This is a genomic window from Candidatus Diapherotrites archaeon (genome assembly GCA_040755695.1).
In the GTDB taxonomy this organism is placed as follows: Archaea; Iainarchaeota; Iainarchaeia; order Iainarchaeales; family 1-14-0-10-31-34; genus JBFMAK01.
Map to the genome: position 1 here is coordinate 391,125 of JBFMAK010000001.1, position 111,668 is coordinate 502,792.

127 protein-coding genes, 7 tRNA genes and 1 pseudogene (2 of these 135 cut by a window edge) are annotated in these 111,668 nt (G+C 38.5%); 74 read left to right on the forward strand and 61 right to left on the reverse strand.

The window, feature by feature from the left end:
- Positions 1-406: the beginning of an ATP-dependent DNA ligase gene (locus tag AB1467_02270; protein MEW6295103.1), read on the reverse strand. It extends 1,457 nt beyond the left edge of the window; only the first 406 of its 1,863 coding nucleotides appear in the window; its start codon is at positions 404-406; the stop codon falls past the left edge of the window.
- A gap of 67 nt (positions 407-473) precedes the next feature.
- Between AB1467_02270 and AB1467_02275 the strand changes: the two genes are divergently transcribed.
- Positions 474-1,196 carry a hypothetical protein gene (locus AB1467_02275; protein MEW6295104.1) on the forward strand — a complete coding sequence of 241 codons (723 nt, stop codon included), beginning with the start codon at positions 474-476 and terminating at the stop codon, positions 1,194-1,196.
- Here AB1467_02275 and AB1467_02280 read toward each other — a convergent pair.
- The gene (locus AB1467_02280) at positions 1,193-1,930 is read right to left on the reverse strand and encodes an ATP-binding protein (GenBank protein ID MEW6295105.1); all 738 of its coding nucleotides are present in this window, start codon (positions 1,928-1,930) and stop codon (positions 1,193-1,195) included. The two genes, AB1467_02275 and AB1467_02280, sit on opposite strands and share 4 nt — an antisense overlap.
- A gap of 88 nt (positions 1,931-2,018) precedes the next feature.
- A complete protein-coding gene (locus tag AB1467_02285) occupies positions 2,019-2,411 on the reverse strand; it encodes an AAA family ATPase (protein MEW6295106.1) in 393 nt (130 codons plus the stop codon).
- A 421-nt stretch (positions 2,412-2,832) separates the two neighbouring features.
- Here AB1467_02285 and AB1467_02290 point away from each other — a divergent pair.
- The 5 genes from AB1467_02290 to AB1467_02310 all read left to right on the forward strand — a co-directional run bounded on the left by AB1467_02290 (position 2,833) and on the right by AB1467_02310 (position 6,663).
- Positions 2,833-3,014: transfer RNA gene (locus AB1467_02290), tRNA-Pro, on the forward strand.
- A 104-nt stretch (positions 3,015-3,118) separates the two neighbouring features.
- Positions 3,119-3,278 (forward strand) — tRNA-Ser (locus AB1467_02295).
- Between the two features lie 103 nt (positions 3,279-3,381).
- A tRNA-Pro gene (locus AB1467_02300) sits at positions 3,382-3,534 on the forward strand.
- A 244-nt stretch (positions 3,535-3,778) separates the two neighbouring features.
- On the forward strand, positions 3,779-5,260 hold the full coding sequence (gene proS / locus AB1467_02305) for a proline--tRNA ligase (GenBank protein MEW6295107.1): 1,482 nt from the start codon (positions 3,779-3,781) through the stop codon (positions 5,258-5,260).
- 89 nt (positions 5,261-5,349) lie between these two features.
- On the forward strand, positions 5,350-6,663 hold the full coding sequence (locus AB1467_02310; protein ID MEW6295108.1) for a hypothetical protein: 1,314 nt from the start codon (positions 5,350-5,352) through the stop codon (positions 6,661-6,663).
- A gap of 10 nt (positions 6,664-6,673) precedes the next feature.
- Here the strand turns inward: AB1467_02310 and AB1467_02315 are convergent, their stop codons facing one another.
- Genes AB1467_02315 through AB1467_02325 form a run of 3 tightly spaced genes read right to left on the reverse strand, consistent with a single transcriptional unit; the run spans position 6,674 to position 8,374 of the window.
- Entirely contained in the window at positions 6,674-7,147 is a 474-nt protein-coding gene (locus tag AB1467_02315) for a GNAT family N-acetyltransferase (GenBank protein MEW6295109.1), read from the reverse strand.
- Positions 7,147-7,824 (reverse strand): hypothetical protein, encoded by a 678-nt coding sequence (locus AB1467_02320; GenBank protein ID MEW6295110.1) that lies wholly within the window; start codon positions 7,822-7,824, stop codon positions 7,147-7,149. The genes AB1467_02315 and AB1467_02320 overlap by 1 nt, the downstream gene beginning before the upstream one ends.
- Entirely contained in the window at positions 7,817-8,374 is a 558-nt protein-coding gene (locus AB1467_02325; protein MEW6295111.1) for a hypothetical protein, read from the reverse strand. The genes AB1467_02320 and AB1467_02325 overlap by 8 nt, the downstream gene beginning before the upstream one ends.
- An 86-nt stretch (positions 8,375-8,460) precedes the next feature.
- On the opposite strand from AB1467_02325, the gene AB1467_02330 reads away from it, so the two are divergent.
- On the forward strand, positions 8,461-9,093 hold the full coding sequence (locus AB1467_02330) for a hypothetical protein (protein ID MEW6295112.1): 633 nt from the start codon (positions 8,461-8,463) through the stop codon (positions 9,091-9,093).
- Between the two features lie 8 nt (positions 9,094-9,101).
- Here AB1467_02330 and cyaB read toward each other — a convergent pair whose 3' ends face one another.
- From cyaB to AB1467_02350, 4 genes are all read right to left on the reverse strand, one after another.
- Positions 9,102-9,680 carry a class IV adenylate cyclase gene (cyaB, locus tag AB1467_02335; protein MEW6295113.1) on the reverse strand — a complete coding sequence of 193 codons (579 nt, stop codon included), beginning with the start codon at positions 9,678-9,680 and terminating at the stop codon, positions 9,102-9,104.
- Positions 9,681-9,683: 3 nt separating this feature from the next.
- A tRNA-Trp gene (locus AB1467_02340) sits at positions 9,684-9,757 on the reverse strand.
- 28 nt (positions 9,758-9,785) lie between these two features.
- Entirely contained in the window at positions 9,786-10,850 is a 1,065-nt protein-coding gene (locus AB1467_02345) for a DUF3326 domain-containing protein (protein ID MEW6295114.1), read from the reverse strand.
- Positions 10,851-10,855: 5 nt separating this feature from the next.
- Positions 10,856-11,023 (reverse strand): hypothetical protein, encoded by a 168-nt coding sequence (locus AB1467_02350; protein ID MEW6295115.1) that lies wholly within the window; start codon positions 11,021-11,023, stop codon positions 10,856-10,858.
- 116 nt (positions 11,024-11,139) lie between these two features.
- Here AB1467_02350 and AB1467_02355 point away from each other — a divergent pair, with 116 nt between their 5' ends.
- Positions 11,140-12,453 (forward strand): hypothetical protein, encoded by a 1,314-nt coding sequence (locus AB1467_02355; GenBank protein MEW6295116.1) that lies wholly within the window; start codon positions 11,140-11,142, stop codon positions 12,451-12,453.
- A gap of 17 nt (positions 12,454-12,470) precedes the next feature.
- Here the strand turns inward: AB1467_02355 and AB1467_02360 are convergent, their stop codons facing one another.
- The 3 genes from AB1467_02360 to AB1467_02370 are packed head-to-tail and all read right to left on the reverse strand — an operon-like array spanning position 12,471 to position 15,696.
- Positions 12,471-13,613 (reverse strand): GTPase, encoded by a 1,143-nt coding sequence (locus AB1467_02360; protein MEW6295117.1) that lies wholly within the window; start codon positions 13,611-13,613, stop codon positions 12,471-12,473.
- Between the two features lie 7 nt (positions 13,614-13,620).
- Positions 13,621-14,673 carry a hypothetical protein gene (locus AB1467_02365; protein MEW6295118.1) on the reverse strand — a complete coding sequence of 351 codons (1,053 nt, stop codon included), beginning with the start codon at positions 14,671-14,673 and terminating at the stop codon, positions 13,621-13,623.
- Positions 14,674-14,679: 6 nt separating this feature from the next.
- On the reverse strand, positions 14,680-15,696 hold the full coding sequence (locus AB1467_02370) for a thioredoxin domain-containing protein (GenBank protein ID MEW6295119.1): 1,017 nt from the start codon (positions 15,694-15,696) through the stop codon (positions 14,680-14,682).
- Between the two features lie 103 nt (positions 15,697-15,799).
- Here AB1467_02370 and AB1467_02375 point away from each other — a divergent pair, with 103 nt between their 5' ends.
- The 5 genes from AB1467_02375 to AB1467_02395 all read left to right on the forward strand — a co-directional run bounded on the left by AB1467_02375 (position 15,800) and on the right by AB1467_02395 (position 19,161).
- Positions 15,800-16,543 (forward strand): TatD family hydrolase, encoded by a 744-nt coding sequence (locus AB1467_02375; GenBank protein ID MEW6295120.1) that lies wholly within the window; start codon positions 15,800-15,802, stop codon positions 16,541-16,543.
- 36 nt (positions 16,544-16,579) lie between these two features.
- Entirely contained in the window at positions 16,580-17,113 is a 534-nt protein-coding gene (locus tag AB1467_02380) for a hypothetical protein (protein ID MEW6295121.1), read from the forward strand.
- Positions 17,114-17,144: 31 nt separating this feature from the next.
- On the forward strand, positions 17,145-17,606 hold the full coding sequence (locus AB1467_02385) for a dockerin type I repeat-containing protein (GenBank protein ID MEW6295122.1): 462 nt from the start codon (positions 17,145-17,147) through the stop codon (positions 17,604-17,606).
- Positions 17,607-17,738: 132 nt separating this feature from the next.
- Positions 17,739-18,599 (forward strand): PKD domain-containing protein, encoded by an 861-nt coding sequence (locus AB1467_02390; GenBank protein MEW6295123.1) that lies wholly within the window; start codon positions 17,739-17,741, stop codon positions 18,597-18,599.
- Positions 18,600-18,639: 40 nt separating this feature from the next.
- Positions 18,640-19,161, forward strand: coding sequence for a ZPR1 zinc finger domain-containing protein (locus AB1467_02395; protein MEW6295124.1), 522 nt, complete (start codon positions 18,640-18,642; stop codon positions 19,159-19,161).
- Between the two features lies 1 nt (position 19,162).
- Here the strand turns inward: AB1467_02395 and AB1467_02400 are convergent, their stop codons facing one another.
- On the reverse strand, positions 19,163-19,849 hold the full coding sequence (locus AB1467_02400) for a DUF3378 domain-containing protein (GenBank protein MEW6295125.1): 687 nt from the start codon (positions 19,847-19,849) through the stop codon (positions 19,163-19,165).
- Positions 19,850-20,010: 161 nt separating this feature from the next.
- On the opposite strand from AB1467_02400, the gene AB1467_02405 reads away from it, so the two are divergent.
- Together AB1467_02405 and AB1467_02410 are read left to right on the forward strand one after the other, a co-directional pair.
- On the forward strand, positions 20,011-20,175 hold the full coding sequence (locus AB1467_02405; GenBank protein ID MEW6295126.1) for a hypothetical protein: 165 nt from the start codon (positions 20,011-20,013) through the stop codon (positions 20,173-20,175).
- Positions 20,176-20,202: 27 nt separating this feature from the next.
- Positions 20,203-20,346 (forward strand): class III signal peptide-containing protein, encoded by a 144-nt coding sequence (locus tag AB1467_02410; GenBank protein MEW6295127.1) that lies wholly within the window; start codon positions 20,203-20,205, stop codon positions 20,344-20,346.
- Between the two features lie 21 nt (positions 20,347-20,367).
- Here AB1467_02410 and AB1467_02415 read toward each other — a convergent pair whose 3' ends face one another.
- Both AB1467_02415 and AB1467_02420 read right to left on the reverse strand, forming a co-directional pair.
- Positions 20,368-21,786 carry a M50 family metallopeptidase gene (locus AB1467_02415; GenBank protein ID MEW6295128.1) on the reverse strand — a complete coding sequence of 473 codons (1,419 nt, stop codon included), beginning with the start codon at positions 21,784-21,786 and terminating at the stop codon, positions 20,368-20,370.
- A 2-nt stretch (positions 21,787-21,788) separates the two neighbouring features.
- Positions 21,789-22,196, reverse strand: coding sequence for a multiprotein bridging factor aMBF1 (locus AB1467_02420; protein ID MEW6295129.1), 408 nt, complete (start codon positions 22,194-22,196; stop codon positions 21,789-21,791).
- 67 nt (positions 22,197-22,263) lie between these two features.
- Here AB1467_02420 and AB1467_02425 point away from each other — a divergent pair, with 67 nt between their 5' ends.
- Positions 22,264-22,629, forward strand: a complete 366-nt coding sequence (locus tag AB1467_02425) for a PIN domain-containing protein (protein MEW6295130.1) — start codon at positions 22,264-22,266, stop codon at positions 22,627-22,629.
- Positions 22,630-22,692: 63 nt separating this feature from the next.
- On the opposite strand, the gene AB1467_02430 is transcribed toward AB1467_02425, so the two are convergent.
- Positions 22,693-22,989, reverse strand: coding sequence for an AbrB/MazE/SpoVT family DNA-binding domain-containing protein (locus AB1467_02430; GenBank protein ID MEW6295131.1), 297 nt, complete (start codon positions 22,987-22,989; stop codon positions 22,693-22,695).
- 320 nt (positions 22,990-23,309) lie between these two features.
- On the opposite strand from AB1467_02430, the gene fen reads away from it, so the two are divergent.
- From fen to AB1467_02460, 6 genes are all read left to right on the forward strand, one after another.
- Positions 23,310-24,335 carry a flap endonuclease-1 gene (gene fen, locus AB1467_02435; protein MEW6295132.1) on the forward strand — a complete coding sequence of 342 codons (1,026 nt, stop codon included), beginning with the start codon at positions 23,310-23,312 and terminating at the stop codon, positions 24,333-24,335.
- Positions 24,336-24,350: 15 nt separating this feature from the next.
- A complete protein-coding gene (locus AB1467_02440) occupies positions 24,351-25,700 on the forward strand; it encodes a GTPase (GenBank protein ID MEW6295133.1) in 1,350 nt (449 codons plus the stop codon).
- Between the two features lie 131 nt (positions 25,701-25,831).
- The gene (locus AB1467_02445) at positions 25,832-26,683 is read left to right on the forward strand and encodes a hypothetical protein (protein ID MEW6295134.1); all 852 of its coding nucleotides are present in this window, start codon (positions 25,832-25,834) and stop codon (positions 26,681-26,683) included.
- 67 nt (positions 26,684-26,750) lie between these two features.
- Entirely contained in the window at positions 26,751-27,032 is a 282-nt protein-coding gene (albA, locus tag AB1467_02450) for a DNA-binding protein Alba (protein MEW6295135.1), read from the forward strand.
- Between the two features lie 122 nt (positions 27,033-27,154).
- Positions 27,155-27,658 carry a hypothetical protein gene (locus tag AB1467_02455; protein ID MEW6295136.1) on the forward strand — a complete coding sequence of 168 codons (504 nt, stop codon included), beginning with the start codon at positions 27,155-27,157 and terminating at the stop codon, positions 27,656-27,658.
- 291 nt (positions 27,659-27,949) lie between these two features.
- On the forward strand, positions 27,950-29,332 hold the full coding sequence (locus AB1467_02460) for an ATP-binding protein (protein MEW6295137.1): 1,383 nt from the start codon (positions 27,950-27,952) through the stop codon (positions 29,330-29,332).
- Between the two features lie 22 nt (positions 29,333-29,354).
- On the opposite strand, the gene AB1467_02465 is transcribed toward AB1467_02460, so the two are convergent.
- Together AB1467_02465 and AB1467_02470 are read right to left on the reverse strand one after the other, a co-directional pair.
- The gene (locus AB1467_02465; GenBank protein MEW6295138.1) at positions 29,355-29,780 is read right to left on the reverse strand and encodes a cysteine peptidase family C39 domain-containing protein; all 426 of its coding nucleotides are present in this window, start codon (positions 29,778-29,780) and stop codon (positions 29,355-29,357) included.
- A 20-nt stretch (positions 29,781-29,800) separates the two neighbouring features.
- On the reverse strand, positions 29,801-30,496 hold the full coding sequence (locus AB1467_02470; GenBank protein MEW6295139.1) for an NAD(P)-dependent oxidoreductase: 696 nt from the start codon (positions 30,494-30,496) through the stop codon (positions 29,801-29,803).
- Positions 30,497-30,564: 68 nt separating this feature from the next.
- Here AB1467_02470 and AB1467_02475 point away from each other — a divergent pair, with 68 nt between their 5' ends.
- Complete coding sequence (locus tag AB1467_02475) at positions 30,565-31,860, forward strand: ATP-binding protein (GenBank protein MEW6295140.1); 1,296 nt, start codon at positions 30,565-30,567, stop codon at positions 31,858-31,860.
- Positions 31,861-31,865: 5 nt separating this feature from the next.
- Here the strand turns inward: AB1467_02475 and AB1467_02480 are convergent, their stop codons facing one another.
- The gene (locus AB1467_02480) at positions 31,866-32,150 is read right to left on the reverse strand and encodes a hypothetical protein (protein ID MEW6295141.1); all 285 of its coding nucleotides are present in this window, start codon (positions 32,148-32,150) and stop codon (positions 31,866-31,868) included.
- Between the two features lie 149 nt (positions 32,151-32,299).
- On the opposite strand from AB1467_02480, the gene AB1467_02485 reads away from it, so the two are divergent.
- Positions 32,300-32,776 carry a hypothetical protein gene (locus AB1467_02485; protein ID MEW6295142.1) on the forward strand — a complete coding sequence of 159 codons (477 nt, stop codon included), beginning with the start codon at positions 32,300-32,302 and terminating at the stop codon, positions 32,774-32,776.
- Between the two features lie 23 nt (positions 32,777-32,799).
- Here the strand turns inward: AB1467_02485 and AB1467_02490 are convergent, their stop codons facing one another.
- Positions 32,800-33,489 (reverse strand): hypothetical protein, encoded by a 690-nt coding sequence (locus tag AB1467_02490; protein MEW6295143.1) that lies wholly within the window; start codon positions 33,487-33,489, stop codon positions 32,800-32,802.
- A 55-nt stretch (positions 33,490-33,544) separates the two neighbouring features.
- Entirely contained in the window at positions 33,545-35,836 is a 2,292-nt protein-coding gene (locus AB1467_02495; GenBank protein ID MEW6295144.1) for a hypothetical protein, read from the reverse strand.
- 53 nt (positions 35,837-35,889) lie between these two features.
- On the opposite strand from AB1467_02495, the gene AB1467_02500 reads away from it, so the two are divergent.
- Positions 35,890-37,386, forward strand: a complete 1,497-nt coding sequence (locus tag AB1467_02500) for a hypothetical protein (protein MEW6295145.1) — start codon at positions 35,890-35,892, stop codon at positions 37,384-37,386.
- Positions 37,387-37,397: 11 nt separating this feature from the next.
- On the opposite strand, the gene AB1467_02505 is transcribed toward AB1467_02500, so the two are convergent.
- A tRNA-Val gene (locus tag AB1467_02505) sits at positions 37,398-37,469 on the reverse strand.
- A gap of 48 nt (positions 37,470-37,517) precedes the next feature.
- Between AB1467_02505 and AB1467_02510 the strand changes: the two genes are divergently transcribed.
- Positions 37,518-38,096 (forward strand): hypothetical protein, encoded by a 579-nt coding sequence (locus tag AB1467_02510; protein ID MEW6295146.1) that lies wholly within the window; start codon positions 37,518-37,520, stop codon positions 38,094-38,096.
- On the opposite strand, the gene AB1467_02515 is transcribed toward AB1467_02510, so the two are convergent.
- The 3 genes from AB1467_02515 to AB1467_02525 form a co-directional block, all read right to left on the reverse strand.
- On the reverse strand, positions 38,071-38,361 hold the full coding sequence (locus AB1467_02515; protein MEW6295147.1) for a hypothetical protein: 291 nt from the start codon (positions 38,359-38,361) through the stop codon (positions 38,071-38,073). The genes AB1467_02510 and AB1467_02515 overlap by 26 nt on opposite strands.
- 158 nt (positions 38,362-38,519) lie before the next feature.
- The gene (locus AB1467_02520) at positions 38,520-39,755 is read right to left on the reverse strand and encodes an Nramp family divalent metal transporter (protein MEW6295148.1); all 1,236 of its coding nucleotides are present in this window, start codon (positions 39,753-39,755) and stop codon (positions 38,520-38,522) included.
- Positions 39,748-41,031 (reverse strand): CBS domain-containing protein, encoded by a 1,284-nt coding sequence (locus tag AB1467_02525; GenBank protein MEW6295149.1) that lies wholly within the window; start codon positions 41,029-41,031, stop codon positions 39,748-39,750. Before AB1467_02525 ends, AB1467_02520 begins: the two co-directional genes overlap by 8 nt.
- 171 nt (positions 41,032-41,202) lie before the next feature.
- Between AB1467_02525 and AB1467_02530 the strand changes: the two genes are divergently transcribed.
- Both AB1467_02530 and thsB read left to right on the forward strand, forming a co-directional pair.
- Positions 41,203-41,769 carry a hypothetical protein gene (locus AB1467_02530; GenBank protein ID MEW6295150.1) on the forward strand — a complete coding sequence of 189 codons (567 nt, stop codon included), beginning with the start codon at positions 41,203-41,205 and terminating at the stop codon, positions 41,767-41,769.
- 119 nt (positions 41,770-41,888) lie between these two features.
- Complete coding sequence (gene thsB / locus AB1467_02535; GenBank protein ID MEW6295151.1) at positions 41,889-43,547, forward strand: thermosome subunit beta; 1,659 nt, start codon at positions 41,889-41,891, stop codon at positions 43,545-43,547.
- Positions 43,548-43,577: 30 nt separating this feature from the next.
- Here thsB and AB1467_02540 read toward each other — a convergent pair whose 3' ends face one another.
- Both AB1467_02540 and AB1467_02545 read right to left on the reverse strand, forming a co-directional pair.
- The gene (locus AB1467_02540; protein ID MEW6295152.1) at positions 43,578-44,690 is read right to left on the reverse strand and encodes a Glu/Leu/Phe/Val dehydrogenase; all 1,113 of its coding nucleotides are present in this window, start codon (positions 44,688-44,690) and stop codon (positions 43,578-43,580) included.
- 6 nt (positions 44,691-44,696) lie between these two features.
- The gene (locus AB1467_02545; protein ID MEW6295153.1) at positions 44,697-45,608 is read right to left on the reverse strand and encodes an FAD-dependent oxidoreductase; all 912 of its coding nucleotides are present in this window, start codon (positions 45,606-45,608) and stop codon (positions 44,697-44,699) included.
- 160 nt (positions 45,609-45,768) lie between these two features.
- On the opposite strand from AB1467_02545, the gene AB1467_02550 reads away from it, so the two are divergent.
- On the forward strand, positions 45,769-46,503 hold the full coding sequence (locus tag AB1467_02550; GenBank protein MEW6295154.1) for a DsbA family protein: 735 nt from the start codon (positions 45,769-45,771) through the stop codon (positions 46,501-46,503).
- A gap of 115 nt (positions 46,504-46,618) precedes the next feature.
- Positions 46,619-47,125 carry a hypothetical protein gene (locus tag AB1467_02555; GenBank protein ID MEW6295155.1) on the forward strand — a complete coding sequence of 169 codons (507 nt, stop codon included), beginning with the start codon at positions 46,619-46,621 and terminating at the stop codon, positions 47,123-47,125.
- A 110-nt stretch (positions 47,126-47,235) separates the two neighbouring features.
- Here AB1467_02555 and AB1467_02560 read toward each other — a convergent pair whose 3' ends face one another.
- Complete coding sequence (locus tag AB1467_02560) at positions 47,236-47,973, reverse strand: DUF4143 domain-containing protein (GenBank protein MEW6295156.1); 738 nt, start codon at positions 47,971-47,973, stop codon at positions 47,236-47,238.
- A gap of 87 nt (positions 47,974-48,060) precedes the next feature.
- Positions 48,061-48,537, reverse strand: a pseudogene (locus AB1467_02565) (AAA family ATPase).
- Between the two features lie 184 nt (positions 48,538-48,721).
- Here AB1467_02565 and AB1467_02570 point away from each other — a divergent pair.
- A complete protein-coding gene (locus AB1467_02570; protein ID MEW6295157.1) occupies positions 48,722-49,015 on the forward strand; it encodes a hypothetical protein in 294 nt (97 codons plus the stop codon).
- Positions 49,016-49,092: 77 nt separating this feature from the next.
- On the opposite strand, the gene AB1467_02575 is transcribed toward AB1467_02570, so the two are convergent.
- Positions 49,093-51,489, reverse strand: a complete 2,397-nt coding sequence (locus AB1467_02575; protein MEW6295158.1) for a valine--tRNA ligase — start codon at positions 51,487-51,489, stop codon at positions 49,093-49,095.
- 130 nt (positions 51,490-51,619) lie between these two features.
- Between AB1467_02575 and AB1467_02580 the strand changes: the two genes are divergently transcribed.
- Genes AB1467_02580 through AB1467_02600 form a run of 5 tightly spaced genes read left to right on the forward strand, consistent with a single transcriptional unit; the run spans position 51,620 to position 54,223 of the window.
- The gene (locus AB1467_02580; protein ID MEW6295159.1) at positions 51,620-51,832 is read left to right on the forward strand and encodes a hypothetical protein; all 213 of its coding nucleotides are present in this window, start codon (positions 51,620-51,622) and stop codon (positions 51,830-51,832) included.
- A complete protein-coding gene (locus AB1467_02585) occupies positions 51,829-53,385 on the forward strand; it encodes a DUF2207 domain-containing protein (GenBank protein MEW6295160.1) in 1,557 nt (518 codons plus the stop codon). Before AB1467_02580 ends, AB1467_02585 begins: the two co-directional genes overlap by 4 nt.
- A 50-nt stretch (positions 53,386-53,435) precedes the next feature.
- Positions 53,436-53,705, forward strand: coding sequence for a hypothetical protein (locus tag AB1467_02590; protein ID MEW6295161.1), 270 nt, complete (start codon positions 53,436-53,438; stop codon positions 53,703-53,705).
- 12 nt (positions 53,706-53,717) lie between these two features.
- Positions 53,718-54,020, forward strand: a complete 303-nt coding sequence (locus AB1467_02595; GenBank protein ID MEW6295162.1) for a hypothetical protein — start codon at positions 53,718-53,720, stop codon at positions 54,018-54,020.
- A gap of 5 nt (positions 54,021-54,025) precedes the next feature.
- Positions 54,026-54,223: a hypothetical protein gene (locus AB1467_02600; protein MEW6295163.1), complete on the forward strand. Its 198-nt coding sequence runs from the start codon at positions 54,026-54,028 to the stop codon at positions 54,221-54,223.
- 108 nt (positions 54,224-54,331) lie between these two features.
- Here AB1467_02600 and ileS read toward each other — a convergent pair whose 3' ends face one another.
- The 7 genes from ileS to AB1467_02635 form a co-directional block, all read right to left on the reverse strand.
- Positions 54,332-57,193, reverse strand: coding sequence for an isoleucine--tRNA ligase (gene ileS, locus AB1467_02605; GenBank protein ID MEW6295164.1), 2,862 nt, complete (start codon positions 57,191-57,193; stop codon positions 54,332-54,334).
- Between the two features lie 12 nt (positions 57,194-57,205).
- A complete protein-coding gene (locus tag AB1467_02610) occupies positions 57,206-57,499 on the reverse strand; it encodes a hypothetical protein (GenBank protein MEW6295165.1) in 294 nt (97 codons plus the stop codon).
- Between the two features lie 26 nt (positions 57,500-57,525).
- Positions 57,526-57,600: transfer RNA gene (locus AB1467_02615), tRNA-Ile, on the reverse strand.
- Positions 57,601-57,795: 195 nt separating this feature from the next.
- Complete coding sequence (locus tag AB1467_02620) at positions 57,796-57,969, reverse strand: hypothetical protein (protein MEW6295166.1); 174 nt, start codon at positions 57,967-57,969, stop codon at positions 57,796-57,798.
- 105 nt (positions 57,970-58,074) lie between these two features.
- Positions 58,075-58,620: a hypothetical protein gene (locus AB1467_02625; protein ID MEW6295167.1), complete on the reverse strand. Its 546-nt coding sequence runs from the start codon at positions 58,618-58,620 to the stop codon at positions 58,075-58,077.
- Positions 58,621-58,833: 213 nt separating this feature from the next.
- Positions 58,834-59,526: a hypothetical protein gene (locus tag AB1467_02630; protein ID MEW6295168.1), complete on the reverse strand. Its 693-nt coding sequence runs from the start codon at positions 59,524-59,526 to the stop codon at positions 58,834-58,836.
- Positions 59,527-59,553: 27 nt separating this feature from the next.
- Positions 59,554-60,093, reverse strand: coding sequence for an AAA family ATPase (locus AB1467_02635; protein MEW6295169.1), 540 nt, complete (start codon positions 60,091-60,093; stop codon positions 59,554-59,556).
- Positions 60,094-60,198: 105 nt separating this feature from the next.
- Between AB1467_02635 and AB1467_02640 the strand changes: the two genes are divergently transcribed.
- The 5 genes from AB1467_02640 (at position 60,199) to AB1467_02660 (ending at position 63,265) form a co-directional block, all read left to right on the forward strand.
- Positions 60,199-60,492 (forward strand): helix-turn-helix domain-containing protein, encoded by a 294-nt coding sequence (locus tag AB1467_02640; GenBank protein ID MEW6295170.1) that lies wholly within the window; start codon positions 60,199-60,201, stop codon positions 60,490-60,492.
- Positions 60,493-60,506: 14 nt separating this feature from the next.
- Positions 60,507-61,493, forward strand: a complete 987-nt coding sequence (locus AB1467_02645) for a DUF438 domain-containing protein (GenBank protein MEW6295171.1) — start codon at positions 60,507-60,509, stop codon at positions 61,491-61,493.
- A gap of 11 nt (positions 61,494-61,504) precedes the next feature.
- Positions 61,505-61,966 (forward strand): hemerythrin domain-containing protein, encoded by a 462-nt coding sequence (locus AB1467_02650; protein MEW6295172.1) that lies wholly within the window; start codon positions 61,505-61,507, stop codon positions 61,964-61,966.
- Positions 61,947-62,243, forward strand: coding sequence for a hypothetical protein (locus AB1467_02655; GenBank protein ID MEW6295173.1), 297 nt, complete (start codon positions 61,947-61,949; stop codon positions 62,241-62,243). Before AB1467_02650 ends, AB1467_02655 begins: the two co-directional genes overlap by 20 nt.
- Positions 62,244-62,323: 80 nt before the next feature.
- Complete coding sequence (locus AB1467_02660) at positions 62,324-63,265, forward strand: deoxyhypusine synthase family protein (protein ID MEW6295174.1); 942 nt, start codon at positions 62,324-62,326, stop codon at positions 63,263-63,265.
- Positions 63,266-63,274: 9 nt separating this feature from the next.
- Here the strand turns inward: AB1467_02660 and AB1467_02665 are convergent, their stop codons facing one another.
- On the reverse strand, positions 63,275-63,442 hold the full coding sequence (locus tag AB1467_02665) for a preprotein translocase subunit Sec61beta (protein ID MEW6295175.1): 168 nt from the start codon (positions 63,440-63,442) through the stop codon (positions 63,275-63,277).
- Positions 63,443-63,543: 101 nt separating this feature from the next.
- On the opposite strand from AB1467_02665, the gene AB1467_02670 reads away from it, so the two are divergent.
- Entirely contained in the window at positions 63,544-64,455 is a 912-nt protein-coding gene (locus AB1467_02670) for a hypothetical protein (GenBank protein MEW6295176.1), read from the forward strand.
- A gap of 2 nt (positions 64,456-64,457) precedes the next feature.
- Here AB1467_02670 and AB1467_02675 read toward each other — a convergent pair whose 3' ends face one another.
- The 6 genes from AB1467_02675 to AB1467_02700 form a co-directional block, all read right to left on the reverse strand.
- Positions 64,458-64,811 (reverse strand): hypothetical protein, encoded by a 354-nt coding sequence (locus AB1467_02675; GenBank protein MEW6295177.1) that lies wholly within the window; start codon positions 64,809-64,811, stop codon positions 64,458-64,460.
- A 312-nt stretch (positions 64,812-65,123) separates the two neighbouring features.
- Entirely contained in the window at positions 65,124-66,047 is a 924-nt protein-coding gene (locus tag AB1467_02680; protein MEW6295178.1) for a 2-hydroxyacid dehydrogenase, read from the reverse strand.
- A 10-nt stretch (positions 66,048-66,057) separates the two neighbouring features.
- Positions 66,058-66,411 carry a hypothetical protein gene (locus tag AB1467_02685; GenBank protein MEW6295179.1) on the reverse strand — a complete coding sequence of 118 codons (354 nt, stop codon included), beginning with the start codon at positions 66,409-66,411 and terminating at the stop codon, positions 66,058-66,060.
- On the reverse strand, positions 66,408-66,692 hold the full coding sequence (locus AB1467_02690; protein ID MEW6295180.1) for a hypothetical protein: 285 nt from the start codon (positions 66,690-66,692) through the stop codon (positions 66,408-66,410). The genes AB1467_02685 and AB1467_02690 overlap by 4 nt, the downstream gene beginning before the upstream one ends.
- A gap of 255 nt (positions 66,693-66,947) precedes the next feature.
- Positions 66,948-68,084, reverse strand: coding sequence for a cytochrome c biogenesis protein CcdA (locus tag AB1467_02695; protein ID MEW6295181.1), 1,137 nt, complete (start codon positions 68,082-68,084; stop codon positions 66,948-66,950).
- On the reverse strand, positions 68,081-68,860 hold the full coding sequence (locus AB1467_02700) for an ATP-binding protein (GenBank protein MEW6295182.1): 780 nt from the start codon (positions 68,858-68,860) through the stop codon (positions 68,081-68,083). The genes AB1467_02695 and AB1467_02700 overlap by 4 nt, the downstream gene beginning before the upstream one ends.
- Between AB1467_02700 and AB1467_02705 the strand changes: the two genes are divergently transcribed.
- Together AB1467_02705 and mgtA are read left to right on the forward strand one after the other, a co-directional pair.
- A complete protein-coding gene (locus AB1467_02705; protein ID MEW6295183.1) occupies positions 68,828-69,214 on the forward strand; it encodes a hypothetical protein in 387 nt (128 codons plus the stop codon). The genes AB1467_02700 and AB1467_02705 overlap by 33 nt on opposite strands.
- A 53-nt stretch (positions 69,215-69,267) precedes the next feature.
- Positions 69,268-71,805, forward strand: coding sequence for a magnesium-translocating P-type ATPase (mgtA, locus tag AB1467_02710; GenBank protein MEW6295184.1), 2,538 nt, complete (start codon positions 69,268-69,270; stop codon positions 71,803-71,805).
- Between the two features lie 156 nt (positions 71,806-71,961).
- Here the strand turns inward: mgtA and AB1467_02715 are convergent, their stop codons facing one another.
- Entirely contained in the window at positions 71,962-72,294 is a 333-nt protein-coding gene (locus AB1467_02715; protein ID MEW6295185.1) for an MscL family protein, read from the reverse strand.
- A gap of 66 nt (positions 72,295-72,360) precedes the next feature.
- On the opposite strand from AB1467_02715, the gene AB1467_02720 reads away from it, so the two are divergent.
- Positions 72,361-72,867, forward strand: coding sequence for a hypothetical protein (locus AB1467_02720; protein MEW6295186.1), 507 nt, complete (start codon positions 72,361-72,363; stop codon positions 72,865-72,867).
- A gap of 4 nt (positions 72,868-72,871) precedes the next feature.
- Here AB1467_02720 and ppdK read toward each other — a convergent pair whose 3' ends face one another.
- Complete coding sequence (gene ppdK, locus AB1467_02725; protein ID MEW6295187.1) at positions 72,872-75,520, reverse strand: pyruvate, phosphate dikinase; 2,649 nt, start codon at positions 75,518-75,520, stop codon at positions 72,872-72,874.
- A gap of 212 nt (positions 75,521-75,732) precedes the next feature.
- On the opposite strand from ppdK, the gene AB1467_02730 reads away from it, so the two are divergent.
- The 13 genes from AB1467_02730 to AB1467_02790 all read left to right on the forward strand — a co-directional run bounded on the left by AB1467_02730 (position 75,733) and on the right by AB1467_02790 (position 85,669).
- Positions 75,733-76,182: a hypothetical protein gene (locus tag AB1467_02730; GenBank protein MEW6295188.1), complete on the forward strand. Its 450-nt coding sequence runs from the start codon at positions 75,733-75,735 to the stop codon at positions 76,180-76,182.
- A gap of 115 nt (positions 76,183-76,297) precedes the next feature.
- Positions 76,298-76,792, forward strand: a complete 495-nt coding sequence (locus AB1467_02735; GenBank protein MEW6295189.1) for a hypothetical protein — start codon at positions 76,298-76,300, stop codon at positions 76,790-76,792.
- Positions 76,793-76,812: 20 nt separating this feature from the next.
- Positions 76,813-77,385 (forward strand): hypothetical protein, encoded by a 573-nt coding sequence (locus AB1467_02740; GenBank protein ID MEW6295190.1) that lies wholly within the window; start codon positions 76,813-76,815, stop codon positions 77,383-77,385.
- Between the two features lie 189 nt (positions 77,386-77,574).
- Entirely contained in the window at positions 77,575-78,063 is a 489-nt protein-coding gene (locus AB1467_02745; protein MEW6295191.1) for a hypothetical protein, read from the forward strand.
- A gap of 102 nt (positions 78,064-78,165) precedes the next feature.
- Positions 78,166-80,178 (forward strand): S8 family serine peptidase, encoded by a 2,013-nt coding sequence (locus tag AB1467_02750; GenBank protein ID MEW6295192.1) that lies wholly within the window; start codon positions 78,166-78,168, stop codon positions 80,176-80,178.
- 201 nt (positions 80,179-80,379) lie between these two features.
- Positions 80,380-80,498, forward strand: a tRNA-Leu gene (locus tag AB1467_02755).
- Between the two features lie 15 nt (positions 80,499-80,513).
- Positions 80,514-80,708 carry a hypothetical protein gene (locus AB1467_02760; GenBank protein MEW6295193.1) on the forward strand — a complete coding sequence of 65 codons (195 nt, stop codon included), beginning with the start codon at positions 80,514-80,516 and terminating at the stop codon, positions 80,706-80,708.
- A 37-nt stretch (positions 80,709-80,745) separates the two neighbouring features.
- Positions 80,746-81,255: a DJ-1/PfpI family protein gene (locus AB1467_02765; GenBank protein ID MEW6295194.1), complete on the forward strand. Its 510-nt coding sequence runs from the start codon at positions 80,746-80,748 to the stop codon at positions 81,253-81,255.
- A 13-nt stretch (positions 81,256-81,268) separates the two neighbouring features.
- A complete protein-coding gene (locus tag AB1467_02770) occupies positions 81,269-81,460 on the forward strand; it encodes a DUF6485 family protein (GenBank protein MEW6295195.1) in 192 nt (63 codons plus the stop codon).
- Between the two features lie 11 nt (positions 81,461-81,471).
- Positions 81,472-82,035 (forward strand): RIO1 family regulatory kinase/ATPase, encoded by a 564-nt coding sequence (locus AB1467_02775; protein ID MEW6295196.1) that lies wholly within the window; start codon positions 81,472-81,474, stop codon positions 82,033-82,035.
- Positions 82,036-82,078: 43 nt separating this feature from the next.
- Positions 82,079-84,838, forward strand: coding sequence for a DUF362 domain-containing protein (locus AB1467_02780; GenBank protein MEW6295197.1), 2,760 nt, complete (start codon positions 82,079-82,081; stop codon positions 84,836-84,838).
- Positions 84,835-85,401, forward strand: coding sequence for a hypothetical protein (locus AB1467_02785; protein MEW6295198.1), 567 nt, complete (start codon positions 84,835-84,837; stop codon positions 85,399-85,401). The genes AB1467_02780 and AB1467_02785 overlap by 4 nt, the downstream gene beginning before the upstream one ends.
- A 64-nt stretch (positions 85,402-85,465) precedes the next feature.
- Positions 85,466-85,669: a histone gene (locus tag AB1467_02790; protein ID MEW6295199.1), complete on the forward strand. Its 204-nt coding sequence runs from the start codon at positions 85,466-85,468 to the stop codon at positions 85,667-85,669.
- Positions 85,670-85,693: 24 nt separating this feature from the next.
- Here the strand turns inward: AB1467_02790 and AB1467_02795 are convergent, their stop codons facing one another.
- Positions 85,694-86,278, reverse strand: a complete 585-nt coding sequence (locus AB1467_02795; GenBank protein MEW6295200.1) for a cytidylate kinase family protein — start codon at positions 86,276-86,278, stop codon at positions 85,694-85,696.
- A gap of 46 nt (positions 86,279-86,324) precedes the next feature.
- Positions 86,325-86,975, reverse strand: coding sequence for an MFS transporter (locus tag AB1467_02800; GenBank protein MEW6295201.1), 651 nt, complete (start codon positions 86,973-86,975; stop codon positions 86,325-86,327).
- Positions 86,976-87,066: 91 nt separating this feature from the next.
- Here AB1467_02800 and rbcL point away from each other — a divergent pair, with 91 nt between their 5' ends.
- The gene (gene rbcL, locus AB1467_02805) at positions 87,067-88,344 is read left to right on the forward strand and encodes a type III ribulose-bisphosphate carboxylase (protein ID MEW6295202.1); all 1,278 of its coding nucleotides are present in this window, start codon (positions 87,067-87,069) and stop codon (positions 88,342-88,344) included.
- Between the two features lie 2 nt (positions 88,345-88,346).
- Here the strand turns inward: rbcL and purE are convergent, their stop codons facing one another.
- From purE to purB, 3 genes are read right to left on the reverse strand one after another with little or no spacing between them, the layout of a single operon-like run.
- On the reverse strand, positions 88,347-88,826 hold the full coding sequence (gene purE, locus AB1467_02810; GenBank protein ID MEW6295203.1) for a 5-(carboxyamino)imidazole ribonucleotide mutase: 480 nt from the start codon (positions 88,824-88,826) through the stop codon (positions 88,347-88,349).
- Between the two features lie 5 nt (positions 88,827-88,831).
- The gene (locus AB1467_02815) at positions 88,832-89,794 is read right to left on the reverse strand and encodes a phosphoribosylaminoimidazolesuccinocarboxamide synthase (GenBank protein MEW6295204.1); all 963 of its coding nucleotides are present in this window, start codon (positions 89,792-89,794) and stop codon (positions 88,832-88,834) included.
- Positions 89,795-89,813: 19 nt separating this feature from the next.
- Positions 89,814-91,265 carry an adenylosuccinate lyase gene (gene purB, locus AB1467_02820; GenBank protein ID MEW6295205.1) on the reverse strand — a complete coding sequence of 484 codons (1,452 nt, stop codon included), beginning with the start codon at positions 91,263-91,265 and terminating at the stop codon, positions 89,814-89,816.
- A gap of 65 nt (positions 91,266-91,330) precedes the next feature.
- Here purB and AB1467_02825 point away from each other — a divergent pair, with 65 nt between their 5' ends.
- Positions 91,331-91,639, forward strand: a complete 309-nt coding sequence (locus tag AB1467_02825; protein ID MEW6295206.1) for an MGMT family protein — start codon at positions 91,331-91,333, stop codon at positions 91,637-91,639.
- On the opposite strand, the gene AB1467_02830 is transcribed toward AB1467_02825, so the two are convergent.
- The 4 genes from AB1467_02830 to cysS all read right to left on the reverse strand — a co-directional run bounded on the left by AB1467_02830 (position 91,640) and on the right by cysS (position 95,687).
- A complete protein-coding gene (locus AB1467_02830) occupies positions 91,640-93,418 on the reverse strand; it encodes a cation:proton antiporter (protein MEW6295207.1) in 1,779 nt (592 codons plus the stop codon).
- A gap of 141 nt (positions 93,419-93,559) precedes the next feature.
- Entirely contained in the window at positions 93,560-93,787 is a 228-nt protein-coding gene (locus tag AB1467_02835) for a hypothetical protein (protein ID MEW6295208.1), read from the reverse strand.
- Between the two features lie 197 nt (positions 93,788-93,984).
- On the reverse strand, positions 93,985-94,227 hold the full coding sequence (locus tag AB1467_02840) for a hypothetical protein (protein ID MEW6295209.1): 243 nt from the start codon (positions 94,225-94,227) through the stop codon (positions 93,985-93,987).
- A gap of 62 nt (positions 94,228-94,289) precedes the next feature.
- Positions 94,290-95,687 carry a cysteine--tRNA ligase gene (gene cysS, locus AB1467_02845; protein ID MEW6295210.1) on the reverse strand — a complete coding sequence of 466 codons (1,398 nt, stop codon included), beginning with the start codon at positions 95,685-95,687 and terminating at the stop codon, positions 94,290-94,292.
- A gap of 44 nt (positions 95,688-95,731) precedes the next feature.
- On the opposite strand from cysS, the gene AB1467_02850 reads away from it, so the two are divergent.
- The 3 genes from AB1467_02850 to AB1467_02860 are packed head-to-tail and all read left to right on the forward strand — an operon-like array spanning position 95,732 to position 96,981.
- Positions 95,732-96,001 (forward strand): hypothetical protein, encoded by a 270-nt coding sequence (locus tag AB1467_02850; protein MEW6295211.1) that lies wholly within the window; start codon positions 95,732-95,734, stop codon positions 95,999-96,001.
- Between the two features lie 16 nt (positions 96,002-96,017).
- Complete coding sequence (locus AB1467_02855; protein ID MEW6295212.1) at positions 96,018-96,281, forward strand: hypothetical protein; 264 nt, start codon at positions 96,018-96,020, stop codon at positions 96,279-96,281.
- Between the two features lie 31 nt (positions 96,282-96,312).
- Positions 96,313-96,981 (forward strand): hypothetical protein, encoded by a 669-nt coding sequence (locus AB1467_02860; protein MEW6295213.1) that lies wholly within the window; start codon positions 96,313-96,315, stop codon positions 96,979-96,981.
- Between the two features lie 9 nt (positions 96,982-96,990).
- Here the strand turns inward: AB1467_02860 and AB1467_02865 are convergent, their stop codons facing one another.
- Genes AB1467_02865 through AB1467_02875 form a run of 3 tightly spaced genes read right to left on the reverse strand, consistent with a single transcriptional unit; the run spans position 96,991 to position 99,125 of the window.
- On the reverse strand, positions 96,991-97,443 hold the full coding sequence (locus AB1467_02865) for an Hsp20/alpha crystallin family protein (GenBank protein ID MEW6295214.1): 453 nt from the start codon (positions 97,441-97,443) through the stop codon (positions 96,991-96,993).
- Between the two features lie 19 nt (positions 97,444-97,462).
- Positions 97,463-98,092, reverse strand: a complete 630-nt coding sequence (locus tag AB1467_02870) for a hypothetical protein (protein ID MEW6295215.1) — start codon at positions 98,090-98,092, stop codon at positions 97,463-97,465.
- Positions 98,093-98,147: 55 nt separating this feature from the next.
- On the reverse strand, positions 98,148-99,125 hold the full coding sequence (locus AB1467_02875) for a tyrosine--tRNA ligase (GenBank protein MEW6295216.1): 978 nt from the start codon (positions 99,123-99,125) through the stop codon (positions 98,148-98,150).
- A gap of 47 nt (positions 99,126-99,172) precedes the next feature.
- Here AB1467_02875 and AB1467_02880 point away from each other — a divergent pair, with 47 nt between their 5' ends.
- Both AB1467_02880 and AB1467_02885 read left to right on the forward strand, forming a co-directional pair.
- On the forward strand, positions 99,173-99,655 hold the full coding sequence (locus tag AB1467_02880; protein MEW6295217.1) for an adenylyltransferase/cytidyltransferase family protein: 483 nt from the start codon (positions 99,173-99,175) through the stop codon (positions 99,653-99,655).
- Positions 99,656-99,688: 33 nt separating this feature from the next.
- Positions 99,689-100,528: a hypothetical protein gene (locus tag AB1467_02885; protein MEW6295218.1), complete on the forward strand. Its 840-nt coding sequence runs from the start codon at positions 99,689-99,691 to the stop codon at positions 100,526-100,528.
- Positions 100,529-100,535: 7 nt separating this feature from the next.
- On the opposite strand, the gene AB1467_02890 is transcribed toward AB1467_02885, so the two are convergent.
- Positions 100,536-100,691, reverse strand: coding sequence for a type II toxin-antitoxin system HicB family antitoxin (locus AB1467_02890; protein MEW6295219.1), 156 nt, complete (start codon positions 100,689-100,691; stop codon positions 100,536-100,538).
- A gap of 70 nt (positions 100,692-100,761) precedes the next feature.
- A complete protein-coding gene (leuS, locus tag AB1467_02895; GenBank protein ID MEW6295220.1) occupies positions 100,762-103,452 on the reverse strand; it encodes a leucine--tRNA ligase in 2,691 nt (896 codons plus the stop codon).
- 99 nt (positions 103,453-103,551) lie between these two features.
- On the opposite strand from leuS, the gene AB1467_02900 reads away from it, so the two are divergent.
- The 9 genes from AB1467_02900 to AB1467_02940 all read left to right on the forward strand — a co-directional run.
- Positions 103,552-104,151, forward strand: coding sequence for a hypothetical protein (locus AB1467_02900; GenBank protein MEW6295221.1), 600 nt, complete (start codon positions 103,552-103,554; stop codon positions 104,149-104,151).
- 34 nt (positions 104,152-104,185) lie between these two features.
- Complete coding sequence (gene guaB, locus AB1467_02905; protein MEW6295222.1) at positions 104,186-105,643, forward strand: IMP dehydrogenase; 1,458 nt, start codon at positions 104,186-104,188, stop codon at positions 105,641-105,643.
- A gap of 4 nt (positions 105,644-105,647) precedes the next feature.
- Positions 105,648-106,136: a GNAT family N-acetyltransferase gene (locus AB1467_02910; protein ID MEW6295223.1), complete on the forward strand. Its 489-nt coding sequence runs from the start codon at positions 105,648-105,650 to the stop codon at positions 106,134-106,136.
- A 95-nt stretch (positions 106,137-106,231) separates the two neighbouring features.
- Positions 106,232-106,747 carry a MarR family transcriptional regulator gene (locus AB1467_02915; GenBank protein MEW6295224.1) on the forward strand — a complete coding sequence of 172 codons (516 nt, stop codon included), beginning with the start codon at positions 106,232-106,234 and terminating at the stop codon, positions 106,745-106,747.
- Positions 106,744-107,724 (forward strand): ATP-binding cassette domain-containing protein, encoded by a 981-nt coding sequence (locus AB1467_02920; GenBank protein MEW6295225.1) that lies wholly within the window; start codon positions 106,744-106,746, stop codon positions 107,722-107,724. Before AB1467_02915 ends, AB1467_02920 begins: the two co-directional genes overlap by 4 nt.
- Positions 107,714-108,463 (forward strand): ABC transporter permease, encoded by a 750-nt coding sequence (locus AB1467_02925; GenBank protein ID MEW6295226.1) that lies wholly within the window; start codon positions 107,714-107,716, stop codon positions 108,461-108,463. Before AB1467_02920 ends, AB1467_02925 begins: the two co-directional genes overlap by 11 nt.
- 85 nt (positions 108,464-108,548) lie before the next feature.
- The gene (locus AB1467_02930; GenBank protein MEW6295227.1) at positions 108,549-109,277 is read left to right on the forward strand and encodes an ABC transporter ATP-binding protein; all 729 of its coding nucleotides are present in this window, start codon (positions 108,549-108,551) and stop codon (positions 109,275-109,277) included.
- Positions 109,278-109,290: 13 nt separating this feature from the next.
- A complete protein-coding gene (locus tag AB1467_02935; GenBank protein MEW6295228.1) occupies positions 109,291-110,538 on the forward strand; it encodes a hypothetical protein in 1,248 nt (415 codons plus the stop codon).
- A 17-nt stretch (positions 110,539-110,555) separates the two neighbouring features.
- Positions 110,556-111,668, forward strand: partial view of an ABC transporter permease gene (locus AB1467_02940; GenBank protein MEW6295229.1) — the 5' portion only. Its footprint extends 114 nt past the window's final position; 1,113 of the gene's 1,227 nt are visible here — the first part of the coding sequence; it begins with the start codon at positions 110,556-110,558; its stop codon lies beyond the right edge, outside the window.

Here is a 111,668-nt window from a genome sequence, read left to right on the forward strand (position 1 = left end):
ATTTGAGTTCCTGACTTCCTGGGCCTTCTGCTTTAGCAATTTTCAATAAATTATCAAAAACTTTTTTCACGCTCAATTTCTCTTGAAATAAAGAAGACTGCTTTTTCTTTGCAACAAGGGCTTCTGCCACAAGGCCCAGATCGCCTTTCTCTTTGAACTGCTTTTCTATTTCATGCCTTGTGTAGCCTGAAGCCTTTGCAAGGGCATCCATCAACAGTTTTTCTCCTAAACCTGCCTCAACCTTTGCATAATTAGGCCCAAGCTGGCCTTGAGAAAGATAGACAACATTCTTTATGTTCTCCGAGTCAGTTTTACTGAATAATTCTGCAAGCAGGTCAGTCATCTTCAAGCGCTCTGAAGCCCTTTCAATCTTGTCAAAGTATTCAGCCAGCAATTCAAAATGCATAATAAAATTACGCTTCTCTGATTTAAAACAGTTAGCTTTAAATTAAAGAAAAACCCTATTCTAATTTATGGCGAAAATAATTCTGGTCGTGAATGTTCATCCATCCGAAACAGCATTCACAGTGCCTTTGGCTACTTACTTAAAATCAAATCTAAAAAGAAGAGGGCACGAAGTAGAAATTATTGGGGTGCCGCCAAAAAAGACTATTTTGTATCAAGTGCAGGAAGCCGCAAAAGCAGGAACTAAAATTCCTTATCATTCCATGTTTGAACCTTCAGATGAATTTATTGTGAAGTTAGCGTCACAAAATCCTAAGTCATATATTTTTGACATTCATTGTGGCCCTCATTATTATTTAAACAGAAATAACAAAAAAATCAAAAGAGTATCAGCTGGCCTTTTAGATCCTAATAGTCCTGGTTATCCTCCTTTAAATAGGGACAAAAAAAATATTGAAATAACCCCTTACAGCTTTTATCCTCCAAATTATTTTTGTGTTGAGGCTATCGCCGTATTTAAAGAAGCTCCAGAAAAACTAAAAGCATTATTAAAAAGCATTAAGTGTCAGGGTTTGATATTTAAAGACCCCGAACTTTGGTTTGGAAAAATTGTAGACTTGAAAACTACCAGAAAAGCAGGCTATTTGTCTGACACAATTGTCAGAAAAGTTGCACACCAAATAGACAGTTTAGTTCAGACAAGAGAAGGAAGATACAGGAAAATTAATCTGAGATTAAGAAGACTGCGCGATAAAAGAAAAATTAAGCGCCAGAAAAAATTCAGAATTTAATTGTCTTTAAGAAGCCATTTCCACGCAGGCTTTACTGTTATTTTTTTGTTTTCTATTCTTAATTCATCTTCTTGGTCGTATGCCAGTATTAAGCCCTCCTTTAACTTGAATTTTTCCATTGCTTCCATTATTCCATTAATCTCTCTTTCTTTGTTGTCTTCATCAACTTTAAAGCACACCTGAATTGCCTTTGTAATTTTTTCTTTTTCTTTTACAAGGAAATTGCATTCGTTTTTTTCCTTAAAATAAAAAATATCATTATATTTTTTTCTTAATTGAATAAAAACCAAATTTTCAAGCATTCTTCCATTGTCTGCCGAGAAAGAAGCTGAATTAACAGTGGATAATCCATTGTCTATGGAGTAAACTTTTTTTGCACTGACTAATTGTTTTTTAAGTGAGTAATCAAATCTTGGAACTGTAAATAAAAGATAGCTGTCTTCAAAATAGGAAATAAATGAGATGGCAGTGTTTACTGAACCTAAGTTAAAGGTCTTTTTTAGGCTGTTGTAAGAAAATTCTTTGCCGACATTTGTAAGCAGGTATATAGCCATTTCCTTTACTGTTTTTAGGTTCTTTAATTTATATCTTACCATAATGTCTCTTGCAATTATATCATTCAATAATTCTTGCAATATTTCAGATTTGTCGTATTTGAGATATTCAGGAAAGCCTCCTTTAATGAGATAACCTTCAAAAGAACTTAAATCAGCTTTTTTGCCAGTAAACGTCAAGAATTCCTTAAAAGAAAATGGAAAAAGTTCACAACGCAAATGTCTCCCGGTAAGTCTTGTTCCCAATTCTTTGCTAAGAAGAGATGCATTAGAACCAGTAATGACAACATATTTTTTTTTTATCTAGAATTGCCCTTACAAAAAGCTCCCATTTACCAACATTTTGAATCTCATCAAAAAAATAATAATTACTTTTGCCGAATTCTTCCACAAAAACTTCATTAAGTTTTTGAAAATCTCTTACATCAAAATCAACAGTTCTAGGATCCTCAAAATTAAAATAATATGACTTCTTTATTTTTTTCATTAACTGCCTTAATAAAGTGCTTTTCCCGCATCTTCTGGCCCCAGACATGACTAACGCAAAGGAGGCCCTTAAATCTATTTGTTTGAGTTTTTCTCGTTCTATTCCATAATCACTTTTCAAAATCTCGGTATTCTGTGTTTTAACTATGCTTCTTAAGGTTTCTTTCAACATCATAATAATATATGTTCAATATCAGTATATAAATCTTTTCATTACTAATGAAAACTTATGTTCATTTTAAATGAACAACTTTGCCGCACGTAAAAAATTAGCTTTTTTGCCTTTTACAAACAGTTATGTTATTCCCAACAATTACTTTAAAATGGGTTCGCATTAAATAATTCTATTGATTTAAAATGCAAAGTGAGCTACTTCCACTGCCAAAAACATGCTAATTCTCTTAATCCAAGCCTTTTCTCTTTTAAAAAAAGAGAAAAGTCTACGGTCTATCCAAAAGAGAAAAATAAATTTGTAATTAATAATTCAATTATCAATAAAAACAATTGCAACGAATTAATTCTTACTTCAAAAGCGAAGCAAGTACTACCAAGCAAAGCGCAGGTAGTACACCGGCGTCAACTGACTGAACGGTTGAGGGGTTGTAGTCTAGCCTGGTCAGGACTCTGGCTTTGGGACGGACCCTTTTCTTTTTTAGAAAAAAAGAAAAGTGTTACGTTATCCCAAAAGAAAAAAGGGGTTAGTTACCCCAAAAAAGAAAGGGATTGTTTTTTGTCCGCAAGAAAGCCAGTAACGGGGGTTCAAATCCTCCCAACCCCACTCGAACCATTAAATGGTTCAATATTACAGCAATTCAATAATGCACGTAGTGCCAGCTGCCAATAGCAGCTGTAGGAGGTATCGGAACCGCAAGGTTCTGATTTGCGGAGGTGGCGGAGTGGTCCAACGCACCAGCTTGGAGCCTGCCCCTTTTTCTTTTTAAAAAAAAGAAAAAGCGGCAAGTTGCCGGAAAAAGAAAAAGGTTTTGGTGGCCGGATAGCTGGCGAGCGCAAGCTCACGCGAGTTCGAATCTCGTCCTCCGCGTCCGCCCTTTTTCTTTCTTTCCAAAAGAAAGAAAAAGTGCAGGTTGCCCAAAAAGAAAGAAAGCGGCAAGTTGCCCAAAAGAAAAAAAATAAAGTTGCAGTTGGGGGGGGTAGTCTAGCTTGGTTAGGATTTCAGCTTGGGGTAAGCCCCTTTTCTTTTTTCCAAAAAGAAAAGGCCTTTGGGTTCAAAAGAAAAAACCTAAAAAAGGAAGGCTTCCAATATGCTGACGACCCGAGTTCGAATCTCGGCCCTCCCACTCTGCCCCTTTCTTTCTTTTAAAAAAAGAAAGAAAGTGGTAAGTTGCCCCAAAGAAAGAAAAGAAAAGTGCAGGTTGCCCAAAAGAAAAATGGTGAAAGTTTACAGTCCATCCAAAAGAGAAAAAGCATAGGTTGCAATTTAATTCCAAAAGGAATTAAATGCACATTAAAACCGAAAGGTTTTAATCGTACCCCAAAGAAAGAAAATACAATTAAATATAAGTTTCAATTAAGGTTTTAATCATGAAAGAAAAAGGCAGTGAAAAGGAAGAGAAGGTTACTTTCAATATTGACAAGGAAAAGAATTTCTCTGAGTGGTTCACTGAAATAATAAAGAGGGCTGAACTGGCTGACTTAAGGTATAACGTGAAAGGCTTTATTGTATTCCAGCCTTGGAGTGTTATTTCAATGGAATTAATGTATGCTGAATTGGAAAGGATTCTGAGAATGAAAGGCCATAAGCCTTACTGGTATCCTGCAGTAATACCTGAAAGCAATTTCAAATTAGAGAAAGAGCACGTTGAAGGATTTGCCCCTCAAGTTTTCTGGGTTACAGAGACAGGCGCAGGAGAAAAATTGGAGGAAAGGCTTGCTTTAAGGCCTACTTCAGAAACTGCATTCTACCAAATGTTTGCTTTATGGATTAGGAGTTACAAAGACCTGCCTTTCAAGTCATACCAGAGAGCCCAGGTCTTCAGGTACGAGACAAAAGCCACAAGGCCTTTCCTTAGGAGCAGGGAAATTTATTGGATTGAAAGCCATAATGCTTTTGCCTCAAGAGAGGATTCAATTAAACAAGTGAAAGAAGACATGCAGTCAACAAAGGAATTATTGTATGATTTCCTCTGTGTGCCATTCATTTTCTTTGAGAGGCCTCAGTGGGACAAGTTTGCAGGGGCAGAATCAACTTATGCTGCTGATTCCTTAATGCCTGACGGAAGGGTAGTGCAATTGCCTTCAACCCATTTGTTGGGGCAGAACTTCTCCAAGCCATTCAATATTACTTTCAAGGACGAGAAAGGTTCTGATCAGTACGTGTGGAATACGTGCTATGGGCCTGCTGTGAGCAGGATTTTTGCTGTAATGATGGCAATACACGGAGACAATAACGGCTTGGTTTTTCCTTTTACTGTTTCTCCAGTGCAGGTAATAATAATTCCAATTTTTGATGAAAAGAATAAAGAAAAAGTTTTGGCTGAAGCAGAAAAGGGCAGGAAGGAATTGAGTGAATTGGATTTGAGGGCTGAAATAGATGCAGGAGAAGAAAGGCTGGGGGACAAGCTTTACTTCTGGGAGATGAAAGGCATTCCCCTGAGAATTGAATTAGGGGAAAAGGAATTAAAGGGGAAGAAGGCCCTCTTGTTCAGGAGAGATACAAAAAAGAAGGAATTGGTTGCATTGAATGAATTGAAGAAAAAGATTCTGGCTGAAGGAAGGAATTTGAATGAAAGCCTTAGAAAGAAAGCAGAGAAATTCTTACAGGAATCAATTGTTGAAGCAAAAAGTATTGAAGAAGCAAAGAAACTTGTGCAGAAAGGAAAGATTGCAAGAGTGGAATTCTGCTCTATTGGGTTGGATGCAGTTAAATGTGCTGAAGCAATAGAAAAGGAAGCGCAGGCCTCAGTTAGAGGGAAAAGAATTGACTTGGAAGAGAAAACCAAAGGCAATTGCATTGTGTGCGGCAAAAAGGCTTCTGTTATAGTGTACATTGCAAGGTCTTATTAAGCCAAAAAAGCTTTTTTTGGGATAAAATTAAATAAATCTTTCTCTAATTATGTTAGGAACCAAATTAATTTATTGTACGGTGCATTTTAATGCCTGAAAAAGACGGCTTGGACCCATTGGTTAGAATGAAGAAGATGAACGCAATGTTCGGAGGCAAGGCAAAGCTTGCCGAGGTAAGAAAAAAATTAGGCCAGGACTATGAATTGATTGGCCCGAAAAAAACAATCAGGGAGCCAATTTCAGATGAAGAAGCAAAAAAGAAAATGGAGGAAGAATTAGGCGTAATAAAAGAAGAGGAAAAGAAAGAGCCATGGCAGGAGATAAATGAAATAAAAAAAGAATTAAAAAAACAGTTAACAGAAAAAGAAGAAAAGAAAGAAGAATTAGAAGAAGAAGTAAAACCAGAGGAATTGGAAGACAAAGGAATTGAATTTGATTTAAGGAAAGAATTAGAAAGCAAAAAAGCCCCTGCAGAAGAAGAAAAAGAATTAAGAGGCAAATTTGCATTCAAAAAGGAGTTCGCTCCAAAAGAAAAAGAGAAGCCTTTAACCTCCCAACAGCAGATGATTAAACCTTTTGAAATGGAGGCAAAGCAGAAAAAACCTGAGCCCTGGATTGAACTGGAAAAAGAAAAAAAGCCATTAATTGAAGAGAAACCGAAAAAGGCGTTCGCACTAGAAAAATTTGAAGTCAGAGAAGAACCAAAAAAAGAAGAGCAAAAAAGGCCTTTTGCAAAGCCCTCGCCTGACTGGCTGAAAGAGATAGACAAAAAGTTCTCTGAAACAGAAGAGCCAAAAGAATTAGTGTTCAACAGCATAATAACAGAGAAAGCTGAAAGCACGGGCCCCCCAAAAAAAGAGAAAATAGAAACAGAGGGAATAAGAATTGAGCCAATAAAAACAAAAAAACAGACAGAAGAAGAAAACATGCTCAAAGGATTTGTTTTTGGGGAAGAAGGGCAAATTCAGCCTGGCGCTGAATCAAGCAAAGAAGAATTGCTTGAAAAGCTTAAGGAAGGCATTGAAACAAAGAAACCTGAAGAAAAAATGCCTGTGGACAACATAATAAAATTGACAAAAATAATACCGAAAAATGTAGAAGAGGAATTCAGGGAGAAAGAGCCCGAAGAAAAAGAGGGTTCTGACTCATTAGGAAAACAGCTCGGGAGCATCACCAGCTTCTTTTCCTCAAACATAACCAAATCAATGGGAGGCAAGCCTATCAGCGGAGAAGAACTTGAAGGCCTCACAAACGAAGAAAAAAAAGAGATAAAAAAGCTTGTTTCTACTTTGGGCCCTGCAACAAAAAAATACACTAAAGAAGAAATCTACGAATCAATGATCCTTGAAAACAAATCAAAAAAGGTTGCAGAAAAAGTTATTTCAATATTATACCAGGAATGATTTCAGGCTTTCAGCTCACGCTTTGCGTTGTCCTGCCTTTTCTTGGAAGAAGCAATTCAAACAATGCTATCTTCCTTCCTTTTATTTTTTTTGTTTTTCCCCTGTTCTCAATGAATCCGTGCTTCCTGTAAAGTTTTATTGCATTCCTATTAGAGCAGTAAACCGAAAGAAGCGCAATAGAAAAATTTTTTTTCTTAAGAAAATTTATTGAATGCCTCAAGAGTTTTGAGCCTATGCCTTTTCCCCTGAATTTTTCTTTTACTGCAAAGCCGTCAATCCCTGCAGTTTCACCCCTTAATTTCAGGAAAATAAATCCTGCCAGAGCCCTGCCCTGCTTTGCAGCAAAAACAATTGAATTCCCTTCCTTGAGTTTTTGCGTTATTTTCTCTTTTGGCTCTTTAATGTAATCAAATTCCTTTTTTATCATTGAAGAAATTTCGTTTAAGTACTTTTCATTAGGCTTTAAGGTGATTGTAATCCTCATTAAATCTCAGTCTCTTTGATGTAGGATTCAATTTCATTTAATGATACAGCGCAGCCCTTGTACTTCAAAGCGTAGAGTGATGCCTTAAGGGATTCAATTGAATTGCCTAATTCTTTCTCAAGAAGCCCTAAATCAAAGGCTTCAGCCATCAATTCAACGCTCCTCACAATCCTCACTTGACCGCAGAATTCCTTTAATTCCTTGAGCTTTCCCTTATTCATTTTAATTGAAGCATTAAAATTGAGTGAAATGCTTTTCTTCAAAGAAAGAGGGTATTCAAGCATGGACCTTGCAGTCCTCTCATCTATGACCACAACAGAGGCATTGATTATTTTGTTTAATGCAAGGGCTTCTGCTTCACCGTAATGAATGAGCTCAAGAGGCCTTCCGTCATGAAAGAAGCAGTTGTTTGCAATGCCTTCAATCCTTTGAGCGAATTCTCCGATTTTTTCATGCCTGAATACTTTAATCCAGCCATTCTCTAAGGCCTGCTTTATCCTTATTGCATTCAATTCAAATTTGTCAATCGAGAGAGGAACATTAACTGTCTCTCGTGCTATTGCCTCGCTGATGTAAAAATTCCCTATTGCTTTTTGTGATAATTCGCCTAACACCTTCATTAAGCAGTTCTCTGAAATTGAAATCAAGGCGCTTGAATCAAAAACAAGGTCATTCATCCCTGAACAATCCCCCCAGTAATTCTTTTCTTTCTTTTATGCCCAGCTGCTTTTCTTCTGCGTCATGAATTTTTGTTGCGCCGATATATGAAAGGAGCTCCTTCTTGCTTGCGCCTGTCAAGTCAGCTGACTGGCTCAAGCTCAAGCCTAAAGCATAAGCCCTTGAAGCCTGCTTCACCTTTGCTTTCTCGAACACGTTCTGGATGAAGTTGCCGTACTCTTTGTCGACAGCAGAAACCTTTCTTGACAATTCATTCAATTCTTTTTTGAATGAATCAAAATCCTTTCTCTTCAGGCGCTCTATTGACTCATCCAATGAACCAATTATTTTTGATTTCACGTTCTCCCATTTAACTGAATCAATTATGTGCGGCTTTGAAAGAATTTTCTGCAGTGAATAAGCAATCAAGGACATTTCAGCCAGAACCTTGTCTGAGTGCAGTGCAGCCAATTCAATCAATTCATTGCTCTCATTCCTTAATCTAACCAATTCTTTTTTGCAGAAGCTGTCTTTTATTGACTTCATCCTGGAAATAAGGTCTTTAAGCATTTTCATAAATTAAAAGCGCGAAAAGATTAAATAATTGTTATGGCCTAATAGTTTAAGCAAGCCAAATAAGGACTGGGTTGAATTAAATGCCGGCAAAAACAAACTATCCGTTAACCATAATAATAATACTTGTATTTGCCGTAATTGTATTAGGGGCATTGTATATATTCCTCCCAAAAGAAACTCCAGTAAATAAAGAAAACGAATTCATTCACTCTGATTTAAATGAAGAGCCAGCACTTGATATTAGTGACCCGAGAAATTATGACATCAACTACACTCCAGGCCTTCCAAGGATGTCCAAGCCATTGAACTTGATGTACACTGTCAGCAATTGCCGGGGGGAAATAAAAGACAATACTTTTGTCCAGACAGCTGAAACGCCTCCGCAAGAAGACTGGAATGCCCCAGCAAAAGTTGTAATTAAAGGGACAACAATTGACATAAGCCATTACTGGTTTACACTCTGCAGGAATGAAAAGCCCATGGAAGGAAAAGACTTCAATGTCATTGCAGTATTTGAAGACGAAAGATTCTTTGTGGAAGAAAAAGAGGACTTGGATGTGGTAACACCCCTGTACAATTCAAATGGAGACCCCTGCTTCTGCCCGATAAAAATCCACGTAATCCTGAACGATGTAATAAAAGGCACAAGGCTTCTTGATGTAAGGAACCCAGACATGTGGGCAGCCTTCTCCCAGGTAATAGAAGTGAAGTAGAAATCAAATTAAAATTTTAAAAAACCTTTCCTTTTCATTAACAGGTAAGGGAAGCCTTTTTTGTCAATTTTTGAAATATCAATTTCAAGATTTCCAGCAAATTCAAAAAGTTTTTCTCTTGCTTTTTTCACATTTCCAAAATCTTTTATTGTTTCAATTTCTATAAAATTACCCAATTCCCTGACCTTGTCTAAAGCAATTTCAAATTCATTTTTGTAGAGGTAAACTTCTCTTTGTTTTTCGACTTTAACCAGTTTTTTTAAATCAAGGGCAGAAAAAATTTTTTTCAATTGATTCGGGTTACTGATTTCGGTTTCAAATTCATCACAGTGAGTGCCAGAATCAGAATTTTTAGGGTAATACCAGTGTTTGTAATTTAGAATGGCCTTATTGCCTCTTTTTCTGATGCTCAGCCATTCAAAAGGATTTTTTGGTTTCACAAAATTTCTGTGGGAAGGAGTGAAATATTCATCTATTTGATGAGACTTTTTCACAAACTTTGCGGTTTTCTTCAATTTATTTTTTATTTTAAAGAAAGTGTTTTTATTAATAGGAAATCTAATTTCAATTTCCACATTTTTTGCCATGAATGGGGTTGCAGGGATTTGAACCCTGACATCTTGGTCTGGAGCCAAGCGCGCTACCAGGTTAACGCCACAACCCCTTAAAATAAATCTTAAAAGAAATAGATTTTAAACCGATTTGAATTTTTTTAGTTTCTTCACTGGCCTTCTGAGCTCGCAGCAGTCAATGCCTTCCTTCATGGAGGCAAGAACGCCTACAGCCTCCCAGTAATTGTTTACAGGAATGACATTCCTGAATCCCATTTTCTCTGGCGTTGCCTTCATTACAGTCCTGTTCTCTTTCACTGCAATTAATGGAATCCCAAACTTCTGTGCTGCAAGGGCAGGAACGCCTCCCATGCAGGAATAAGGCAGCACAATAGCATTCAATTCATCTATTGTAATGTCTTCCTTAATGCATTCATGGCTTTTAATTAAATGAGGGGCATTGCTTAATCCTTGAAGCACGCACCCAAGATATGCTGGGCCAATTGCTTCTGCTGCAGCCCTCGGGTCAACTACACCTGAATTCATTTCCTTCTTTATTTCTTTATGAGAAAGAAGGGGCGCATGAGCGCAGGGAATGCCAAACTCCTTTGAAATTAAATGAGATATAATTGCCTCTGTGCCACCGTAAGGGTTTGCTGACTTGCCTTTAAAGTAGGCGTTCAAGTCCTTGAAATCTATTTTTATTGCAAGGGAAATTGCAATTGCCTCTGCGCCTTTTTCAATCAAAGACCTGCAGGAATCAATCAATGCCTCCTCATTATGGATTTCCCCCAAGAAAGCGCCTTCCCTTGTCTTGACTGCGCGCGCATCAACAACTTCATTTGTTATTTCATAGCCTATTACATTCACTCCCTTTACAGTCCTTATTGCATCAATTGAATTCAATGCAAGGTCATAGCTTTCCTTTTCCATTCCTTTATCTAATACTACCCCCACCTTGTTTGAATGCACTTTCCTTAATCCTATTTCTCCCCTGAAAAACTTGTCCAGAGAAAATCCTTCAACGTACAATACATTGCCTCGCGCTAAATCCATTGAGACAGCATTAACCACATTAGGATGGGCAATCAAGTAATCGCACACTGAAGCCATTGCATTTGTTGCAGGGGTTGCGTCACCCACATAGCCTCCAATGCTTGCCTTCACTCCTGTGGGCACAATGTGCGCTGCAATAAACTTCTCCATTCAATTCACTTCCTTATGCTCGCATTAATTATTAGCTTCCTGCCTTTCTTTTCCTCTACAGCAAACCTTAATGTATCAATTCCTTTGGTCTCAAAATAAGAGTCAAGGAAATCCAGCAGCTCTTGAGGCTTTCCAGAATAATTCAATTGAATCCTCGCATTCTTTACTGTCATGCCAATAACATACAACAAAAAATTATTTAAAAGGAGGTATCGGAACCACAGGTTCTGATTTTTAGGATAGAAAAACAGAAAATATTAAATTGAGTAATGGCGTTATTTAATGCAATATGAAGGTTCTTTCAATAATTTTGTTTCTGTGTTTCATGCTGGGCCTTGCGGGAGCCATCTCCTCCCAGGAGGCAAAGGATTTCCTTACAAGCGAAAGCCATTTCCTGGAGGAAGGGCAGAGCATTGAAATCCTGCCCAATTTTCCAGTGCAATACAATAAAGAGAAGTTCTGGGTTGCAGTCATAATTACAGAAGAGAGCCCTAGCGGCTTCCTTGCAGTGAAATACTCTGCAAAAGAGATTTCGCTTAATAAGACAGCAAACACAGAATTATTCAAGACAGTCTATGTTTTAAGGTCACTGAAAGACTACAAGGAAAAAAATTCTGCTGTCTGGGTTTTTGCGAGCTCAAACAAGACCTTCTTCCAGACCCTCAATTCTGTCACCTCAGGCTCAGGTTCAGTTTATTATACTCTGGGAAACATTTCAGACGAATTAAATACTTCTGATGCCAGAACCCTCACAAACGAAATGAGTGCAATCCTCTCCGAGATGAGCTCAAGGGCTTTCACCTTAGAAGAAAAAACAGACGAAATAATCAAGGTAGAAAACGATTTTGTTAATTCAACCAATACAAGCCAAACAAATGCATTGAAAGAAAAATATGATGAATTCTTTCCCTTGCTTGAAGAAATAAACAGCTTAAGGCAGGACTACGAAAACAAGACTGTTGAGTTAAAGACCTTAATCTCCAAATCAGACAAGACGGCAGGAGAAAAACAGCAGTTGATTGCGCTGGCGAGTTCTCCTCAGGAATTCCAGAAACTTGACTCAATAGCAAAAAATTCTTCTGACTTGTATCAAGGCATCCAGTCCATTTACGCTAAAGCCATTTCAAATGTCTCGACATGGGTTGACAACGTTGACTCAATGAAGAAAAGGAATGATGCCTACAACCTGCTTTACTCTGATGACCCTGATTTGTACAAGAAAACAAAAAACTATTTCTCCAAGCTTAACGATTTAGTGAAGTTTATTCTGGATGAAAACAACAAGCCTTACTGGAAAGAATATGAAAAAATTGACTCAATGCAGTCCAACTGGAATAAGGCAGAATTGAACTTCAAGCAGAAAAAATACGAGAACGTGCAAACTTATGCCTTGAAGGCAAAGAATGACGCAGTAACCATATTCCAGGGAGGCTTTGTGCAGCAGGGAAGCGACATGCAAAATCTGATTATTTACATTGCGGTAGGATTAATTGTACTGCTTGTTGCGCTCATGCTCTTCAAGAACAGGAACAAGCTCTTCCCGTCTCCAACGCAAGCGCAAAAAGAACAGGAAATAATCCCTTACGGCTGGCAGAAAAGCTGAGAATTAGAATCTTTAATTCACGAGTAGATTTCTATTATGTCCCTGTCTTTAAGAACATAGTCTTTGCTGACCCTCTGGCCTGAGAATTTGCTTGAGCCCCATAATTTCACATACCTTAAATTCTGGGCGAGCTCTTTGTGCAACCTTTTCGCGACAACTTCAACAGTAGAATTTTTTTCCAGTACCAAAGGGTCCTTGAAGTCTGCTGGCTGCCCAGGCTTTTTTGTGAAAACAATTATTTTGTCTAAAAGCAGGAAAATCTTTTCTTTTAATTTGCCTAATTCTTTTTCGTTGAAGAAAAGGAAATCAATTTTTTTTCCCTCCAGGTCAAGCAATTGCAATGGCTTTTCTTTTTCTGCTTTAGAGATTACTGCAAGAAGCTTCTTGTACACGTTCCTTGAATCCAGAACCTCAGCAACTTTCTTTAAATCAGCCCCTTCCCCTAAGGAAATGCTTGCATTGGCATAGCCTGCATCTCTGAGAAATAACTTTAATTGCTCTTTAGGAACTCTAAGGAAGTTTTCTCCTGAAATGCTCAAGCCAAAGAATTCCGAGTGCTTCACCTCAATCAATGGTCTTTCCCTGTTCACTTTAATGAAGGCTTTGTCCAATTCACTGAGAAGCAAATTCAATTGCTCTAATGCATTCCTTTCTTCTAAAACAAAGACAATTGCGTCAGCATTCCTTACAGCAGAAAGGATAAGGTTTCCATTGGCTTTTCCTTCAGAAGAGCCTTCAACCAATGCAGGCATTTCAACTAATTGAACTCTTGCGCCAGAGAAATCCATTACCCCAACCTGAGGCTCTTTTGTGGTGAAAGCATAAGGTGCAATTTCAACCTGAACATTAGTGAGCTTGTTCAAAAGAAAGCTTTTACCTGAATTCGGGACTCCAAGCAGTGCAACCTGGCCTGCACCCTCTTTTTTTACGTTGAAAGAAATTCCCGATCCTTTCTTTGCTTTTACGCGCTGCTGCTTTTCAATGTCCTTTTTTGTGAGGGCAATCTTCTTGCTTATTTCAGCCCTTAATTTTTCTCCGCCTTTATGGGAGGGAGCAAAAGAACGCATCTCCTGTAGTGCAGCTAACTTCTCTAATGGGCTTCTTGCCTCCTCGAATTTCCTTTTGGCTCTCTCGAATTCAACTGAAACATTTGCAGGCATAAGAAAACTAATTAAAGGAAGGAGTTAAAATTTTTCCCTTGCAGTAACGCATTCTGCTACTACAGGAATCAGGCAGGCCTGCATAATAAAACATTGAAGGCATCAGGTCAAAGGTGTTTGCACTTGTTTCAATTGCCCCAAAATCTTTTCCGTCGTAAATAATTAAGGGGATATCCATTACTTCAGGACTCAAAGAATAAGGGGGCTCTGCATGATGACCTTTGCATTCAGGGCACTCAAAAGCCATTCCGTGGTCTGCAGTAAAAGCAGCAACCAATCCATTTGAATCAAGGACTGTTTGGATTAACTGGCCTGAATCCTTGTCCAAAATGGAAATGCATTGAGTGAAGGCAGTTTCATTGAAGTCATGGCCACAGAAATCGTTTCCCTTAATATTGCTGAACAAAAGAAACTTTCTTCCATTTAATTCTTCCTCAAAAAATTTTATCAGGGCATTATCAACATCAATAATATATTTAGAGTAAAAAGCATATTTTTGAATTCCGCTTTCGCTCCTGTATTCTCCTGTTTTATTCTCCCATCCCTCAAAGAAATCCTTCAACAGGCTTGTGTCTTCATTGAATGAATTTACTTCAATTCGGAAATCAAAAAAGCCTGAATCATAGAAAGCAATGTCGAATTCGCTTCTTGCCTGCTTGAAGTCTCCTGCCTCTGAAGCCATGACGCACAGCATTCCGTGCAGTCTGGCGTAATCGCACAAGCTTGTCATCCCTGCATTGTCAACGCAGTTTTGGGCTTTCCCTGCATTCCCGCAGTCGCCTGCAATGTACATGATAGAATGGCTTTCTGTGGTTGAAGGGATTACTGGATGAAAGGATTCTGCAGTCAAAGATTTTTCTGATAATTTTTCCAAGTTTGGTGTAATAGATTTTGTGATTTTGGATGCTGGGGTTCCGTCCAAGACAAAGACTGCAATGCTTTTCTGCGCTGGAATTCCATTGTAAGAGTTCTGTGAAACTGATGGAATCAAAATCCAGAGAACAAAAAAAATTAGAACAAAAAAAATCAGTACTGAAACAAAAATTCTGCTTAATTTCATTCAAAATCATTCTTGCTTGCAGGCGTCAAGGCCTGGGTGCAACATGCATATTGCAGTTTTAAGGTTTTCATATCCAACCAACACATACTTGCAGTCAATTACAAAGGCTGGAGCATACTCCAGCCAGTAAGATTCTGCTACCTTGTTGTCTTCTTCTATAATGCTTAAAGTATTGGCATCATCCAGGCATTGCTCGAAAGCTGCCTGCTGGTCAAAAGTAAGCTGGAGGCCTAAGCCTCCTTGCACGAAAGTCCACCTGTCATCAAACAAATTCATCTTGTTTGCATCAATATTGCCATTGGCGTCAGAGAAAATTTGCTTGTACAAGTATTGCTGGTAATCATTGAATTCTAATTGGCCTTGAAGCCTAACGCACTCTGCTGCAATTTGTGCATACAGGGAGTACTGCCCCATTAAACTGAAGTTCTTGAATTTGTACTGCAATTGTGGAGTGAATTTTCTTTTTAATTGGTCTACTGCGTCCAATGACTTCCAGCAGGGATAACAGTAATAGTCTGCGAACTCTTCCACTTTCACTTTATTTTGGTCTGCACTGCATTTTGCTTCAAAGAACATCAAGTTTTTTGGCTTGCTGTCCAAGTAGCTTTCAGGCACAACGTAAAAACCATTCACTAAAGCATAGTTCTGCCTCATTAAAGGGCTTATTGCCGCATAGCTCCTTATTGTTTTTTCTTCTACTAATGCAGAAGGAACCATGAATAAATTGAAGTCTGAAATATAATGCTTGTTCTCCTCTTTTGAGAGGTCAATCAATTCTTCTTCAAAGTCAACCTTTTTTACAGTGAAGGACCTTTTAATTGAATTCTCTGTGTCGCAGAAAGGGCATTCAGAAGCATAAAAGAGAATCAATTTCACTTTAGGCAAAGGCTCAATTACTGGCCCTGTTTGAGAGTTCTCATTCATAAGTGAAATAAGCTTGAATCCTGCAAAACCTAAAGCAATGCCTAATATGACAATCAGCGCAATTACATATGGAGGGAAACCAAGCTTTTTTTTTGCCATTCATGCCACCGTTCATTAATTAAGATTTTTGCCTCAAAATGGTTTAAAAACCTTTTCGGTTTTTAAATTTTTAAAAAATAAAATATTTTTTAAATTGATTTAAATGCTTATTGACGCTCACTGCCATTTATACGAATTTTCTGATGCAGAAAAAATAATAAAGGAAGCTGAATTGAAAGGCGTCAAACTAATTATATCTAATTCAGTTGACTTGAATTCAATGAAAAAGAATCTGGAACTCCAGAAAAGCTTTCCTTCAGTGAAAGCATGCCTTGGCCTGCATCCCTCAAACATTCTGGGAATGAAAGAAAAAGAAATAGAGGAATCAGTCCAATTCATTGAAGGCCATGCAAGAGAATGCATTGGAATAGGAGAAACAGGCCTTGACTTCAAGCACGCAACAACAAGAGAACAGAAAGAATTCCAGAAAAAAGTTTTTGGTGAAATGCTTTCAATTGCACAGAAAGAGGGGAAGGCAGTTGAAGTGCATTCAAGGGAAGCACAAAATGAAGCAATTGAAATGCTGAAGGAAAGAAAACAGGAGAAAGTCTTGTTGCACTGGCTTTCAGGCGGAAAAGAAGTATTCGAAAAGGCAATTGAATGCAATTACTTCATTTCTTTTGGCCCCAGCGTGCTCTACTATTCTTCAACCCAAAAGATGGCAGGGCTTACGCCATTAGAATTAATATTGCTTGAAACAGATGCACCAGTAGAATTCAATGGAATTAAAGCAGAGCCTTCAGTGGTGAAAAAAGTTGCAGTAAAGATTGCAGAAATAAAAGGGCTTTCCTTTGAAGAGGTTGAAAGGGCAACATATTTAAATGCAAGGAAGCTTTTCAATTTATAAATTTTTTTAAACATAATTTAGTGTGGTGGAAGGAAAATGGTTGCAGTTGAATTAATTGTATTGGTAGTAGGCCTTGCAGTAGGCAACGGCCTTCTTTTCTTTACTCAGCCAAAAGGCTACAGCTTCAAGGAACTAGAAAAGATAAGAGCTCAAATAAACGAGGACTCAATGATGAGAAATGGAATCCAGAAAAGCAGTTTATACTACGATGATGTTTATGCCCTTCAATCCAGCGTCAGGGCAGCAGGCCATAAAATTGAAATGGCGCACAGCAGGCTTGGGGAAGTAGAGAAAGCATTAAAGAACTTGAATTACGGAATGATGGAATTAAGCAAGAAAATTGAAGCAAAAGAAAAAGAGCTGAAGATCCCTTACGAAATAGAAGAGAAAATAAAGAGATTAGACGAATTCAGGAGAGATACAAGAATTGAGATACAGGCATTAAAAGATGCATTGGAAGAAATAAAGCCTAAAAGCAAAGGACAGCAGGAAAAAAAGAAGAAAGAAAAAAAAGAATTAAGGAAGTTAAACAAAAGAATCCACGAGATAGTCTTCCACAAGGGAAGCTGAAGTTTTTATTTTTAGGGAAAAAGATAAAAAAATGAAAAAGAAATTATTAGGTTTGGTTACTGTTGCAATTATTTTGTTGTTCTTTTCCTCTAAGTTTTATGCACTTCTTGATTCAACTGAATCAGAGTTTATAGAATCATTCAAATGTGGCGATGCAAATGGCGATGGCGTGGTGTCAGTAACAGATATTGTTTGGCTGGTAAATTTTTTGTTTAAGGGCGGCACTGCCCCAGTGGATATGGATGGAGCAGATGCAAATAATGATGGAAAGGTGTCAGTAACAGATATTGTTTGGCTGGTAAATTTTTTGTTTAAGGGAGGTCCAACCCCAAACTGTGGTCCTGAGCCCCAGCCTAAAATAATTAGTCCTTCAAATTATGAAATAATTGGTGGTCCTGCTCTGGTTTCTGTGATAGATGACTCAAATCTTTCTCCTTCAAAAATAAAAAAAATGAAGTTAGAATATTCTTATGATAATGTTAATTGGACTTAAATAGCAGAGTATGGTGCCGCAGGAAGCAGTGCCTGGGATACAATATTTGATACTTCAATTATATCTTCTGGTCCTCTTTATGTTAAGACAACAGAATACTCTTATTCTGGAACAGTGTCCAATACCGTTCAAGTGACAGTAAACAAACTGCCAGTAGCTCACGCTACAACAATGTACAACCCTTATAATAATGAATGGTTTTTTGACGCAGGCACTTCATATGATTCTGACGGCTCAATTACAGGCTATGAATGGGATTTTGGCGACGGCAATACAGGCACTGGGTCAATAGCATCACACAAGTATTCTCCGCCCGGATTTTATAATGCGAGTTTGACTGTTACTGATGATTTGGGTTTTAATGGAACTTATTTTTTTGTTCCGGGCTACGATGCTAACTGCGGCTGCAAGAAAATGACAATAAGAAGCACAGGAGAATTTGACAGAAATGATTACAAGTTAGAAAAAACACTTATAAAGAATAATATTTCGTCAGACTATAATAAGCTTGGTGGCTTTGATGACATTAATTGGCTTGATTCAAAAAAAATATTTTTTATTGGAACCTTTTTTGAGGTTCAAGCAGAACTAACTGATAATACAACTGACCCAAAGCTCTGCGATGAACGGCAGAAAACAAAAGCTACACGTCATTACAAAAACAAAGACTTTAACTACGAGTTTTTGGGCGTAAAGTGTGGTTTCCTTTCACCTAATTGGTGTAATGACGATTACATGGAAAAAAATGACACTTACAAGAAAAAGCATTATCCAAAATTAATTAAATGGATTGACGCCCCAGGCACTAGATTAAGGAAGGGCGACATGAATGTTGATGGATATACCCACAAATCAAAATTCTGGGCTGTAGTAGAAGGGTCAGCAGGAAAATGCGAGTGCTTTTTTGAACAAGAAGCAATTTATAATGTAAACGGAATCAAAATCTCAAATACAATAAAAAATTTCAATGGAACAAATTGTTTTGCAGGCTAAAAAAATAATTTATTAATTTGATCGAATCACTTTTTTTCTTATGAAGACTTATTCAATGAAAGTGCCGTGCCCTGTCTGTTCTGGAAATGCCTTGATGACTTATTCTTTTCATTCAGTCCCCCATTACGGTAAAACCCTGTTCTCTAATCTGCACTGCAGGAAATGCAACTTCAATTTGAATGACGTGCAAAGCGCTCAAGCAAGAAAGCCTGCGAAATATGAAATAAAGATTGATTCAAAAAAAGATTTAAGGACAAAAATTGTGAGGTCAAGCTCTTCCCTTCTTAAAATAAAAGAATTGGGCATTGAAGTAAAGCCAGGGCCTTACAGCGAAGGCTATATCACCAACATTGAAGGCGTCCTTGAAAGAGTGCAGGAAGCCTTATCCTCCCTTGCAGGCCTTGAAGGCCAGAAAACCCAGAAACAAAAAGTAAACAAAATGCTCGAAAAAATAAGCAAAGCCAAAAACGCAGAAATAAAATTCACAGTAGAATTAATTGACCTTCAGGGCAACGGAGCCATACCCGGAAAAAAAGCAGTAAAAAAAGAATTAAAGAAATAATTTATTTCTCTTTCACGTTCCAGCTCTTCCTGTGCTCTCTGTCTTTGGATTCTTCTCGGGCCAGCTTTGCAATAACGCTTGCAGCGCCTATTACTGGCTCTAAGTCGTCGCCTTTCACTATGAATTCAACGTGCTTTAATGTCCCATTCAGTCTGCTGCCGTCAGCCTTAACCTTTGCCTTTACCCCTAATTCATCAAAGAGCAGTACAAGATTGTTTATTATTCTGACTTCAATTTCATTCAAGTTCAGTCCATTATTCCTTAACTGGTCTATGAGCCGGGAATTCAAAGAAACAGTTGCTACTGCAAGGGCGTTCCCTGAAACAATTTCAGCTTTCTCTTTTAGGTTGCCTGTCTTCTTGCTGTCCCTCAACTCTCTTAACTTATTGCTGTCGCCCAAAACAAAGCTTACAACAAAAGAGCCAAAGCTTTCCCCTCTTCCAGCCTCATCAATGCCTAAAACCAGTTCTTCTTCCAAACCCATCCTCTGCAAGATTTCCTCAGTGACCTTCTTGCAGTCATTGCCCTGTACTACAAGCTTTCCTGAAGAGTACAAGGTTACAGTGCAATTGCCTGCCTTGCACCTCAATTCCTCGAAGGCATTCTTTGTCTCCACCTGAGGGAATTCCCTGAGGATTTCAATCAATTGCCTTTTCTGCTTTGAACCAAAGTTAAGAACCTTCTCCATATCAGAACCTGCGGTTCCGATACCTCCCTTAATTTTATTTTATGGGAAGTATGGTTCCGAGCCTCCTTTTTCCATTTTAATAGCATATTTATTATTAAAGAAAATGGTTATATATTGTACTGAAAAAAAAATTAATTCTTTAGGTGGAGGAAAAAATTTTTATGACGAACTGCAAGATATGCTCTGTAACCTTTAAAGACAATCCTGACAAGATAGTGCTCTGCGAAAACTACAAGGGGGCAGTCCATTTAGGCTGCTGCTGCGACAGGTGCAGCTGGGACCGCAAGCCCTGCTACCATGCATTAGGGGTCTACAAGAAAGAATAAAAGCAATCAAAGGGAAACCAGGAAACTATGGAGCAAAAAGCGCAAGGCGCATTAGAATACCTGCTTTTATTAGGCTCTGCAGTGCTCATAGCAGCAGTTGTTGTAGTAGTATTAACGCAATTGACTGACTTAACAAAAGGCAAGGCACAAAACCCCTCCCAAACGCACTAAACCCTTAATTTAATTCTTGATTCACATGAACAGAGGAATTGCATTCAGTATAATTAAAATTAATACTATGAATATAAAGAATTTTTCAATGATTTTCTCCCTCTCGGCTTCTTTAATTGAGGCAGGCATATAAGAAGAATAAATGATTTTTGCAATCTTTCCTCCATCAAAGGGCTCAACAGGCAGGAAATTAACTATTGCAACCAGAAGGCTTACAATGACAAGCCAGTAAAAGAATTCAGAGAAGAACTGCAATAAAGTAGAATAAACAGTAAAACTTAATGGTTCAGTGAAAGCAGGATTGGGAATTTCCTCTGAAGTAAAGCCGAACTTCCCCATCTTGTTTTTAGTCAAGGTTTTCTCTATTGTTTCTCCCTTTTCTGTTTCAAGCACAAAAGTGTAAGACTTGTTATTGTCAAGCAATGCCTTAGTCAGATCATTCATGGCGAGAATTTTTTTTCCGTTAACTTCTTTAATTGTCATTTCCTTTTCTAATACTCCATAGGCAGGCGAAGGATAAAGATCACCACAAAAGCCTGTGTTCTTGTCAACGCCTGAAATTTTCACTCCAAGAACAGCCTGGTCGTGAATGCCTTCAGCCCAGCCTGAAAAAGGGGCAAAGAAAACAAGAGCAATAATTGAACCTATCAACAGGAAAACAGGGATTGAAGCAAGGTTTGCAAGAGGCCCTGCAGCAAAGATTTTGAGGGCGCTCTTCTTGTATGCTTTTTTTAATTGAATTTCATCAGGCTCAACAAAAGCGCCTATTGGAAGGAAGCCCAAAAGCAAGAGCCCGGAAGAATTAATTTTAATCTTCTCTTTTCTTGCAGTGATTCCGTGAAAGCCTTCATGCACTACAAGAATAATGAACAGTACAAGCCAGACATGAATTGGAACTTTAATTGGGACATTAGGAATGTCCACGCCAGGAATGAGAGGGGCAACACCAGGGCAGGCCTGCACCTTCCAGAAAAAGGTTTTAACAATAATTTCTGCTGAACTGAAAATCAAGGTGATTAAAACAAATCCTGCAAATCCTGCAAGGCCGAAAACAAGGCTGAACAAGTTAAGGAAACCAAAGATCTGGGAGAAAGGCTTCATGAAAGGGCTTGAAGTGAAAGCCCAGCCCAAGAGCAACTCAAAGAAAACGTAAAGGGCAAGAGTAGAAAAAAGGAATAAGAGAAGCCTTCTTGCAGTGCTCTCGCCTTTGCCGTGAAGGTAATCAACTGCAATTGCCCCAAAGCCTAACACAAGCCCTAATTCTGACAGGAAATTGATTGTCCTTTCATGCCTTGAGAATTTGTCAAAGTACTTGTTTGCCTTTTTTGTTTTTATGAGAGAGGCAAAGTAATAGGTTTGAGCGCCCAGGAACCTCTTGAAAAGATAGGTTACAATAACTGAAACCAGAATAAAAATTATGAGAACATAAAACCAGTCCATTTTTATTCCTCTTTCAATTTCTCCTTTAATTTTATGCCAAAAAAGCTTTCAATTTTTCTTGTTAATTTGTCTCCGGGCTTGAATTCATTCCTTTCAACCCTGTGGATTACAGACTCCTTCTCGAAGAGCTTCTGCGCGAACTCCTTTACTGTAAGGCCTTTCTTTTCTCTGGCCTTCCTGACTGCAGAGCCGTAATTGTCAATTAAAAATTCATCTGTTTTGAATAAGTCCCTTTCGCTCCTTTCATTAAATTGCCTCAAAGAAGGCTTTTCAATCTTTGCTTTTGGCAAGGAGGGAACCTCAATTTTTGTTCCGTATTTAGAGCAGGCCTCACATACATCAAAAATTGTTCCGTCAATATTTACCGAAACCCTTTTTCCCGCCTCTTTCCCGCAGATCTCGCAATTCATATAACCGCCCTAATTACTAAATTGAAAAAAGAAAAGTAATTTATAGTTAATGCAAAGAACAGTTTTTATGAGATTATACCTTGACTCTAATGTGCTGATTTCTTATCTGCGAAGCGAAATAGACAAAGCATTTAATGTGAGGTTTCAGTCAAGTGAAAAATTTTTTGCTGCATGCGGCCTGCTTAAAACTGAGTTAGTTATTTCACAACTTTTTCTGGTTGAAATAAAGAAAAAAGTGTTTTCAGAGGAAAAAGGTATTAAACAATTATTTGAAGATTTTGGAATAAAAACAACTATAATAAATAATGTTGAAAAAGATAAAGTTCTAAAAATAATGAAAGAAACCGAAATACATTTTGCGGATGCAACACATATCGCAAATGCGGTAGAGTACAACTGTGAGTATATTAGTACAACTGTGAGTATATTATAACATGGAACAAGAAAGACTTTGAAAAAGCAGGAAAAATAATTCCTTGCAAAAACCCGGAAGAGTTTATACAAGGCTTCTAGCTAATTCATCCTTTTCTTTTGCAGTAAGTTCTTTGATTTTCAAACCTTTGAGATTATGCTTTTCTACAAATTTTCTGAGTATTGCTCTATTCTTTTTTATTTCTTCTTCAAAATCGAGTTTGCTTAAGACACCCTTTAAAGGCCTGACTTCCAAATGGTCCTTAAATGCAAGCAAAGCAACTTTTTGGCCGCTGTGAAAGCCTTCACTAGCCCTTAATTCGCTTGGGATTACTATTTGCCCTTTCAAAGTAATTGTTGATGTTCTAATTCCATTCAACATAACAAAACCTTAGTATTACAAGTAATACAAGTAAGAAAACATATTTAAATATAATTATGCTGAAAGCAATAGAAATTATAGGGAATTAGGAGGAAAGAATGTTGGACATTCTTTCCCCAATTCTAAGAGAGTTGGTTGAACTTAGAATAGAATCGGGATAGGCTCACCTTAAACTAAGTTCAATGCTTATATAATTGTTGCTTAAGAAATATATAAATATATCGCGATTTTTAAGGCTTCTGACGATTTTCTTCGCTGTTGGTTCTACATAATTAGGTTTTGTTTTTATTGTTTTTCAAAGTAATTTTTTATTGATTTGGATGGGCACTGCAATAGGCGACCTCTTGGAGAAAAAGGAAATCGAATTAGAAGAGCTTTCAGGCAAGAAATTGGGCATAGACTCATTCAATATTATTTACCAGTTTCTTTCCACTATACGCTCGCAGGAAGGCGAACCATTAATGGACTCGCAGGGCAGGATTACCTCGCACCTCACAGGCTTATTCTACAGGACAGCCAATTTGCTGCAGAAGGAAATAAAGCCTGTCTTTGTATTTGATGGAGAGCCCCACGAGCTCAAGGCAAGCACAAGAGAGGAAAGAAAGAAAGTGAAAGATGAAGCCAAAAAAAAATTAGAGCAAGCAAAAAAGGAAGGCAGAAAAGAAGACATAAAGAAGTACGCACAGCAGACCTCAGTCCTCTCAGAGGAAATGATTGGAGAAGCAAAAAAGCTGATAAAAGCATTAGGCCTTCCAACCATTGACGCTCCAATGGACGGAGAAGCACAGGTTGCAGTAATGGTGGAGAAAGGAGAATGCTTTGGCTGTGTCTCCCAGGATTATGACGCCCTGCTTTATGGGGCTCCATTGCTCTTGCGCAATATTACAGTAACAGGGAGAAGAAAGCTTCCAGGAAAAAACATTTACATTGATGTACTCCCAGAAAAAATTTATTTGAAAGAAACACTGGAGAAGCTGGGCATTGACAGAAGGAAATTAATATGGATTGGAATCCTTGTTGGAACAGACTTCAACGAAAAGTTCCCTAAGATTGGACCGAAAACTGCCTTGGGGTTAGTGAAGAAGTTTGATTCATTTGAAGAAATAATAAAAGAATCAAAGCACGAGCCGGAATTCGATTACAGGGAGATGGAAGAAATTTTCCTGAAGCCTGCTTATTCCCCTGATTTCAGGATTGAATTCAGGCAGCCTGACAGGCAGAAGATAATTGAACTCCTTGTAGAAGAACACAACTTCAGCAGGGAGAGAGTGGAAAACACAATAAACAAGATTTCAGAAAAAATAGAACAGGAAGGAGAACAGTCTTCGCTCAAGAAATGGTTTTAATAAGGGGGGAATTAAATGGCAGAAAATAAAAGAAAAAAAGTAATAATAATGGGCGCAGCAGGAAGGGACTTCCATGACTTCAACATGCACTTCAAGGACAACAAAGAATTTGAAGTAAAAGCATTCACCCAGAACGCAAAGCAGAACTTAGGCGTCCTCTCAAAAAAACCTCACAGGTATTACCCGAAAGAACTTGCCGGAAAGCTCTACAAGAAAGGCATTCCAATTTATTCAGAGAAAATACTGCCAGAACTAATAAAAAAATTTGATATAGAAGAAGTTGTATTCTCTTATTCCGACAACAGCCACGAGCATGTAATGCATAAAGCCTCCCAGGCTCTTGCAGCAGGAGCAAATTTTGTCTTATTAGGAGCAAAAGCAATAATGATTAAATCAAAGAAACCAGTAATTGCAGTGTGCGCTGTAAGGACAGGCTGCGGTAAAAGCCAGACCTCAAGAAGGATTTGCGAGATACTCAAAAAATTGGGGAAGAAGACAGTTGCAATAAGAGAGCCAATGCCTTATGGAGACCTGAGAAAGCAGGTGAGCATCCGCTTTGCGTCCTATAAAGACTTGGAGGAGAATAATTGTACTATAGAGGAAAGAGAGGAATACGAGCCTTACATTGAAGAAGGATTTGTGATTTATGCTGGAGTGGATTACAAAAAAATTTTGCGTTCAGCAGAAAAAGAGGCTCAGGTAATAGTGTGGGACGGAGGCAATAACGAGCTTTCATTCTATAAACCGGATTTGCTGGTTGTAGTAACAGACCCTTTTCGTTTAGGCCATGAAACATTATATCACCCAGGAGAAACAAACCTGTTAATGGCAGATGTTGTTTTAATAAACAAGGTTAATTCTGCCCCGGCAAATTCAGTGAAAAAGCTTGAAGAGAATATTTCCAGGGCAAACCCTAAAGCAAAAATTTTAAAGGCAAGCTCAGTAATTTCCTTGAACCAAAAAATTGAATTGAAGGGAAAAAAGGTTTTATGCGTTGAGGATGGCCCTACTGTCACGCACGGGGGCATGGGCTTTGGGGCAGCATTCACTTTTGCTGAAAACCATAAAGCCAAAATAGTTGACCCAAAGCCTTATGCTGTGGGCAGCATTAAAAATGTTTTTTCTGAGTTCGCTCAATTGGAGAAAGTTCTCCCTGCAATGGGCTACAGCAAAGGGCAATTAAAAGAATTAGAAAAAACAATTAATGCAGTGCCCTGCGATTTAGTGCTTGCAGGCACCCCAATAGACCTGGCGAAAATTGTAAAGACAAACAAGAGGGTCATCCGAGTGAAATACGCCCTAGGAAAAGAGGTTGACTTAGAATTAAAAAAATTAATCCAGGAAACATTAAAGAAGAAAAAATAAAATTAAAAGAAAACCTTTATAAAGAGGAAAGGCGTTAATTATAATTGGTTTTTGGGATAAAAAAACCAAAACATATTTAAACAATTAATTATACATTAATAGGTAAGGGAGAAAAAAAGGAGCAAGATACAATGGCTTACGCAGAAGAAGCAGGAGCAGAAGCAATGCCTCCTGAATACTACAGCGGGGGAGGCGGAGTCACCTCAAAAATAAAAAATAACCTTGAAGGCATTGTGCCGCTAATTCTGATAATAATAATTGTTGCATTTATAGGAGACGCTTTAGGCTTCTGGGAGATCCCATTCATAAGCTCGCAGAAGCCAGTAAGCATGCTGATTATAGGAGCGCCATCTTACGATACTCAAGTTACATTAAACAACATCAAAAACATTGTAAGATACCAGCAGAGAGACCCAGCGCAATTCACAGTAAACCCTGAAGAGGTATTAGCCCAATACGATATAGTAATGCTAGACCAGCACACCCAGGCAAACAAAGAAATATCAATACAATTAGGGGACGCAATAAAAAAGTATGTCAACAAGGGCGGAAAATTCATTCTAGTAATGGACTCAGGCATAAGAGAGAAAGGAGCATACGAGGTAATAGGCTGGGGGGCCACAATAGGAGACATAGTGCCAGTGGCATGCACTCCCACAGGAGAAACAAATGAACCATCATGCACCCAGCTCATAAGAGTATTAGGCGTCCTTAAAAGAGACAAGTTCGACCACCCTATAATGAAATACATAGAGCAAGCTCCACCTCAAGGAGAAGGCCAGGTATTGTTTGAGACATTCCCAGTGGAAATAACAGGAGACCAACTGGCTTACATTGAAAGAACAGGGGTCAGCGGAGACTGGTATCCGGGAATAGTGGAAAAAAAGTTATACATAGGGAAAAGCATTTACTTTAATTACGATCCAGGAAAGACTCCAGGAATATTCGAGAGGACAATAAAATACCTTGTAGGCAAAAGCTAAAGCAAAAAGAACAGAAATGCTCAACAATTAAAATCAAAATTACAATCAATTGGAGGTGTAATTTAAGATGGCAACAAACGCAGACGAAAACACAATCTTCATAGGAAAAAAAGGAACAATGGCATATGTTCTTGCAGTGGTAACACAAATAAACAACGGAGCAAAAGAAATTCTCATAAAAGCAAGGGGAAAAGCAATAAGCAGGGCAGTGGACGTAGCAGAAATAGTCAAAAACAAGTTTGTGACAGACCTCAAGATTGCAAGAATAGGCATTTCCACAGAAGAGATACACTCAGAGGAAGGCAACCCACTCAAGGTGTCAGCCATAGAAATATCCATGAAAAAATGAGTTATATAGAAGAGAACCCTTTCGGGTTCTTGCCTTTAATTTTTTAAACTAATTCTGGCTTTGGGCCTTCATAGCCCGAAAACGATAGGTTTTTAAATATCATGATACTATCATGATACAGCATGAATGCTCATGATGAATTCATTGAGTTATTAAAAAGCAAGGAGCTTATTGAGAAGGTAAGCCCTAAATTCAATGAACTCACCCTTGACATTCAGCAAGTGTTTGAGCACAGCAAAAACCCTTTGCTTTTTGGGGCACTGCTCTTCAAGTTGGCTGAAGAGAGAGACAAGACAAACAAGCTCTTAGAGCAACTGAACGACAAGTACGACAAAATAATGTTTGAATTAAAAACCAAGACTTTGGGTGAATCTGTTGATCAAACTCCTCGAATAGAGCAAAAATTAGCAGTAGGGGCAAATAAAATTGTTTTACTGCCTGAACAGGACCAGAAAATTTTAAGGTTGATAGAAGAAAAAGGGCCTTCAAGCGCTGAAGCAGTCCAGTCAATGCTTTCCTATAAAGGAAAGAATGCTGCGTGCCAGCGCCTAAATAAATTGTCCAGAGAAGGATTGCTCAGGAAAATACAGTCAGGAAAAAAAGTCCTGTTTTTCGTGCAGAAGTAATGCTTTCAAAATTACAGCCTTGCAGGAAATAAAGCCTCCTTACACAACGGGCCGCCATTAAGCTTGCTTTTTTTTTCCCCCACCAAATCCAATGCTTGGTGGCCGGCCTATAATTTTTATTGACGGCAAAAAATTGCCTCCTTTGCCTCAATACCCAAAACGCAGAATTCGTTCAAGAGCGCTTTGGTTTGCAAAAACCAAGGCCTGCTCTTCTAATTTTTTGTTTTTTGTCTTTTACCCATTGTCTGAAAAGCAAAATATTTAAAAAGTGGTATGTAAATTATAATAATTATGCTACCACAATTTGTAAATAGAGAAGAAGAATTAAAATTTCTAGAAAGGCTTCATAAGAAAAGAGGCTTCAAACTATTTGTCCTTTATGGGAGAAGAAGAATTGGAAAAACGGACTTATTAAAACATTTTTTGGAGAACAAAAAAGGGGTTTATATTCTTGCCACAGAAGAAAATTTGACGGAGAATATAAAAGAATTCAAAAACAAATTTTACGAGTTGACAGGCAAGGATTATTTTCTGAAAATTGAAGAAAAAAGCTTCTATGATTTGTTCAAGTATTTAGCAGAGGAAATTAAAAACAAGAAGGCTGTTATAGTTATAGACGAATTCCCTTATATGCTAAATTTAAATAAAGGCTTGCTTTCGACATTTCAGAAAATCACAGATGAATTATTCAGAAACAGCGAGATAATGTTAGTCTTGTGCGGTTCTTCTTTATCGATAATGGAAAATGATGTTTTGGGTTACAGGAGCCCTCTTTATGGGAGGGATATTAATTACTGGAAGCTTCTGCCTTTTGATTTCAGGGTAGTTTATGATTTAGTTGGCAGAATAGAAAAGGCCATGAAGGTTTATTTCGTTTTTGGAAATGTTCCATATTACCTTAAGTTCTACAACAAAAAAGAAGATTTGTTTGGGAACATAAAAAATAATTTTTTGGTAAAGGGATTAAATTTGTATGATGAGCCTTTAGTCCTGCTAAGACAAGAGTTTAAGGAGTCTAGGACATACAGGCTGATTTTGAAATACATCTCTTTAGGATATAAGACTATAGGCAAGTTATGTTCTGTTACAGGAATGGATAAAAGCAATATTATGAAATATCTTTCGACCCTTGAAGAAACAAATATTATAAAGCACATTCTACCTTTCGGCATGAAGAGAAAAGGCTATTATGAGATTATTGATCCTTTCTTTAGGTTTTGGTTTAAGTTTGTTTATCCAAATAAAGACAAGCTTGAAATAGGGAATATTAAAGACGTTGAAGAACCCATAAAGAAAGAGATAAATTCTATTTTTGGGATATCTTTTGAATACTTAATTGAAGATTTAATCAATCATAAATTTTTTGTAGAGTTTTCTGTGTTTTCAAAGGTTTATAAATGGTGGCATAAAGACATAGAAATTGACATTATTGCTCTAAATGAGCAAAGCAAAGAAATAATTTTTGTGGAATGCAAATGGCAGGAAAAAGTTAATGCGGAAAAGATTGTAAAAGAATTGGCTGAAAAGTCAATGCATGTTAACTGGCATAACAATGAAAGAAAGGAATGCTATGCAGTATTTGCAAAAAGCTTCAGTAAAAAAATCAGAAATCATGAAAACAAAAAAGTTTATTGCTTTGGCTTAAAGGACATTGAAAGGATTCTCAAGAGATAGGAAAGCCGCCTTTCTAATTCTTTTAATTTTTCGGGTATAAAACTAATAGATATGCGCTTGAACCCAGAACATTGTTGAACCAAGCAAACATTAAATCGTCTTCTTTAATTTTATGATGCTTTCCGTCTTTCGGGTCATTATACCAGAACCTTCCTTTCTCGTGTTTTTTCAGGAATTTTATTATGTCAAACTTTGCAGGCTTCCTGATTTCTGCTTTTCCTTTTGCTAGTTTTTTATTGTAAGAATAACATTCTACTCTGAATCCTAAACTTCGAGCAAAATCAGCCAGCTTTATTGTTCTAATGCCATAACTCTTGATGCCCCCAATTTTTCTAATGATTTCACTTGAAGAAACATCCTTGCCAAAATACTGGAGAACCATCCTTAAAGCAGTAACCCCACAAGTCAATTTATCCTGTTTTAATAAAGGAACAGAAAGCTTTCTCATAAAATTTCTCATCTTACAATTTAAACTGGTTTATAACCCAAAATCTTTTTTGCTTTGGAGAGGTCTGCATCTTTTGATGCATCTAAAATTGTGAATGATTCGTACCATAATTTTTTGTTTGTTGTTATTGATGCTTCAATGGCTTGCAGTACATTTTCTATTTTTACTTGAATTCCCAGAAATGGCTTGTATTCTCCCCTCTTCCTTGTAGGGCCAATCCTTAGAATTATTACCTCAAATTTTTTCATCATACCGTAATTTGCAAGAATCTGTTCCGCAATAACCTTGCTCGTTGAATAAGCAATATCACAGTCCCTGCAATTCAAGTCTTCGGCTTTAACGTGCTGGGTTACAATTGGGTTTGATTCCTTTATTGGCTTCACGAAAGGGATTCCTTTTTCTATGCCATAATAAGTCGTTGAACTCGTAAAAATTAAGCGTTTTATTTTATTTTCCAATGCAGCTTGGGCAACATTAAATGTTCCTTGGCAGTTCACCTGAAAATAATCAGAAAAGGTTTTATCTTCAAATGGACCCCTTATTGCCGCAAGATGTACAACAATATCACAGCCTTTCATTACCTCATTTAATTCATTATGATTTAAAATGTCTTTTCCTTCAGCCAAATCATATTTTACGATTTCATGCTTTCCAGACAAATGATTGACTAATTCGCTTCCAATGAAGCCAGAACTTCCAGTTATAAGGATTTTCATAGCATCATTTTAATTTTTTAACAAAACCATTTTTAATTTCTTTCTCGCATTTTGTGTGTGGATTTAAAATGGCTATTGAGATAAGCGAGAGAAGCGCAGTAATCGGAAGGAATTTAGGAGACATAGAGAAGTACGGAGAGAAAGGAACAGCATACATTGGAAAGGTTGTAATGAGTTCAGGCGAAAGGCCTGTTTTAGGAAGAAAAGTTTTGATGGATCTTGCAAGGCCTCATGTGATTTTGATTTGCGGAAAACGCGGTTCGGGAAAATCGTTCAGCATGGCTGTAGTGGTAGAAGAGTTCGCCCGCCAGCCAGAACACATAAAAAAGAGAATTTCATGCATTGTGATTGATACTGTGGGAATATTCTGGACTTTAAAGATTGCTAACAGGGAGGACAAAGGCGAATTGTTCAATTGGAATTTGGAGCCGCAAGGAACTGAATGCAGGGTTTTAGTTCCTGAGGGAAGGATTTCTTTCTATAAAGAGAAAGGCATTCCTGTTGACGGAAGCTTCAAGTTAAAGGCCTCAGAATTAGAGGAAGAGGAATGGCTTGCATTATTCAATTTGACGTGGAAGGAAGAGGAAGGAATTCTGCTTTCCCGCGCAGTGAATTTAATGAAGGAAAAGAAAGGTTCAATGTACGACCTCAAGGATTTAATTGAATTGATTGAAAAGGACACTGAGGCAGAAAAGAAGACAAGGCAGGCAGTAATTGGAAGAATCAAAGTAGCAAAATCCTGGGGCCTCTTTGATAAGGAAGGCTCAAAAATAAAGGAATTGGCTGAACCCGGAAAAGTAACAGTAATTGATGTGAGCTCTTACAGGCAGGCTATTGGCTCAGAGGGGGTGAAAGACATTATTGTTGCATTGCTTGCAAAAAAATTGTTTGAGGAGAGAATGCTTTACAGGAAAGAAGAGGAAGTGAAACTCATAAAAGGAATGAAGAGGGAGTCAGCAATGCCTATTGTGTGGCTCATGATAGATGAAGCCCACATGTTCATGCCCAAAGACGAGGGCAGCATTGCATTGAAGGCACTGCTTGAATGGGTGAGGGTTGGAAGGCAGCCAGGCCTTTCTCTTTTGCTTGCAACACAAAGGCCTAACAAACTTCACCCTGACTGCATAAGCCAGTGCGATTTGTTTTTAAGCCATAGATTGACTTCTCAGCCTGACATTGAGGCTGTAAGCCAGCTCAGGCCTTCCTACATGCATCAGGCCTTCGATAGGTACTTTGAGGAAATGCCGAGGAGCACAGGCTTTGCGTTAATTTTGGATGACAATACAGAGAACCTGTGGATGATTAAAATGAGGCCAAGGATGTCTTGGGACGGGGGAGTGACAGCAACTGCCTTCACTGAATAAAAAAATTATTTTTTTACAGAATATTTTCCCATTATATATTTTGCTCCAAATTCACTTACAGAAGCTACTTTTAATGATTTTCCATGGTCTTCAATAAAACCTTTATTTTTTAAGTATTTTAAAATTTTTTTGAATTCAATCTTTTTGTTGTATTGTTTCTGCAGCTCTTCAAACCTTATCTTATTTTTAATCAAGTAAATGTTTTTGTAAGAATTCTTTATTATTGATTTGCTGTACATTTCAACTAGAACTCTGTCTTCAATAGGAATTATCTTATCTTTATTCAACATTAGAAACCAACTCTCTTCAAAAAGAACAAGATTAACAAAAATTAATTAAATCTTTTTAACAGGCAATAAACGAATAAAAAATTAAATAATATTTAATTATACAGCAATTAATATATGTTTATATATCTTTTGCTGTATATTTTCTTTTTATGCGGAGAAGACCTATTACAATTGTCTCTTCAATCACTAAATGCCTGGAGGATAATACAGGAGTTGCTTTGCCTCCAACCAAGATTGCACAGCTTAGCGGATTGAATTATCAGGCATGCAATGCCTATCTGGGCTTAATTAAAAAGATTCAGGAAATGCCAAGAATGGAATCAATAAAAACACACAAAGGGGAAATGTTCAAAATAGAAATGACTGCCCTCCCTCTAAAAGAGCAGAAAGCAATATTGAAAGAAGAATTCAATATGAACTATTCAAAAACAGACGAAATATACATTGCATTGCTGGAAGAAAATGCGTTTAGCCCCAAAACAGCTGTTAAAGCAAAAATGAACCCAATAATAAAGAAGGGATTAAAATTCAAGCACTTGAAGCAAACAAAAGACAAAAAAGTTTACTTGACTAAAACAGGAAGGATAATTGCAAAGGGAGCAAAGGAATTGTTTTCTGAAAATTAATTTTCTGGAATCTTTTTTGAAGCTTATTCTTCGCTGTAGTTGCCGTCCATTTGTTTTGCCAGCCTGTCTAGGCGCCTGATGACTGCATTGTCTGCTTCAATCTGCAGTTCCTTCTCCGAGCGCATTGTGATTTTCAGGACCTCACTTTCAAGCCTGAAATTCCTCTGGTTTGTCTTTGAATCCAGGTAATTAAAAAGCTGCCTGACCTTTGCCTGGGGAACCAAAATGCTTTGAGCGCTCTTGTCCAAGCCAACCTCTCTTGCAATGTCCTCCAATTTTATTACTCCAACGAATTCAGGCTTAAATGAAATGGAATTAATTGAAAATAAAGGTAGGGCAGCTTCAATGAAGTCAATTGAATGGTCTAAATTCTTGAATAAATAATTCCTTGAGTTCCTGAAGTTCTCAATGAAGAGGTTTGCCCTCAAGGCTTTCTCGTCATTAGCCTTCATTGAATCCATTATCTTTGAATAACTGGATTCAAGCTTCTTGTAGAGAGAAAGAATTTTCCTTTCATTTATTTCTTTTATTAGAACCTTGCTTAAGGCAGGATTGTCTTCTGCTGATTTCTCCAGTGAAAGCATTTTCTCGTACAAGGAAGAAAGATTCCTGTTCAATTCCTCTGCTGCCCCAAAAGCATTCAAAACCCTGTGCAGTTCGAGCTCTAACTGCTTTACCTCATTAATTGCCTTTGTTTTATTCTCTTCAGCCATTATGCCCCACCAATAAAAAGAGGAGAGCAAAAAAATTTAATCCTTCGCTTTTTTTTCAGTTTTGGGCCCAGTGAATGTAAATCTTGTTGTCAGCAGAGTAAACCTTATCCAGCCCATAGAATTCTATTGCCTTCTCTGAAGGCTTGTTGTCCAGAATCTTCTCGTAAATTATGTCAGAATAATTTATCACAAAATCAATCTTGTATTTCTTCAGCACATTGTAATCAGAATTCTTGAGGAAATAATAGGCGTCAGCGAGCTTTCCTTCATCTGCGTACTCCACCCATAAATCAGCTAAAACCTTTCTCTGCGAAAAGAATGTAACAGAATGCCCAAGCCAGGGGTCTGAAAGAATCCGTGCGTCAGTGGAAGAATTCTCTTTCAAGTAATTGAATGCGCCCAATTCCCTTGAAGATAAAACAAAATTTGGAATTAAAAGCAGAGAAAGGAATGCGCCGATCAGCATTACTGTAAGGAAAATTCTCCGGTCGAAAATTTTATCTTTTTCTATTACTGCAATTAAAAAGAAGGCAATTACCACGGCAACAGGCACATCAAATCGCGAGGTAAGAAGGGCCTGCAGAATGAAGCCAACAATAATTCCCAAAAACAATTTGCTCTTATAAGAAAAAATGAATTCAGGCTTCCTGTAAAAGGCTATTGCCCCAGAAATAAAAAACACTGCAAAGAAAAAGAGAAGTATTCCGTGAGAGGACAAAACAACATTGATTGGATAATTAATCATATAACCCCAGTCCGAAGGCCTTATCTCCACAGGCAGGCCGAAGGCCAGAAGATTCTCAAAGAAGAGCAGGAACACAATAATAAAGCCAATAACAAAGGCTTGAATGAGGGGCTTCCACTCGATTTTCCTTGCAAGGAAAACGTAAAGGAAGAAGAAAATTAAAAGCAGAGGGAACTGAATGAAAGAGGCAAAGCCCAGGAAGAATCCTGAAAGAAGGAAACTGCGCTTTTTGACCAAACAGGCGAGAGCCACGAAAAGCATTGCCAATGCAATCATGTGCCTTGGGGTTATGACAGCAAAAGAAAAAATAATTGAACTAGACCAAATCAAAAAGAGTGCAATTGACGCAAGCTTTCTATCAAATTTCAGTGCACTGCACAGATAGAAAACAGAAAAAACAAAGAAAATGTTCGAGAGGGCAATAATCAAGGCAAACAAGGGCTGCCCCTGCAGTCCAGTGAGCCAGGACATTCCAGCGTTTGCCAGGAAATAGCCTGGAATAAAAGCAAAGCCCCTTCCAAGATAACTCAATTCATCAATCTTTGGGATTGAAAAATTTTCTGCTATTGCAGCTGACTCTCTTTCATAGTAATTGTTATAAAAAGTGAAATGGCTTGGAGTGAAGAAATGGAACATCAAAGAGAAAAAAACCAGGAAGAGGATTGCAAAAACCTCAACCAGGTTTAATGAGAAGAATCTCATTTTCCTGCCAAAAGAAAAATTCTTCCTGAAAAAGAATGCAATCAATAAAAGTTCAATTAAAAACAAGACAACAAAAGAGGTCAGGTTCAGGAAGCCTATTGCATTCAGCGCAAAACCATTGAAGATGAGCAAGATGAGAAAAAAAGCAATTGAAAGAGAAATTTTTTCTGCAAAATGAGTCTTGGAGAAAACAAAAAAAGAGAAGACAAACAAAGCAAGCACAATTATAAGCACGCCTGCAACCAAATTCATTGAGGGCTTTGGCTGGAATTCAATAGATTTTTCTGCTGTAATGCCATCATAAGAAATTTTAACTGAATTGAGGCCTTCGAAGAGAGCAATTTTCTCCTTAAACTCATTTTTTCCTTCAGGAGGAATGAACTGGTGGTCTAAAATCCCATTAACAAAAATCTTTACAGGCATTGCCTGCGTTGAATACTGAGTTAAAGAGAATTCAATTGAATCCTCATTCAAGGAAATGATTTTTATTTCAGGCGCAAGGCTTCCTGGCAATTCCTTCTTTTCAAGGTGGAAAAAGAGTTTTTCCTGGCCTGCATTGATTTCAATTAGGTTCATCCCCTCGTTCAATTCGCCTGAACTGAAGCAGTACTGCATTGATTCTTTTTCCTTGTACAATTCTATTTTGTCTTTTACCATTGTTTTGCTGCCATTAAAGGCATTCACTTCGATTGTTTTCTTGTTCGGGAAAAACAATGGGTTGAATTCCAAGGCAAAGCAGGCCTGTGAATCTGGAGAGACAATTTTGGTGTAAGAATCCAGTGAAACTGACAGCGAAGCTTCCTGGACTGCAAGGGTGTGCCAGTGCTGGGAGGCAATTACTGCCATGAGAAAAAACAGGAAAAGCAGCACAAAGAATTTCAGCTCACTGGGCATTCTCATAATAGAAATTGCATTCGAGCAGTTTAAAAGCAATACTGGCAGGAAATTATTTAATGGAAACCAAAATAAAAAATTTGCTGCTGTTAAGCCCGGCTTTCATTGCCCTTCTCCTTATTTCTTTTTCTTTCAGTCCAATCCTTAATCTCGTGTACGGCATTATAAGGGACTTGTACGGGGGCATTTCCTTGGGCAAAACAATTTTAATATTCCTCTTTTTTATGGTAAACCCAATTATTAGCATTGCATTCATAAAGTCAGGATTGAGCAGGAAAATTCAAAGAAAAGACAAGATTTTCTTGTGCGTTTTCATCTTGATTGCAGTCATAGGCTTCTGGGCAGGCCTCCAAATGTTCAATGACTTCTCAGTCCAATTCAAGTCAAAAGGCCCTTTCGCCACAATACTGCCTAATCCAGTTGTAAACTGGGAGGCCTCAAGGCTTACCCACAACCATTTCCCTAAAATTTCAATTTACTACCTTGAAAATATTACAGGAATAAATTTAGGCAATAAATTTGATGACGGAAAACCATGGTATGAGCTCTTCCCGAACGCAGATGCCTGGGCAGCATTTTTTTCTGCAGTGCTTGCACTGCTCTTAATTTTTGGAACCCTGCACTTGAATTCCAGGGCGCATAAAATCAAGGCCTTTGATTACCTTTTGTTTCTGGCTGCAGAAATAGGATTCATAATTCACATAATAGACGGGGGCATTGCCTCAGGGCTTGATACAATTACAGCCTTCTTTTTCCTGCTCTACATTTCAAGGACTGCAATCAAATTCAAGGACAAGAGAATTGAATTCATTTTCCCCCTTCTTTCACTCTCCTTCCTTATTTACCCCGCAATTCTTTTCGGTTTTGAGCTGGAGGCTAACGTAATTGCAACCCCAGTAATTTTAAGCCTGGGCCTCCTTTACTATTTCTTTAAGTCCATCAAGGCAGGCATACTGGAATTCAAGTGGTTTAATGCACTGCTTTTCCTGCTTTTACTGCTGTCCTTGTATTTAACCCAAATAAATGTAATAAACTTCGGTTACGGCAGGAGCGTATCAGACCTTTCCAAGGAACAGCTGCCTTCAAGCGCTGCAGAAGGAGGAGGCCTTTATGTTTACGGCCTTCCAAGGGAAATGACATTGCAGGAATTTAATTCAGCAATAAAAAATTACGGTGAAATAATTGAATCAGACAAGGTTGGCTGGGTTGCTTATGCAAGAATAAAGCCTTTCAGGCCTTTCAGGACAGGAGAACTGCAAGATTACTTCAACAAAAAATTCCCTTCGGAAACCTACCTGTACGTTGAAGAAAACATTCCCTTAAACCAGGTTAATTCTTTTACGATTTACTGGTTTGAAGACGTTAATTCACAAAAATTTTTAGGCAACCAGTTCCTGGGCATAAGCGTTGAAAGCATTAAAGACAACCTTAAAGACAAGACAACAGACATAATAATAAAAGCAAAAACAGACCAGACATGGCAGATGCTCTCCATCCTCACAGAAATAAGAGAGAAAGGCTTTAACGGCAAAATCCTCCTAGCAAAAAAATCTTAGAAAAAAATAGTTGGGCCCGGCGAGAATCGAACTCGCTGCCTACACCGTGTGAAGGTGTCGTCATACCAATAGACCACGGGCCCCTTCAAGGTAAAATAATTTAAATAAGAAAAATTATTATTATGTTAAGATTGAATCAAAGGATTGAAATGCACAAAACAAAATATTACACAATAAAACCCAAAAATTTTTTCAGAGAAGCAGAAAAAAGAATCTTGAGATTAGAAAAAAGGTATACCTCAAGATCAAGACCGCTTGACATTGAAAAAGCTTGGATGAACCCAAAGATTGGGCAAAGAATTTACGCACATTTTGAGAGAAGATTTTTTGCTGGAGTGCCAGAAAGGAAACTTTTGATTGGATTGCTGGGCAATTATGCTTCAGCACGAATAGAAAACAAGAGAAAAATAATAAAAAACTGCATAATAAAACTGTCCGAAACAAAAAGAATTCCTTTAGGAAAGGCAGCAGGGGAATTAATAAGATTATTTAACTTAATTGAAAAAAAACGCCACGAATATGATTCCTTTCACAAAAACTTAGAGGTAAAAGGAACAAAACCATTAATTGAACCTTCGCTTGGAGATTCTTACGCTCACTGGTCTTTCGGGTTATTTGCAAGAAACGGATTAATTTTAATAGAACTTAAAAAAGAATTGGCTAGAATAAAATTCAACGAAGAATTCAGTCGTCGCCGATCATCTTCTTGAAGTCAGGCAGCCTTGCTGTTATTACAACTTCCCCTGAGGCTATGCCTGAAAGCAGGGTGCCATTGATTGTCTCATTGCCTCCGCCGAAGAGGAGCACGTGAAAGTCGCCAGTGAATTCCTCTTCTTTTCTCACAAACTTTCCTGAAGCGCCATTCAATGAATACTCTCTCTCAATGTGCTTGCCCCTGTACTCTGAGCCAAGAAAATAGTTTATCTCAAAGTCTTTTATTTTCCCCTGAGCTCCAATTAATAGGGCGTAATTCACCTTGTTCTCCCCCAAGGCCTTTCCTGAGGCCTGAGACTATTTCCTCTCCGTCCTCGAAAATTAATTTCAGTTGATTGATTTTCTCCCTCATCGTTTATTGCCCCCCTTAAATTAATAATAAAAGCAAAACAAAAATAAATATTGCGAAAAAAGCTCTATCAAAGCATGGACAAGATTAGTGAAACAGAGGCAATTATCAGGCCGCCTGAAATGATCCAACACATTATATTCATTTTTGTTCCGTTAACATAAGGTCCCATCAATTTCTTGTTGTTGATGAGATAGAGCATTAAAATCAATACAATTGGAAGCAGGATTCCGTTCAATACCTGAGACCAGTACATTATTGAAATCAAGGGAATGTTTGGAATTAATATCAACCCAGCTCCAACCAAAATCATTGCAGTGAACAAGGAATAGAATTGTGGGGCCTCCCTGATTTTCTTGTTCACCCCTGACTCAAAGCCGAAGCCCTCGCAAACATAATAAGCTGTGGCCAAAGGAAGGATTGCAGCAGCAAAAACTGAGGCAGCAAGAAGGCCTAAAGCAAACAGGGAAGAAGCATAATTGCCTGCAAGAGGCCCTAAAGCCTTTGCTGCATTCTCTGCTGAATCAATCCTTATTCCATGAGGATGCAGTACAGTTGCAGTCGTCACAATAATGAAAAGCATTATAATGACAGTAACAATTGAACCCAAAATTACGTCCATTCTAGAGAAATGCAATTCCTCTGGCTTAATGCCTTTCTCTGCGATTGAGGCCTGAAGATAGAACTGCATCCAAGGCGCAATAGTTGCCCCAATCAATCCTACAATAATCATCAAATAAGAGGAATCAATTTGAATTGATGGGTTTACTACAGCCTTTCCAACTTCAAGCCAGTCAGGCTGAATCATCAGCCCTGCAATAATATAAGCAAAATAGAATAATACAGCAAAAAGAAATGCCTTCTCAACATTCTTGTATGTTCCCCTTACAATCAAAAGCCAGACAAATAATGCCCCCAAAGGAACCGCAATAAATTTTGTTATTCCAAACAATTCCGAGGCAGCAGCAATCCCAGCGAATTCAGCTACAGTATTAGTAAGATTAGTGAAAAACAATGCTGCCATAACAAAAAAAGTTATTCTTAAGCCGAAGTTCTCCCTTATCAAATCAGCAAGGCCTTTCCCTGTGACAATGCCCATCCTTGCATTCATTTCCTGGACCACAACAAGAATTACCGCAATAGGAATCATTGTCCACAACAAGGAGTAACCGAAATGCGCTCCGGCAATGCTGTAAGTCGCAATGCCCCCAGCATCATTGTCCACAGCGCTTGTAATAATTCCAGGGCCCAAAACACCAAAAAAAATCAGCAATTGAATTTTAAACTTCCTAATTTTTTCAAGCAATCTGCTCTCCCCCTCTCTTTGCCTGCTTAATCCTTCTCCTAATCTTTTGCTTCCTAAACTTGTGCGGAATCATTTTATTGAATACGTCATCTATTGTAATTACCCCGGCAAGTTTTCCTTCAGCATCAGTTACAGGCAGGGAAAGCAGCCTGTACTTGCTGAAAATCTTTGCAACTTCTTCAAATTTTGAATTAGTGTGAACGCTGATAATTTTGTCGTTCATCAATTCAAATGCCTTCCTTGAAGGCTTTGCAATGACAAGATTCCTTAAAGGCAGAACGCCAAGCAATTTCTCCCTTTCATCCACAACATAAATATGGGAGAACTCCTGGGGCTCACGGACAGTCCTCCTGACGTGGTCTAACACCTCTTTTACACTAAAATTCTTGGGCACAACAACAAAATTGAAGGTCATAATTTTTCCTGCAGACTTTCTGGGCATTTCAAGCATTTTCCTTATTTCCCTTTGTGAGCCCTCATCAAGCATGCCGAGAATTTCATTCCCTTTCTCCCTTGAAACAAAGCCGAAGAACTGGACTATTTCATCAGCCTCCATTTCCTGCACAATCTTTGCAATATTATGAGGCTTCATTTCATGGACAACAGATTTCAACACCTCAGGCTTTGACTCTGCAAGAGTGTCTGCTGCAATGCTTTCATCCAGAGAATTAAAAACCAAAGCCCTTTCCCTGTGGGACAGTTCAGTAAGAAAATCAGCGATGTCTGCAGGATGGCTCTTTGAAATCTTCGCCCTAGAAATATTCAATTGAAGGTTCTGTGAAGGAGTAACATTCAAAGGCTGGACATTGCCCCAAGGCAGAATTTTTTCACTCATCCTGTAAGTTAAAGGCAAAAACAGTTTCTCCAAACCAAGGCGCCTCAAGATCGCCCTGTTGCCTATGTCAACGCTTGAAACGCAAAGCTTCCCCCCGACCTTGGAAAGGATTACATCATTCACCCTCACAACCTTTAAGCCGTCAACATCAATTAATTGCTTGTCCAAAAGAATCTCAGAAACCAGAAGGTCTGAGTCATTCAGAGCCTCAAAGTCTATTTCATTCAATGGCTTGTTCAAATAAATGCAGTACTCTATTGATTCAATGAATCTCCAGTTAACCTTCATTTTTTTGCCGTTTGTCTTTACAGCAAGCGCAATCACCTCAGCCAATTCCTGCCCGTCAGCAATAACCAGGTCATTTAATACTCCAAGCTTTTTTTCATTGCAGTCAAAAACAGTCTTTCCCTGCAGGTGACTGAAATAAATCGCTTTAGGCATTCCCATCACAAAAAACAAAAAACTTGAACCAAAAAAATAAGGTGGAAGAATTATTTAATGCTTTCCCTCTGCCCCTTTCTCTTTTTAAAAAAAAGAGAAAGTGGTAAGTTGCCCCAAAGAGAAAAAGAAAGGTTTAAATTTAAAGCAAAACACATATATCATAAATTAAAAATGGATAAAAGGTTTTCTTATAAACATAGAAAAAAAGGAAATGTTGTAAGGCCCATAATCCCGATTAAAGTTGCCGGAAAGGGATTTAGGCCGGAATGGCTTATAGGGCAAGGGAGAATTGATTTAGGGAGGAGAAAATGGAAAAACCAAAGAATTAGGCTTGGACTTAAGAGAAGGAGCTTCGACCCCAAAGAAAGAATTATTATAAGTAGGGGTAGAAGAATAACCACGACAAGAAGGCTCCTCGGGCACATGGAAAGAATCGAAAGAATTCAGGCTGAAATAGCAGAAGCAAACAGAAAACATTTTTTTGAAAAGTTTGACCTCACAGTGGATGACTTGAAAACGAGAAAAAATAAAATTCCTAATTTTTCATTAAATGATGCAATTGAGGAATCAAAAAAATGCATAGGGCTTTCAGAGAAAGCCTTAATAGTTGCAAAAGCAAAAAACGACAAAATATTAAAGAGGGACGCCAAAATCAGGTTAAGGCAAGCAAAGAAAGCCCTCAAGCATGCCATGAAAATATTAAATCAGAGAAAAGGGCAGGCAAAGAAAGCGGGCTGATTTTCGTATACATTCATGCCCATCAAAAAGGTTTATAAACATTTATATCCATCAATAAATATACTGTTTTTATTTTAAACAAAAAAATTAATTGAGATAAAATTAAGGAGGTATAAATTATGGCTCAGGCAGACCAGATGGCGCAACAGCCGGTAATCTTCTTAACAGAAGGAACAAAGAGGACAAGAGGCAGGGACGCGCAAAGAATAAACATTCTAATTGCAAAGGCAGTAGCCAATGCAGTTAAATCCACTTTAGGCCCAAAAGGAATGGACAAAATGATTGTGGACGAATTAGGTGATGTCACAATCTCCAATGACGGGGCAACTATATTGGATGAAATGAGCATCGACCATCCAGTAGGAAAAATGCTTGTTGAGGTAGCAAAAACACAAGACAACGAAGTAGGAGACGGAACAACTACTGTGGTGGTAATAGCAGGAGGCTTACTGCAGAAGGCAGAAAGAATGCTTGATGATGACATCCACCCAAGCATTATAATTAATGGATACAGGATGGCAGCAAAGAAAGCAAAAGAATTATTCGAACAAGTTGCTGACCCTGTAACGTTCAAAGACTTTAAGACTTTGAAGGATATTGCAATGACTTCAATGACAGGCAAGGCAGCAGAAGCCTGCGCTGAATTGGCTGATTTAGTCATAGATGCAATAAAGACTGTTGCAACAGAAGAGAACGGCAAGACAGTTATAGACAGGGACTCAATAAAACTAGAGAAAAAAGAAGGCGGAAGCTTGGCTGAATCACAATTAATTAAAGGACTAGTAATAGATAAGGAGGTTGTCTCTGAATCAATGCCACAAAAAACAGAGAACGCAAAAATTGCATTAATTGACGCAGCATTAGAAATAAAAGAAACAGAGACAGAGGCAAAAATTCAGATTACCTCCCCAGACCAATTGCAGGCATTCCTAGACCAAGAGGAAGGAATGCTGAAAGGAATGGTAGAAAAAATAAAGAAGTCAGGCGCAAATGTTGTGTTATGCCAGAAAGGAATAGATGACTTGGCACAGCATTTCCTTGCAAAAGAAGGCATTCTTGCAGCAAGAAGAGTGAAGAAATCTGACATGGACTTATTGGCTAAAGCAACAGGCGGAAAGGTTATCTCAAGAATTGACGACATAAGCAAAGCAGACCTAGGCTTTGCTGAAAGGGTTGTAAGCAAAAAGATTGCAACAGAAGACATGCTCTTCATTGAAGGATGCAAGAACCCCAAAGCAGTCACAATATTCATCAGGGGAGGCTCAGAGCATGTAATAGACGAAGCAGAAAGGGCAGTAAATGACGCATTAGGATCAGTAATTGCCTCAATAAAGAACGGAAAAGTTGTTTCAGGAGGAGGCTCTTCAGACATTGACGTTGCAATAAAGCTCAGAGAATACAGCAAGACAATTGGAGGCAGAGAGCAGTTGGCAATAGAAGCATTCGCTGACACTTTAGAGATAATCCCAAGAACTTTAGCTGAAACAGCAGGAATGGACCCAATTGATACATTAGTGAGTTTGAGGGCAGCCCACGCAAAAAAGGACGGCAAATACATTGGAGTTAACGTCTACAAGGCGCAGTTGACCAACATGAAGGAAGGCAAAGTAATAGAGCCTTTGAGCGTGAAAACACAGGCAATAACCTCAGCCTCAGAGGTAACAGAAATGATCCTGAGAATAGACGACATAATTGCAGGCCAAAGCAAAGGCCCTTCAATGCCACCAGGCGGAGGAATGCCGCCAGGCATGGGCGGAATGGGCGGAGAAGAATACTAAAATTCTTCTCTTCTTTTTTTATTTTTTTTATTAGACCCTGCACGTCTTGCATTTCTTTCTTACTCTTTTTCTGGCGATTTGCATTGCAATGTCTCTGGGTTTCTTTCCCTCTTTCTTTGAGTGCTTTAGGATGATGGAGACATTCTTTTTTATCTTTTTTTCAACCATTCTGAACATTTTATGTTCATTTCCGTCAACGAATTCAGCGTAAGAGCTTATTACGCCCCCGGCATTAGCAATAATGTCAGGCACTACAAGCACATTCCTTTCATGCAATACCTGTTCTGTTTCAGGTGCAATAGGAATGTTTGAGCCTTCAACAATCAGTTTGACTTTTACAGCATCCACATTATTGAAGTTTATTACATTAGGCACTGCAGCAGTAATTATGACGTCAACAGGCAGCTCAAATAATTCGTAATTGTACAGTTTTTTTGTTGTTGGGCCGGAATAATGCACTACAGAGCATTTCTCTTTTACTGCATTCATTAATCCTTCAAATGAAAGCCCTTGAGGGTTATAAACGCAACCTTCAATGTCTGACACTGCAACAATTCTTGCCCCATGCTCTGAAAGAAATTTTGCAGTAAAAGAGCCTACATTACCGAATCCTTCGACTGCAATCCTTGCATTCCTTAAATTCAATCCAATGGATTTTGCTGCAACTACTGTTGCATGAAAGACTCCAAATCCTGTACTTCCCAATTCGTGCGGCAGCCCTCCAAGCTTTCTTGATTTTCCTGTTGCTGCCTTCATTGAACCAATTGTTTTTGCAATTAAGTCCATTTCTTTTTCGCCAGTATTCATGTCAGGTGCAGGAACATATTTTTGGGGAACAAATTCCCTTATTGCTTGGGCAAAAGCCTTGGTGAATTCGCTTTTTTTTTCGCAGGACATTTTCCTCGGGTCTGCCTTTATCCCGGCTTTTGCTCCGCCAAAAGGAAGGTCTGCCAAAGCGCACTTCCAGGTCATTGTCCTTGCGAGCTTAAATACTTCCTCCAAGGAAACATCTGGCGTCATCCTTATCCCGCCTTTTCCTGGCCCCAAGGCAGTATTGTCTATTACAATGAAGCCGTGCATTCCGAGTTTTGGGTGGTATACTTCAATGACCTTTTCAGGGCCGAATTCATCAAACTCAATCATTTTTTTTTACCTCTTTGAGAGAAAATCAAAAGCGCTTAAGGCTGCCTTGCAGCCTTCTGCTGCAGCAATAATTATTTGTTTTCTTCTGACACTGGTTACATCGCCTGCAGCGAAGATTCCTTCAATATTAGTCCTTCCCTCTGAGTCCACAATTATTTCCTTGAATTCGTTCTTCTTCAATTCAGTTCCTTGAACTTCAATGTCAGAATTTGGCTCTGATCCTATTTCAATGAATGCCCCTTGAACTGCAATCCTTTTCTCTGAGTTTTTTATTTTGACCTTTATTCCTTCAAGGAAATCTTTGCCTAAAAATTCTGTTGTCTTGGCTTCATACAGTATTTCAACATTTTTTTCTTTCCTTAATTTTTCAATTAATACCTGTTCTCCCTGCAATTCCTTGTTTATTGTTATAATAAAGATTTTTTTTGCAATGTTAAGCAATTGCATTGTTGCATGCAAGGCTCCATTGCCGCCCCCAATTACTGCAACAGCCTTGCCTGAAAACAAGGGGGCATCACAGGTAGCACAATAAGTGACACCTTTGTGAATGAATTTTTCTTCTCCAGGAACATTCAATTTTCTCGGAGTCCTACCTGAAGCAATTATTATAATCTTTCCTTCATGGGAGCCTGAATTGGTTGAAATTACAAAGTTTTTTTGCTTTCTTTCAATTTTGCTTGCTGTTTCGCCCAGCTTTATTTCCACTCCCCTGTTATGTACTTGGTCGAAGAATTTCTGCAGTAACTCAATTCCAAATACTGCCTCATAGCCCAAATAGTTTTCAATCATGTAGCTTTTGCCCATCTGTCCTCCCATCTCTGAAGCCAGAATCAATGTCTTCAAGTTCTGCCTTGAAGAATAAAGGCCTGCGTTAAGGCCTGCAGGCCCAGAACCAATAATTATAATGTCATAAATCATAAAATTCACTTTAATTAAGCCAAAAAATGCTTTTCCTAAAGGCAAATACCTATTAATTTACGTAATGTTTTTAAACACTTTTAAAGCCAATTAATATAACAAAAATGATTAATTATACATAATTTCGTTTTATTTTTGTCAATTGAAGAGGAGGAATAAAATGGACAACATCAAACTTCTTTCAATAACATTGATAGTAGCAAGCCTAATTCTAGCAGGAACAATGCTTTACGTTGGAAACAACCTGAACACAAAGCTCACAGGACTTGCAGCACTTTCAGCCCAGCCTCAAAACACAGACCAAACACAGCCACAACAGCAACAGCCTACACAAGTGCAGCCAACCCAGCCAACGCAAAACAATAACGGGAAAATCACATTAAAGAACTCCAACCCGCCAACAACAGGCCAGGCAAACGCTAAAGTCACAATAATTGAGTTCTCTGATTTTCAGTGCCCTTACTGCGCAAGATTCGTGACAGACACTTATCCTCAAATCAAACAGCAGTACATTGACACAGGGAAGGCGAAGTTAATATTCATGCAGTTTCCTTTGAGCTTCCACCAGTATGCCCAAAAGGCAGCAGAGGCAGCATACTGCGCTTTCGAGCAAGGAAAATTCTGGGAATACCATGACAAATTGTTTGCAAACCAGTCAAATCTTGATGTTACCTCGCTGAAGAAATATGCTACAGACCTAAAGCTTGACACAGCAAAATTCAATTCATGCCTTGACACCTCAAAGTATGCCAGCCAAGTGCAGTCAGACCTAACAGAAGGAACTTCTTTAGGGGTGAATGGAACGCCCGCCTTCTTCGTGAACGGCAAGCTCATAAGCGGGGCACAGCCTTTCTCAGTCTTCCAGCAGGCAATAGACGCAGCACTAGCAAGCTGAATTTTTCCTTCTAATTCTTTTTTTTCTTTTATTTTTTGATTTTTCCTCTATTTTTCCAACCAAAAAATTAATAATACAATGCACTGCATTAAATTTGTTTTGAAGGTGCAATCAAATGAAAGAAGAATTGAATGAATTCAAGTACAAGCTGAATAAAGCCAAAGGCCTGCCTGAAGTGTTTGATTTAGTGAAGGAAAGCGTTGAAAAATTCCTTGGAAAAAGCAGGACAGGCTTAATGTTAGGATTGAGTGAAATGCCTGCAGACAGATTCCAGCTTCTAGGGGGCTTTTTTGTTTCAGGCACAAACCTTATTGTATTAAACAAGGCTCCATTGAATAAAATAAAGGAATCAAAGCCTGAATTATTCAACCCTTACTGCTATCACCTTTTGCTTCACGAGTACTTGCATTCATTAGGCTTTGAGGGCGAGGAAATAGTTAGAAGGCTGTGCTATGAGATTTCAAGCAAAAGCTTTGGCGAAGGCCATTTAGCAACCCAGCTCTCAAAAGACTGGAGCAAATTCTTCCCCAACCTAATTTACACTCACAACATCAGAGCAAACGCAGGCGAAATCGAATTAGTGGAAGGATTCGACGCAAACAGCATAAATTATGTCACTTGAATTTTCTCGATTTATGTTCTCTTTTGAATTCCTTGGCTTTAACTGAACAGAACATTTTGTCAATAAGCTCTTTACTGTTTTTGTTTTTAATTGAATCCATAAAATTGCCCTTACAATAAAAGCCATTTCCACAAAGGCGTAAATTTAATTTTTTTTCCTTTTATTTTTTCTTCTGCTTCATAGTCTTTGGTTATGCACAGAAGATTATTGCATTTCAATTCTTTACTTGCTTTAATTAAAGTTCTAATTTCTCTTTTTTTAACGTCGGTATCTCCAAGATCGTAACAAACCTGAATTAACTGTTTAATTTTTATATTTTCTTTAACCACAAAATCTATTTCTTCATGCAGGTCGTTTTTCCAATAATAAATTTCCAACAACGGGTTTTTGGCTTTCTTTCTCATAAGTTCAATTGCAACCTGATTTTCATAAAGCCTCCCGTAATCTTTTGAAAACCTTAAAGAAATATTTGTTATGAAAGAATTATCTGCAAAATAAACTTTTTTGGGATACCTCATTTGTTCTTTAATTTTATAAGAAAATATGGGAAGAAAAAAACAGAAATAGCTTTCTTCAGCATATTTTGTATAATTAATTATTGTTCCCTTCCCTGCTTTTCTTCCTTGTGAACGCAGTACGTTTACTGTTTTGTTTATTGAAAACTCTTTCGTGTTAAGCAAAAACCTCAAAAAATCGTGAAGGAGGTAAGGTTTCTTAATCCCGTGCCTTTCTGCTATGTCCCTACTTATAATGGTTTTAAAATATTCTTGAACTAATTTTTTCTTATTCAAAGTTGATTCTTCTAAAATAACTTCGGGAAATCCACCGCCTTCTAGGTATTCTGCCAATAAATTTTTTAAGATGCTTAATTTTCTTTCATTGTACTCAAAATTTTTCTCAAATTCTGTTCCTTTGAATCTAATGAATTCTTGAAAGCTGGCGGGGTGTATTTCATAGGTAAGCGCCCTTCCCCTCAGTTCTGTCGGAATTTCCCAGCTTGATAATTTTGAGCTTGAACCAGAAACAAAAAAAGCAATATTCCTGTAAGTGTCATATACTCTTCTCAGCCACCTGCCCCACTCAGGCATTATTTGTATTTCATCTAAAAAAAGAAAATATTTTTTGTTGCCATTGCCATAAAGCTTAATTAAAGTTGGAATCAAATCTGTGAGATTTTCTTTTATTTTCTCTATTCTTTCATCTTCAAAATTAATATAGAATATTCTTTCTTTCGAAATTTCTTTTGAAAGCTGCTTTATTAACTGGAACATTATGTAAGTTTTGCCTGCCCGCCTAATTCCCGTAAAGGTTATTATTTTCCTTATTTTCTTTGGCAGTATTTTTAGGTCTATGTTCCTTTCTTTTAATTTGGGTACCCAAATATCTTGCCACTCTTTAAATAAAAACTCCATATAATACTATTAACTGACCGTATTTATATGCTTTTCGGTCAGTTTATGGTTAAAGTCATCAAACAAAGTATTATGAAAATTGTTCTATTTTAATAGAACATTTTACACCAAAATGTTTCGTTTAAGTAGAACATTTTTTTTACCCAAGCAAAGTTTTTTATATTAGAAAACACTATACTTAGACATGGGAATAAAATTAATAATATTTGTGTTGGTAGTGCTTGTGGTAATAACATTAGGTATATTCATCTATTATAATGATATAACTGCTGGTTTGTTTATAACAAAATTATGTGGTGAGAAAGGCTATTCAACAGTTGACAAATGTACTGATAAAGATGGCAAAGTTTATTATGAATTTTGGAATACTTATAACCAAACTGCAAAACATCAATATTATGGCCCACAAGGAAATCTTGTTTTAGATTGCAGCAAAGATGTTAGTATGTATAAAAAAACTGATCCTGAAGTTGTATAATAAATGCAACAAGTTTAGATTAGATGCAGAATTAAATTGTGACATTAATCCATTATGTGTAAATTTTAACAAGTAATTTAAGAAAATTCCACTCTGAATTCTTTTCCTTTCCTTATTTCTTTGGCGTTGCAGACTGCTTTGATGTCTTCCAGCGCAGGCTTTAATTCTTCAAGGAGTTTTTCCTCCACTGAAAGGATTACTTCTGCCTTCATTGACTTCTGGTTTCTGGCTTTCTCCTGCCTTACCTTTCCTATGAGTTCAACTGCTTTCTCTCCTAAAGAAAAATTTTTTTCATCCAAAAATTCTTTTCTGAATTCAGGGAAAGAAGATAAGTGAATGCTTTTTTTGCCCTCTTTTTTCGCGTAATACATTTGGTAGATTTCCTCTGAAATGAAAGGCATGAAAGGCGCAAAGCATTTCAGGACTGAAAGAAGGGCTTCATTCAAGGCATACTGCGCTGAAATCTTTCCTTCCTTCCCTTTTTTCCCTGAATTGTAAAGCCTGTCCTTTATTATTTCAAGGTAATAGTCGCAAAAGGAATGCCAGAAGAAGTTCTCAAGGATTGCCTTTGCTTTGCCGTATTCATAGGCATCAAAGTGTTCTGTGATTTCTTTCACAACCAAATTGAGGTTATGTATAAGCCATGCATCTATTGCCTCAAGCTTTTTTGGCTTTTCTCCCTTGTAATCTGAAAGATTCTGCAAGGAGAATTTTGAGGCATTCCATAGTTTTGTCACAAACTTTTGGCCTGTTGCAACATCCTTTTCCATGAATGGAGCGTCCTGGCCTAAATTGATGGATGAAGCCCAGAACCTTAATGCGTCAGCAGAATATTTTTCAATTATCTCTGTTGGTGTAATGGCATTGCCTTTGCTTTTGCTCATCTTTTTTCCTTTTGGGTCTAGGCACCAGCCCGAAATCATTATGTCTTTCCAAGGCACTTTTCCTGTGTGCAATAAGCTTTTCACTATTGTATTGAACGCCCAGAAGGTAATGATGTCGTGTGCCTGAGGCCTTAAGGTATTAGGAAACAGTTTCTTGAACTTCTTCTCGTCTCTCTGCCATTCCGAAATAATTAATGGAGTAAGGGAGGATGTAGCCCATGTGTCCAGGACATCTTTTTCTGGTTCGAATTTTGTGCCATTGCATTTAGGGCAGGGCTTTTTAGGCTTATCAATAAGAGGGTCTACTGGAAGGCTTTTTTTGTCTGCCAGAATTATTTCATTGCATTTCTTGCAGTACCATACTGGGAAGGGCACTCCATAGTATCTCTGCCTTGAAATGCACCAGTCCCACTGCAGGCCTTTAATCCAGTTGTCATACCTGTGCTTCATGTGCTCTGGAAACCATCTTATTTTCTTTCCTGCTTCAAGGAATTCCTGCTTCAAATCCAAGTATTTTATGAACCACTGCTTTGACACAAGGAATTCTATTTCTGTTCCGCACCTGTCGTGGACATTAACTGTGTGGCTTATGCTTTTCTGTTCTTTTAGCAGGCCTTCTTTTTTTAATTCCTGGAGTATTGCTTCTCTTGCTTCGTTTAATTTCTTTCCTGCAAATCTTCCTGCTTTTTCGTTCAGTTTTCCGTCAGGGTTAATTACAATTTTTAATGGGAGGCCGTACGCCTTCCACCATTCAATGTCCACTGTGTCCCCGAAAGTGCAGCACATAACAATCCCTGAGCCTTTCTTCGGGTCTACCCTTTGGTCTGCAATAATTGGAACTAAGTAATTGAATAATGGCACCAAAGCTTTTTTTCCAATAAGTTTCTTTGTTTTCGGCTCATCAGGGTGCACTAATACTGCAACGCATGCTGAAAGAAGTTCAGGCCTTGTGGTTGAAATAATTATTTTTTCTTTTGTTCCTTCAATTCCAAACAAAACATCATTGAATTTAGAGCTTAATTCCTTGTCCTCCAATTCCACTTGGGATATTGCTGTCCTGCACTCAGGGCACCATAAGGTTACTGCCTCCTTCCTGTATTCTCTTCCTTTCTCGTACAATTCAATGAATGAATGCTGGCTCAGCCTCTGCACTTCAGGGCTTATTGTGGAATAGAACTGGCTCCAGTCGCATGAAATCCCAATTGAATTCCACGTCTTCCTGAATTCTTTTTCTGCTTTTGCTGTTTCCTCCAAGCATAATTTCACGAAATCTTTTCTGGGCATTTCTGTTGCCTTTATCTTCCTTTCCCTTTCAACGAATTTTTCTGTTGGAAGGCCGTTATCATCAAATCCGAACGGATAGAATACATTGAAGCCTTTCATTCTCTTGTATCTTGCAATGAATTCGGCTTGCGCGTAAGAGAAGGCATGGCCTACATGAATCAATCCTGATACAGTAGGAGGGGGGGTGTCAATTACATATAATGGCTTTTCTGAATTCAAGTCAAACTTGAAGATTTGCTCTTTCTCCCAGTATTGAGCCCACTTCTTTTCTGATTCCTTGGGATTATAATTCGCTTGCATGCCCATAAGCATTTTTTTCCTTTAATTAATTAACTGATTAATTAATCTTCCTTGAGAAGCTTTTTTTTATTATGCTTTTTTCCTGCCTTTTTACAGCAGGTATTAAAATAAATTTGAGTTAATTTCTTTTATAGTTATGAAAAAGAAATTTTTTATTGCATTGATTTTATTGTGCTTTCTCTTCTCTTCTGCCCTTGTTTCAGCCAAATCCTATTACCTTCCCAAGACTGAAGTGTACATGAAGATTAATCCTGATGCATTGATTAACGTTGAAGAAAAGATTAGCTTTAATTTTTTGGGTGACTTCTCTTTCGCTTACAGGGACATACCAAAAGGGCAGGGCAGTTGAGCAATATCCAGGTGCTTGAAGGCTCTCAGCCACTAAAATTTGAGTTAATTGACTTTGGCAGCAACACAAGAATTAAATGGTATTACACTGCTTCAGACGAGCAAAAGATTTTCACTTTAAAATACAATTTAAGCAAGGCTGTTACAGCTTACTCTGATGTAGCTGAATTGAACTGGAAGGTGTGGGGCGATAACTGGGCTGTCCCATTGAATGAATTGTACGGCTGGATTGAGCTTCCTTCCGATGTAAATAATCCAAAGGATGTTTACACCTGGGGGCATCCTGCAGTGAACGGGAGGATTGGCTTGATTGAAGGAAACAAGATCCTGTTCCAGACATTCAATGTTCCTGCAAACCAGTGGGTTGAAATCAGGGTTGCATTTCCCGTTTCCCTGCTTTCCTCCACAGAGAACGCAATTGCCCGCAATAGAGCCGGACTGCAGGGGATAATTGAAGAGGAGAAGAATTATCAGGCTGCTTCAAAATTAAATTTGATTCCTAAAGACTTTGAATTGCTTTTAGTGCTTTTCTTGTCGATTCAAATGGCCTTTTTCGGTTTTGTCTGGCATTACTTCGGCAGGGAACCAAAAATTGAATATGAAGCATATTATGAAAGGGAAGTGCCTTACGATTACAGCCCTGCAGTAGTAAGCGTTTTAATGCACCCATTAACAAAGACGCCTCAATTGAACCAGATAGTTGGGGAGATATTAAATTTATGCTTGAAAGGGAAATTAAGGCTTGAACAAATAAAAAAGTCAGGTTTCCTTGATAAGGGAGAATACAAAATTCATATAATTAATTCTTCAGCAGAAAACCTGCCTGAAAGCGAAAGGCTTCTCCTCAATTTGATTTTAGATGCAGCAAAAGGAAGATTTGAAGGATTAATCCTAAAAAAATTCAAGGAAGACAAAACGCCAAAGGAATTGCTTTTATCAGAGCTTGAAAGCTATTTAAGGAACAAGCCTTCCAGAGCCCAATCTTTTGCAGAAGACTGGAAGAAAAGCGTAAAAGAAGAAGCTGAAAAACTTGGTTTCTTTTCAAAAAAGAACGGAATAATTCATTACATTGCTGGCTCAATAATTATATTAATAATTTCCTTTATTGTTTCTCCTGTAATAACAATTGCAGTATTAATTGGTGCAGTGCTTCTCCAGTTAATTTTTCCTGAATCTCTCCCCAACAGGACAAAAGAAGGTGCATTGCATTACGCTAAATGGATGAACTTGAAGAAGTTCTTGGAGGACTTCAGCAAACTCAAAGAAATGCCTCCGACTGCGCTGCCTTTATGGGAGAAGTATTTGGTTTACTCAATTCCTTTAGGGGTGGCAAAAAAGGTGCAGGACGCAATGGATTACGTGTTCAAGGATTACAGAGGCGCATATAATTCCTCAATCTTTGTTGGTTCATATACGGCCTTCTCTGTCTCAGGCTTTGGCTCTGCTGTTTCAGGCTTCTCTTCTGCTTTTGCTTCTGCTGCAACCGCTGGGAGCGGAGGCTTTGGCGGCGGAGGCGGCGGAGGAGGGGGAGGCGGCGGAGGCGGAGCAGGCTGAAGCTTAAAATACTTTACTGCACTTTAAAATTATTGTCAAGGTGAAAGATTGTGAGAAAACTTGCTTTTGGTGGAGGGCACAGAGAAGGGAAAAGAGGCGGAGTGAAAAGAAGAAGGCCAAGGCGTTCAAGCAATGGTTTTTATATTCCTGAATTGCCACACCAATCAGTCCAAATTGGAAAATATAAATATGGAATTACTCATATCGGAAGACGACTTACAGTAATGCGCTATTATAAAGGCGGAAAAGAAACAGTTCATGATAAAGAGCTTATCAAAAAAGTGTTAATTGCTCTAAAAATATTAAAGAAAAGAAAATGAATTAATTTTTAGGTGAAAAAAATGCATAGGGGTATTTCGTTTGGAGGAACCCGTCACACAATAACAAGAAGAGGCAAGCGAACAGTAGCATTTAAGAGAGGGGAATTTTCTATTTCGCCTTCAAAGTCTATATCAAATACTATTACATTAGCCGATAAAAAATATTATGTTTTAGATTTTAAGGGACGGCCGCCAATAGTAATGTGCCGTAATGGAGTAAAAAAAGAAAAGGTAAATGACCCTAAACTCAAAAAGAAAATAATTCATTTATTAAAAGAAAAAAGACTAAAGAGAAGACTAAGCAAAAATAGGTGAAAAAAATGTGTGCCACTCATAAAGGAAAGACGGTGTCCTTAAGAGGAAAGCACGGGATAAAAGGAAGAAATAATAAAATTGCAAGGCTTCCCTTAGGTTTAAGAGGAAAAGGTACGCTCCCAAAAAATGTTTTTGCTATATGCGAACTAAAATGCTGGAGGAGCGGCTTGGGCAAGGGGCAGCACAGAAACATAATGTACTGAAACAAAGAAAAAAAGAGGGCGGAAACCTTAAGAAGCCCAATCCTGATTAAAATGTTCAAAGAAGCAGAACAAAAAAGAAAAGAAGAAAAGAAAGAGAGGAGAAAATAATTATTTCTTTAACTCAAAAAAGAATTCTTTTTCCAGTATTTTGTTCATTGCGCCTTTTCCTTGGGTGATTTTTGTGTTGGTTTCTGCTTCGATTTCTTTCTTGTGCTTTTTAATGAATTTCTTGTCATTGCAGTTAAACTTCATTTCAATTAATTCGTTTGGATTGAATTTCAGCTCTTTTCTCTTGTCTTGGATTCTTCTAACAAGTTCAGCTAGCTCCCATTCTTCTTTGAGCTCTTTATCTGCTTCAAGGTTTAAATGCAATGAAATTTTTTCGTTGAATTCCTTGCTCGCATAATTTCCTTTTGGTTTCTGTTTTGAAATAACTGCTTTCTTTACATTCACTGAGCTTGCAAGAATGCCTAATGTTTCTTTTAATGCTTCTTCCTTTGATTCTATAATCAATTCCTTTAAAGGCCACCTAAGCCTTAGCTTCTGCTCTTCCCTCATTGCAAGAACGCTTTGGGCCAATTCTTTTGTTAATTCAAATTCTTTTTCTAATTCTTTGTTGATTAATTCTTCTTTTACTTCAGGGAATTCAAATAAATGAATGGATTCAGGCAATCCCTTTTCTTTCAGGTTCTGGTACAAGTATTCTGTAATGTGGGGGGTAATTGGCGCCAAGACTTTAAGGAAGTTCACCATGACATAATTCATTGTGTTGCTGACTGCCTTCTCTTTTGCTCTGTCCCTTATCAGTTTGATGTAAGTCCTGCTGAAGTCTTCAACCAAAAACTCGTTAATTAATGCTGCTGCCTTGGTGTAATAATACTTGTTGAATGCTTCTATTGCTTCTCTTGCAGTTGAATTGAATTTTGATACAATCCATTTGTCTTCTGTCCTCAATTCCTTTAATTCAATTTTATTTGAATTCAGGGCATCAGTTTTCAAGTAAAGTTTAATGAAATTAAAGGAATTCCATAATGTGTTGAAGAACCTGTTGATGTCGTTGAATGAATTCCAGTCAAAGGCAATGTCTTCGCCTTTTGAAACAGAACAAAAGTAGAACCTCATGTAGTCCCTGTTATACTTTTCAATTACTTCTTTTGGCTGGATGGTATTGCCTGTGCTCTTGCTCATCTTCTTTTTCTCTAATCCTAAAACCATTCCGTGAACCGCAATTGCCTTGAATGGAACTTTATCAAAGCATATTGTGGAGGTAATTATCTGTGAATTCCACCATCCCCTCACCTGCTCTGTTGCCTCAATGTTCAAGTCAGCAGGCCAAAATCTTTCAAACAAGTCTTTTCTTTTAGGGTAATTTAATGCGCCCCAGCTTGAGACGCCTGCATCAAACCAGACATCCATTACTTCAGGCACCCTCTTCATTTTGCCTTTCCTGCACTTAGGGCAATCAAACACAATTTCATCTATTTCAGGCTTATGCAAATCCAAGCCCTTCTTTAATTTTGCATATCTTCCAAGCTCTTCCACTGAACCAAAAACAATTCTTTCACTGCATTTATCGCAGACCCAGATAGGCAATGGAGTGCCCCAATATCTTGCCCTGCTTATAGGCCAGTCCCCTATTCCTTCAAGCCAGTTCTTCATCCTGTCCTTCATCCAGAAAGGAACCCAATTCACTTTCTCGTTCAATTCAATAAGCCTTGCCTGAATTCCTGAAATCCTGAAAAACCATTGAGGCACAGAAATCATAAGCAATGGGGTCTTGCATCTCCAGCACAAAGGATAATCGTGGGTGAAAGGATGCCTGAAAACAAGGGCATTCATTTTCTCTAAGTCCTCAATTATCTCTTTGTCTACAATCCTTGCCTTCTTTCCTGCATACTTTCCTGTTTCCTCTGTAAGCTCTCCATTCAATCTCACTGGCGATATTGCAGGAAGCCCTTTTTCTTTTCCCACTTCAAAGTCTTCCCTTCCATGGCCTGGAGCGCAGTGCACTAAGCCAGTGCCTGACTCTAAGTCAACATATCTCTCTGAAAGCACAATCCTGTAAGCATTCTTTAATTTCCCTAACTTCAAATTCTTTTCCAATGGATTGAAATACTCCATTCCCTCAAGCTCTTTTCCTTTGAATTCTTTTATCACCCTGTAACCGTAGCCTATTGTTTCCATTATTTTGGGCATTAATTCTTTTGCTAGAACCCATTTCTCTCCATTGCTTAATTCAACCTCACTGTACTCGAATTCAGGGTGAACCATTATTCCTGTATTCCCTGGGAGCGTCCAAGGAGTAGTAGTCCAAATAATGAAAAACAAATTCTTTTCTTTTCTTGCAGGAAACTTCACGTAAATGCTTTCATCTGAAAGTTTGGTGTACTCAATTTCATTATAGCTTACTGCTGTCTCGCAGCGAGGGCATACATGAACAGAATACTTATCCAAGTAAAGAAGACCTTTCTCTTCTGCTTTCTTGAAAGTCCACCATATTGCCTCAATGTAATCATTTGAAAGCGTAATGTAAGGCTGCTTCCAGTCCATCCATACCCCCAAGTCTTCAAACTCCCTGTTCTGCGCGTCAATAAACCTTGTGGCGTAATCCCTGCATTTTTCAATGAACTTCTTTATTCCATAAACTTCAATGTCTTTCTTGTTTTTTACTCCAATCTCTTTTTCCACCTGGAATTCAATTGGAGTTCCGTGCGTGTCATAGCCTGGCCTGTCAAAGACATTAAAGCCCTGCATCCTCTTTACCCTGATTGAAACATCCTTTAAAATTTTGTTCAATGCAGTTCCCATGTGGATGTGTCCAGTAGCATAAGGGGGCCCGTCCATGAAATAATAATTCTTGGAGGAAGAAGCATTCTTCGCCCTAACCTTTTCAGGCACTCTCTGCTTCTTCCAGAGCTCTTTTACTTCCTCTTCTTTCTTCAAAGAATAAGGCTCAATCATTCCGCTCATTTTGCCCGCACTTCACTTAATGTATTTTTTTGAGTAATTTTCAGTGAAAATCTTTGCTGTATTGTCATCGAACACTTTTATTACCTCATAGCTTCCTTTTGTTTCACTTGAATTTGTAACGAAATCCTTTACTTTTATTACGCCTGCAATATTCCAGTCCCTGTCAGCCAAAAGCATTGGAACGTCTATTGGGTAAATTCTGCTCCCGCTCTTCTGAAACCTTAATGTCTTTCCTGCAACAAAATCCTTCCTGTCCAATTCATCCTTTAACTTCAACACGAAATTGAATTCAACCATTGCACCCATTCAAATTACCTCCTTTTTTTTAATAATGGGCCCAGGGAGATTCGAACTCCCGACACTTGGTGTATAAGACCAATGCTCTGACCAGGCTGAGCTATGAGCCCACAACAACCGCCACTGCCGTTGACGTCAGTATACTACCTTCGCATTCGCTCGGTAGTATTTGCTTCGCATTAAAATTATAATTTGAAGTATTAATGAATTCGCGGAAAACCTTTTTATTATTATTCAATTTGCCAGAATCAGATGCATTTTCATTGCTGCAGTATTTGTAAATCCCTTCTCATTGTCTCACCTGTTCAGTGATGAAGTCTCCTCAGCATGTTTAATCTTCTTCTTTCTCCAAGGCTGATTTTATTTTGCCTTTCAAGTTCTTCCAGCCTTTTAATTTCGTTCAGATTGACTTTTTTTGAGCCCCATTCTCTTGTTCTTCTTTTGGTTACTGTTGCTATAAACCGTCTCATATCATTCAATAATTTTTTGCTGCAGTGATTTTTTAATTATTGCGGCCTTACAGCTAACTAAAAGAAAAATAAAAAAAGAATCAGTTCAAAAAAAAATTTTTATGTTTTTTTTATTTATTCTTCGTCTTCGCTGTAAGATTCGTCTTCGCCGCTTGACTCTTCGTCTGAGTATTCCTCTGATTCCTCTCTTGGTTCGTATCTCTTTCTTTCGAATCCGCCTCTGTTACCCCTATTGTATGAGCCTCTGCCCCCGCCATAGCCTCCTCTGCCGTAACCGCCTCTGCCTCTATTTTCAAATCTTCTGGGCCTTGACTGGAATTCCTTTTCTGAGAGATTGTTTTCTGTGTTCACTTCGCTTAATGCTGTCTCTGATTCCTTTATTTCGCCGTATCTGCCTATGTTCATTCTCAGGGAATTCTTGAATAGGGAAGTATAGCCGTTTGCTATAGTGTAGGTTTTGTCTATTTCAATTTTGTCTATGAGGTCGTCCCATAAAGTCAGCAGTATTGCCCCTGAGTCGTCTGCTACCAGAGCCTCTGTGACCTTATGGCTTGTGTTGTCAAGCTTTGAGGTAACCTCTCTTACCTCGTTCTTTGAGATAACCTTTGCGGTTAACTCCACCCTTTTCTGGAAGGGTCTCAGTTCAGAAATTTTGTTCATGTGAAAAATCCTCCGTGAATCATTTCATTTTTTTTAGTGGAAGTGAAATAAAGTTAATTCTTCTTTCAAGAGAAAAGAATCAGTGCTAATTTCACTCCATTTTATAGAAATAATTGGATGAAAAAGAGTTTAAAAAACCATATGAAGGCAATGCATGAAATGCATATAATAGAATAAAAGAAAAAGAAGAAAAAAAGGTTTTTTTCAACCTTTTTAACTGAAGTCTTTCTTCATGTCATTGGCAAAGGACTTGATGTCTTTCTTGAAAGCCAAGGCAAACGTTATTCCAAAGATTACTGCTAATACTACTGCAAAGACCGTGAAAGCAATCTTGAATGCTTCAATCAATATCTGGACATTCTCTACCCCTATTACAAGGCTTAATGCAAGAACAACTGAAACGTACATTATGATTATTTCTATTGCCAGGCCAAGATAGTTCTTGTAGGTGTAAGATGTCTTGTCAACCTGGTTCCTGCAGTATCTTGCCACAATGAAACCCAATGCCATGAAAAGCCCTGCTGCCAGAATACTTGGAATATAGTACACCAAGTACGAGAAGAATGTGCTGAGCACTTGCACGTTAACTGCAATCACCGAAAGACCTCCTGCAAGGAACAATGCTATAGTGTACCATTTCACTATTGTTCCAACTATCGCAGAGAAAGGCACGCCGCCTAGCACTGGCATTAGATTGTGTTCGTGGAACCAGTCGTCAACCTTGAGAGCCACCAGAACCCTTACAACTATCTCTTTCAGTATTCTTCCAATAATCCATCCTATTATTAAGAGAATGATTATTGCAAGAATTCCTAGAACATAGAAGAAGAATGAATTTACTAATTCTGTTGCTGCCTGTATTATTGAATTCCCTAGTCCGTTTAAGGTCCCGTCCACCAAAACCATTTTGAGATCACCAATAATAAGTCTGCTTTACTCTTTATAAATCTTTTCCATTAACTTGAGAATTTTTCTATGTAAAGCTTTTTTTGTGGAATTATTCTGCAAAACAAAACCAGCTTTATTGATTGCCTTATGGAGGCCTTTCCTCTTTTTGTCTCTTTCATCTCTTTCCCTGAACTTTCTCAAATTAATTTTTTTTATTGCCTGCTGCCTCTTGAACCTTTTCTGCAGTGGAGCAGTAACAGCAACCACAAAAACATTCCTTAATTTCCTCTTGAAGAATTCTATTTCCTCTAGGGACCTTGCCCCAGTGATAACGCAGTTCCTTCTCTTATCAATCTTCCCGTAAACCATTTTTGCAATTGCATCCATTCCCTTCTTCTCCCTTAACTCATCTCCGTAAGAGCTCAGCATCTCCTTTGTCTGCGGCAGGCCTTTTTTCTTTAATTCCTCTTTGATGAAGTCACTCATGACATATTTCTTAAAATTAAATTCCTTCACCAGAAAGTCTGCGGTAGTGTCTTTTCCGCTCCTTGCAAACCCGGCCAAAATAATCGCAATATTTTTCATACCAAAATAATTTAGTTTAACAATTTATTAAATGATGCCGTTTCCTGCTAAAGGCAAGAGAAGAAAGCGGAAGGTTTAAAATAATATGTGAATTATAATTCACATATGAGGAATGCCTGTTATTTGTTTTTTGAGACTTTGGCTACAAAACTGAAAGCCGACATAATAACCGCATTAAAAGGGAATCCATTAACTGTCAATGAATTATCAAGACAGCTTAAACAGGAGAGGAGCAAGGTTTCTCATGCTCTGATTTCGTTACGCGAATGCGGTTTCGTTGAATTCAAAAAAGAAGGCAGGAATAGAATATATTCTCTAAACAAAAAAACCATCTTGCCTCTCTTGAATTTGGTTGAAAAGCATGTTAAAAGATACTGTAAGATTTGCAGGAAAAGTTAGGGGGGCAACAAAAAATGAATAATACAATTAATTTGGATTTAAGGAAAATGATGCCTTTTAAAAGGCATACAAAAATTCTTGAAACATGGAATAATTTAAAGGAAGGACAAACACTAAGAATAATTAACGATCACGAGCCAAAACCCCTGCATTACCTGTTCCAAGCAGAATTCAAAGGTCAATTTGAATGGAATTATGAGCAGAAAGGCCCCAAAGACTGGGTTTTTAAAATCAAGAAAATACCAAAACAAAAAGACAAAAAAAAAGAAATCAAAGAATTGCTGAAAAAATTTCATTCAAAAAAAGCAGGGGTCAAAGAATTAAAAAAGAAAGGAAGAAGAATCCTCAAAGAGATTTCTCCAACAGACCTAGCCTTGCTGGAACAGGAAATGATTCAAGAAGGCACTACAAGAGAAGAGATGAGAAGGTTGTGCGATGTTCATTTAGAGCTAATGAAGGACAGCATTAAAAAACCTAAAGTAAAATTAAAGGCAGGCCATCCAGTTCATACCCTAACTGAAGAGCATAAAATAATACTAAAATTCATTCAAAAACTAAAGCGTGTAACTAATTTACTTAAATCTGTAAAAGACTTCAGCAAGGCAAAAAAAGAAATTGAATTATTGAAGCACATTGCAGTTCATTTGATTGAATCCGAAAGGCATCATCAAAGAGAAGAAGAAGCCTTGTTTCCTGAATTAGAAAGATATGGGGTTACAGAGCCCCCTGAAATAATGCGGGAAGAGCACCTTAACCTTAAGGCAAAAAAGAAATTATTAGAGAAAATTGCAAAACAAAACACAAAAATGCCTTACCCAGATTTCTTAAATAAATTAATTGAAACTTCAGGGTATTTAGTGCAAGAACTGCCCAACCACATTTACAAGGAAGACAACATTCTCTATCCAATGGCACTCCAGGTAATCCCTGAAAAGGAATGGAGTAAAATCAAAAAGAAATGCGATACAATAGGCTACTGCTGTTTTACCCCTAAATCTTGAAGTGGAAGAAAATGAGGGACAGAAATCCAACACAAGTTTTAAGGAAAGAGCACGAAAAAGTACTTAAGATACTTGACGAATTAGAGGAAAGCACAGAGAAGAGAGACCTTAATAATTCAAGCAAAAACATTGCTGTGCTAGAAAAGGAATTTGAAAAGCATTCATTGAACAAAGAAGAAAAAGCATTGTTTCCGGAATTTGAGAAATTTGTTCCAAGGGAAGGCGGCCCAACAGGCGTAATGATTTTAGAGCACCAAGAACTGGTTGAATCAATTAAAAATTTTAAAGATGCAATTAAATTGAATGACCCCAAAAAATTGAATGAAATAGGAAGCCATATAATCTCTCTTCTTAGACAGCACATAGACAAAGAAAACGCCATGCTATTCACGATGGCTGAAATGCACCTTAACAGCAAACAAAAAGAATTCATATTAAAGAAGTTTAAAAAAATTGATTCGGGAAAAAGATGATGCAATGCCTTCACTTGAAAAACACATTGAATTAAGCTTTAAGAGAACAGGAAGAGAGCACAGAGAAGTCCACGAATGGCTTGACGGAAGAAAATTGAGCGCAAAAGAAAGGATTGAAAGGCATGACATCGCCAATATTCCAAAGTTTTTGCCAGCAGTTGAAAAGCAATTCGGAAGAGAAGGAGTAAAAGAATACTTGCAGCACATAAAAGACGACTACGATAAATCTATTCTTTTGTTATTTCTCGGAAAAATCAGAAAGCTCAAGTTGTGGTAAAACTCCATGTCAACTCCATAACTCATAAAATACAGTAATTTAATTAAATTAATCAATTAAAAAATGATAAGTGAACTGGAATGAAGCAAGTGCATCAAATCAATTGCTGGAAAGGAATGACTGCAAACGAATTAACAAAAGAGATGAGCGCTTCAGGAGTCTTCGGCGCAGGAGCCTTAGGCAGGGCAATTGACATTTACGAGAAAATGATTCTGGACCAAAACTGCAGGAAATTTTTAGGCTTTGCCGGGGCATTGGTGCCTGGAGGCATGAAGAACCTGATAGTTGAATTAATTGAAGAGCGCTGGGCTGATGTTGCAGTAACAACCGGCGCCAATTTGACGCATGACTTGATTGAAGCATTAGGCCACAAGCACTTGCGAGGGGAAAGCAGTGCAAGCGACGCAGAACTGAACAGGAAGGGCCTGAACAGAATATATAATTCATTAATGCCAAAAAAGGTTTACGTTGACTTGGAGAAGTTCTGCTTCAAGGTATTTGACGGGCTGCCCTCAAAAAAATTGAGTATAAGGGAATTGCTGCAAAGAATAGGAGAAGAAATTCCAGAAAACAAAAAAAACAAGTCAATTTTGAGCTCTTGTTACAAAAAAAAGACCCCGTTATTTTGCCCTGCCCTCGCAGACTCAGGCATTGGGCTGATGATATGGTCTTATTCCCTCAAGCACGAATTGAACGTTGACGCATTCCTGGACTTAAAGGAAATGCTTGAATTATGCTGGCCCCAGAAAAAAGACCTTGCATTAGGCGCAGTAATCCTTGGAGGAGGCGTCCCAAAGAACTTTATTGCGCAAAGCTTCCAGTTCTCTCCGCGCAAGGCAATGTACGCAGTCCAAATCACAATGGACAGACCAGAACATGGAGGCAGCAGCGGAGCAGAATTAAGGGAAGCCATCTCCTGGGGGAAGCTGGACAAGAAAGCAGAATTCCAGGACGTAATCTGCGACGCAACAATCGCTTTGCCTTTAATGCTTGCAGCGCTGAAAGAGAGAATCAGGAAATAAAATAATTGTTCAGCTCATCAGCTTTATTGCTATTACTACAATTATTAGTACAATGCTTACTCCAACCACAAATTCTGGGGTTAACTTTGGGCCCCCGGTGTCCACGTCAAAGAATCGCATTATTCCGACTGCAGAACTCGGCCCAGAAACTCCAGGGCCTCGCTGAAATTTAACCATAAAAAAACACTCTTTTTTGCTTAATTAATTGTTTTAATAATAAACTATTTAAATACATAAAATTAAATTACTTACTATCACAATTGGAAAAGGAATTGAAAATGAAAGAGGAAGCTGTAAGAAGATACACTAAGGATGCAATCCATATTGTGATATTGCTCGCCCTGCTTTTCCTGTTGCTTGGAATCCTCACCTGGACTGGAGTAATGAGATGCAATCAAGTGCCTGCATGGTGTGGCATTTATTACGCAATAATGGGAGAGCCTAAAGTTCTCATAGTGTACAGCGGTTCAGGTTTGGGAGACGCATTCAAACTGCAGAAGGCAATGGCTGACCCTCAAAGATTAGGCGTTCACCCTTATGTAGTGAATGCAGACAACATAGGCTTAGGCAACCTGAAGGAATACCAGTTAGTTATTGTTACCAACGCAAAAAAATTGAGTACTGAACAAATTAAGACTTTCATTAATTATTACCTGCAGGGAGGCAGGATTGTCTGGACTGGAGACGCAGGAACAGAATTAACTGAAGGAGACTCTTATGCCTACAAGGACGAACTGCAAGTAGGAGACAAGCACGAAATAATCGGCCCTTGGGCTAGAATGGACGGCAATAATGCAATAAGGCTGGATTACATGCTTTCAGCTGAATTCCTTTCAACTTACTGCGAGGCAAAAGACTGTAAGGGGAAAGTTCCATGGATTGGAAGGCTGGAGAAGACCCCAGGAAAAGAGCACAGGTTAGTTGAAGGATTAAGTCCAGACTTCCCCTTGTACGGAGACATTGCTTTAGTAAGGCAGGTTCAAGGCGACAACACAAAAACAGTCCTCACAGTGAACGCTTTAAGCGTAATAATCTCCAAGGACGGAGAAGACTTAGGGAAAGAGTTCCCTGTGATAATCACAAGCGGTTTAGGGGAGAGAGTGGCATACTATGCAATTCCACTGGAAACCCTTGCAGACAGAAACCAATTCCACTTGCTCGGAAAAATGTATTATGGCATGATACAGTAAAACTAATTCTTTCGTTCGTATTTTTTTAATAATTGATTAATTTTTTTAATAAGGCTTTTTCTCCAGTCACGCTCTAATTGTGTTTTAATAAATTTGATTAACGATCTGTCCTCTTTTGATAACTTTATTTTCTCTAATTTTTTGCACTTGCCTAAAATTTCAAAATCCTTATCTAGCGATAAAACATATTTTCTTTTTTCAATTGGGCTTACCTTAAAATTTTTGGTTAATTTTTGTTTTCTTTCTTTGAGCAGTTTCTGGTATGTTTTATCCTTTTCTAGAATTTTTATGAGGCTTTCTCCTTTATACCCTAAACTAAAATAGCGATCTTCAATTTGTTGCAAAGACTTCTTCATTTAAGGCGCTTCCAATAAAAAGGCTCAGGGTTGAGTTAAGTCTTCACAGGCTTGCGCCTCAGAAGGTGTTAACCTCATCATCGCCGTAAAATTGGTAGGTGTTAGCACCTTTAAAGAATATTGTTGCGGTTAGCTGAAATCCTCGTTGAAATCTTGAAATCTGTCTACATTTTATACGAACTATTGCAAATTAAAGAGCAAACTTTGTATGCGGAAAAATGCAAAAATTTGGTTTTGTCCAAAAAAGTAAATTTTGTCCAAAAGTTTGGACAAACAACAGTTAGACTGATGATTTACAGATATCTTATCAGCCTAATCGCTATTTTCTAGGTATGATTTTACATTGCCCAAAGTGATTTCTCTGACTCTTTCCTGCGCTTCTTTTGTCATCCAACCGTAATCTGGTGTCAAATAAACATTGTTTAACTTTCTGAATTTGTTCCGCCAATTTTTGTCTTGGAGTTCATCAAACCAAACAAAAATCTTTTTTTGTCGGCAGAGTTTATATAATTCCTTTAAATCAACGAGTTCCATTCTTGCAGAATTCAATAACACCGCATTTTTCTTCAAGAACTTCAAATTATTTTTGTTCAAAATGTTTTTGGTTTCGTCAGTAAGTGGGCAATGTAAGCTTACTACATCACTTTGTTTTAGCAAATCATTCAAACCCAAAAATTTGTAAGGACCCTCTTTTTGGCTTTTTGAATTGTAAATAACATTCATTCCAAAACTTTTGGCGATTTCAGCGACTCTGGTTCCAATTCTGCCCAAGCCAATTACCCCAATTGTTTTGCCTTTCAACTCCCAACTTAAAAATTTCTCAAAGCCCCACTTGCCTTGTTTGACAAAATTCATCGCATCGTGGGATTGTCTGGAAATGTTAAGCAAAGCAGAGATTGTCAACTCTGCAACTGCTTCAGTCGCATAATCGGGAACATTAGTCAAAGTTATGCCTTTTTTGTTCAGGAAATCCTTGTCGAAATGTGAAATGTCTGTGTGCATTGCTCCAATGTACCTTATTTTTGTGTTTTCAAACAGCGAGATGTCATAATAATCAAATATTCTTGTAACCAAAGCATCAGCGCCAATAAGGTCTGTTGGTTTTAGCGTTCTTGCATATTCGGCATCAGCAAAAACCACTTTCATGGAATTAGTAAATTCTTTAAGCCTTTTTATGAATTCCTTTTCAAGCGGCTTTTGTTTCAAGTCATACAAAACAATCTTTCTAAATTTCATAAAAACCAGTTCAGCTTCTTTTGTATCCAAATTTTCTTTTGTAGTCTTTGTGTGAGACCCATTCAATCAGGATGGAAATTATTTCGATTTCATTTCCCCTTATTGTGTATAGCAGCCTCCAGCCGTTTGGCAAATTGTACTTCCGAAGGTTGGTTATGTGGTATTTTTGGATGTATTGTTTTGGCCATTGTTTGGATGGCACCCTGATTCCGCATAATGGATTTTGCTTCAGGTCTTCCATGGCCCTGTTCAAAAACTCGGCAAGCTGTTGCTCTTCGTATTTACCTGTTTTGAGTTCTTCAAAGGCGTTTTTCAAGGAAGGCTCAATAAAGGCAATGCCTTTGATTCGCTCTTTTTGGTTCATCTGACCACAAGCCCTTTCTTTTTAAGCTTTTCAATTTCTTTCGGTGCCCAAATCCAAATAGGGTGCTTTTCTTGGTCAATAAGAATCTTGCCACTATATTCCAAGTAATCCAGCGTAGCCATATATGTTTGCCACATTACCTGTTTCGGAAGCTTTTTCCAAAGCTCTCTGACAGAATAATCTCCGCCAGCATTCATTAGTGCCTTTTCAATCATCAGCACAGTATCAAGCCTTGGAAAACGGAGCACTTCATTTTTGAAAATTTGCATTTCTTTTTGCATTTAAACCACTATATATCAAATGATATATAAATGTATTTAAGCTTATCTTTTGGCTTTTGCTCAATGGTTCTTTATAAAGAGAAAAACTTCTTTATAAATAATTCAATTCACGCCCAAACCCGCCCGAGAGAATGCAACTTTTAAAAGCTCGTCTATATACCGCTCCCACCTATAGGGGGTGGCTTTAGAATTGGTGTTATTGCCTACGCTTTTTCGGACAACGACCTCATCATTGCCGACAGAAATGTATAGGGATTATTCCTTAAAACCTGTTGTTAAACCAAACCCAACACTACTGCCAGCCCTAATGCAAGCATTATTACTCCTGCCACTAAATGCAGTATTCTGATGTTTTTTTTCTTTCCATTCGCTTGCTTTTTCTACGCTGTAAAAGCCAAAGTAGAGCAAAAGCGTTATTGCTATTAATGGTAGCACAAAGAACAGGTTGTAGAGCAAGAGTATTGGAATTGCTGCTGCCATTGTTGCCCTTTCTGCGAGAAGGCCAAGGATGAAAATGTACGGCCCGCCAGTGCAAGGCAATTCAAACAAGCATACTGCGAATCCTGCCAAGAAAGCCCCAATTGGAGAGGTAACGGCACCCAAGATTTTTTTGATGCTTGGCCGCCAGCTTCTCGGGATTTCCATTACAAATCCGCCTGCCCCATACCAAAAATAGTCTTTGATGTTTGCCAAGCCAATTATTATTGCAAGCAAACCAATTATTTTGTAGAACCAGTATGACAAGCCGGAAATCTGCAATGCTGAGAATAAACTCAGCCCAAACAAGAAATATGCTATGTAAATTGATAGTGTGAATGCGATGCCAGCTTTCAATGCCTTCTTTTTGTCGCCTGCTGCAAGCAAAGCGCCAAGCAGAATAAGCAGCACTGCTATTGCGCAGGGATTAATCGAATCAACCAATGCAGCGCCGATTACTGTTAGCAGTGAAAGTGCTCCAATGCCTTCCAGCGGCGATTTTTCTCCAGACGTGCCGGTGGCAGTGCCATTTTCAAGGCTTGGGCATTCTGAAGACGAAACTGTCGATATTTCTCCTTCAAGGTTCTCAATTATTGGCTTGTCTCCAATCAAGTATTTTTTTGAAACGAATGCAGCTGGTATCCCTCTTTCGATTTCAGGAACTCCAAATGCCTCAAAGTATTTGTTCAGCAGTAAAGCATTTTGCCTGTCGTTGTAAATCTCGAACTTTTCAATCTTTAGTTCGGGATATTTTTGTCCAAGTTGTTCCAGAAAAGGCTCTACTCTTGCACAGTGCGGGCAGCCGTTGCCGTAAAAGAAGTAAACGCAAGCTGCTTGTTCGCTTTCAATTGCATGCACTGTGCTAAAAAAGAACAAAAACATCGCAAGCAAAATGAAAAAGTGCTTCGTTTTCATATGGTGCTTGACTCCCTTTTTATTTTGTTTATTATTTCTTTGAATAGCTTGCAGTATGCGGGATTGATTTTTGTTACAGATTTCATTTTTATTGTTGAATTCACAAAATCCTTTTTGTAAGGGATTTTGCCTACTATTGGAATGTTTTTTTCTTTTGCAAATTTTTCAATTTCCAAGCAAAATTTTCTATTAAGGTCAGACTTGTTGATGACAATGCCGTGCCTTATGCTGAAATGCTCTGCAAGGTACAGGACTCTTTTCAAATCGTGAAGTGCTGAAGGCGTTGGCTCTGTCACTGCTACAATGTAGTCTGTGCCTGTTAATGAGGCAATTACTGGGCAGCCAATTCCTGCCGCCGAATCTATTAAAACAATTTTTTCTTTTGTTTTTTCTTTTATTTTTTGTGAAACTTTCCTGACTTCTGCCACTACCTCGCCTGAAGCAAGTTCTCCGAGTTTGAGTTCTGATGAAACAAGGTGCACGCCATATTTTTTTCCGGTGTAGATTGTTCCGATTTCTTTTTTTGTTTCGCTTATTGCGTTTTGCGGGCAGGATACTATGCAGGCTCTGCAGCCAATGCAGACATCTTTCACGAAAGCAGGATATTTTTCTTTTACGAATACTATGGCGTTTTGCTTGCACACTGTTGCGCATTTTCCGCATTTAGTGCATTTTTCAAAATTCCATTTCGGGATGGGTTGCAGTACGCTTGAGTGCTTTTTTCTTTTAATTGAAAGCAGCAGGTGGTCGTTTGGGCATTCGAGAAAATAAAAAATTCAAATTTGTTTGGTTATACACCTGAGACAGTAATAAAGCAAATTGATGAAACTGCAACACCAGAATATTTTAATGAGAACAATGTTTATGGCTGTAGGTCATCAATAAAGGATGGAAGGATAATGGTATTGAAATTTGCTGACAGCGCTGAAGCAGGAAAGTACCTGATTGCCTTACAATCCCAGTTAATGGATAACGGCTATGAATTCACTGAAAGGTTGGATTATGAAGAAATAAGCACTTCATTCAAGGCATCCCTTCATGACAGCGGGGGCTATTACACTGAACATTCTTACCTGCTCAAGAAAGGCTCTTACTTAATAATATTTATTGGCGATTTGTCTACCGCCTAATTTTTGTTATAAACCAAAAACAATTAAATTCCCTTAAGCTGTAATTTAATTGAATGAATGAAAACTATTATTCTTTGGGCAAAGAGGAATTATTAAGGAAGCTGAGCTGTTCCGAGTACGGCTTAAGCTCGCAGGAAGCAAATAAAAGGCTTGAAGAGTATGGCCTTAATGACATTTCATTGAAAGACAAGAGGAGCACAATTGAAATTTTCCTTTCCCAGTTCAAAAGTCCACTAATTTTAATCCTGCTTGGGGCAACAGTGATTGCAGGCATTTTGGGCGACCCACAGGACGCACTAATAATTTTAGGGATTGTTGTAATTAACGCCTGCCTGAGCTTCTACCAGGAATTCAAGAGCGAGAAAGCACTGGCAGAATTAAGGAAATACATTTCTTTCAAGGCAAAAGTATTGCGCGACGGCCAAGAAATTGAATTGGATGTAAGGGAGCTTGTGCCAGGAGACATTGTCTTCCTTGAAATAGGCGACATTGTGCCTGCAGACCTAAGGCTAATTAAAGCTGAAGATTTAACCTTGAACGAATCAGTTGTCACGGGAGAATCATTTCCAGTGCACAAAATAATTGAAATAATTAATATTCCCAATACTCAGCTTTCACAGCAGAAAAACATTGCCTTCATGGGCACAAGTGTTGCAGGCGGAGAAGGAAAAGGCATTGTAATTGCAACAGGCGAAAGAACAGAGTTTGGCAGGACAGCAAACATCTTGAGCGCAAAAGAGCCTCCCACAGACTTCCAGAAAAGCATCAAGAAGTTCGGGAACTTCCTCATAAAAATAATTTTACTTCTTACAATATTTGTTTTTGCTTCAAATTACCTGCTCGGAAAAAATTTACTGGAATCTTTCCTTTTTGCTCTTGCACTGGCAGTGGGAATTGCCCCAGAACTCCTACCAATAATAATTACAATATCCTTGTCTGCAGGGGCAGTTCATTTAGCCAAAAAAAAGGTGATAGTGAAAAGGCTTGTGTCCATAGAAGACTTGGGGAACATTGATGTATTATGCATGGACAAGACAGGCACTCTCACAGAAAACCAGATTACCCTGGAGAATTACTTTGATTTTAAAGGAATAAAGTCAAGGGAATTAATTGAATTAGGCCTAATATGCAATTCAGCAATAATTGAGAAAAGTAAAGCAAGGGGAAATGTCATTGATGTTGCAATATGGGATTATGCAAAAAAAGAAGGCATTACACCTGAAAAATTCACTAAAATAAAGGCAATTGAGTTTGACTATGAAAGAAGGAGGATGAGCTTTGTAATAGAGAAAAGCGGCAAAAGGTTTCTGGTTTGCAAGGGAGGCCCCGAATCAATTGTAAGCGTTTGCATTTCAGTGCAGAATGGAAGCCAGTTAATTCCAGTAAAAGAATATGAAAAAGAATTAATTCAAAAATTCCGTGAATTAAGCAATGAAGGATTCAGGGTAATTGCAATAGCAACAAAAGAAATCGAAAAGAAAAAAAGTTATGGAATAGAAGACGAAAAAGAATTGACCTTTAAGGGATTTATTGCCTTCTTGGATCCGCCCAAAAAGACCGCAATCCAGTCCCTAAAAGAATTCCAGAATTTAAATGTTGAATTAAAGGTTCTCACAGGAGACAACGAATTAGTCACAGAGGAAATAGGCAGGGAAATCGGGCTGAAAATAAAAGGAAAAATTATTCTAGGATCAGAAATAGAGAAAATGAATGAAATCGAATTCCTGAAGGCAATAGAAGAAAACAATATCTTTGCAAGGATAACCCCAGAACAGAAATACAGGATTGTTGAAGGCCTTGGAAAGAGAGGCCACATAGTAGGCTTTTTGGGAGACGGAGTGAATGATGCTCCAGCGCTTAAAGCTGCTGATGTAGGCATTACGGTTGACTCTGCAGTAGACGTAGCAAAAGACAGCGCAGACATAATCCTCCTCAAGAAAAGCCTTATGGTGATAGCTGACGGCATAAAACAGGGAAGAAAGACCTTCGGGAACATAATAAAATACATATTTAATACAATAAGCGCAAACTTCGGCAACATGTTCACTTTGGCTTTCTCTTCTTTATTCCTTAAGTTTATTCCGTTGCTTCCAAGCCAAATCCTTCTTGCAAACCTTGTTTCTGATATACCATTAATTACTGTCTCAACAGATAATGTGGACGAAGATTACCTGCACAATCCCAAGAGATGGAACATAAAAACAATAAGCAATTTCATGGTTTACTTTGGAATAATAAGTTCTGTCTTTGATTTTATTACAATCGGCTTTCTTATGTTCATTGTAGGGGCGGACGCAGCAATATTCAGGACTGCATGGTTCCTTGAGTCAGTGCTCTCAGAAATAATTGTTACCTTCGCCATAAGGACTAAAAGGAGCTTCTGGCAGTCGCATCCAAGCAAGGTGCTAATCTACTCCTCAATAGCAGCAATGATTCTTACAATTGCATTAGTTTATTCTCCCCTCGCTTTCCTGTTCAGGTTCGAGAGCCTTGCAGTGCCAGTGCTTGTATCCATAGGCGTAATTCTTTTAGCTTACTTCCTTTTGGTTGAAGGAGCAAAAAAGAAATTCTTCCAAAAGCACGAAATATGATTTAAATTATTGTTTATACCATTTTTCGTATTCTTTGTGGTTTCCAATAGAAAATATTTTTTTTGTTTTTTCTTTTTCACTTACTTCAAAGCATATCCTGTATTGGCCTACTCCTTCCACAAAAAAAACAAAACAGAAGAGAGTTTTGACTATCTTTTACTTTGCCTCTCTTATTGCGTACTTTATTACAATGAATATTACCAGTGCTACAACAAGGAAGTCGATTAATGCTGTAATCAATGCGCCAACCAGAAAGTTTGCCCCTAAAACTGTCACCTTGAACTGCTCGAAGTTTGCTTTTCCCAGGAATATCGCAAGCAGCGGGCTAATAATATCTGTTACAAATGCTGTAATGAGCTTCTGTGCTGCTCCGCCCATAATGAAAGCAATTGCAAGGCCTATGATTTGGTACTTCTTAATGAATTCCATGAACTCCTGAATGAAAGACTTCTTTTTTTCCTCTGGCTTTTTTTGCTGCCATTGCTTCACCCCCCCTAAACCAAATGATAACAATTAATATTTAAAACATGATGCATTTTTATTGATAGGAACACAATGAATTACTCCATTAATTACAGTAAATTGTTCGGCTTTAACGTGAAATGGAACGCAAAAACCATTTCACTAATTCTATTTTTGGCATTAATCCCAAATCTGCTTGGACTGCTGAATTACAGGACGCCTTATGGTTTTACCTTCCATTTCTTTCAGGTAGCAGTATTCTTGGCTGCGGCACTTTACGGGCCAAAGGGGGGAGCAATTTCTGGCGCAATAGGCTCAATGTATTCTGCTGCAATAATGGCGAACCCTTACATTGTACTGGGGAATTTGTTGTTAGGATTATTTGCAGGAATCTTTTTCAGGCTCTTTAATTCTTTGTTGCTCGCAGGAATAACTGCATTCATTCTTCAGGCGCCATACATTTACTTCTCTGACACAGTCCTTGCAGGAATGCCTCATTCTATTGTAATTGCAATCCTCTGGGGCTTGCTTGCAAGTGACATAATATGGGCCTTCACAGCAGGAAGAATCTACTTGAAGGCAAAGAATTTAGTGCACTGAATTTTTAATAATTCTTCAATGCGGCCTGTGCTGCTGCAAGCCTTGCTATTGGCACCCTGAAAGGAGAGCAGCTTACATAGTCCAGTCCTATGCTATGGCAGAATTCAATTGAGTTAGGGTCGCCCCCGTGCTCTCCGCAGATGCCTATCTTCAGTTTCGGATTCTTCTTCCTGCCTAATTCTACTCCCATCCTCATTAGCTTGCCTACTCCCTCGCGGTCAATGGAAACAAAAGGCGACAAAGGCAGAATTTTCTTGTCAATGTAATAAAATAGGAATTTCCCTTCAGCGTCGTCCCTTGAGAGACCGTAAGTTGTCTGCGTTAAATCATTTGTTCCAAATGAAAAGAATTCAGCGTGCTCTGCGATCTCGTCTGCTGTGAGTGCTGCCCTAGGCAATTCAATCATTGTGCCAATAGGAATCTCCATTCCAGTCTTATTCCTTTCCAATACTTCATTGATTTTCTTTTCTGTTATCTCCCTGCACAGCTTTAATTCGTTTGCATGCCCTACAAGAGGAATCATTATTTCAGGCTTTACTATAAGGCCTTCTTTTTTTAGTTGGACTGCTGCTTCGGTTATTGCCTGCACTTGCATTTCAATTATTTCAGGGTAAAGGATTCCAAGCCTGCATCCTCTCAGACCAAGCATTGGGTTGGCTTCATGCAATTCATTCACTTTTTTTAACAACAGCTCTTTTTCGTGCAATTCTAATTCCTTTTCTTTGTTTTTGTTTTGTTCATTTTTGATTGCATTAATTTCTTCGATTAATTGCTCTCTTTGAGGAAGGAATTCGTGCAATGGAGGGTCAATAAGCCTTATTGTCACAGGGAAGCCTTTCATTGCCTTGAATATTTCAATGAAATCCTGCTTCTGCATTTTCTCGAGTTCAGCCAAAAACTTTTTTCTCTCTTCTGTTGAATTGCTCATAATCATTTCCTGCACTAAAGGCAGCCTTTCAGGAGCAAAAAACATGTGTTCAGTCCTGCACAATCCTATTCCTTGGGCTCCCAATTCAAATGCCTTCAATGCATCCTTTGGAGTGTCAGCATTCGCCCTCAGCCCAAGCCTCCTGTACTTGTCAGCCCAGGAGAGGATTGACTGAAAGAATTCTGAAGGCTTTGGCTCAATCAAATTGGCTTGGCCTAAAAAGACATTCCCTGTTGTTCCATCAATTGAAATTAGGTCTCCATCTTTTACAGTATAATTCTTTGCAGAAAAACTTTTTTCCTTTAAATTTATTTTTATTTCCTCGCAGCCAACAATGCAGGGCTTGCCCATTCCCCTTGCCACGATTGCCGCGTGAGCCGTATTTCCTCCCCTTGTGGTAAGTATTCCCTGCGCTGCAATCATTCCGTGAATGTCTTCAGGCGTTGTCTCATTCCTGACTAAAATTACTTTTTCTTTTTTTGATTTTTCTTCTGCTTCCCCTGCAGTAAAAACAACTTTTCCTGAGGCCGCGCCAGGAGAAGCAGGAATGCCTTGAGCTATTGCATCTCCACCCTGTTTAGAGTCAATGGTTTTGTGCATTAACTGGTTCAAAGAAGAGGGTTCAATTCTCAGCAATGCCTCTTTTTCTGTTATGAGCCCTTCCTTCACCATTTCTACAGCAATTCTTACAGCAGCATTTGCTGTCCTTTTCCCCTTTCTTGTCTGCAACATAAATAATTTGCCTTTCTCTATTGTGAACTCCAAGTCCTGCATTTCCCTGAAGTGCTTTTCCAGTAGCCCGCAGTAATTCTTGAGCTGCTCAAAGATTACAGGAAACTCTTTCTCTAATTCGTTTATAGGATTTGGAGTCCTTATTCCTGCCACGACATCTTCGCCCTGCGCATTAGTAAGATATTCCCCGAACAATTCCTTTTCTCCTGTAATTGGATTCCTGGTGAATGCAACACCTGTAGCAGATTCTTCTCCTAAATTCCCGAAAACCATTTCCTGTATGCTCACTGCAGTGCCCCAATTGTCTGGGATATTATTTGCTTTCCTGTAAGCAATTGCCCTCGGCGTATTCCAGGAATTGAACACTGCCTTCACTGCAAGCATTAACTGCTCTTTAGGGTCTTCAGGGAATTGTTTTCTCTTCTCTTTCTTCACTAATTCCATGAATTTTTTTGTTATTGCCTTCCAGTCCTCTGCGTTCAATTCAGAGTCAATCTTTTTCCCGCTTTTCTTTTTTGTTTCCTGAATTATTTCCTCGAATTTCTCGTGCTTTACCCCAAGCCCTACATCCCCGAACATCTGGATAAGCCTTCTAAAGCAATTGAATGCAAACCCTTCATTGCCCGATTCCATTGCAAGAACTTTAACTGTATTGGAATTAAGGCCTAAATTTAATACTGTGTCCATCATTCCAGGCATTGAGGCTCTTGCCCCGCTCCTCACGCTCACAAGCAATGGATTCTTTTTTGCTCCAAAACTTTTTTTTGTCTTCTGCTCTAATTGGCTTAAAGCCCTCTCAATCTGTTCTGCCAGGCCTTCAGGCATTTTTCCGCCTTTCTCGAAGAATTCCACGCAGGCCTCAGTTGAAACAATGAATCCTTGCGGGACAGGCAGGCCTAATGAAGTCATCTCGCACAGGTTGGCTCCCTTTCCTCCCAGGAGCTCTTTCATTCCCGCATTCCCTTCAGAAAAAAAATAAATGTACTTCTTCATAGCCTTTCACCAGCCAACTTAAATTCTTGCATGAATCAATTAAAAAAATTTGTGATTTAACTTATATCTATGTTGAAAAAACTAGCAGTAAGTTTATACAAAATGACGCCAGACCATTATGATGCAATGATTTCAACAGAATTGGAGAATATAATCAAGGGCATGCAAACTTCAAATTCATTTTAATGAATGTTTTGGATTATAAAAGTGATTTGAAATTTGGTATTATTCTTCTGACTTCTGCTTACCATCACGTTGAAGACAAATTCAAAAGCAAGCTCTTGCAGAAAATATTTGAAATGATGAGAGATGATGGAGTGCTTATAATTTATGAAAAAATTATTTCTCCATATTCAAATGAAAGGGAATGGGCTGAAAGCAATGAGCAATTCTACCTAAAAAGAATTGAATATCTCAGAAAGACCGAAAAGGAAAAACTAACTAAAAAGCAATTCAATGCTTTAATGAATCTTTGTGCACTTTCAGTTCTAAAAGAAGAAGAATACAAGACGGACTATAATTACTTAGTCAAAGATTTGCGTAGAACAGGATTCAAGGTATTGAAAGAAACAAAAATCTGGCCGAAACAAAACCTGTTCTGCAATGAAAAAGTAGGCGATTTTGTTTTCGTGGCAAAGAAACCAATCAAGCGCAAAAATTAAATTAAAGATAAATAGTCACTTGATAGAAACAAAAAAATAATTCTTTTCTTGAATTAACCAATAACTTTTTATATTCTTCACTTTAAGAAATAATTTAAGGAGGAATGAAAGCAAAATGAAGAAGTACTTGATTATAGCAGTTGGCTTTATTCTTTTGAGTGGAATTGCAATGGCGCCAACAACTGATGAGGAAACAGCAACAGCTTCTGTGACAGTAAATACTTTTGTTTCAATTACTTTAACTGATTTAAATCAATTAGGAATTGCTTTTGGCGGCCTAGATCCTGGAGCAAGCAATAGGCCAGCAGACCAGAATGCAGGTAATGGAACAGTAAGAATTACGAACGATTTAGTTTCTAACAAGACAATCGATCTTTATAAATACGGCACCAACTTTACTGGAGCTGGCACTATCACAATAAGTAATGTACAATATGATACAGATAATAATGTCTTAGCACCAGCACCTGTGACAATGCCATCAGCTTACACAGACACATTAATTGATTTAGCACCAGGCTCAAGCCAAGAGTTTTGGTATTGGATTAATATTCCATCATCACAAACAGCAGGCGCTTATACTAGTACATTCTACTACAAAGGACAATAAGAACACGGTGAATCACTGAAATGAAAAAATTTCTTTTCTTTTTATTTATTTATATTTGTTTTTTCGGATTTGTTTTTGCCCAAGAACAGCCAAGCTATAACTTTGGTTCAGCCCAAGGAGAGAAAGAATTAACCGTTTCTCCTGGAGGAGAAGTTACAGCAATAATTTACTTTTACAATGTTTTCGGAAATAGGATTACACACATTTCTCTTTCTGTTGCTGAAGCACCAGAGAACTGGAAAATTGAATTTGACCCTGCATTACATTCACAAACATATGATGTAGCAGGAGTATTAACTGAAGTGCAGGAAAATTTATCTGTTGAGCCAAATTTGGTAGTGGAAAAAATTCCAGAAGAAAAAAATGAATTTGTTTACCTTCCTGCTCCAAATATTGGAGGCTTTATTCCAGCAAAAAAAGTTAAAGTAAAAATCAAGGTTCCAGTTGAAGAGCAACTAGGAAAAGAATTCATTCTTAAGATAGAAGGAACAGCTGAATGGTTAGGTCAAACAGGAACAGTTGCATTCAAGCAAGGCAGAAGCTTTGAATACAAAATTACCACTATTTCAAAAGAATTCTATGAAAAAAATTAGAAGAAAAAGATAGGAAGGCAGTAAAATCTGCAGAGGAATTACCTACCCCTCTAACTGCTTTTGTTTCTTTTGTTTCAAGCAATGCACTAAGCGTTATTTTAGTTTTAATAATAATTATTCTTGTTGCATTCATTCTTTTAAAAAGGAAAAGAAAAAGGATTTAATTCTTCTTGAACTATTTATTACTTTATGAGGAAAACAATTACACTTTTTTTGTTTTTTGTCTTCCTTCTTTCTTTTGTTTACTCTCAGGAAGCATCTCTTCAAGCAACTGTTACAGTTAATCCTCCTCCAATGAATTTAGATGTAGAGATTGATGTTATGCCTGAATCTATTGAGGTTGGAGAGGATTTGATTTTTTTGCTTTTACTTCAGAAGGATGGAGAAGAAGAAATTACGGTTGATTTAAAGTATGAGGTATTGAGAAAAAAAGGAAAAGGTAAAGAGGAAGTAATATTAACTGAATACGCTTCAGCCAATTTAAAGAATTACTTGGAGAAAACAGCCTCAATTCATATTCCTTCAACCATAAACCCAGGAAAGTATTATTTGAAGGTTACAGCTTCTTACTTCAATCAAAGTGATTCAGATGAAGCTTCATTCAAGATTAAATCAAAAAATTATCATTGGTTTCTTTGGAGGTTATTTTCTCTACTCAATACTTTTAACAATATTTAAATAGTTTTCACAAGGGAGTTATATATAATGCAATTACAAAGATTTCTTTTAATAGCATTTTTTTTATTAATTCTAAGCCATGGTTATTCGCAAGAATCCTCATTGAATTTAATTACCTACACTTCTTTTGATTTAGGCGCAAAAATTGAATCAAAAGTAATTGAAGAATTAAATGTAAGAGAAGAGGTTAGAGTAATAGTAATATTAAAGGACACTGTAGAAATTCAAGGCTTAAAGAATTCAAAAAGATTTGGTTTATTAAAAGAAAAAATAAAAGGAGTGCAAGAACAATTGCTTTATTCTCTTCCAAAGAATGAATTAAAGTTAATTCGAAAATACAAGAATATTAATGCAATTGCAGGATATCTAACTAAAAATGGGCTGGCAAAATTTCAGGCTTCTCCTTTCATTGAAAGAGTCTATGAGGACAGAATTGCTTATGTTTCTCTCTCTGAAAGCGTTCCATTAATTAAGGCGGACTTAGTTCAAAGTAGTGGCATAACAGGTTTAGGTCAAAGTGTCTGCGTAATAGACACTGGAGTTGATTACAGGCATGTTGATTTAGGTAATGCAAGTTGTGCTATAACTGGCAGTATAATAAGTGGCGTGGAAGCACCAAATTTAGTTGAATCCTCTCATCCTTATTCAAATTATGATAATAATACTTGGACAATCACAAGGCCTGGTTATGAAAACATTGCAGTTCATTTCACTGACATAAATGTAGAAGCAAATTATGATTTTGTATATATTTTAGATGCAAACAACAATATTGTTCAAATGTTTACTGGAGGCTATAGTAATATTTGGAGTATTTCAATTCCAGGAGACACAATTAAAGTTAATTTAGTAGCTAATTATTCAATCACAGATTGGGGCTTTAAAATTGATAAAGATTTAAATGGAACAATTAGTTCAACTTGGAGCAATTGTGGACAAGTAGTTAATGGATTTGATTTTGTTAATAACGATTACAATCCCATGGATGACGAAGGACACGGAACTCATGTTTCAGGAATAATTGCATCACAGAATTCAACTTATAAAGGAGTTGCTTCAGGAGCAAAGATAGTTGCAGCAAAGGTTTTAGATGCTCAAGGCAAAGGTTTTTTTTCAAATGTTACGAGTGCAATTGATTGGTGTATTGAGCACAAAAGTGACTTTAATATTATGGCAATCAACATGAGTTTAGGTGATGGAGGCCAATACAATAATCCTTCAATTCAATGTGATCCTTATGCTACAGCTCAAGCAATTTCTGCTGCAGTAGCCCAAGGAATTTTTGTTGCAGTTGCTTCTGGAAATGAGGCTTACACTAATGGCATTTCTTATCCTGCGTGTGCTTCTGATGCAACTTCAGTTGGAGCTGTCTATGATGCGGATGTTGGGAGAAAAAACTGGGCTCCAACCTGTACAGATAATTCAACTTATGCAGACAAAATCGTTTGTTTTACTAACAGGGATGAAATCCTTGATTTATTGGCTCCGGGTTGTTCAATTACATCTTTAAAGCTTGGCGGAGGCACAGTTGCATATTGCGGAACTTCAATGGCTGCACCGCACGTTGCAGGGGTTGCTGCTTTAATGAAGCAGAATAATCCTTCTTTAACTCCAGGACAAATTAGAGACATAATGAAGAGCACTGGGAAAAGCATTAATGATTCTAGCACAGGTTTAACTTTTCCTAGAGTTGACGCAAATGCTGCAGTGAATTATCCAATGGAATTCGTTAGTATTACCTTGATTGGTTTTCCAGTTGATTTTGGAAGCCTGAATCCAGGAACAAATGATAATAATGCTTTAGGCAATTCAAGTAATCAATACCTTGTACAAATTGATGCAACAACAAATGTAAATGTTGATTTATATCAAAAGGGGACAGATTTTAATTATGGAGTTGAAACAATTACAGTAAACAACATGAGCTGGAATTCTACAAATAATCCATTAACTGCAACAAATATGACTACTTCCTATAATTTAATTCAATCAAATATTGCTCCAGACACAAACGTAAACTTGTATTACTGGTTAGACATTCCAGTAGGAAAAATTGCTGGAGCTTATTCTTCAACAATTTCAATTAAAGCAGTAAAAACAGGAAGCAGCCCTTGATAACACAAAAATTAAAAAACCAACAACACAACATATTTTTGGGGTGCATTGAAATGAGCTGCGGAGTCTGCGGACCAAAAAGGAAGGCAAAGAAGAAAAAGAAGAAATAATTAAAAGCAAATTTTTTTCTCTTTCTCATTTTTTTTCTCTTTTTGGTTTATTCCAATTTAAAGCTTTTGCGCACTAATTTTATTTATTAATGCAGGGGTACCGAAGTGGACAAACGGATCAGGTTTAGGCGAATAACAAGTAATTTAATTTTTTATTCGGAAAGACCTGATGGCTCAGTGCCTTCGGGGGTTCGAATCCTCCCCTCTGCAATGCAAGTGATTAAAATGAAGAAAAGAAAATACAAAATTGAAATTAGGATTGGAAGGAATTTTGCTGAAGATGTCAAAAGAATTGTTGATAATCCTAAAAAACTTCCTAAGCATGATGTAATATGTGCTGATTCAGTCAATGACCTCCAAACATTGTTTGCGCCCAAAAAAATTGAATTAATGAGGTTGATGAAAACAATAACTGCTTAAATTCTTTCCTTCAATTAATTTCAAAGGAGATTTTTTTATGGCCAAGAAAGCTGTTTTTGTGATTTCCCCAAAAGATTTCAGGGACGAAGAATTGTTTTTTACTAAAGAGGAACTGGAGAAAAAAGGAATCAAGACTGTTATTGCCTCCCTCAAGACAGGCGAATGCATTGGAATGCGCGGGGGGAAAGCAAATTCTGAAATCACAATAAACCAGATTAATTCAAAGGATTTTGATGCAATCATATTTGTTGGAGGCTCAGGGGCTTCAGTCTACTTTGACAACAACATGGTGTTAAAGATTGCAAGGGAATTCGCTGAAAAAAACAAGATTGTTGCAGCCATATGCATTGCCCCAAGCACTCTTGCAAACGCGGGCCTCCTTAAAGGAAAAAAGGCAACTTCCTTCCAAAGCGAGGCAGCCAACCTGAAGGAAAAGGGGGCAATAGTCACAGGAGAGCCTGTTACAGTTGACGGAAAAATAATTACTGCTAATGGACCTGGAGCCGCAAGAGAATTTGGAAGAAAAATTGCTGACGCGCTAAAATGAAAAGGCAAAAAAAATGGAATGCAGGCAGAAAATTAACTTAAAGAAATGCACTTGCACTTACCCTAATTGCTCTAGGAAAGGCTTATGCTGTGAGTGCATAAGGCACCACAGGGAAAATAATGAATTGCCGGGCTGCCTTTTCTCTAAAGAGGCAGAAAAATCTTATGACAGAAGCTTGGAAGCATTTTTGAAGGATCAGAGATAAAAGTGAATGAATTGCCTGAAGATTACCTGAAAGAGAAAGGATTGCATTTAATTAAAAAAATCTCTAAAGGCCATTCCTCTGAGGTTTTTCTTGTTGAAGATTCAAAGAAGAAAAAGTTTGCGCTGAAGATAGAGAAAAAGACTTCAACTCGCTATAGGATGGCTGAAAGAGAGGCAGAGAATTTGAAGCTTGCGAACTCTTTTTCTATTGGCCCTAAACTTATTGATTTTGATTTAAGCAAGAGAATTATTTTAATGGAATTCATTGAAGGGAAAACTTTTTCTGAATGGCTGTTCAAGGAAAACCCTTCAAGGAAAACCTTGAAGAAATTCATTGGGAAACTCCTATTACAAGCAAGGAAACTAGATGGATTGGGTTTGGACCACGGCCAGCTTGCAGGAAAAGGAAAGAATATTCTTGTGAGAAAAAATTTGCCTGTAATAATCGACTTTGAGAAGGCCTCCAGGGACAGGAAGTGCCATAACTTCAATCAATTGCACTCTTTTCTCTTCAGGAACCCTAATTCTGCAATAACAAAAAAAGTGAAGAAAATATCAGGGAATTCAATTAATTGAATTCAAGGTAAAATATATTAATTAATTAGCCCTTATTAAATAAATGAACCACAAAAAAGAAAATTCTTCAAGTTTTTGGCGCAAGATAAAGCGCTTCATTAAGCACAATTCTTTTTTGTTTCCAATCGCCTTCATGGCATTTCTTATCTACAGGATAATCCAGAAGCCTACAAGGGTAACTTATCCCTGCCAGAGGACAATATGGCCTTCAATGATTTCAGTGTTTATTGCTTTTATTCCAGCGCAATCAAATTTTTTAAGGGAATTCTTCAAAATATTTTTAAACAAAAAAAACCTTTTCATGATTCTAATAATTTTTTGTGCTTTAATTGCAGCAGAAAAATTGATTGAATTAAATGACTACAACAGGCAGTTAAACCACAGCCCAATAGGCTCTGCAAGCGCAATCTACTTTCAGGGAAGCATTCCAGCGCACAGGGTTGTAATGGTTCGCGACACAAGAGCAACCAACTGGAATTATTCAACAGGCTATTACGGAGACTATGTAGACCAGAGCGTTGTAAACAACATGGTTGACACAGGGGTAATGCGCTTAACCAATACCTCAAATATTACAGAGGCATGGCAGACAATTCTTCCAGGCTATGCTTCAGGGCAAAAGATTGCAATTAAGGTGAACTTCAATAATTCAGAGTATGTTTCAGACCCGTGTACTAGCTCGTATCCTTCAACTTATGTTGACGCAATGATTCAGCCAATTAATTCAATAGTGCGAGGCCTTAAACTGATTGGAGTGCAGGAACAGGATGTTTATGTCTATGATGCTTCAAGGGCAATTCCAATACGCTTCATGAACGGAAAATTATACAACATCCAGTTCTTCGGGAACAGAAACAAAGTCTGCCCTGGGGCACAGGCAGCAACATTCAATAACACCACAGACCCAAGCAGATTCATTAATTTCTCTAATCCAAGCATTCCCCAAAGAAGGGTTCCGGACTTACTGTTGGAGGCGTCCTACTTAATTGAAATAAATTTGATGAAGTCTCATTCAACTGCAGTTACTGGTTCTTTCAAAAACCATTTGGGCACAATGGACGGCCAAATAACAAGCACGCACAATTACCTTTACGACGCAACAAACAATCCCTTGGTTGACATCTTCAGCAATTCAAACATAATAAACAAGACCAAACTAATTATTACCGACGGCCTTTACGGCGGCTTCAGATACAATAGCACTCCAGCGAGATGGGCATCCTTCAATAATGATTCACCAAATTCTTTGTTCTTTTCAATTGACCCTGTAGCAATTGATTCAGTTGTATTTGACTACATTGACAGGGAAGCCAACTTAGGCTCCTTTACTAAAATGAGCCCTTACGACCACGACCACTTAGTTGACGCAGCAAACAGGGGCTTTGGAGTGCACGAGCACTGTCCGCTAACAGCAAATTGCACTTCAATTGAATTCATTGACGTAAACATGGAAGCAACTTCGTGTACCAACGGCCAAACTCGTTCATGCAGCATAGCGCATTACGGTATTTGCGCTGTAGGAACAGAAACCTGTACTAACGGAGTGTGGGGCGGATGCCCTTTACCTCAAACTGAATCCTGCAATAATTTGGATGATGATTGTGATGGCTCAATTGATGAGTTTTTAAGTAGGTCTTGCAGTGTTTCTCATGTTGGAGCCTGCGCTGTTGGAAATGAGACCTGTTCCGCTGGCTCCTGGTCTGGCTGTCCTTCTCCATCAACTGAGGTTTGTTCTAATGGAATTGATGAGAACTGTGATGGAACAGACTTGAATTGTTCTAGTTGCCCTCAAGGCCAGATAACTTCAAGGTGTTTATGCGGAGGCAATGCTTATGATGCAAATGCAGGCGGCTACTACTGCAATAATTCCTTTCAGTCAGCTCCATGCACCCTGCCTGACACTATTGCGCCATCTGCAATAACTGATTTGAATACCTCAAATATTACTGAAACCACAGTCAATCTCTCTTGGAGGGCTCCTGGCGATGACGGGAATTTGGGTGTTGCCTCTCAGTATGATTTAAGATATTCTTTTACCCCAATTACTTCTTCTAATTGGGCTACAGCAACTCAGGTTATAGGAGAGCCTGCTCCTGCTGTAGCAGGAACACTTCAGTCAATGACTGTTGCAGGACTTCAATCCAATACAACATATTATTTTGCAATTAGAACTGCTGACGAGGTTCCAAACTGGTCTTCTTTAAGCAATGTTGTTTCAGCAAAAACTTTGCTTGTGCAGTGCACTCCTAACTGGCAGTGCGGTCCCTGGACTCAATGCTTGGACAGAAACCAGAGCAGGACTTGCATTGATCTGGACTGTAATTCTCCTGGGAGAGTTGAAACGCAATCATGCGGGGACTGCAATGCAGGCCAAATCCAGTCATGCACAATTGAATCCTGTGAAGGCACTCAGTCATGCACTGCCCAATACGTTTGGGGATCCTGCGTGAAAGCAGACTTATGCTGTGGCGTTACATGCAATGATGGAAGCGACTGTACAACAGATTCTTGTAGTGCAGGGCAATGTTCTTTTTCTTCTATCCCCAATTGCGGTGGCGGCGGAGGAGGGGGAGGCGGTGGAGGCGGTGGCGGTGGAACACCCCCACAAAAAGAATTCTTGGTTGAATTAAATCCTTCCACAGTTAATGCAGGAGAAAATTTTAATGTAATAGTAAAAGACTCAAGCACAAAGAATGCAGTGCAGAATGCCTCTGTAGAGTACGCAAAGGAATCAAAGCTCACTGATACACAAACGGAACTGCTGTATTCACTGCAAAAGAGGGTTATTCTCTGGTTACAGTGAGGAAGGACGGCTACAACAGCAACACACTAAGAATAAATGTAATAAGCCAGACTCCAAGCTCTTTGTGCGGTAATGGGGTTTGTGATTTAGGTGAAAGTTACTCAAACTGCCTTCAAGACTGCCCTGAAGAAAAAAAGAATTTACTGAGGGTTGCAACAGAAAGCCCTACAGTTGTTTCAGGGGAGAGAGTGAATGTTGTTGTAACAGAAGAGAATGGCAATAGTGTTGCTGGTGCTACCGTAATTTATGCTGGAAAGGGTTATACAACAAATGTTAATGGGAGAGTTGAATTGACTGCAATCAAAGGCTTTACTGTTATTACTGCAAGGATGGAGGGCTTTGAGCCAGGCTCTGCAATGCTTAAATTTATTACTGCTAGAATAAAGCCTGAGTGTGGCAATGCAGTCTGCGAGGAAGATGAGAATGCCTTGGCCTGCCCTGAAGACTGCAGAGAAGAATTGGATTTAATGCCTTTTACTGTTGCCGGAATTGCCTTGGTTCTGATTGTGTTGTTTGCTGTAATAATAATGAAAACAAAAATGAAGGCCGCCAAGCCAGCATAACTTTGCGTCTGCTTTGCCGAAAGTTTTTTATAGGTGAAAGAACATTATTCTTGTTTGGTTGAATATGAGCGAATTATCCTTGTCTGCAATTGAAAGAATCATAAGGAAAGGCTCCGGCCTTAGGGTGAGTAACGACGCAGCAAAGGCCTTAGGGGAACTCCTTGAACTGGAGGGAGAGAAGATTTCAAGGCAGTCAGCAGAGTACGCCAGGCACGCGAAAAGGAAAACAGTAACAGCAGAGGACATCAAGCTCGCAGCAAGAAAATGATTTTTTAATTCTTTAATTCAATTTTCAGATTTTTCCAATTATTTTTTCCAGGTATCCTAAAATTATTTCGTGTGTTTCTTCCTGGGCCAAATGGGTTGTGTCAATGACCAGATTGAATGGCTTCAGGTCTTCGCCTGCAGTGAAGCCGTAAATCTTCTTGTAGATTTTCTTTGTTGCGAACTCTTTGTGCTTGATCCTCTTCAATACTTCCTTGAACGGAAGATTGTCTCTCACTGCAATCCTTTTGGCTCTCTCTTTGTCATCAACCTTAAGCCAGATCTTGAATCCTTTCCTGCTTAAGTAGCCCATAGTCCAGGAATCCATTGCAACCTTCCCTCTTGAAATTATTTTGAGCAGTTGCCCGTCAAGGATTTTGTCGAACTTGCTGTTCTTGAGCCTTTGCTTGAAGTATTCTTTTCCTTCCCTGCTCTCCCACCACCCAATATTTTTTTCTGACGGCTCTTCACTTAAATCCAATTTATGGTCTTCCTTTAATTTCCTTAAAAGCCCTGAAGAGTGCACGCACTTCAAATTGAATTTTTTTGCTATTGCCTCAACTAATTCAGACTTCCCTGAGCCGCTGAAGCCTGAAACAATTATCACAGTCATTTCAAAACCTCCATTTTGAAATATTTCAATTCTATTTGAATTGAAATCATGGTTTAGACCTCCTTTCCCTTTCAAATGTCGTTATCCTTTGAGGTAAATGCTTTTGCCTGAAAAGCCTTCTAACAGATCTTACCATTATTATTTCTCCTAAATCGTCTTCTTTAATAAAAATTAATACAATTATTCCAGACAGGAATGCAAGGCTTGCGGTTATGGCAAATAATCCTTGGAATGAAAAGAAGGTTACAATTATTCCTCCAATTAAAGCCGAAGCCGCCGTAGCGTAACCGTAAGCTGTATTCCATAAGCCCCACTGCTGGCTTTCCTTTTGCGGCTCCAAGCTTTTGCTGAAAAGGCCGTCATATGCTGGGGTTCCAATTGCAGTGAACATTCCAATAAAAAATTCTGCAATAAAGAGCTGCCCAACAGAATTAATGAATATTAGGCTGTAGTAAATTATTGCATTGCCGAAAATCAGGATTAACATAAAGGATTTTTTTGAGAACCTGTCTGCAAGAAGGCCTGCAGGGTACTGGAGGCTCGCGTGAACAAATGCTGCAATACTCCACGCAATCCCTGCATCAATTAGTTTTCCTCCAATGTTTTCAACATACAAGGCATAGATTGGAGTAAGAAGCCCGACAGCAAAAGCAAATATTGCCTCTATTACAAGCAGGAAAAAAAGGGTTTTCTTCAAAATTTCTCACTCAATTATTAATAATTAATTTTTCTCAAACGCTAATTATTTTAAGGCATTCCATTATTTATAGCTTTAGGTGAAACAAAAAATGCCTGCCTATTCAGGATTCATTGAATTGAATTACAAGCCCAACAAAAACGATTTAATTGCAGGGTTCTTCCTTGAACCAAACAACTGCGCTTTTGCTGAAGCAGCCCAGGCGATTGCATCAGAGTCAAGCATTGGAACCTGGACTGATATTGCAACACTCAAAAAAGAAACCCGGGAAAGATTGAAGGCAAGAATTTTTTACTTAAACGAAAAAGAAGGCACAGCAAAAATTGCCTATCCCCTGGAATTATTTGAATTAGGAAATATCCCCCAGCTCTTGAGTTCTGTTGCAGGAAATGTCTTTGGAATGAGCATAGTGAATAATCTGCGCCTGCAGGATATTGAATTCCCCGAAGCTTACATTAAAGCATTCAAAGGGCCAGAATTCGGAGTGCAAGGAATAAGAAAATTAATGAGAATAGAGAAAAGGCCTTTGATTGGAACAATAATAAAGCCTAAACTGGGGTTGAACGAAAAAGAGCATGCAAAAGTCGCATACAATGCATGGCTTGGAGGCATAGACATAGTGAAAGACGACGAGAACCTGACCTCAATGCCTTTCAATAACTTCCAGAAAAGAGTGCAAGAAACCTTGAAGATGAGGGACAAAGTCCAGGAGGAAACAGGAGAAAAGAAGATTTACATGCCCAACATTACAGCTGAATGCAATGAAATGCTGAAAAGAGGCAAATTCATTAAGGAGGCAGGCGGAGAATACGCAATGGTTGACTTAATCACCTTGGGCTTCAGTTCACTGCAATCCTTGCGCGATGCAGAATTAAAATTAGTATTGCACGGGCACAGGGCAATGCACGCTGCTTTCACTCGAAACCCAAAGCATGGCATTTCAATGCTTGTAATTGCAAAGCTCTGCAGGCTGATTGGATTGGACCAACTGCATGTCGGGGCAATTGTCGGGAAAATGACAGGCGAGAAAGAGGAAGTGAAATTGATTGGAGAGGAAATAGAGCAGCAAATTATCACAGAAAAAGAGGAAAGCCATTTGCTTGCAGAGAACTGGTTTAATATAAAGCCAGTGTTTGCTGTCTGCTCAGGAGGCCTGCACCCCGGCAAAATTCCTGCTCTAATTCAAGCAATGGGAAGAGACATTGTAATTCAGGCAGGGGGCGGAATTCATGGTCATCCAAAAGGCACGATAGCAGGAGCAAAAGCCATGAGGCAGTCAGTGGAAGCCACTATAGCAGGAATTCAATTGCACGAGTATGCCAAAACCCACAAAGAATTAAGAGAAGCATTAGAGAAATGGAAGGACTAATTTCATTTCCTAATTTCTTCATCATCTTTCATTATCTGCTCTGCGTTCTTTTTCTGGTAATCCAAAATTTTCTTTTTCAATTCAGGATTCTGAAGAGAGAAAATTTTCACTGCTGCAAGAGCTGCACCTTCAGCTTCAATCATTGTAGTGCAGGAAATCCCTGAAGGCATCCTCAAAGAAGAAAGCAAATCCATTCCGCCGAACTTCTCTGAATAAGGAGGGCAGGTGATGACTGGGTTTTGCGTGTTCCCGTCCAAGACGCCGCATAATGCATTGCTCCTGCCTGCAACAGCAATGTAAATTAGGTTAGAGTGCTTTAAATCCAGTTCCTTTACTGCCTTAAGAAGGTGCTCTGTTGTCTTGTGCGCTGAAGCAATCCTGTAGCAGAATTCAATTCCAAACTTCTCCAATGTTTCAGCAATCTTTTTTGCGTGCTCTAAATCGCTTTTCGAGCCCATCAGAATTGCAACAAATTCATTCAATCACATCACCTTCCATCCAAGAACTGCTTGTATTCTTCAACTGCTTCCCCTATGCTTGGGGTTTCTTCCCAGAATTTTTTATTGCACCATTCTTCAGTAACAGACTTGTACATATTGGAGACAATCTCAACCAATTCTTTCGACAGCCTTTGAGGAGCAGGCCATTCTTCTTTAGGCAGCCTTTTTGCTTTTGCTTCCTCTATTTTCTTGTACCATTCAGTCTTCAGATAATAATCTCTTAGAACCTGCTTGCTTATGTGCATTCCATTGAAAAGCATTCTGTTTTCGTCCAGTGTTCCAACAACGTCCACAAGCATTAATTCCCTTTTTGGAGAGAGAGCAAATTCTACTTTTCCGTCAGCGTGCTCCAAGCCAATTTCTTCTGCTTTCTCTGTGAGAAAGCCATTAATCAGAAAAGTTTTTTCTTTCAATTCATTCAATTCCTTTTCCTTCAATCTTGCAAGGCTTTGCGCTTCACTCCATGACAGATACCTGTCTGTCTCCTCCAGTTTAGTGCTCACGTCAAGCAATGGCTTCTCTAGTTTCTCTCCTGGCTTAGGCATTTCCTTCAAGCCTAAGTCCTTGAAATTCAGTTCACCTTTTGCAATTCTCTTGAATACACTGCTTCCTTCCGGAAGAGAGTTCCTAAAAATTATTTCTAATGGAACCAAATAGTTTGAACTTGAGTCTTTCAGCTCATTCTTCTGCGGCCTTAAAACTTGAACTAAATTCACTTCCATTTCATTTCCTTTTAGCAGTTTCCTGTAATGGCTTTTCACACCCCTTTTCTCTAATTCCTCGAAATTGAATGCAGCCATCCTGCATAATGCTTCTCCCTTGAATGGAATTACGTCAGGCATTTTGCCGTAATCGAACACAGAGTAATCGTCTGTGAAACTGAATACACCTAAACCCATTTCTTTTTCTGAAGGCTTTTTTATTACGCTCAAATCCTTTACAGAACCCATTTTTTTCACCTCAAATATTTCAGAAAACTGCTTCCTCTTTTCTTACAATCAATTCCTTGTATGGATTTAATTTCTTTTCTAATTTTTTTGAGAATTCAATGCATTTTTCTTCTGCCAAGCCCAAATGCTTTCCTGCATCTAACAGTTCTTCAATCCTTTCCCCAGAAATTTTTTCTTTTATTCTTGCATCCTTTGCAAGAAGCTCCTTCAAGGGATTGCTTTTGCCTTCTGTTACTGCATTCCAGGCATTAATTGAATGCTCTCTTATTATTTCATGGCTTTCCTGCCTGCCCAAGCCTTTTTCAACCAATTCCATTAACACTGCCTCTGTTCCGGCAAATACTCCATAATTCAATAAATTATTTTCAACCTGCTTTTCGTTCACCTTCATTCCCTCAATCACTTTCCCTGCAATAATCAAGGCTTCGTCCAATGCAAGGAATGCCTCTGCAATTATAATTCGCCTGTTGGCTGAATCATCCAATGTCCTCTCCAAAACAGAATTGGCTGCATTGTCCCACGCAATCTTAGGCATAGAGGAAACAAACCTTGTGAGAGAGCATATCCTCTCTGAATTCATTGGGTTTCTCTTGAAAGGCATTGCACTGCTTCCAACCTGCTTTTCCTTGAATGGTTCATTCCATTCACTGAAAGGCGTTGACTGCAGGACACGAAAATCCAAAGCGAATTTATGCAGTGACTGGGCAATTGAAGAAAGAACATTCAATACAATGAAATCTTCTTTTCTCGGATAGGTTTGAGTGCTCACATAAAAGTAATTCAATTCCAATTCCTTCATTACCTCTCTCTCTAATTCTATTGCATTCAAATTCTTTCCCTCAAGCAGTTTGGTGTAAGAAGCATAAGTGCCTACTGCGCCCTTCAATCCTTTCCCCTTCAAATTTTCTTCTGCGAATTCTAATTGCTCTAAATCCATTAATAGTTCTTGGGCGTAATTGCACAGCCTGTATCCTACTGTACTAGGCTCTGCTGACTGCAAGTGCGTGAAAGCAATGCAAGGCCTTCCTTTATGCTCCAAAATCTTTTTGTCCAGCAAGTTCAGGCAATTGACAAGCTTTGCTTTAATTAACTGCAGTGCTTCCTTCATCCTTATTACATCTGCGTTGTCTTCAATGTCCATTGAGGTTGCCCCTAAATGGATTTTTTTCCCTCCATTAGGGCACTGCTCAGCAAAAGCCTTCACTTCAGCCATTAAGTCATGCCTTATCTCTTTCTCTATTTCATGGCTTCTCTGAAGATCAATTTTCTCCTTGTTTGCCTCCAATTCATTCAATTCCTCCCTGCTCACAAGCCCTGCATTCATTTGCGCTTTAGCTAAAGCAACCCAGATCTTCCTCCAAAGCTTCCTGTACTCAATCTCTGAAAAAATAGTTTTCATTTCCCTGCTGCCGTAACGCCAGGTAAAGACACTCAAATAAGAATCAAAACCAAAGGATGCCTCTTCAGCCAATTGCCCCACCAGAAAAAATACTTTAAGAAAACAATTTAAAAATCAATACAAAGCAATTTTTTTAAATGAATAAAGTGAATTTCAGCCAGAAAGCCTGGGAGAAAATGAAGGAAATCCCGAAAGGCAGAATTTCAACTTACAAGGAAATTGCAAAAGCAATAGGAAAACCCAAAGCAGTGCGCGCAGTAGGGAATGCCTGCAACAAGAATCCCTTTGCCCCGAAAGTACCCTGCCACAGGGTAGTGCAAAGCAACGGCAAAATAGGAGGCTTCGCGCAAGGAATTAAAAAAAAGAGAGAATTGCTGGAAAGCGAAGGCCTCAAAATAAGAAAAGGAAGGATTGTGAATTTTGAAGAGAAATTGTTCAAATTCTGATTAAAGCCTGAATTTTTTTTCCTCTTTTTCTGTTTCGTCTTTTAAGTATTGAATGAATTCTTCCTTGTAGTTTTGGATGTCCAAGGTTTTACCTGTCTCAAGGAAGTGCATTATGTTCCTTATGAAGACATTGCTTCCAATGATGTCAGGCAGGATAACATAGTCTGCGCCTGCCTCGTATAATTTCAATGCGGCTTCCTTTGATTTGGCGCGAGAGAAAATTGTAATGTTTGAATTAAGGTTGCGTGCCTTCTTTGAAAGGAATAAAGACCTTTCAATTTCAGGAATTGTAATTATAAGCAGGGAGGCATTCCTTAAGTTCACTTTCTCCCAGAGCTCGTCATTCTCGATGTTCCCGTAAATTGCTTTGAGTCCTTTCCCTATCTGCTCGAATACAACTTCAGGGTCGTGGTCTACTACAATAACAGAATGCAAGTCATTCAATGCAGAGGCAATGCCAGAGCCTGTAACCCCGCAGCCCATTACAATAATGTGCTTTGAAAGCTCTGTTGTCTCGGGGATTCCCTCCAGTTCCCTTAATTTTTTCCTGAAGAACATGTTCTCCAAAAAAGGATTATTATAGCGCGCCAGCCTCAAATAAATTCTTTCGCTGAAATCTATGAGGTAAGGGGTAATGGTCATTGTGATTGCAGTCACAATAATAATAATTGAGTAAATGTCCCGGGAAATGACATTGTGGGTTAATCCCTGGTTTGCAATAATGAAAGAGAACTCTGATACTTGCGCCAAGCCCAATCCAACTAAAACCCCAATCCTGAAGCCGTAGCCTCCAAGGGCAGTAATTCCAACGAAAATCAAGGGCTTCAAGATTAACACAATCACAAACATTACTGCTGCAAGAAGCAAGGCGTAACCCAAAGACATCGAGGAAAGGAAAGGCATTATCTGCATTCCCAGTGAAACAAAAAATATTGTTACAAAGAAGTCTCTCAAGCCCTTGATTTTTGAGGCCAATTCAATGTTGTAAGAGAGAGAGGAAAGGGAAAGCCCTGCAAGGAATGCCCCGACAGCAGGAGAGAAATCCAGCAGGTAAGACATAAAAATGAATAGAAAGCACATGCTCACTGCAGTCAAATACATTAATTCCTGAGATTTAATGGAGAAAGTTAATAGCTTTGAGAAGACATATCTTCCAAGCATGAACGCAAGGAACACAAGCAAGGCTCCCTTAAGCAGGGTCATGCCTAAAAATCCCAAGGAAAAGAATTGAGTGCTCCCTGCAAGCAATGGCAAGGCAAAAATTACAATCAAATCCTGCATTACAAGGAATCCAATCATGAGCCTTCCGTGCAGTGTGTTCAAGTGATGGTTGTCTGAAAGAATTTTCACCACAATTGTGGTACTACTGAATGCCAGAATCAAACCCAAATAAATTGAGGTAAGCAAAGCCAATCCTAGCAAATAAGAGAATATTGCAGTGAACAAAACAATCAATACAACTTGAAGGCCTGTGCCAAATAATATCAGCCTTCCAATATTCTTCATTTTGTTTAAATCTGATTCGACCCCAACAGTGAACAGAAGGAAAGCAATGCCTAGTTCGCTTAACAGCCTTACTGGTTCAGTGTTCCCTATAATTCCAAATCCTATTGGGCCAATTATGAGGCCTGCAATAATGTATGCAAGAATCATTGGCTGCTTCAAGAGCTTTGTTATTATAGCAGCAATAGTGGCAAAAACAACAATGATTCCTACATCGTACACTATGCCCAAAGTGGAAACAGAACCCAGCCCGGCAAAAAACGTGACATCAATCATTCAATCAACCCAAATTCATTTCAATCCACTTCAACCTGTGGATTGAAATATTTCAAGCATAGCTTGAAATCAGTAAAAATAGCGAATTAAAAGAATAAAAGCTTTATGCAGAAAATGAGGAAAATGAAAAAAAGAGAATTGTTAATTTCTTTTCCTGCTGACACTTTTTCCTGTGTGAATTAATTCGTTTTTTATTCCAGCAAGCTCTTTCCCTTGATCGTAAACCATCTTCCATAAAATTGCCTGCGAGCCAAGCAGGGCTGCAGCCAGTGTTTCTGCTTCAGGCGAATGCCCAAAAACCAGCCAGGCAAGAATAATCAAAGCAAAAACCAGGAAAACCCAGAAAACTATTGTCTTCCAGTCAACCATTCAAACACCTTTCATTAAACTGAAAACAATCAAAATAATCACAATAATTATCACAACCAAAATTATTACGTCAGACAAATTCAATTTCATACTTAATTAAAGAAATAGTTTCTCCTTAAAAAGATTTCTCTACGACAATCACCAAACCTGCAGAATTAACTTGAATTCCTTGTTGTACAACAACTGTATATTCCCAATTATTTTCTCTTTCTTCTTGCTACTGGTCCTTTAGAGAAATATAAATCTTTGGCTTTGCCTTTTATTACTGGATAGGATGGAGGCACACTAAAAGACTCTAATTTTTCTTTAACCTCTCTTTTTAATTTGCGTCGTTCTCGTGTCCACGTCCCTTTAGTAGAAAGTCTTCCAATTCCATGAGCCCATTCTCTTATTTTATGTATCTTCTTCTTATCTCTTATTTTTTTAAAAGGTTTTTTCATTAGCCTATCACCTCATTTAATAAAACTCTTTTCTCCTATAAAAACCTTGCCCAAAATTCGCTTCATTTTACTCTCTTCCATTTCACGCCGTCTCTGGTGTCATCCAATTGAATGCCTTTCTCCAGCAGTTCTTTTCTGATTGCATCTGCTTCAGCAAACTTCTTTTCCTTCCTGTACTGCTCTCTCTTTTTTATGAGGTCTTCAATTTCTTTTTCTATTTTCTCTTCCCTGAACCCAAGGAGTCCAAGCACTTTATCAAACTTATTCATTAAAGCAAGAACTTTTTTGGCATCCTTCTCTCCCAATTCATTTGAATCCATAAGCCTGTTTGCTTCCTTCATGAAGTCAAATATCCTGCTTAAAGCAAGAGCAATGTTCAAATCATCATCCATTGCGTCCTCAAATTCTTTTTCTATTCCTGCAATCAATTCATTAATCTTCTTGTTCTCCTTTTTTTGCTTTATAGTCTTCAATTTTTCAATGAACTCCCTGAACTTTTCTATTACATTCTTTGCTGAATTCAATCCTTCAAAACTTAAGTTTAATTCATTCCTGTAATGGGTTGAAATGAGAAGGAATCTGATTGCTTTAGGGTCATAATTTTTTTTGAGGAGGTCCCTTAAAGTGTAAAAATTTCCCAAGGACTTTGACATCTTTTTTCCTTCTACGATCAAGTGAGAATTATGAAGCCAGTAATTCACAAACTTTTTGCCTGTAGCTCCCTCGCTTTGGGCTATCTCGTTCTCGTGGTGCGGAAACATGTTGTCAGTTCCGCCCGTATGAATGTCAAAGCTTTCCCCCAAATACTTCATGCTCATTGCACTGCATTCAATGTGCCAGCCAGGCCTTCCTTTCCCTAATTCAGCCTCCCAGAATACATTGCCGTCCTCTTCGCTCCATGCCTTCCATAAAGCGAAATCCTTTGCCTCCTCTTTCTCGTACTCGTCCTGGCTTACCCTTGCGCCTTCCTTTAATTTCTTTATTTTGAAGTGGGACAGTCTTCCATAGTCCTTGAATTTCTTTATGCTGAAATAAATGCTTTCGTCTTCGCCCTTGTAGGCAAGACCTTTCTTCAATAATTTTTTTATTAATTCAACCATTTCAGGAATATGCTTTGTTGCTTCAGGGTAATGCTCTGCCTTCTCTATGTTCAAGGTTTGAATGTCTTCAAAGAATGCCTTCTTGTATTTCTGCGTGAATTCATTCAATGATATTCCTTCTTCTTTTGCTCCCTTTATTGTCTTGTCGTCAACATCAGTCAGATTTATTACCTGCGTTACCTTGAATCCCTTGTATTCCAAGTATCTTCTCAGCAGGTCGTCAAAAATGTAAGCCCTGTAATTCCCTATGTGCGGATAATTGTATACAGTAGGGCCGCAGGTGTACATTCTAACTTCCTTTGCCTTCAAGGGCTTGAATTCCTCTTTCTTTCTTGAAAGCGTATTATAAAACTTGAGCAATTCCACCACTACATTATTATACAACCAAAAACAATAAAATTGCTATGCCTAAAGGAAAAAGAACAAAAACCCCAAACTGGATGGTAAAAGGCCGGCAGAAAGATTTGAGAAACAAGCCTAAACCTAAATGGGATTTCAGAAAAAAACCTGAACGCCCATTGGATTCAGGGGAAATACACATGTTTGCAATGTATCACGGAAAACAATTAAGAAAATCGGGAATCAGAAAAATAACTGAAACAGAAAATAAATTTGTAATAGAATATGTTGACAATGCCGTGCAATTCCTTCCTAAGCCGCATTTGAAAAAATGAAATAAAAGGAAAACTTATGCCCTCAAAAATTTTCAGCCAAGTGAAAAAGAGAAAAAACGTGCACGGCAAATTAAAAGGCCAGTGGAGGTATGTTGAGCGCATTAAAAGATTAAATCCAGGTCAAGTGAAGTCATTCCTAAATAATTACAGAAAACTTCTATGCATTTCTAAAGAGGAGGCTGCCAAAATTAAAATAATAACCGAAAAAAAAGACGTCCTTGTAATTTGGTATGATAAAAATAAACGCCGCACTGTATCCAAAAGCCTCCTGAAAAAATAAAAAATCAGTCATATTGAGAAAGGTGATGTGAATGGGTTTTGGTCCTCGCTCTTATAGACAATTCAAAAAGGTCAGAGGTCGCAAATATTCTTCGTATGGTGAATTAACTAGATTCATATATGAAAAAGAAGGCAAAAAGCGTTTGGATTGGGAGGGCAAAAGAGAATTAGAGAAAAAAAGAATAAAACTGCAGGAAAAGCAAAAAATGCTTGAAAGGCATCAAAGAAAAGCTTTCTTGAAAGATGTTCAAGCGAACCCCATTCGCTTTAAAACCAGCGACGGAAGCAAAGTAAGAATACTGCGCCACGTTTTTGAAAACATTTTTGCGGGTACACGGCACAACCCCAGGGCACTGGCATTAGTATTTGTTAACGGCAAAAAAATATTCTTTTACAAGAGCAGTGGAGAATCAAGCAAACGACCGGGAAAATGGCTGCCAACAATGGGGCCAACAAAAATAGTGGATTACGAAAAAAATGACTTTAAGTTGGATTGGCTGGAAAAAGTGCCAGGCCATTATATAGGAGAAAAGCCAGTCCTTGAATTTGCTCCGTGGGTGAATGAAGTCAGCCAAAAACTCAAGCAATCAGAAAACCGACTCAAATTTCATTTGGATTGGAACAAGCACACTTATGTAAAAATACTTGAATTGTTTAAGGTAATTCCATTCACGGAGAAAAAAACTGATGATATTTGGTAATTTCAGGAGTTATTCCACTTTTACTTTGACTGTCTTGCCGGCTTTGCGGGAAGGGAATTTTTTGGGGAGATCTAATTCAAGGATTCCGTTCCTGAGCTCGGCTTTTGCTTTCTCTGGAATGACTTCTGCTGGCAAAGGAATGCTCCTGTAAAAGCTCTGATACTTTCTTTCCTTGTAGAAATAGCCTTTCTCTTTTTCTTCTCTTTCTGCTTTTGCTTTTGCGCTTAAAGTCAGCTGCCTTTCTGTTAAATCAATGTTTAATCCTTTCTTGTCTGTGCCTGGAATTTCTGCTGAAATCTTCAGGCTTGGCCCTGTGTCCTTTATGTCAATCAACGGCGCCCTTATGAGCTCGTGTGGAAGCTTCATCCTGATTGGAGCAAGAAAGTCTTCGTCAAAAAATCCTAGTCCTCTCTCCCTTTTCTTGAGTTTCCTGAATGGATCCCATATGTCTACTTCATTCATTTTTATACACCTCCTTAAATTAAATTAAGGTTGGGCTGAAGAAAAGCATTAATGCAATCAATATAAGCCAGACAATGAATGCCTTGCCTCCAGTGAATTCAGTGAATTCTCTTACAATGACATAATACATGTACAGGGACAAAATGAATAATGCGAATGCAATCAATGCAAAGACAACCAATGGAAGTAAATTAATTGAATTGGGGTTCTGCTGGAGTTCTGCAGCAAACTGCACTGCAAACTCGTTTGTGCCTAATTCTCCTTGATTCAATTGTTTTGTTAAATCCAAGAGCTTTCCCGAAACAGTCAATGGAATGAAAAGCATCATGACGATAACGAAAGCAGAGCTCAAGACCTTCACTAAAGCAAAAGAGCTTGCCACGCCAGCAAAATGCCTTTTCTTTTCTCTAACGCCAAAAACATAACCTAAAAACATTAAAACCAAAGAAAAGGCAAGCCAGACGACAAGCAGTGAAATCAATAATAGAATAAAATTAACAAAATCTATTTTCATGCCGTAAACTAAATTTCCAATAAGCGCAAGTACTGCAGGCGCAAGCACAAGGACAACGCTTAACCCCAAAGAAGGCTTGTTCATTGCGTCAATTATGGTTTTCTTAGGGCTGTAAAATACTCCTAAAATATTCATTTTCTTTCCCCTGTTATTTCTCCTTTAAAATTAAGGCAATTCATTATTTAAAAAATTATGCTGTAATCCCCTTAAACGCCTTCCTTGCAGGCTCTAATATTTCAATCAATTCCATTGCAACAGCATTCTTCAAGTCCTGGGGATGCAGTTTCTTTTCCTCAAACTCTCTTTTCAATTCAGAAAAACCAGAGAAAGAAATTCTTCCCCCAAACTTTTGTGGCCTTTCAATTTCAAGGCTTTTCTTCCTCGGAAAAATAATTAATTCTGCTATCTCAAGCAATGCATTGCCTTTTGCTTCGCCTTCAACACAGTAAGCCTTGTTAATTTTATTCTTTATGTCCTGCTCTGAATCATTAACAGAAATCATTGTCTCAGGGACAGAAGAAGACATCTTGCTGCCAGGGCCTCTTAATGAATCAATTAATGGCGTGTGAACAAACAAGGGCTTTCTTCCTTCTATTTCCTGCATTATCTCCCTTGCGAGCATGTGAATCTTTCTCTGCTCCAATCCTGCTTCTGTTAAATCGACATTCAAGTGCTTTATGTCTGCCACCTGCATTAAGGGGTAAACAGCCTGCGAAACATGCGCGTTCTCTATGTCCCTTGCAATTTCTTGCATTGACCTCAAAGCCCTGTTCAATGTAGTGTGAAGAGACAACTTCAATAAATCATCAAAGTATTCTCTTGTCCTCTGAAAGCTTGAGCCCAAAACGAATTCAGCTTCCTTCAGGCCTAACGCCTGAAATCCTTTCATCCAAATCTTTGCCTGCTTTTCCACGAAATCCCAGTTGCCTTTCCTGTTCAGCCAGCCGTGATAGTCTGCAAGAAGAACTTTCACCTTGAATTCTGCTTTTCCCAAATCAACCAATTTGTTTATTGTTACTAAATGCCCTAAGTGTATTGGGCCTGAAGGCTCATAGCCGCAGTAAGCAATTGGATCCTTTTTCTTTTCAGTCAATTCCCTTATTTCAGGTTCAGTAATGAGTTCTGCTGAATTCCTTGCAATCAATTCAAACTTTTCTTGTGCGTTCAATTAAACCACATAAAATAAAAAGCCTTAAGTGTTTAAATTAGTTTACCATGCCAGCAAAACCAGAACAGAAAAAATTAAAGAAAGGGATAATACACAAGCCCTCTCGCGTCCTTGTATTTGGAACCTTTGACATCCTTCATCCGGGGCATCTCTATTACCTCGAAGAAGCAAAAAAGTACGGTGATGAACTCTGCGTTATTGTTGCAAGGGACGAAACAGTAAGGAAAGTGAAAGGCAGATATCCTGTAATGGATGAATTGAACAGGGTGAAATTAATTAATGCATTAAAGGTAGTTGACAGGGCAGTATTAGGATGCAAGGGAGACATTTACGCCAGAGTAAGAGAGTTGCAGCCTGACATTATCTGCTTGGGCTACGACCAGCAGCCTCCAATAGAAGAATTAAGGAACGAGTTAGAGAAGGTTGGAATGCAGGTCGAAATGTACCGCATCAAGCCCTTCAATCCAGAGCAACTGCAGTCCACCAAAATAAAACAGAAAGTAATTGAAGCCCAGAAAAAGAAACAATAGCTTTTTTAAGCAGAAAGACCCTTTTCTTATTTCATGTCGAAAACTGTTTTGGCTGCAATGATGAAGCACAAAACCCCAACTGAATTCATTAAAAGGTTTATTCTCCCATCCATTAAAAGATGTAGGGTGCCTTTTATTAGAACCCAGAAAATGAAGGAACTAAAACTGCCAAAAGGAACTGTCAAGCACATTGTTTTTGTTGATGAATCAAACCCAAACAAATTATGTTATTTTAATATTGAAGCAATTCAAGAAAAGAGAGGGCAAAAGAAAATTGGGCTGCCTCACATTCGCCTGTTCAAAGACCTGAAAGCCACAGTAAAGCGCAAGGACTTTAATTTTGCAGTAGAGCAGACAGGGAAATTTGAGTTAAGGCATCCAATCAAGGAAGATTATTTTTTTCATCAACTGCTCTTCCCTGAAGAATTAATTGAAAAATGGCCTAAACGGGAAGGTGTTTTCAATGGAAAAAAAATGTTCTATTATGTTCTGGACAGCAGCACTTTCAAGGAACTAGAAAAATACAACAGGGTTTCATCGCAAATAGGCCTTTTTGCCGGAGCAATAAAAGTCCAAACAGGCAAAAAGAGTCCTGTAGTTTTCATGAAAGAATTCGGGCTGGACAAAATAAAATGGCTTAAGGGCGATACTCCACTGGAAAAATTCTATAATGCCACCATGCATTACCAGCCTGTTTTCAGGAAAATAATGAATTGCAGTAATGTTCAAGAGACTGCAGGCATAATTTCAGAGAACTTCGGTGTATCCAAAAGATTTGCTTATTCTTGGGCAAAACAATTAATGAAATTGTTATCACACCCTCAAGGAAAAAAAGCAGCAGAAGAATTAGCAGAAAGATTCAGGAAAGGCTGATTTCTTCTTAGTTCACTTCTCCCAAGCATAATTCTATTACTTCTTTTACTCTTTCGATTAGTTCATCAAGGGTCTTTGCTTGCGTGTGGCAGCCTTCAAGCTCCGGCACATCAGCAACAAAAAAGCCGTCTTCATCCTTCTCAATTATGACATTAAAAACCATTTTCTCCTTCATATAAACCACAAAAATTATTAAGCATTAGTTAATTTAAGATTAATGCTGAAAATTAAATTCAACTCAACTGGATTGCAGGTTTTAGTGGAAGGGCTCTCCTTGCTTTCTCTTCTCTTGATGCTTCAGCCTTGATTATTTCAACCTTGCACTCGAATTCCCTTTCTATTTCTCCTTGCGCTTCCTTGAGGGCATTGAATTCGTCCAATTTAATTAATTCCCGCATTTCATTCACTTTCTTTGTGATGGACTGAACGAATTGTGCTGCCTCTTTTGCCTTGTCTTTGACTTCCTTTTCTTCCAGAACCGCCTTCATTGCATCGCTGTAAGAAATCATTTTCCCTTCCTTCTTTAACTCAAAAATCTTTTTGAGTGCAGTCCACTTCCATTTCTCTGCAGCAAAAATTGTTATTTTGCTTAATTTCTCTTTTTTTATTAACTGCTGGATGCTCTTGATGTCCTCTATTGTCCTTTCAATCAATTCCTGTTCTGCCTCAGCTTTCACGTCAATTTTCCTTTCGTCAAAAGCAGGCCACTGCGCAAAGGAAACAAATCCTTCCCCTCTCAATTCCTTCCATAATTCCTCGCATAAATGCGGAGCAAAAGGCGCAAGCATCAAAACCAAGACCTTCACTGCTTCATTCAAAATTTCTTTATTGCACTCGTCCCTGCATTTTTCTATTAGGCTTTCAAACTGCATTAACTGCATTAAAGCCTTGTTCAATTCAATTCCCTCCAAATGCCCTGTTACAGTTTTAATTGTTCTGTGAGTAATTGACTGGAGCAGCCTGCTTTTCCTGTTCAATTCCTTTTCTTTTCCTTTTTTAGCTTCCTTTAATTCAAGTGCAATTCTTTGTACCCTGTTCAAGAACCTGTAAATGGATTCTATCCCCTTATCGTTCCACTCCATCTCGCTTTCAGGACTGCTCACAAAAAGCACAAAACAGCGCGTTGCATCTGCGCCAAACTTTTTCATTGTCTCTTCAGGGCTTACAACATTGCCTAAGCTCTTGCTCATTGCCTTTCCGTCCTTCAATACCATGCCTTGGGTTAAAAGCCTGGCGAAAGGCTCGTCAAACCTGAATAATTTCAGGTCCCTTAAAATTTTAGTGAAAAACCTAGCGTAAATAAGGTGACCAGTAGCGTGCTCTATGCCTCCAATGTACTGGCTTACAGGCATCCAATATTCTGCCTTCTCTTTATCAAAAATTTTACTTGACTTGGGGGAAGTATAACGCAAAAAATACCAGCTTGAATCCACAAAAGTATCCATTGTGTCTGTCTCCCTTCTTGCTTTTCCTCCGCACTTAGGGCATTTTGTTTCAATGAACTCCCTCACTTTGTCCAATGGATTTCCTTCTCCAGTGAATTCTGCTTTTTCTGGCAGAAGAACAGGAAGATCTTTTTCTGGCACTGGAACAACGCCGCATTTCTCGCAGTAAATTATTGGAATTGGGGTGCCCCAATACCTTTGCCTTGAAATAAGCCAGTCCTTGAGCCTGAATTGAACGCTCCTTTTACCTAAAGCTTTTTCTTCAAGGAAATCAGATATTGCTTCAATTGCTTTACTGCTTTCCATCCCATTGAATTTCCCTGAATTAACCATTACGCCTTCTCCTGCAAAGGCTTCCTTCATTTCGTTTTCATTCAGTTTTCTTCCCTGCGGCTGAATTACAATTTTGATTGGAAGCTTATATTTTTTTGCGAACTCAAAGTCTCTTTGGTCGTGGGCAGGAACAGCCATTACTGCACCAGAACCATACTCTGAAACAATATAGTCTGCAACATAAATAGGAAAGGACTCATTATTCACTGGGTTGATGAAGTGTTTTCCAATGAACAAGCCATTCTTTTCCTCTTTCTCTTCCCTCTCAATTACACTCTTCTTCTTCACTTCCCTTATGAATTCATTCAATTCTTTCTCGTATCTTGTTCCCTTCACCCACTCCCTTACTTTAGGGTACTCTGGAGATAATACCAAATAAGTTACTCCATAAATTGTGTCAGGCCTTGTAGTGAAAACAGCAATCCTGTCCTTTGAGTCTTTTATTTGGAAGTAAATATCTGTTCCCTTGCTCTTTCCAATCCAGTTCTCCTGCATTAATTTTACTTTTTCAGGCCAGCCGTCCAGTTTTTTTAGGCCTTCAAGGAGTTCTTCAGCATACTTGGTTATTGCAAAAAACCATTGCTCTAACTCCTTCAATTCTACTCCGCTCTTGCAGCGCCAGCACCTGTCCTGTATGACCTGCTCGTTTGCCAAGACAGTATTGCATTTAGGGCAGTAATTCACTGAAGCCTTTTTTTTGTACGCAAGGCCTTTCTCGTACAATTTAAGGAAGATCCACTGGTTCCACTTATAGTATGAAGGGTCGCAGGTCTCGAAAGTCCTGCTCCAGTCATAACTGAACCCAAGCATTTTCTGCTGTCCTTTCATTTCTGTAATCCTCTCATAAGTCCATTTCTTTGGGTTGACCTTTTCTTTTATTGCAGCGTTCTCCGCCGGAAGCCCTAAAGCGTCATAGCCCATAGGGTAAAGGACATTGAAGCCCTGCATTCTCTTGAATCTGGCGATTGAGTCCCCAATGGAATAATTCCTCACGTGGCCCATGTGGAGTTTGCCTGAAGGATAAGGGAACATTTCAAGCATGTAGAACTTCTTTTTCTTTTTGTCTTCCTTCACCTCAAAAATTCCGGCTTTCTCCCATTCCCTCTGCCATTTCTCTTCCATTTCCCTGAAATTGAATTCGCTCATTTCACACCACAAAAATAAAATCAAACGCAATTAAAAATAATTAAGGGGTAAATGATTTTAAAGCAAATCTTTAAATGATTTTGGGAACCCTTTTCCTATATGCTGATTGCAATAGACTTGGATGAAGTATTGGCTGAATTCATTGAATCTTTCATTGAATTCCATAACGCTGTATATGGAACAAAACTTAAGAGAAATCAAATAAAGTCCTATGGGCTCTGGGAAGCATTGGGCTGTTCAAGAGAAGAGGGAATAAATAAGGTCATTGAATTCCATAAAACCAGATACTTCAAAAACATTAAGCCTGTTGAAGGCGCAATAGAAGGCGTGAAAAAATTAGGGCGCAAAAACGAATTGATTGTGATTACCTCAAGGCAGGAAGACATCTATGAAGACACAAAGGAATGGGTAAGCAAATATTTTCCTCAATCATTCTCTACAATTTATTTCACAAGCAGTTATTTCACGAAAAAATCTTTCAATAAAGAAAACTCATTAATAAAATCAAGGCTCTGCTCTGAATTAAATGTTGGTCTCTTAATTGAAGACTCATTGGATGAAGCAACTGCATGCTCCTCAGAAAAAACAAAGGTCTTATTGTTTGACTGCCCATGGAATCATTCCAAAAAACTGCCTGCAGGGATTACAAGAGCGCATTCCTGGAAGGAAATCACCCGGAAAATTTTGGGTAAAAACTAATTGTTTTAAATTCTTTTTTCTGGAATTAATGGATATGAGGTTCAAGGATTTAGGCAGCGAAATTGCTTTGACCTTTGATGACATACTGCTTCTCCCGGGCTATAGTGAAGTCCTTCCAAAAGACGTTGACCTGAGCACTAGGCTCACAAAAAAAATCAAATTAAATATTCCACTCTCAAGCGCTGCAATGGATACTGTGACTGAAAGCTCTATGGCTATTGGGATGGCAAAAGAGGGGGGCATTGGAATTATTCACAAGAACATGAGCGTTGAAAGGCAGGTTGCGGAATTAGAGAAAGTAAAGCACGCAGAGTACTGGGTTGTAAAAAAGCCTATTACTGTAAGCCCTAAAGACAGCCTTGCAAAAATAATTGAATTGCAGGCAAGATTTGGTGTTTCCTCCTTTCCTGTAACAGAAGGAAAAAAGCTTGTTGGAATAATTACCGAGCGAGACATGCTTTTTGAAACAGACATGAACAAGAAAGTAGAGGAATTAATGACCAGAGAGGTCATTTCAGTTGACCATATAGCAGAAGTAGAGGAAGCAAAAGAAGTCCTGCACAAGCACAGGATAGAGAAACTGCCCTTCACTAACAAGAAAGGTGAGCTAATTGGAATGGTTACAGTGAAAGACATTGAGAACAGGGAGAAGTTCCCTGACTCAAACAAGGACAGCGAAGGAAGGTTTGTTGTAGGCGCAGCAGTAGGCCCAAAAGACTTTGACAGAATGGAGCTGTTGATAAAAGCAGAAGCAGACGTAATTGTAATTGATACAGCCCACGGCCACTCAAAGAACGTAATTGAGGCAGTAAAGAAAGCAAAGAAATCCTTTCCTGAACAGGAACTGATTGCAGGAAACATTGCCACAAGAAAAGCAGCAGAGGCATTGATTTCAGCAGGAGCAGACGCAGTAAAGATAGGATTAGGACCTGGAGCAATATGCACTACAAGGGTTATCTCTGGCGTTGGAGTGCCTCAAATTACTGCAGTAATAGAATGCTCTAAGGCATGCGAGGAATCAAACATTCCGTTAATCGCAGACGGAGGCGTAAAGTATTCAGGCGACATCACCAAAGCAATTGCTGCAGGAGCAGATTCTGTAATGATCGGATCCTTATTTGCAGGGACAGATGAAAGCCCTGGAAAAATGGTTTTTGTAGGCAGCAGGAAATTCAAGCAGTTCAGGGGCATGGGTTCTATTGGGGCAATGTGCGAGGGCTCAAGCGACAGATACAACCAAGGCCACGTGAAAGAGAAAGAGAAGCTGGTTCCAGAAGGAATTGAAGGCATTGTTCCATTCAAGGGAAGCCTGCAGGAAGTAATATTCCAGCTATTAGGCGGGTTAAGGTCAGGAATGGGCTACTGCGGAGCAAAAAGCATTCTTGAATTAAGGACAAAAACAGAATTCAATCAAATAACCAAGGCAGGCTTAAGCGAAAGCCACCCCCATGACGTTACCATTACAGAGGAAAGCCCTAATTATTCAAGGTAAAAGAATGATTAAAATAAGAAGAGCTAATTTAGATGATGCAAAAAAGATTGTCGGCTTATGGAAAGAATTCATGGAATACCTTAATGATCTTTTGAAAAGAAATCCTAAACTGAAACCCTGGATAGAATTAAAGAAAAATTCCCACTCAATCTTTAGGAAATTCTTGAAAAAAAACCTTAAATCAAAGAATTCTGCTGTATTTCTAGCAGAAATGGATGGCATGCCTGCAGGCTATACTCTAATCTTCATTAAAGAAAACATTCCTATCTATAAATTAGAGAAATTTGGCTATATAAGCGATTTATTCGTGAAAAAAGAATTTAGGGGCAAAAATATAAGTTCTAAACTCAAGGAAAAAGCAATTGAATGGTTCAAGAAAAAAGGATTAAAGCATGCTTCAATTGCCTTATGGAGCGACAACACCAAAGCGCATTCAATATACAAGAAATGGGGCTTCTTTGACCAGCACATAGAAATGAGAAAAAAGCTTTAATTAAATTACTTTATATTTTATGGAAATTAAAAAAAAGCTTTAAATATATATAGGCTCCTAATTATTAGTATACTAATTGTTTTTTGGTGGTTTCTTTGGGCAAGAATGAATTTGAAGATGATGCCATGAAGCTGAAGATGCTTGCTGGCATAATGGGAAGGCTGGCAATGCATAACCTGAAAAAAAGGCTTGAAGCAGAAAAAATTGAAGTCAACCCTTTAGGATTAGGGGTCCTCAAGATTATTTCCAGCAATGACTTCACTATAAGCGAATTAAGCCAGAAATTATTTATTGCTTCTGCAACGCTTGTGCCTGTAATAGACTGCCTTGAAAAAGACGGCCTTATAGTCAGGAGCGCTGACCCTAAAGACAGGAGAAGGAATCCATTGTCCCTTACGCCGAAGGGAGAGAAGATTATTTCAAAAATTCATTTCGCGCACAAGGACGATTTAATTGTAAAGGTCTTGTCAAAAATAGGCAGGAAGAAGACAGGACAGCTTATTCAGATTTTATGCGAGCTTGTTGACGGAATGTCAGAGGATTCAGGGCTCTCAAAAAAAATTCTGTGCTCAGTAAATAACGGCAAAAAAAAGAGAGGGGAAAAAGATTGAACGCAATAGAGGTTGTTTCACTGTCAAAAAAGTTCAATGGCTTTACTGCAGTGGACAGCATAAGCTTTTCAGTTGAAGAAGGAGAGCTTTTCGGGTTCTTAGGGCCTAACGGCGCAGGCAAGAGCACTACAACCTACATGCTTACCACAATACTAAAGCCTTCAAGCGGTACAGCAAAAATCAATGGCTTTGACATAATGCATGACCCTGAAAAAGTGCGCAAGAGCATTGGGATTGTATTCCAGGACCAGACCTTGGACAACAGGCTGAGCGCTTATGATAATCTTGACATTCACGGAAGGCTGTATGACATGCCTGGCGCAGAAAGAAAGAGCAGGATAGAAGAGGTATTGGAATTTGGTGAGCTTTCCGAGTGGTCAAAAAAGCTTGTGAAAACATTTTCTGGGGGTATGAGGAGAAGGCTTGAGATTGCCAGAGGCTTAATGCACACCCCGAAAATACTTTTCCTTGACGAGCCTACTTTAGGCCTGGACGCACAGACAAGAAGACACATGTGGGGATACATCCAGAAACTCAAGGAAGAGGGAATTACAATTGTGATGTCCACCCATTACCTTGAAGAGGCAGATGCCTTGTGCGACAGGATTGCAATAATAGACCACGGAAAGATTGTTGCTTTGGATACTCCGGAAAACCTTAAGAAGATTGTCGGAGGACAGGTATTGTCAATAAAAAATTCTAATCCAAAGAAATTGGGCGAGATAATAAAAAACAGGAGCATTGGCTCTCATGAAAGGATTTCTGAGGGCAGCATTTCTTTTGAGGTAAAGAACGGCAGCAAGGAGATTCCTGCCATAATCAGCCTTGCAGAAAAAGAGGGAATAAAAATAGAGAACGTGGAATTGCATGTTCCAAGCCTTGAGGACGTTTTCATTAAGCTTACAGGAGAGCACATAAGGGAGGACAGCAATGTGCAGTCAGACTTCAAGAGGAGAATGATGAGCCATGGCCGTTGAATTAAGCAAAGTATACGCGGTATGGCTGAGGGAAGTGAAAAGATTCACTAACTCAAAGTCAAGAATGATAGGAAGCCTTGGCATGCCTTTATTTTTCCTGATTGCATTAGGTGGAGGCATTGGGGCATTAATTCCTGAATTCAATTACCAGGCATTCATCCTGCCTGGAATCATTGGAATGACAATACTCTTCAATTCGCTTTTTGCCGGGGTTTCCATTATCTGGGACAGGGAATTAGGATACCTGAAAGAATTGCTTGTGGCTCCAACCAGCAGGACAACAATTGTAATAGGCAGGGCTTTAGGAGGAGCAACAACATCTGTAACCCAAGGAATACTCATTTTAGTGCTTGGAATACTGTTGGGATTGACTGCCCCCACACTGCACGGCGCGTTATTTGCAATAATTATCATGGGAATTTTTGCAACCCTAATAGTTTCAATTGGGATTGCTTTTGCTTCAGTCATAACTGAGGTTGAGACATTCCAGCTGATAGTGAACCTCATAATGATGCCTTTGTTCTTTCTTTCAAACGCCTTGTTTCCAATGGAAAAAATGCCTGTATGGCTGAAGGACTTAAGTTCCTTGAATCCTGTGAGCTATGGCGTTGACGCCTTGAGGACAATGATTACAGGGGCAGGCTCAATTCCAATCATGGTTGATATTGGGGTTTTAGTTGTAATGCTGGCTGCAGCCTTGGGAATTGCAGGCTTCCTTTTCAATAAAACTAGCATTTGAACATAAGGTTATTTATGCAAAAAATAATTTTACCACTACACAGAAACAAATTCAATTTTAAACATAACGCAGGAGAAAGATTTTAATGGTTCAACCAATAATCAAAGCGGAAGGAGTCTCAAAAATATATGAGATGGGGGAGCAGAAGGTTTACGCATTGGATAATGTTTCTATTTCTGTAGAGCAGGGAGAGTACATTGCAATAATGGGCCCAAGCGGTTCAGGGAAGACAACCTTGCTTGATGTCTTGAGCGTCCTATCAAGGCCCACGAAAGGCAGGATTATAATTAAAGGAAAGGACACTTCAAAGATGAATGACTCTGAATTGGCTAAAGTGAGGGGCAAGACAATTGGCTTTGTGTTCCAGACATTCAATCTAATAAACAGGCTTAGCGCATTAGAGAATGTAATGCTGCCTTTATGGTTTAATGGAGTTCCATTAAGCAAGAGAAAAGAGATTGCTTCAAAGAAACTGAAGATGGTTGGATTGGGTGACAGAATAAAGCACAAGCCTTCAGAGCTTTCAGGAGGCCAGAGGCAGAGGGTGGCAATAGCAAGGGCCTTGGCTGTAGAGCCTGACATCATTGTTGGAGACGAGCCTACAGGAAACCTGGACTCAAATTCAGGCGAAAAAGTATTGGAAATAATAGACGAATTGCACGAGAAATTGAACAAGACAATATTGATGGTGACACATGAAAGATATGTGGCTGAAAGGGCTGAAAAAATCCTCCACTTGAAGGACGGAAAAATACTGGAAAGCGAATCAAACCATAACAAAAAAGCAAAAAAAAGAGGAAAATACAGACAATAGGAGGAATTGAAACATGAACAAAAAATTTCTTGCAATAATGTCAATTGCAATAGTAATGGTTGCACTGATGCCTTTAATGCATGCAGCAAACCTGAACATTGAGTCAGTGAGCTATGATCCAAGCCCTGCAATGCCAGGAAAGGAGATAAAGCTCTGGGTTCACGTGAAAAACACTACAACAAGCACTGCAAAGAATGCGGTGTTCAGCCTTGTTCTGACTGATGTGCAGAACGACAGGCCTACAAGCTATCCTTTTTACCTGCCTTCAGATGAAAGCTCTTTCAGGAGCTTAGGAGACATTGAGCCATTGAACAGTGCGGTGGTTGCATTCAGGATTAATGTGGCAAAAGATGCCTTGAATGCAGACTACAATATATTTTTTGGGATTGGGGATGAAGGGCAAATAAGCAAGGAAACAAAATACACTATAACAATTCTTGCAAGAAAGCCTCAAATTGAATTAATTGAAAGCTCTGTAATTGAATTAAAGCCTGGAGTGAAAACAGAAGTAGAATTGAAATTGAAGAATATTGGTGCAGCAAAGGCAATCAATGTGCTTGCAGGCACAACAGAGGACAGGACTGTAACAACAACTGGAGTGGTAGTTGAAAGGCAGATAACCCCTTTAGGAAGCTCTCTGAGCTATCTTGAGTCGATTGATACTGGGAAAACAGCTTCAGTTAAGATTGTTGTGAGCGCTTCAACCTCAAGCGAAGCAAAATTGTATACTGTCCCAATAAAACTGATATGGTATGACGAGAACAGGACTGAATACACTGCAACAAGATATGTTGGGGTAAGGGTAGTAGAGGACCCTGCATTGGACTTGACAATTGATTCCATAAGCCCAAAAGCTTTTCCTGGAGGCACTTCAGAGATAACCTTCAACATCTTCAATGTCGGCTCTGTTGCAGCGCACAACATCATAATTGAACTGGATGGAAATGACATTGGAAGCTTTGACCAGACCAAGTTCTTTATTGGAAGCCTTGAATCAGATGACTCTGACACAGTAAGCACAACAGTATACTTCAACAAGGACTTGAAGCCAGGGCAAAATGAATTAAAGCTTACAGCATACTACAAGAATTCATTTTTTGAGCCCAAACAAATGGAGAAAGGCATTCCATTAGTAGTCCTTACTCAAAGCCAAGCGCAAGCCTTAAGCCAGGGTGGTGGTAGCATTTTGCTTCCGGCAATTATAGTAATTGTAATTCTGGTTATTGTTGTATTCCTCTGGCGCAGAAGAAAAAAGAAGTAAGCGGGTTGAATCAAAAAATGCAGTTGCTTGACTTTGAGACATTCAGCGTAGCCTTGCAGAATTTAAGGCACCAGGGCATAAGGACTTACCTGACCCTGTTAGGAGTCATTATAGGCATTGCTGCAATTGTTGCCTTGGTGTCAGTTGGAGACGGCCTGAATGCTTCAGTGACACAGCAGTTCGAGCAATTGGGTTCAAACACTATTTTTGTGCTTCCGGGAAGCATTACTGGTGCAGGAGGAAGTGCAGTTTCAGGAACATCATTGAATACAATAAAGGACTCTGACATAAAAAAAATTGAGGGGATTGCCGGGGTGGAAGCAGTAATTCCAATTTACAGCGCTTATTCTCCAGCAGAATTTAAAAGAGAAAAACAAGCTGTTGCAGTTATAGGCATTGACCCAAAAAAAGCAAAATACATGGAGGCAACAGGCTTCATGGAACTCCTTGAAGGCAGGCACTTGCAGTCAAGTGATATTTATGTTGCAGTAATAGGGGAGAAATTGGCAAAAGAGGGATTCAAGAAGGAAATAAACCTGAGGAACAACATTATTATTAACGGAAAGAATTTCAAGGTAATAGCAATAGTAAAAGAAACCACTCAAAGCTTTGGAGGCGGAGGCCCAAATGTTTCAACCACAATATTCACAACAGAAAAAGCCATGAAGGCTGCATTGAACACTGAGTCTCCAATAATGATGTTCGTGAAAACCTTCAAGAAAGAAGAAGTTGACGCAGTCAAAGACAAGATTGACAAGATAATGACCAAAAGCTACGGAGAAAAAAATTTCACTATTTATACAGCGCAGCAGATACTTGACAGCATTAAAATAGTATTAGGATTGATATCCCTATTTTTGGGCGGCATTGCAAGCATCTCTCTTCTTGTAGGAGGCATTGGAATAATGAATTCAATGCTCATGTCAGTAATGGAGAGGACAAGAGAGATAGGCGTAATGAAGGCAATAGGAGCAACCAATTCAAAAATCCTTTCAATCTTCTTAATTGAATCAGGCTTTATTGGGTTGATAGGAGGAATAATTGGGTTAATTTTAGGGTTCCTTATTTCAATTATAATTTCTTTTGCTTCAACAGCATTAGGAACAACAATCCCTGTAGCAGTAACTCCT

What these genes read in the sequence shown, in the direction of transcription:
- AB1467_02650 (MEW6295172.1), top strand. Translation starts at nt 61,505, where the DNA reads ATGAGGGACAGAAATCCAACACAAGTTTTAAGGAAAGAGCACGAAAAA.
- AB1467_02930 (MEW6295227.1), top strand. Translation starts at nt 108,549, where the DNA reads ATGGTTCAACCAATAATCAAAGCGGAAGGAGTCTCAAAAATATATGAG.
- AB1467_02675 (MEW6295177.1), bottom strand. Translation starts at nt 64,811, where the DNA reads ATGAAGAAGTCTTTGCAACAAATTGAAGATCGCTATTTTAGTTTAGGG.
- proS (MEW6295107.1), top strand. Translation starts at nt 3,779, where the DNA reads ATGAAAGAAAAAGGCAGTGAAAAGGAAGAGAAGGTTACTTTCAATATT.
- albA (MEW6295135.1), top strand. Translation starts at nt 26,751, where the DNA reads ATGGCAACAAACGCAGACGAAAACACAATCTTCATAGGAAAAAAAGGA.
- AB1467_02740 (MEW6295190.1), top strand. Translation starts at nt 76,813, where the DNA reads ATGAAAAAATTTCTTTTCTTTTTATTTATTTATATTTGTTTTTTCGGA.
- AB1467_02420 (MEW6295129.1), bottom strand. Translation starts at nt 22,196, where the DNA reads ATGAATTGCGAGATCTGCGGGAAAGAGGCGGGAAAAAGGGTTTCGGTA.
- AB1467_02635 (MEW6295169.1), bottom strand. Translation starts at nt 60,093, where the DNA reads ATGAAAAATATTGCGATTATTTTGGCCGGGTTTGCAAGGAGCGGAAAA.
- AB1467_02545 (MEW6295153.1), bottom strand. Translation starts at nt 45,608, where the DNA reads ATGATTTATGACATTATAATTATTGGTTCTGGGCCTGCAGGCCTTAAC.
- AB1467_02385 (MEW6295122.1), top strand. Translation starts at nt 17,145, where the DNA reads ATGAAAAAGAAATTATTAGGTTTGGTTACTGTTGCAATTATTTTGTTG.
- AB1467_02890 (MEW6295219.1), bottom strand. Translation starts at nt 100,691, where the DNA reads ATGGTTTTTAATGTCATAATTGAGAAGGATGAAGACGGCTTTTTTGTT.
- AB1467_02880 (MEW6295217.1), top strand. Translation starts at nt 99,173, where the DNA reads ATGCCAGCAAAACCAGAACAGAAAAAATTAAAGAAAGGGATAATACAC.
- AB1467_02790 (MEW6295199.1), top strand. Translation starts at nt 85,466, where the DNA reads ATGAGCGAATTATCCTTGTCTGCAATTGAAAGAATCATAAGGAAAGGC.
- AB1467_02765 (MEW6295194.1), top strand. Translation starts at nt 80,746, where the DNA reads ATGGCCAAGAAAGCTGTTTTTGTGATTTCCCCAAAAGATTTCAGGGAC.
- AB1467_02665 (MEW6295175.1), bottom strand. Translation starts at nt 63,442, where the DNA reads ATGGTTAAATTTCAGCGAGGCCCTGGAGTTTCTGGGCCGAGTTCTGCA.
- AB1467_02465 (MEW6295138.1), bottom strand. Translation starts at nt 29,780, where the DNA reads ATGAGAAAGCTTTCTGTTCCTTTATTAAAACAGGATAAATTGACTTGT.
- AB1467_02320 (MEW6295110.1), bottom strand. Translation starts at nt 7,824, where the DNA reads ATGAATGACCTTGTTTTTGATTCAAGCGCCTTGATTTCAATTTCAGAG.
- AB1467_02885 (MEW6295218.1), top strand. Translation starts at nt 99,689, where the DNA reads ATGTCGAAAACTGTTTTGGCTGCAATGATGAAGCACAAAACCCCAACT.
- AB1467_02680 (MEW6295178.1), bottom strand. Translation starts at nt 66,047, where the DNA reads ATGAAATTTAGAAAGATTGTTTTGTATGACTTGAAACAAAAGCCGCTT.
- AB1467_02485 (MEW6295142.1), top strand. Translation starts at nt 32,300, where the DNA reads ATGCGGAGAAGACCTATTACAATTGTCTCTTCAATCACTAAATGCCTG.
- AB1467_02470 (MEW6295139.1), bottom strand. Translation starts at nt 30,496, where the DNA reads ATGAAAATCCTTATAACTGGAAGTTCTGGCTTCATTGGAAGCGAATTA.
- AB1467_02330 (MEW6295112.1), top strand. Translation starts at nt 8,461, where the DNA reads ATGCCGGCAAAAACAAACTATCCGTTAACCATAATAATAATACTTGTA.
- AB1467_02815 (MEW6295204.1), bottom strand. Translation starts at nt 89,794, where the DNA reads ATGGGTTCTGTAAAGGATTTGAGCGTAATAAAAAAGCCTTCAGAAAAA.
- AB1467_02400 (MEW6295125.1), bottom strand. Translation starts at nt 19,849, where the DNA reads ATGGAGAAGGTTCTTAACTTTGGTTCAAAGCAGAAAAGGCAATTGATT.
- AB1467_02935 (MEW6295228.1), top strand. Translation starts at nt 109,291, where the DNA reads ATGAACAAAAAATTTCTTGCAATAATGTCAATTGCAATAGTAATGGTT.
- AB1467_02870 (MEW6295215.1), bottom strand. Translation starts at nt 98,092, where the DNA reads ATGAATATTTTAGGAGTATTTTACAGCCCTAAGAAAACCATAATTGAC.
- AB1467_02600 (MEW6295163.1), top strand. Translation starts at nt 54,026, where the DNA reads ATGTGTGCCACTCATAAAGGAAAGACGGTGTCCTTAAGAGGAAAGCAC.
- AB1467_02475 (MEW6295140.1), top strand. Translation starts at nt 30,565, where the DNA reads ATGGCTATTGAGATAAGCGAGAGAAGCGCAGTAATCGGAAGGAATTTA.
- AB1467_02555 (MEW6295155.1), top strand. Translation starts at nt 46,619, where the DNA reads ATGAAAGAAGAATTGAATGAATTCAAGTACAAGCTGAATAAAGCCAAA.
- AB1467_02735 (MEW6295189.1), top strand. Translation starts at nt 76,298, where the DNA reads ATGAAGAAGTACTTGATTATAGCAGTTGGCTTTATTCTTTTGAGTGGA.
- AB1467_02415 (MEW6295128.1), bottom strand. Translation starts at nt 21,786, where the DNA reads ATGGACTGGTTTTATGTTCTCATAATTTTTATTCTGGTTTCAGTTATT.
- AB1467_02625 (MEW6295167.1), bottom strand. Translation starts at nt 58,620, where the DNA reads ATGAACAAAATTTCTGAACTGAGACCCTTCCAGAAAAGGGTGGAGTTA.
- AB1467_02685 (MEW6295179.1), bottom strand. Translation starts at nt 66,411, where the DNA reads ATGAACCAAAAAGAGCGAATCAAAGGCATTGCCTTTATTGAGCCTTCC.
- AB1467_02480 (MEW6295141.1), bottom strand. Translation starts at nt 32,150, where the DNA reads ATGTTGAATAAAGATAAGATAATTCCTATTGAAGACAGAGTTCTAGTT.
- ppdK (MEW6295187.1), bottom strand. Translation starts at nt 75,520, where the DNA reads ATGAAGAAGTACATTTATTTTTTTTCTGAAGGGAATGCGGGAATGAAA.
- AB1467_02365 (MEW6295118.1), bottom strand. Translation starts at nt 14,673, where the DNA reads ATGAAATTAAGCAGAATTTTTGTTTCAGTACTGATTTTTTTTGTTCTA.
- AB1467_02490 (MEW6295143.1), bottom strand. Translation starts at nt 33,489, where the DNA reads ATGGCTGAAGAGAATAAAACAAAGGCAATTAATGAGGTAAAGCAGTTA.
- AB1467_02370 (MEW6295119.1), bottom strand. Translation starts at nt 15,696, where the DNA reads ATGGCAAAAAAAAAGCTTGGTTTCCCTCCATATGTAATTGCGCTGATT.
- AB1467_02690 (MEW6295180.1), bottom strand. Translation starts at nt 66,692, where the DNA reads ATGCAAAAAGAAATGCAAATTTTCAAAAATGAAGTGCTCCGTTTTCCA.
- AB1467_02745 (MEW6295191.1), top strand. Translation starts at nt 77,575, where the DNA reads ATGAGGAAAACAATTACACTTTTTTTGTTTTTTGTCTTCCTTCTTTCT.
- AB1467_02325 (MEW6295111.1), bottom strand. Translation starts at nt 8,374, where the DNA reads ATGCTTAAAGACCTTATTTCCAGGATGAAGTCAATAAAAGACAGCTTC.
- AB1467_02855 (MEW6295212.1), top strand. Translation starts at nt 96,018, where the DNA reads ATGCCCTCAAAAATTTTCAGCCAAGTGAAAAAGAGAAAAAACGTGCAC.
- guaB (MEW6295222.1), top strand. Translation starts at nt 104,186, where the DNA reads ATGAGGTTCAAGGATTTAGGCAGCGAAATTGCTTTGACCTTTGATGAC.
- AB1467_02310 (MEW6295108.1), top strand. Translation starts at nt 5,350, where the DNA reads ATGCCTGAAAAAGACGGCTTGGACCCATTGGTTAGAATGAAGAAGATG.
- AB1467_02375 (MEW6295120.1), top strand. Translation starts at nt 15,800, where the DNA reads ATGCTTATTGACGCTCACTGCCATTTATACGAATTTTCTGATGCAGAA.
- AB1467_02795 (MEW6295200.1), bottom strand. Translation starts at nt 86,278, where the DNA reads ATGACTGTGATAATTGTTTCAGGCTTCAGCGGCTCAGGGAAGTCTGAA.
- AB1467_02495 (MEW6295144.1), bottom strand. Translation starts at nt 35,836, where the DNA reads ATGAGAATGCCCAGTGAGCTGAAATTCTTTGTGCTGCTTTTCCTGTTT.
- AB1467_02900 (MEW6295221.1), top strand. Translation starts at nt 103,552, where the DNA reads ATGCTGATTGCAATAGACTTGGATGAAGTATTGGCTGAATTCATTGAA.
- AB1467_02840 (MEW6295209.1), bottom strand. Translation starts at nt 94,227, where the DNA reads ATGAAAAAACCTTTTAAAAAAATAAGAGATAAGAAGAAGATACATAAA.
- AB1467_02835 (MEW6295208.1), bottom strand. Translation starts at nt 93,787, where the DNA reads ATGGTTGACTGGAAGACAATAGTTTTCTGGGTTTTCCTGGTTTTTGCT.
- AB1467_02530 (MEW6295150.1), top strand. Translation starts at nt 41,203, where the DNA reads ATGGATAAAAGGTTTTCTTATAAACATAGAAAAAAAGGAAATGTTGTA.
- AB1467_02865 (MEW6295214.1), bottom strand. Translation starts at nt 97,443, where the DNA reads ATGAATGAAGTAGACATATGGGATCCATTCAGGAAACTCAAGAAAAGG.
- AB1467_02910 (MEW6295223.1), top strand. Translation starts at nt 105,648, where the DNA reads ATGATTAAAATAAGAAGAGCTAATTTAGATGATGCAAAAAAGATTGTC.
- mgtA (MEW6295184.1), top strand. Translation starts at nt 69,268, where the DNA reads ATGAATGAAAACTATTATTCTTTGGGCAAAGAGGAATTATTAAGGAAG.
- AB1467_02640 (MEW6295170.1), top strand. Translation starts at nt 60,199, where the DNA reads ATGAGGAATGCCTGTTATTTGTTTTTTGAGACTTTGGCTACAAAACTG.
- fen (MEW6295132.1), top strand. Translation starts at nt 23,310, where the DNA reads ATGGGCACTGCAATAGGCGACCTCTTGGAGAAAAAGGAAATCGAATTA.
- AB1467_02670 (MEW6295176.1), top strand. Translation starts at nt 63,544, where the DNA reads ATGAAAGAGGAAGCTGTAAGAAGATACACTAAGGATGCAATCCATATT.
- AB1467_02430 (MEW6295131.1), bottom strand. Translation starts at nt 22,989, where the DNA reads ATGTTGAATGGAATTAGAACATCAACAATTACTTTGAAAGGGCAAATA.
- AB1467_02720 (MEW6295186.1), top strand. Translation starts at nt 72,361, where the DNA reads ATGAATTACTCCATTAATTACAGTAAATTGTTCGGCTTTAACGTGAAA.
- AB1467_02410 (MEW6295127.1), top strand. Translation starts at nt 20,203, where the DNA reads ATGGAGCAAAAAGCGCAAGGCGCATTAGAATACCTGCTTTTATTAGGC.
- ileS (MEW6295164.1), bottom strand. Translation starts at nt 57,193, where the DNA reads ATGAGCGGAATGATTGAGCCTTATTCTTTGAAGAAAGAAGAGGAAGTA.
- AB1467_02580 (MEW6295159.1), top strand. Translation starts at nt 51,620, where the DNA reads ATGAAAAAGAAATTTTTTATTGCATTGATTTTATTGTGCTTTCTCTTC.
- AB1467_02285 (MEW6295106.1), bottom strand. Translation starts at nt 2,411, where the DNA reads ATGATGTTGAAAGAAACCTTAAGAAGCATAGTTAAAACACAGAATACC.
- leuS (MEW6295220.1), bottom strand. Translation starts at nt 103,452, where the DNA reads ATGAGCGAATTCAATTTCAGGGAAATGGAAGAGAAATGGCAGAGGGAA.
- AB1467_02315 (MEW6295109.1), bottom strand. Translation starts at nt 7,147, where the DNA reads ATGAGGATTACAATCACCTTAAAGCCTAATGAAAAGTACTTAAACGAA.
- AB1467_02380 (MEW6295121.1), top strand. Translation starts at nt 16,580, where the DNA reads ATGGTTGCAGTTGAATTAATTGTATTGGTAGTAGGCCTTGCAGTAGGC.
- AB1467_02540 (MEW6295152.1), bottom strand. Translation starts at nt 44,690, where the DNA reads ATGATTGAGTTTGATGAATTCGGCCCTGAAAAGGTCATTGAAGTATAC.
- AB1467_02405 (MEW6295126.1), top strand. Translation starts at nt 20,011, where the DNA reads ATGACGAACTGCAAGATATGCTCTGTAACCTTTAAAGACAATCCTGAC.
- AB1467_02860 (MEW6295213.1), top strand. Translation starts at nt 96,313, where the DNA reads ATGGGTTTTGGTCCTCGCTCTTATAGACAATTCAAAAAGGTCAGAGGT.
- AB1467_02610 (MEW6295165.1), bottom strand. Translation starts at nt 57,499, where the DNA reads ATGGGTGCAATGGTTGAATTCAATTTCGTGTTGAAGTTAAAGGATGAA.
- AB1467_02695 (MEW6295181.1), bottom strand. Translation starts at nt 68,084, where the DNA reads ATGAAAACGAAGCACTTTTTCATTTTGCTTGCGATGTTTTTGTTCTTT.
- AB1467_02570 (MEW6295157.1), top strand. Translation starts at nt 48,722, where the DNA reads ATGGGAATAAAATTAATAATATTTGTGTTGGTAGTGCTTGTGGTAATA.
- AB1467_02630 (MEW6295168.1), bottom strand. Translation starts at nt 59,526, where the DNA reads ATGGTTTTGGTGGACGGGACCTTAAACGGACTAGGGAATTCAATAATA.
- AB1467_02345 (MEW6295114.1), bottom strand. Translation starts at nt 10,850, where the DNA reads ATGGAGAAGTTTATTGCAGCGCACATTGTGCCCACAGGAGTGAAGGCA.
- AB1467_02850 (MEW6295211.1), top strand. Translation starts at nt 95,732, where the DNA reads ATGCCTAAAGGAAAAAGAACAAAAACCCCAAACTGGATGGTAAAAGGC.
- AB1467_02830 (MEW6295207.1), bottom strand. Translation starts at nt 93,418, where the DNA reads ATGATTGATGTCACGTTTTTTGCCGGGCTGGGTTCTGTTTCCACTTTG.
- cyaB (MEW6295113.1), bottom strand. Translation starts at nt 9,680, where the DNA reads ATGGCAAAAAATGTGGAAATTGAAATTAGATTTCCTATTAATAAAAAC.
- AB1467_02425 (MEW6295130.1), top strand. Translation starts at nt 22,264, where the DNA reads ATGAGATTATACCTTGACTCTAATGTGCTGATTTCTTATCTGCGAAGC.
- AB1467_02645 (MEW6295171.1), top strand. Translation starts at nt 60,507, where the DNA reads ATGAATAATACAATTAATTTGGATTTAAGGAAAATGATGCCTTTTAAA.
- AB1467_02780 (MEW6295197.1), top strand. Translation starts at nt 82,079, where the DNA reads ATGAACCACAAAAAAGAAAATTCTTCAAGTTTTTGGCGCAAGATAAAG.
- AB1467_02350 (MEW6295115.1), bottom strand. Translation starts at nt 11,023, where the DNA reads ATGACAGTAAAGAATGCGAGGATTCAATTGAATTATTCTGGAAAGCCT.
- AB1467_02395 (MEW6295124.1), top strand. Translation starts at nt 18,640, where the DNA reads ATGAAGACTTATTCAATGAAAGTGCCGTGCCCTGTCTGTTCTGGAAAT.
- AB1467_02825 (MEW6295206.1), top strand. Translation starts at nt 91,331, where the DNA reads ATGAATAAAGTGAATTTCAGCCAGAAAGCCTGGGAGAAAATGAAGGAA.
- AB1467_02445 (MEW6295134.1), top strand. Translation starts at nt 25,832, where the DNA reads ATGGCTTACGCAGAAGAAGCAGGAGCAGAAGCAATGCCTCCTGAATAC.
- AB1467_02525 (MEW6295149.1), bottom strand. Translation starts at nt 41,031, where the DNA reads ATGCCTAAAGCGATTTATTTCAGTCACCTGCAGGGAAAGACTGTTTTT.
- AB1467_02360 (MEW6295117.1), bottom strand. Translation starts at nt 13,613, where the DNA reads ATGCCTGCAAATGTTTCAGTTGAATTCGAGAGAGCCAAAAGGAAATTC.
- AB1467_02925 (MEW6295226.1), top strand. Translation starts at nt 107,714, where the DNA reads ATGGCCGTTGAATTAAGCAAAGTATACGCGGTATGGCTGAGGGAAGTG.
- AB1467_02500 (MEW6295145.1), top strand. Translation starts at nt 35,890, where the DNA reads ATGGAAACCAAAATAAAAAATTTGCTGCTGTTAAGCCCGGCTTTCATT.
- AB1467_02660 (MEW6295174.1), top strand. Translation starts at nt 62,324, where the DNA reads ATGAAGCAAGTGCATCAAATCAATTGCTGGAAAGGAATGACTGCAAAC.
- AB1467_02460 (MEW6295137.1), top strand. Translation starts at nt 27,950, where the DNA reads ATGCTACCACAATTTGTAAATAGAGAAGAAGAATTAAAATTTCTAGAA.
- thsB (MEW6295151.1), top strand. Translation starts at nt 41,889, where the DNA reads ATGGCTCAGGCAGACCAGATGGCGCAACAGCCGGTAATCTTCTTAACA.
- AB1467_02440 (MEW6295133.1), top strand. Translation starts at nt 24,351, where the DNA reads ATGGCAGAAAATAAAAGAAAAAAAGTAATAATAATGGGCGCAGCAGGA.
- AB1467_02275 (MEW6295104.1), top strand. Translation starts at nt 474, where the DNA reads ATGGCGAAAATAATTCTGGTCGTGAATGTTCATCCATCCGAAACAGCA.
- AB1467_02355 (MEW6295116.1), top strand. Translation starts at nt 11,140, where the DNA reads ATGAAGGTTCTTTCAATAATTTTGTTTCTGTGTTTCATGCTGGGCCTT.
- AB1467_02770 (MEW6295195.1), top strand. Translation starts at nt 81,269, where the DNA reads ATGGAATGCAGGCAGAAAATTAACTTAAAGAAATGCACTTGCACTTAC.
- AB1467_02455 (MEW6295136.1), top strand. Translation starts at nt 27,155, where the DNA reads ATGAATGCTCATGATGAATTCATTGAGTTATTAAAAAGCAAGGAGCTT.
- rbcL (MEW6295202.1), top strand. Translation starts at nt 87,067, where the DNA reads ATGCCTGCCTATTCAGGATTCATTGAATTGAATTACAAGCCCAACAAA.
- AB1467_02760 (MEW6295193.1), top strand. Translation starts at nt 80,514, where the DNA reads ATGAAGAAAAGAAAATACAAAATTGAAATTAGGATTGGAAGGAATTTT.
- AB1467_02550 (MEW6295154.1), top strand. Translation starts at nt 45,769, where the DNA reads ATGGACAACATCAAACTTCTTTCAATAACATTGATAGTAGCAAGCCTA.
- AB1467_02575 (MEW6295158.1), bottom strand. Translation starts at nt 51,489, where the DNA reads ATGGGCATGCAAGCGAATTATAATCCCAAGGAATCAGAAAAGAAGTGG.